We start from the raw sequence: 111,834 nt of genomic DNA on the forward strand, positions 1-111,834 counted from the left end.
GGGCGCCTGGCACCCTCGCCGCCGGCGAAGACCGGGGCGGGCAGTTCGCGGCGGTCCAGCTTGCCGTTGGGGCTCAGCGGGAAGGCGTCGAGCGCGACGACCGCAGCCGGGACCATGTGCTCCGGCAACTCGCGTGCCAGCGCCGCCCGTACGGCCGCGGGGTCTGCGCTCCCCGTCACGTACCCGACGAGCCGGTCGTCGAGGACCAGCGCACAGGCGCCGTCCACGCCGTCCTGTGCGGCCAACGCCGCCTCGATCTCGCCGAGTTCGATGCGCTGCCCGCGCAACTTCACCTGGTGGTCGGTGCGGCCCAGGTACTCGACCTCGCCCTGCTCCGTCCAGCGCGCCAGGTCGCCCGTGCGGTACATACGGCCCCCGGACGGGCCGAACGGGTCGGCCACGAACCGGGACACCGTCAGCTCGGCACGGTTCAGATAGCCGTCGGCCAACTGCGCCCCTGCCAAGTACAGTTCGCCAGGAATCCCTGGCGGGCAGGGCTGCAGCGCGGCGTCGAGCACGTACAGGCGGGTGTTCCACACCGGCCGTCCGATCGGCACCGGGCCCGTGCCCTGTGGGGCGCAGGCGTGGTAGGTGACGTCGACGGCGGCCTCCGTCGGCCCGTACAGGTTGTGCAGCCGTGCGCCCGGCAGCATGCGCCCGAAGGCGTTCGCGGTCTCGCGGGGAAGGGCCTCGCCGCTGCAGAAGACCCGGCGCAGGCTCTCGCACGCGGTGGCGTCCGCCTCCGCCAGGAACACCTGGAGCATCGACGGCACGAAGTGGCAGGTGGTGACGGCCTGTTCGCGTATCAGCCGGGCCAGATAGACGGGGTCCTTGTGACCGCCGGGCTCGGCGACGACGAGCGTGGCACCCTGGCGCAGCGGCCAGAAGAACTCCCACACGGACACGTCGAACGAGGACGGCGTCTTCTGCAGCACCCGGTCCTCGGCGCCGAGTCCGTACGCGTGCTGCATCCAGCGCAGCCGGTTGTCGATCGCCGCGTGCGGGACGACGACGCCCTTGGGGCGGCCGGTGGAACCGGAGGTGTAGATGACGTACGCGGGGTCGGCCGGAGTGAGCGCTCGCGGCGGGTTCACCCACGAGTGCGTGGACACGTCGAGCCCATCCAGGACGACGAGCGGGGTCCCGGTGTCCTCGGGGAGGCGACCTGTCCGGTCGGTGACGGCGCACACCGGCGCCGCGTCCTGAAGCATGTAGGTGAGCCGCTGCTCCGGGTAGTCCGGGTCGAGCGGCAGATACGCGGCGCCTGCCTTCAGCACGGCGAGCAGGGAGACGATCAGCTCCACCGAGCGGGGCACCGAGACCGCTACCACCGCACCTGGTCGGGCACCGAGGGTCTGCAGGTGCCGGGCCAGCCGGTTGGCGCGGGCGTTGAGATCCGCGTAGGTCAGGGAGGTGTCCCCGTACACCAGAGCCGTCGCGTCCGGGGTCCGCGCGGCACGCGACTCGATGGGACCGATGAGTGTGGTCGGCGGCAGCTCGCGGTCGGTGTGGTTGAACTCCTCGACGACCAGGGCGTGTTCGGCCGGAGTCGCGATGCCGTGGGCGGCGAGCGGCAGTTGCGCGTCGGTGCTGGCGAGCCCGTCCAGGAGATGCAGGAACCGGTCCTGGTGTGCGGCGAGTTCGGCGTCCTCGTACAGCGCCGGATTGCCGTCGTGGTCGATGCGCAGGCCGTGGCCGTCGGTGCGGTCGTAGATGTTGACCGTGAGGTCGTCGACCGGGCCGGCCGACAGGTTCCGCGCCCTCGTCGGCGCGCCCGCGAAGTCCACGCCGTAGTCGAAGGGCATGACGTTGACGAGCGGGCCGACCAGGCCGCGCATCTCGCCAAGCATTCCCAGGTCGCGGCGGATGTCCTCGTAGCGGTAGCGCTGGTGGCGGCGGACCTCGCGGATGCCGAGCACGACCTGCCGCACCAGCTCCGCGAAGGTCGCGTCGGGGGAGACCGTCAGCCGCAGCGGCAGCACGTTCATCACCATGCCCGGCACGCGCAACGCGACCGAGCCCATGCGGCCCATCATCGGCAGGCCGAGCACGACGTCCGACTGGGCGGTCGCCCGGGAGGTGTAGAGGGCCTGCGCGGCGATCAGGACGTCCGGCCAGGTCGCACGGCACCGGGCGGCGAGCTCGCGCAGGCCCTCCGTGGTCCGCGGCGGCAGGTACGTCGTACGGCGGCGGAACGTCCGTGAGGGCAGCGCACCGCGCCCGGCCAGTCGGGGTGCCTCAGGACGGTCGGCGAACGCCTGGGCCCAGTGCGCGCGGTCGGCCTCGAAGGCCTCCGAGGAGCGGTACTCGGCGTCGTCGGCGACGAGGTCGGCGAGCGCCCTGAAGGTGCGCGGCCCCGGCCTCTCGCCCCGTGCGAGCGCCGAGTACACCTCCGCGGTGCGCCGGACGAGGAGCGAGTAGCCGAAGCCGTCCATGACGAGGTGATGGATGCGCTGGTACCACAGCCACCGCCGTTCGCCGACGCGGAACAGGGCGTGCCGGAACAGCGGGCCCGCCGCGAGGTCGAAAGGTTCGGTGAGGTCGGCGCGCATCCACGCCTCGGCCTGCTCCTCGGCGTCCTTCGCTCCCCGCAGGTCGCGCACGGTCAGCGGCAGTTCGACCATGGTGGCGATGTGCTGGCGCGGGCCGTCCGGGGTGTCCTCGACACGTACGCGCAGCGAGTCGGCCTCGGCGACGACCTGCCGCAGGGCGGCGGCGAAGAGTTCCGGGTCGACCTTCCCCTCGATCTCCAGGCACTCCGCGGTGTTCTGCGCGGGGCTGAGCGGATCGAGGGCCTGCGCGTACCACATGCCCGACTGGGCGGCCGTCAGCGGCAGTTCGGTGACCTCCGTGCCCGTGTCGCCCGTCATGAGGACGGTCATGAGACGACCCCCAGCAGTGGCGCCCAGGCCTCGATCGCGGGCTGCTCGGCGAGGTCCGCGAAGGCCGCTTCGACGCCGTGCTCGCGGCGCCAGCGCTCCAGCAGGGCCATGACGCGGACCGAGTCGAGGCCGTAGTCCAGCAGGTTCTCGTCGACGGGTATGTCCGCGGGGGCCTCGCCGAGGGAGTCGGCGACGTCGCTGCGGATCTGCTCCAGGGTGAGGGCCATGGGGCTCACACCTCCTTGAAGATCGCGTCGGTGGTGGTCACGACCGCGCAGCGCCCCGCGGCCCAGCGCAGTGCCATGTCGTGGTCCTCGCGCGAGAAGTCGGCGACGGCGTCGGCGACGACGAACGCCTGGATGTCCCGCATCCACGCGTCGCAGGCGCTCATGAGCACCCCGATGTGCGCGTACACGCCGACGACGATCAGCTGGTCGCGGTCCTCGTCGCTGAGCTGCTCCTCCAGCCGGGTGCGCACGAACGCGCTGTACTTCCACTTGGTGAGCATCCGGTCGCCGGGCTGCGGCGCGACCACGTCCGGCACGCTGAGCGCATGCGGGTCGTTGGCGACACCGGGGCCCCAGAAGTCGAGCTGGAGCCCGCGCTGCCGGGGCGTCTGCCCGCCCCGCTGCGTCGAGTACACGACCGGTATGCCGAGGCTCCGGGCGCGGTCGAGCAGCCGGGCGGTGTTGTCGAGCATCCCGGTGAGGGGCGGTTCACCGGCAGGGAACGCGTCGAGAAAGTGGTTCTGCAGGTCGTGGACGAGCAGCACGGCGCGCGCGGGGTCGACGGTCCAGGCGACGCGGTTCGCGGGCAGCTCGTCCTCGGTGGGCAGGGGATAGGGGGCTATGGCCGGAAGTGCCATGGGAGATCTGGGCCTTTCAGTGCTGCTCGGCGACGGCGGTGGACCGCAGCTGCTTCTTGCTGACCTTGCCGATCCCGGTCTGCGGGAAGGCGTCGACGAACTCGACGAGATCGGGGACCTTGTAGGCGGCGACGCCGCGCTCGCGGACGAACCGCTTGATGGCGACGGGTTTCAGAGCATCGGCGCCCTCGCGCAGGATCACGTAGGCGAGGGAGCGTTCGCCGAGGTACGCGTCGGCCACCGCGACGACGGACACGTCGTGCACGGACGGATGGGCGAGGATGATGTTCTCGACCTCCTCCGGCGCGACCTTCTCGCCGCCCCGGTTGATCTGGTCCTTGGCCCGGCCCTCCACGACGAGGTGGCCGCTCGCTGTACGGCGCACGATGTCGCCGGTGCGGTAGAAGCCGTCCTCGGTGAAAGCTGTCGCGTTGTGCTCGGGAGCCCGCCAGTAGCCGCGGATGGTGTACGGGCCGCGCGTCAGCAGATGCCCGAACTCCCCGTCGGGGACGTCGAATCCGGCGTCGTCGACGATCCGGATCTCGTCGTCCGGGGAGATCGGCAGACCCTGCGTGGTGACGACCGTCTCCTCGTCGTCGTCGAGCCGGGTGTAGTTGACGAGCCCCTCGGCCATCCCGAAGACCTGCATCAGCCGGCAGCCCAGCGCGGGTGACAGCCGGCGCGCCGCCTCCTCGCTGTATTTGGCGCCGCCGACGAGCACCAACTTCAGGCTCGACAGGTCGTGTTCGGTCCCCGGACCGGCCTCTGTCCACACCAGCGCGAGCGGCGGAACCAGCCCCGTCATGGTGATCCGCTCCCGCTCGACGAGGGGGAAAGCGGTCGCCGGATCGGGCCCGGGACACAGCACGGCGGTGCCCCCGGCGTACAGCACGCCCAGCCAACCGGGCGAACTCATCGGGAAGTTGTGCGCGGCAGGCAGCACGACCAGGAAGCGGGTGTCCGCGTCGACACCGCAGATCTCGTTGGAGCCCCACAGCGAGTACAGGTAGTCGTCGTGCGTGCGCGGAATGAGCTTCGGTACGCCCGTCGTGCCGCCGGACAGCTGAAGGAACGCCAGCTCGTGCGGCTCCGGACAGGAGAGCGCCTCGGACGGGTCGCCCTCGCCAGAGGGCACCTCGGACGGGTCGCACGCCACCTCGGCCAATGCCGTGTGCTCACCGGGATCGCCGACGACGAAGACGTGCCGCAGGCTCGGCGTGCGTTCCTTGACCCGTGAGGCCAGTACACGGTGGTCGAAACCCGCGTGCTTGTCGGGGATCACATAGGCGACGGCCTCGGTGAAGGAGCAGAAGTAGCCGATCTCCGTCTCGCGGTGCGCGGGCAGCGCGTACACCGGGAGCGCGCCGATGCGGAACAGCGCGAAGACGACCTCGAAGAACTCGCCGGCGTTCGGGAGGTGCAGGACGACCCGGTCGCCCTTGGATATCCCGCGCGCCGCGAACCCGGCGGCCAGCCGGTCGGCGCGCTCGTCCAGTTCCCGGTAGGTCCAGGTGCGCCGCTCGGGCGCCGGGTCGACGAGGGCGATCCGGTCGGGATGGGCGGCGGCGCGCTCGCGCAGCATGCCTCCGAAGGTCTCGCCGCGCCAGTAGCCCGCCTTGCGATAGCGCTCGGCGAACTCGGCCGGCCAGGTCGGTGCGTCGACGCCTGGGGTGGTGGCGAGAGGAGTCACAGCGAGGCCCCCACGGCACTGAGGAACGTACGGAACTTGGCGCCCGTCTCAGCCGTCTCGGCCTCCGGCGACGAGGCGGCCACCACACCCGCCCCCGCGAACAGCCGCAGCGAGCGCCCCTCGGCCTCGGCGCAGCGGATCGTCACGACCCACTCGCCGTCACCGTCCGCGTCCTGCCAGCCGACCATGCCGGTGTAGGGACCGCGGTCGAAGGGCTCCAGCTCGGCGATGACGGCACGGGCCACCTCGGTAGGCGTGCCGCACACCGCCGGAGTGGGGTGCAGGGCGGACGCCAGGTCGAGGGCGGAGACGGCGGGGTCGGCGAGTTCGCCGGTGACGGTCGTCGACAGGTGCCACATGGCCGCCGTACGCACCAGGGTGGGCCGCTCCGGCACCTCAAGGCGGGTGCAGAACGGTGCGAGTGCCTCTCGTACGGCGGCGACGACGACGGCGTGTTCGTGCAGGTCCTTCGGGGACTCCAGCAGGGCCGCAGCGCGTCGGACGTCCTCGGCGAGGTCGGGGCTGCGTTGCGCGGAGCCGGCCAGCGGGTTGGCGGTCAGGAGTCCGCCCCGGCGGGCGACGAGGAGTTCGGGGCTGGCGCCGATGAGCGTGCGGCCGGGGCCGCTGGGGACGGCGAAGGTGTATCCGGCCGGGTCCCGGCGCGCCAGTCGGCGCAGCATGGCGGGCAGGTCCGGCTCGCGCGGGGAGGTGAGCTCCAGGGTGCGGGCGAGGACGACCTTGTCGAACTCCCCGGCCCGCATCCGCCCGACGGCGGCGGCGACCGCCTCGCCGTAGCGTGCGGCGGCCGGAACTGCCGTCACCTGCCAGTCGGTTCGCTCGTCGGTGTCGGGTACGGGCAGCGCGATGAGCGGGTCCTCGCGCAGCGGCGGAGCCCACCGCACGGACTCCGGGACGGCGAGTGAGGGCGGGGCGTCCGGGGCGAAGGGCAGTGAGCCCACGACGATCGGAGCCGGGGCGCCCGCGCGCCTTCGCGCGTCGAGGACCTCCCGCACCCGGCGCGCCAACGGCCGTGTGTCGTGGGGTATTTCGGCAGCGGTGCCACGGCCGAGGAGGGTGTGCCGGGGAGAGGCGAGGAACCGGTCCGTGCCGGGGCGGTAGGCGTCGAGCAGGGCGGTCGCCGTGCCGGGGGACACCAGGGTGGGGGTGACGGCTTCGTGCAGGGATGCAGACATGGGGTGTCTCCAGTGGGGGAGAGGTGGCACGACCGTGGTCGGTGCGGCGGGGGCCGGTTCAGGCCCGGAGGGTGGCGCCGCCGTCGACGTACAGGTCGTGCATGGTGACGTGACGGGCACGGTCGGAGACGAGGAAGGCGACAGCGTCGGCGATGTCGGCGGGGTCGGCGATCCGGCCGAGCGGGATGCCCGTGCGGTGTGTCGCGAGGTCACCTTCGATGACGCGCCGGGTCGCTTCCTCCTGGTCGGTGGAGGCGGTCCACAGCGCGCGCTGCATGTCGGTGAGGGTCGAGCCGGGGGAGACGGTGTTGCACCGGACGCCCCGTGAGGCCACCTCCAGGCCCAGGCATTTGGTGAACATCACGGCCGCGGCCTTCGAGGCGGCGTAGGCGGCCAGTCCGGCGCGGGGGATACCGGCCGCGTTCGAGGCGACGGTGACGATGCTGCCGCGGCCGCGCACTGCCATCCGGCGGGCGACGGAACGCGAGACGTGGAACACGCCGTTGGTGTTGACGGCGAAGGTGGCCGCCCAGTCCTCGTCCGTCAGGTCCAAGACGTCCGAACTCCTGAGGATTCCGGCGACGTTGACCGCGATGTCCAGCGGTCCGAGGGTGCGCTCGGCCTCAGCGACCAAGGCCTCGACGGCGGCGGCGTCCGTGACGTCGAGCGGGCGGGCGGTGACCTGCTCGCCGTACTTGTCGGCGAGGTCCGGCACGTTCTCGAAGGCCAGGTCGGTGGCGAGGACGCGGGCGCCCTGCTCGAGGAGCGCCGCAACCACCGCCTCGCCGATGCCCCGGCCCGCGCCGGTCACCAGGGCGAGCCTTCCGGCGAGCTCGGTTCCGGTGCTCACTTGACCATGGCCTTCCGGATGTCGTCGAGCACCGAGACGGCCGCCTCGGCGCCGCCCAGGCTCGTCCACTTGGAACCGTCGATCACGGTCGCGTGCTTGTCCTGTACGGCGCTGAGCTGCTTGTACGCCGCCTTCTTGGCCAGCGCGGCGAGCAGTGCGGCGTCCGAAGTGCCCGGGTCGAGGGTGCCGATGAACAGCCAGTCGCCGTCGATCTCCTTGAGGTTCTCCTCGCTGATCGGCGTCGAGTGGCCCTCGCCCTGATCGGCCTGGATTCCGGGCCGCTCGAAGCCGAGGTCCTTGAGGACGTCGCTGATGAACACGCCCTGCTGCATGACGGCCGAGCCCTTGGCCGAGTAGCGCGTCACGGAGACGCTCGCTCCGGCCCGGTCGCCGAGGTCCGTCTTCAGGGCCGCGACCTTCGCGTCGTACTCGGTGAGGAATTTCTCGGCCTCGTTGGTCCTGCCGAGCACCTTGCCGGTGAGTTCGAGCGACTTCTTCCAGCTCTTGGTGCCGTCGATCGTGACGACGGTGGGGGCGATCTTCCGCAGCTGCGCGAGTACTTGCTCGTCGGCGAGCTGCCCGGCGAGGATGACATCCGGCTTGGCCTGGACGACCTTCTCGATGTCGGGGCCGGTCACGGCGCCCACCACGGGTATGTCCTCGGCCTTGTCCGCGAGGTAGGCGGGGGCGCCCGTCTGGCCGCGGCCGGCCGTCAGGCCCACCGGCTCGACGCCGAGGGTGAGCGCCGAGTCGAGGTCCATCTCGCTGAGCGCGACGACCCGTTCGGGCGCGGCGGGAACCTTCACCTCGGTGCCGGTGGCGTCGGTGACCTTGGTCGTACTCGCCGCGCTCGTGCCACCGGAGCCGGCGCTTTTCTCCGAGGATCCACAGGCGGTCACGACCAGCGCGCAGGCGGCGAGAAGAGCGGCCGAAACGGCGGGGCGGGCGATGCCACGGGAGGGGAAGAGCGGGTTCGGCGCCATGGCCTTGGATCTCCATAGGTGTTCGAGAGCAGGTGGTCGCGGAAGCGGGCTTCCGACGTCAACATCCGTGCACAGCAAGGCAGTTGATGTGCGTTCAGGCATGCTGAAGCTGTCGGTTCCGATGGGTTCGGAACGTCGGAACTTAGGTTAGCCTAACCTTATGAAAAATTGGACGTCAACAAATGTGTCAACAATCCGGGGGGTGCGAGCCATCGACCGGGCCGGATCCGGCCGGCCACTCCCGTCGGAGACGCGCCCCGTCCTCCTGGCCACCGCGGGGCTCGTCCTCCTGCTGCCGGCCCTCGTGCTGCTGTCGCTTCTCATCGGCACCGGATCCAGCTCCGTCGGCGGCGCCTGGGACTACCTGGTCGGCGACCCGGCGGCCCGCGCGGACGCCCAACTCCGGCTGGCCGTCATGGACGTACGCCTCCCGCGCACCCTCGCCGCCGTACTCGTCGGCGCCTGCCTCGGCACGGCCGGCTGCCTCCTCCAGGCCGCGACCCGCAACCCCCTCGCGGAGACCGGGCTGCTCGGCGTCAACTCCGGCGCCGCCTTCGCCGTAGTCCTCGGACTGACGTACTTCGGCGCGTCCTCGTCCGCCGCGCTGATGGTGTGGGCCCTGCTCGGCGGCATGACCGCGAGCGCCGTCGTCCTGCTGCTCGCCGCGTCCGGGCGCGCCGCCGGCTCCCCGCTGCGGCTCGTCCTCGTGGGCTCCGCGCTCGGCGCCACCTTCCACGGCCTCACGTCGTACGTCCTGCTCGGCACCCGGTCGACGTACGACACCTACCGCTACTGGACGATCGGTTCGCTCGCCGGAGTCGAGACCGCCGACCTCCTGCCCCTGCTGCCGCTCGCCGCCCTCGGTCTGCTCGTCGCGCTCGGCAGCGCCCGCCCGCTGTCGGCCCTCGGCCTCGGCGACGACATCGCCCGCTCGCTCGGCCACCATCCCGGCCGGATCCGACTGATCGTGGCAGGGGCCGTGTCGCTCCTCGTCGGCTGCGCGGTCGCGGTGGCGGGCCCCATCGCCTTCCTCGGACTGCTCGCGCCCTACGCCGCCCGAGCCCTCACCGGGGCACGGATGGCCCCCCAACTCGTCCTGTCCGCAATGATCGCGGCCGATGTCATGATCCTCGCCGACATCCTCGCCCGGATCGTCATCCGGCCCTGGGAGACGCCGGTCAGTGTGCTGCTCGCCTTCGTGGGCGGGCCGCTGCTCGTGTGGATCGCCCGCTCGTCGCGCCTCTCCACAGCGGGAGCGGCGGCATGACAGAAGTGACATCACGGGATGTGACTCCGCCCGACAGCACGGTGCTGCGCACCGGCGGCCTCTCCTGGCTCTTCCCGCGCCGCGGCGCGCTCGCCGTCGCCGTCCTCGTCCCCCTGCTCCTCGTCCTCATCGCCCTTGCGGTGCTGGCGAGTTCGACCGGGATGAGCCTGTCCCAGACCCTCTCCGGACTGCTCGGCACCGGCGACGCCGGGACCGTCATGATCGTGCGGGACTTCCGGCTGCCACGCATCTTCGTCGGCCTCATGGTGGGCGCCGCCCTCGGTATCGCCGGCTGCCTCACCCAGACCCTCGCGGGCAACCGGCTCGCCACCCCCGACCTCGTCGGCGTCAACGAGGGCGCCACCGCGGCCGTCGTCGCCTCGGCGGCCGGCTCCGCGACCGGCATGGTGGGCGACTGGTGGCTCGGTCCGCTCGGCGCCGTCGCCGCCGCGGTCCTCGTCGTCCTGTGCGCGGGCGGAGCGGGCGCCGCCGGCTACCGCGTCCTGGTGGTCGGCATCGGCGTCTCCACGTTCATCGGCGCCGTGAGCGACCTCATCATGTCCCGCGAGAACGACAACACCGCGGGCGGCGTGTTCCTTTGGGCCGTCGGCAGCCTCAACGGGCGCGACTGGAACGTCGGTACGCCGCTGCTGATCGCCCTGCTGTTCCTGGTCCCCCTCTCACTGGCGGCCGGGCACCGCCTCCAACTCCTGCGATTCGACGACGACATGGCGGCCTCGCTCGGCGTCGACCTGCGACGGATACGCGCGGCCGCGCTCGCCCTCGCCGTCGCTCTCGCAGGCGTAGCCGTGGGCGTCGGCGGCCCCATCGCCTTCGTCGCCCTCGCCGCCCCGATCCTCGCCCAGCGACTGGCCGGACCCACCCGAGTCCCGGTCCTCGGCTCCGCCCTGACCGGCGCCGCACTCATCGCCGCGGCCGACGCGCTGGGCCGGGTCGTCGCCCCCGTCGAACTCCCCGTCGGTGTCGTCACCAGCGTCCTCGGCGGCCCCTTCCTCCTCTGGGTCCTCTTCCGCCCGGACCGGACCACCGGAAAGGCCTGACCTCCCCATGCACGATCACCCCATGGCCGACGCGAGAGGTGCAGTGCCCGGCCTCGAAGTCCGCGCACTGCACGCCGGTTACCCCGGCCGCCCCGTCGTCCAGGACGTCGACCTCACCCTCCCCGCCGGGCAGGTCGCCGCCATAGTCGGCCCCAACGGCTGTGGAAAATCAACCCTGTTGCGCGCCATCGCCCGGCTGCACCGGCCCGAGTCCGGCACGGTCCACGCCGACGGAGCCGACATCTGGAGCCTCGGCCGACGGCAGGCCGCCCACCGGGTCGCCCTGCTCCCGCAATCGCCGCGCGCCCCCGAAGCCGTCACCGTGGCGGGGCTCGTGCGCTACGGCCGCCATCCCCACCAGGGCCTGCTGCGCCAGTGGTCGCGCGAGGACGAGCAGGCCGTACGCGACGCACTGGAGGCCACCGGTACCACCGAACTGGCCGCCGAACGCCTCGACCGGCTCTCCGGCGGACAACGCCAGCGCTGCTGGCTCGCGATGGTCCTGGCCCAGCACACGCCCGTCGTCCTGCTCGACGAACCCACCAGCGCCCTCGACCTCGGACACGCCGTCGACGTCCTCGAACTCGTCCGCGAGGTCGCCGCCACCGGCCGCACCGTCGTCATGGTCCAGCACGACCTCGCCGCCGCCGCGCGCTACGCCGACACCGTCATCGCCATGAAGAACGGCCGCGTCATCGCCCAGGGCGTCCCCCGCGACACGGTCGACGAGGCCCTGGTGAAGGAGCTCTACGCCCTGGACGCCGACATACTCCAAGCCCCCGGAGACGCCTCGCCGGTCGTCGTACCGCGCGCCCGCCGGACGGACGCACGACCGGCGTCCGCGCTCCCTTCGCCGTCACCGGCAGCCTCCGCGCCTCCTTCGCTCACTTCGGCGCCGTCGGCAGCCACAGAGTGAAGGTCGCCCCCTTGCCCGGTCCCGGCGACGCCGCGGTGACGTCTCCCTCGTGGGCCCGGGCGATGCCCCGGGCGATGGTCAGGCCGATGCCGCTGCCGCCGGCCGGGGCGGGCCGCCCCGGGTGCTCGAGGCGTTCGAAGCGGCTGAAGATCCGGTTCAGGTCGTGCCCGGGGATGCCGACGCCGTCGTCCGTGACGCGGACGAAGACGCGGGGCTGCGGACCGGCTTCGCCGTGCACGGAGACCGACACGTTGCCGTGCGCATCACACGCGATCAGCGCGTTGCCGAGCAGGTTCACCAGGACCTGGGTGACCCGGTCGGGATCGCAGAAGGCGATGACCGGTGCGTCCGCCACGACGGTGAGGTCCACTCCCTGGCCGTCGTACTGGGGGCGCAGCCGCTCCGCCGTGGCCCGGGCCAGCGCGGCGACGTCCGCGTCCTCGTAGTGCAGGGCGAAGGCTCCCTCCTCGACCCGCGACAGACTCGAGAGGTCGGACGCCAGCCGCCGCAGCCGGTCGAGGTCGTCGGAGAGCGAGGCGAACATCGCGTCGTCCGGTGTGAAGATGCCGTCGGCCATGCCCTCGATCTGGCCGTGCAGGATGGTGATGGGGGTCCGCATCTCATGGGCGATCTCGGAGACAAGGCGGGCGCGCCGCCGCTCGGTGTCGGCGAGCGCGGCCGCCAGTGTGTTCACGTCCTCGACCAGCGCGGCGAAGCCCGGCTCGCTGGGCAGTTCGAGGACGGTGTCGTAACGCCCTTCGGCGAGCCGGCGGGTGGCCGCGCGGATGGTGTCCAGCGGGCGTACCAGGAACCGGGACAGCACGACGGCCGCGAGGACGGCGGCCGCGACCCCGGTCCAGAAGCCGATGTTGTCGGGGTCGACGCGGTGGTTCCAGGGGCCCCTGACCAGGATCTTGGCCACTGCTGTCGCCCCCAGTGTCACCACCAGGACCGTGACATGGGAGAGCACCAGACGGTTGCGGAGCGAGAGGCGGGAGTGGACCCGCCGCAGCCGGGCACGCCAGGTGCCCGAGGGGCGTGCGGCGGTGTCTTTTCCCTTGGCCACTATGGCGTGTCCTGTGGGTTCGGGGCCGGTACGCCCTGGGCGGGACGGCCGATGAACCGGTATCCCACGGCCCGTACGGTGCCCACGAATCGGGGCGCGTTCGCGTCGTCGCGCAGCGCCCGCCGCAGCGTACGAATGTGTACGTCCACGAGTCGTTCGTCACCGAAGAAGTCCTCGCCCCACACCTGGGTGAGCAGACCGCGCCGGGTGAACACGCGGCCGGGAGCACGGGCCATGGCGACCAGCAGGTCGAAGTCGAGGGCGGACAGTTCCGCCGTATGGTCGCCGTCGATCACGACCGTCCGCGTGGCCGGATCGGCGATGAGGCCGTCGAAGCGGAGTGTGCCGTCGTCGTCCGGAGCCCCTCCGGGGCCGTTGTCGGTGCGCCGCAGGATGGCCCGTACCCGCAGGGCGAGTTCGCGTGGGCTGAACGGTTTGGTGACGTAGTCGTCGCTGCCGTTGGTGAAGCCGATGAGCCGGTCCACCTCTTCGGTCCGCGCGGTGAGCATGATGACGGGGACCTGGCTGGACTGCCGGATCCGGCGCAGTACCTGGAAGCCGTCGAGGCCCGGCAGCATCACGTCGAGGACCACCAGGTCGGGCCGGTTCTGGGCGACGGCCCGCAACCCGGAAGGCCCGTCGGCGGCCTCCACCACCTGGAACCCGTCCGCCTCCAGATAACCGCGCACGGTCATCCGGATCTTGGGTTCGTCATCGACGACCAGAACGCGCTGTGTACTCATCGTGCTCACTTTCCGGCACAGGCGTGGCAAGGGTCCCGGCCACTGCTGCGGATTCTCCGGCGGCCCGGAGGTACAGGTCCTCGAATGCCGCCAGCGTACGGCGGATGTCGTGCTCGGCGACGATTTCCCTGCCGGCTTCGCCCATCCGCAGGCGGGCCACGGGATCGCGAAGAAGGAGGTTCTCCGGCATGAAGTGGTTGGTGGCCACCACGGGTGTCCCACGCCGCTGTGCGGCGGCCGCCAGCGCCCGGCAGACGGAGAAGTGGGACTGGATGTGCACCACGTCAGGGGAGAGCCGGTCCAGCAGACGGGCCATGGGCCGGGCGGTCTGCCAGGGCAGGCAGACGCGGAAGGCGGGATGGAAAAGGGTTCGGTGGGAGGCGATCCGGTGCACGGTGATCCCCTTCTCCACGGCGGTACCGGGGCCCGCCTCCGTCGCGGGGCAGACGATGTGGACCTCGTGCCCCCGGCCCAGGAGCCCCTCGGCGAGCCGCTGGGTGAAGTTCGCGGCGCCGTTCACGTCCGGCGGGAAGGTGTCGGCGCCGATGACGATTCGCTGGGAGCGGGGGCCTTGCAGGACGTACTTCGGCGGTTCTGAGGGTCGACTACCCGCGGTGAGGTGGGGAAAGGGAGTTGAACGGGTGATGTGGAGCACCCCCGTGAGCGCCAGCGCCCAGCAGGCCAGGGCTGTGCCGACGGTGGCCGGGGCGAGCCCGGGGGCCTCGCCGAGCAGACCGACCCCGATCACCACGGCGACGAACGGATCGACGAGGGTGAGGCAGGCGACCGTGACCTCGGGCGGCCCCGCGGCCTGGGCGCCCTGCGTGAGCCAGAAACCGGCGAGGGCTGCGAGGCCCAGTCCGGCGAGCGTGCCGCACAGCGCCCCGCTCACACCGGATGACGTGAACTCCTCACCGGCCGCCCGCAGTAGCACCGACATACAGCCGTAGGCGCTCCCGGCGCCGACGGCTCGCGCCACACAACGGCCTTGGCCGGGCAGCACGTTGGAAAGCCCCGCGCAGCAGGTCACGATCAGCAGGACCAGGGCCCCGGCCTGGAACTGGGCCGCCGTCGTGACGGAAGTGGCGACGGTGGCACCCGAAGCGATCACCGCGAAGGTCCCCGTCCCGACGACGATCGCGGCCAGCGCCAGCCCCGTGGCCCGGTCGAGCCCAGTACGGCGGACCCGCAGTCCCCAGAGCACGCTCACCACGACGGCACTCACACCGAGCGGTTGCACGACGGTCACGGGCGCCAGTCGCAAGGACGTGATGTGCAGTGTCGTACCGGCTCCCAGCAGGGCGAGCCCGGCCAGCCAGCGCGGTCGCCGCACGACAGCAGACAGCGCGGTCGGCTTCTCTCGGGAGACTTGGTGGGTCGCGTCGTACTGGAGTCGCGCGCCCGCCGCGTAGCAGCACGCGTTCAACAGGCTCAGGATGATGGCCAGTTCGGTCATCAACGCCTCCGGCCGACGCGCAGCATGTCGGCCATCGCGAACAGCAGGGCGATCTCAAGACCCAGCATCACCCGCTCGGCCAGTGAGGCGCCCGCCGCATGTCGGTGCACCAGTCCGCTGAGGGCGAGCAGGGCCGAGCCGGTGAGGGCGGAGTGCGCCGCCGACGCCGGCCGGCCGTGACCACCGTGGTCGGCAGCGGCGTGCGGTGAGAGGAGAACGTGCATGACCGCCAGACAACGGGCGGCCGATAAGTCACGTACCACTCGCCGTATGAAGCTTCCGTGAAGCGGAGCCCGGTGCTCCTGACCGGGGCTACGCAGCGACCGTTGCGGGAGAGGCGGTTCAATACCGCTGTGGCGGGACCGTAGCGTCGTCGAAGTGCAGCGGCAATATGGAGAACAAAATTGTTGACAATCTTGTTGGACTAGATTTAGGTTCGACAGGCACTCACTCAGGGAGGGCACATGCCGAAAGAAGCCCGTCCGAGCACCGGAGAGCAGGCCAAGCAGCACGCGCTCACGCAGCTGCGGCAGGCGATTCTGCGCGGCGACATGGCACCGGCCCAGCGGCTGGTGGAGAACGAGCTCGCTGAGCAGTTCGGTGTGACACGGGCCAGCGTCCGGGCAGCGCTGATCGAGCTGGAGTCGGAGGGACTGGTAGAGCGGATCCGCAACCGGGGATCACGGGTGCGGGTGGTGACGGTCGAGGAAGCGGTGGCCATCACCGAGTGCCGTATGGCCCTCGAAGGGCTGTGCGCGGCCAAGGCGGCCGTCGCGGCCAGCGACGAACAGCTGGCCGAGCTGGCGGACTTGGGCAAGGCGATGACCAAGGCCGTGGCCGACGGCGAGCCGATCACCTACTCCGAGCTCAATAGCGAAGTGCACGCCCGGGTAAGGCAGTTCAGCGGCCAGCAGGTGGCCGTGGAGCTGCTGGATCGGCTCAACGCGCAGCTGGTGCGTCACCGTTTCCAGCTCGCGCTCAGGCCAGGTCGGCCACAGCAGTCCCTGAGCGAGCATCTGGCCATGATCGAGGCGATCACGGCCAGGGACCCGCAGGCGGCCGAAGCGGCCGTCCGCGCCCACCTCAGCAGCGTGATCGACGCGTTGCGCGACTGACGCGGCCGAGGCGGGCGCACACCTGTCCACCAAGGAGAGTTGAGCATGACGCACGGCTACGCGCCCGCCACCCCACCACGATCAACGCTTGTCGTCACCGCGCATGCCGGAGATTTCGTGTGGCGGGCCGGTGGCGCGATCGCCCTGGCCGCCTCCCGCGGAGAGAAGGTCACCATCGCGTGCCTGACCTTCGGCGAGCGCGGCGAGTCCGCCAAGGCCTGGCGCGAGGGCAGGAACCTCGAGGAGATCAAGGCGATACGCCGCGAGGAGGCCGAGAAGGCCGCCGCCACCCTCGGCGCCGAGGTCCGCTTCTTCGACGCCGGCGACTACCCGCTGGTCGCCACCGCCGAGCTGACCGACCAGCTGGTGGCCGTGTACCGCGAGACCCAGCCCGACGTCGTGCTCACCCACCCCGTCGAGGACCCGTACAACGGCGACCACCCGGCCGCCAACCGGATGGCGCTCGAGGCCCGCGTCCTCGCGCAGGCCATCGGCTACCCCGGCCCGGGCGAGATCATCGGCGCCCCGCCGGTCTTCTACTTCGAGCCGCACCAGCCCGAGATGAGCGGCTTCAAGCCCGAGGTGCTCCTCGACATCACCGAGGTCTGGGAGACCAAGCGCAAGGCGATGGAGTGCCTCGGCGCCCAGCAGCACCTGTGGGACTACTACACCGACCTCGCCGTCCGCCGCGGCGTCCAGCTCAAGCGCAACGCGGGTCCCAACCTGGGCCTGGCCCACAAGACCATGGCCGAGGCCTACATGCGCCCCTACCCGCAGATCGCGAAGGAACTGGCATGAGCGGCGTGATCATCACCAACCCGCCGAAGGCGGACCTCAAGGACGTCGAGGCGCTCGCCGGATACGGCGTCGCCACCGTCCACGAGGCGATGGGCCGCACCGGTCTGCTCGGCACGCACCTGCGCCCGGTCCAGCAGGACACCCGGGTCGCCGGTACCGCGGTCACGGTGCTCAGCTGGCCCGGCGACAACCTCATGATCCACGCGGCGGTCGAGCAGTGCGGTGAGGGCGACATCCTGGTCGTCACCACCACCTCGCCCTCCACCGACGGCATGTTCGGCGAGCTGTTCGCCACCGCGCTCAAGCAGCGCGGGGTGCGCGGAGTGGTGACCAACGCGGGCATCCGCGACACCGCCGAACTGCGCGAGATGGGCTTCCCGGCCTGGGCCGCCGCGGTCAGCCCGCAGGGCACCGTCAAGGCGACCGGCGGGTCGGTCAACGTGCCCGTGGTGATCGGCGGCCAGCTCATCCGTCCCGGTGACGTGATCCTCGCCGACGACGACGGCGTGGTCTGCGTGCCCCGTGAGCAGGCCCGCCAGGCGGCCGAGGCGTCCGAGGCCCGTGAGAACAAGGAGGCCGCGACCCGCGCCGCCTTCATCGAGGGCCAGCTCGGACTCGACCGGTACGGCCTGCGCGAGACCCTCGTACGTCTCGGCGTGACCTACCAGTCGTACGACGACCACGTGCGGGACGGAGCCGAGTCGTGACAGTGCCTGACGAGGCGCGCTGCATGCTCATGCGCGGCGGCACCTCCAAGGGCGCCTACTTCCTGGCCGAGGACCTCCCCGCCGACGCCGGAGCCCGCGACGACCTGCTGCTGCGCGTCATGGGCAGCCCCGACCCGCGCCAGATCGACGGCCTGGGCGGGGCGCACCCCCTGACCAGCAAGGTGGCCGTGGTCTCCGCCTCGGCGGACCCGGAGGCGGACGTCGACTACCTGTTCCTTCAGGTCGGGGTCGACAGGCCCGAGGTGTCCGACCGGCAGAACTGCGGCAACCTGCTCGCCGGGGTCGGCCCGTTCGCCGTCGAACGCGGACTGGTCGCCGCCGGGGACGGACGGACGTCCGTACGGATCCGCATGGTGAACTCCGGGGACCTCGCCGTCGCGAGCTTCCCCACCCCGGGCGGGCGCGTCGACTACTCCGGCACGGCCGAGATCTCCGGTGTGCCGGGGACGGCCGCGCCGGTCGTGATCGAGTTCCCGCAGGGCTCCGGTCCGCTGCTGCCCACCGGACATGCCCGCGACATCGTCGCCGACACCCCGGTGACCTGCGTGGACAACGGAATGCCGACCGTCCTGATCGCCGCAGCCTCCCTCAAGGTCACCGGCTACGAGAGCCCCAAGGACCTGGAGGAGGATCTGACCCTGGCCGACCGGCTCCGGGAGATCCGGCTCGAGGCCGGCAAGCTGATGGGGCTCGGCGACGTGGAAGGCACCACGGTGCCCAAGCTCAGCCTGCTGGCGGCGCCGCTGGACGGCGGCGCGGTCATGACCCGCACCTTCATCCCGGTGCGCTGCCACACCTCGATCGGGGTCCTGGGCGCCGCCAGCGTCGCCGCGGGACTGCGCGTCGAGGGCGGCGTGGGCGAGGGCGTGGCACGCCTGCCCGCACAGGGGGACCGGCTGCGCATCGAGCACCCCAGCGGGTTCCTCGACATCGAAGCCGGTATCGCATACGACGCCGAGGGCGTCCCCGTGGCCCGACGCACCGCCGTCGTCCGCACCGCACGAAAAATCTTCGACGGCACGGTCTTCGCCCGGCCGGCCGGAGCCGCACAACACCTGTAAGGAGGCCCACATGGCCCCGCCGCTCGGCGACATCGCCCACCTCGGGCACGTCGAACTGCTCACCCCGGACCTGGACGCCAGTCTGAGGTTCTTCACCGACTACCTCGGCCTGACGGTCAACGGGCAGAACGGTGACTCGTACTACCTGCGCACCTGGGACGACTACGAGCACCACAGTCTGGTCCTCACCGCCCACGAGACCGCGGGCATGCGCCGCACCGCGCTGCGTGCCTCCAGCGAGGAGGCCCTGCAACGGCGGGTCAAGGAGCTGGAGAGCGCGGGCCACGAGGGCCGCTGGACCGAGGACGAGCCCGGCATCGGCCCGATGTACGTCACCACGGACCCCGACGGCCACGAGATCGCCCTGTACTGGGAGTCCGAGTGGTACCAGGCCCCGGACGAGCTCAAGCCGGGCCTGAAGAACCAGCCCCAGGCAAAGCCCGGCCACGGCGTGGGCGTGCGTCGCCTGGACCACGTCAACTACCTCGCCGCCGATGTCGCCGCCAACGCCGACTTCCACCAGCAGGTCCTCGGCGCCCGACCGACCGAGCAGATCCAGCTCGACGACGGCAGGATCGCCGCGAAGTGGCTGACGTTCACGAACAAGTCGTACGACGTCGTCTACACCGAGGACTGGACGGGCTCGCGCGGCCGGCTGCACCACATCGCGTTCGCGACCGACACCCGCGAGGACATCCTGCGCGCCGCGGACCTCGCCATCGACACCGGCGTGTTCATCGAGACAGGGCCGCACAAGCACGCCATCCAGCAGACGTTCTTCCTGTACGTCTACGAGCCGGGCGGCAACCGCATCGAGCTGTGCAACCCGCTCACGCGGCTGGTGCTGGCCCCCGACTGGCCGCTGATCACCTGGACCAAGGAAGAGCGGGCCAAGGGGCAGGCCTGGGGTCTGAAGACCATCGAGTCGTTCCACACGCACGGCACACCGCCCGTCGGCTGACGACGGCCGGGACGGTCTCACAGGGCGAGAACAAGCCACTGAAAATGGGCGGGGCGGCACACTGCTGTGTGCCGCCCGTACCCTTTTACCTGCGCATTCCTTTGCGTCCTGGTCCCTGGTGGCCGTGTCTTGATTGTTGCTGAGATTGTTAACAAAACCGTTGACACTCGGGTTGATGAATCCTTAGCGTCTCTCCCACCAACTCGGGTCAGCCGCATGAGCCGCGACGACCCTCCCGTACTCCCTCCAGGGACACGCCTCCCGGACGAGAGGAAACAACGATGTCTCCCTCCACCGCTCTCCCTGCCCGCGGCGGGGCCAAACTGGCCCTGCTGGTGGTCGGCCTGTGCTGGCTGGTCGTTCTGTTCGACGGCCTCGACATGTTCATCTACGGCTCCGTGCTGCCGCACATGCTGGAGACCAAGGCGCTTGGCATCGACCCCTCCAAGGCCGGCGACGTCGGCTCCTACGCCACGTTCGGCATGCTGATCGGTGCCCTTTCCTCCGGCACCGTCAGCGACTGGGTGGGCCGCAAGAAGACGATCATCGTCTCCACCGCCGTCTTCTCCCTGGCCTCCGCGCTCTGCGCCTCCGCCAACAGCCTGGACATCTTCAGCCTCGGCCGCTTCCTGGCGGGCCTCGGCCTCGGCGGCCTGCTGCCGAGCGCGATCACCCTGGTCACCGAGTACGCCCCGCGCGGCCGCGGCGCCCTGGTCGTCGGCTCCCTGATGACCGCCCACCAGACCGGCGGAATCGTCGCCGCCTTCGTGGCGAAGTGGACCGGCGACTGGCGCACCTCCTTCTGGATCTGCGTGATCCCGCTCTTCATCGGCGTCCCGCTGGCGGCCAAGTACCTGCCCGAGTCGATGGCCTTCCTCCAGGCCAAGGGACGCGACCAGGACGCCCTGGCTCTCGCCGACCGCTACGGCGTGGACCTGGCCGCCAAGGACAAGGCCCGCCAGGCCGCCGGTGAGCGCTGGGGCGCCCTCGCCGCCCTGTTCCGCGGTCGCCTGTGGGTCCAGACCCTGTTCTTCTGGCTCGCCTCCTTCGGCGGACTCCTGCTGGTCTACGGCGTCTCCCAGTGGCTGCCGACGATGATGCGCGCCGCCGGCTACGACCTCGGCTCCTCGCTCAACTTCGTCATCGTCATCAACCTCGGCGGCATCGTCGGCATGCTGATCGGCGGCCGGCTCACCGACAAGTTCGGCGGCTCGCGCATCGCCGCCCTCTGGTTCGGCGCCACCGCCGTCGGCGTCTACCTGCTCAGCGTCCACATGCCGCTGGCCCTCACCTACATAGTCGTCTTCCTGACCGGCCTGTTCCTCTTCAGCGCCCAGGCGATGATCTACGCGACGGTGGCCGCCCGCGCCGACGCCGAGAACCGCGCCACCGCGGTCGGCTGGGTCTCGGGCATGGGCCGCTTCGGTGCCGTCTTCGGCCCGTGGCTGGGCGGTCAGCTGCTCGCCACCGGCTCGAACTCCGCGGGCTTCGTCGCCTTCGCCATCGCGGGCGTCTTCTCGCTGGTGTTCGTCAGCCTGACCGGCCTGCGCAGCGTCCGGTCGACGCCGGACGTGGAGGTGCCGAAGCAGCTGGCCACCACCGGCTGACCGAGCGGACGGGAGACACGCGCCTGGGCCGGACCCGAAGAGGGTCCGGCCCAGGCGCGTTCGCGTCACGAGGGTGCCGACGAGGGCCGCGCATGCGGAGAAGTGCCGAGAAGTAACGCTCTGTACACCGCCGAGGAGGGGATGTCCATGTGGTGTTGGGTACCAAGAACGTTTCCCCATTGCCCTGGCCGCCGCAGGATGCTGGAGTGATCCCATGGATCACGTTGCGGTACTTGCCCTGTTCGACCGGGATATGCGAGAGGGGGCACGCCCCGACGCCCCGGGTGCCCGGATCGAGCACGTCGGCAAGGTGGTGCGCCAGGTCGGCACCGAGCGCGGCTGGAGCGGGGTGACCTGGTCGGACCTGGACGAGGCGAGCGCGGACGAGGCGATCGCCGAACAGATCCGGTACTTCACCGGCCTTGGGCGAGAGTTCGAATGGAAGCTCTACGGGCACGACCAGCCCGAGGATCTCGGGCAGCGGCTGCGGGACGCCGGGTTCACCGCCCAGCCCGAGGAGACACTCATGATCGCCGAGCTGGGCGATCTCGTGCTCGACGCCGAGCCGCCCGAGGGCGTACACCTGCTGCCCGTCACCGACCGGGCAGGCGTCGACCTCGTGGCCGACGTGCACGAGCAGGCTTTCGGTACGGACGGCACCCGGCTGCGCCACCAACTGCTCGCCCAGCTGACCGGCGACGAGGACACGGTCGTCGCGGTGGTGGCCCTCGCCGGTGACGTCCCGGTCAGCGCGGCCCGTATGGAACTCCTGCCCGGCGCCCGGTTCGCCGGCCTCTGGGGCGGCGGCACCGTCGAGGCCTGGCGCGGCCGTGGCATCTACCGAGCCCTCGTCGCCCACCGCGCCCGCGTCGCCGCCGACCGCGGCTACCGCTACGTCCAGGTCGACGCCTCCAGCCAGAGCCGCCCCGTCCTCACCCGCCTGGGCTTCCAGCCGCTGACCACGACGACACCGTACGTGTACACACCGGCCGGGACCGGGCCCGCGTAGCCCTCACAGGTCGAGCTGGTACTCCACCGCCTTGTGCGTGGGCAGATAGCCGAGCTCGTCATTGATGCGGAGCATGGGCGCGTTGCTGTCCGCGGTGTCGGTGAGCAGGCCGCCGAGTTCGGGATGCCGGAGGCGGGCGAGACGGATCGACTCCGCCTTCATCCAGAGCCCCAGGCCGTGGCCGCGGTGCTCGGGCAGTACGCCGGTGCCGTAGTGCTGGCCGTCACCGCGGCCGTCGCCCGGCACGACCAGTTCGGAGAACCCGGCGATCGAGCCGTCCGAGCGGTCCACGGCGGCGACCGTGTGGAGCAACTCCCCGCGCTTCGCGATGACTTCGGCCACCGACAGGACCCGGTCCACGTCCCAGACGACCGTCCCGTAGTCGGTCCCCTCCATCGGCATGTCGTCCATGGCCCGCCGGGAGTCGGCGAAGGTCTGCGCCAGCTCGGCCGGTACGGCGCCGTCCCAGTGCGTCAACTCGTAGCCCGGGTGCGGGCGTTGGGTGACCTCGGTGATCCGGGCACGATCCACGTCGGCGAGCGGCAGCCTCGCGTACGTCAGCGCCAGCACCCGGCGGAAGCCGCCCGCGGTCAGGAACAGGTCGCCGGGGGAGGCGTCCTCGGCCTGCGCGAGGAGCGACCGCCGCTCCTCGTTCCGCGCCGCGTCGACGGCGGCTTCGAGGAGGAGACCGCCCACCCCTTGCCGCCGCTCGCCCGGATGGACGGCGATCTCGAGCTCGGCGAGATGCTCCTGCCCTTCCTTGGTAAACAGCCGCAGGAAGGCGGAGCCCAGCGGGACTCCGTCGGCGTCGGAGGCCAGCCACGCCAGGCGGCGGCTCGACGGGGTGGTCTCGGGATCGGTCAGCGGTGTGACGCGTATTGGCAAGGTCTCTCCGTGGCGACAGGGCGGGTGTGGTGAAGCCCGCAGAACCTAGCCGCCACGGCGCGTGACCTGCAAGAGATTTAGGGCCTGACCGGTGGATCAGGCCGGTGGACAGACCCTGGGCGGCGGCGCGAGGACCCGCGCCGCCCCGCTCGTCAGCGGCGAGACCGCGTCCGCCCCGACCGTCCACTGCGCGACCGGTCGAGCGCCGCGACGCCCACCGCCGCCAGGCCGATCTGGATGAGCCACTCGATCCAGTCGATGCCGTTGGTGTCGGACACGTCGAGCGCGCCGGCGATTGCTGCGCCGACCAGCGCGGCCACGATGCCGACGACGATCGTCAGCAGGATGCCGATGCGCTGGCGTCCCGGGACGACGAGCCTGCCCAGTACGCCAATGATGATGCCGATGATGATGGCACTGATGATGCCTGAGATCTCCATCTCCGCCCCTCTTTGTCGGTTCCCTAGTAGTTATCCGTGTGCCCCCAGAAGGCGGAGGCAGTCCGCTCCGCTGCGTGCGACTGCGGAACGCGATCCGGAGACCTCCTGTCCGATGCCGCGTTCGTCATGTACCGTTCAAGAATCTGTCGCCCGGAAGACGGCCAACTCCCGTTCTACGCGCGCAGACTTGGCGCCCGCACCGCCTCTTCCACCCCTCACGGGAGGTTTGCCGGATGCTCGGATTCAGAAGATCCCGCCACAGAATCACCACGGCGCTGGCCGCGTTCGGGCTGCTCCTCACCGGCGCCGCCGTCCAGACGGCCACCGCCACCCCGGCCGCCGCGGCGACCCCGCACCGCATCCTGTTCGACAACTCCAAGGCCGAGACCGCAGGCAACGCCGACTGGATCATCGGCACCAGCCAGCCGGACCCGCTGGGCCAGGACTCCACGCCATCGGCCGAGACCGACTGGACGGGAGCGATCTCCGCGTGGGGCGTCGCCCTGCAGAAGACCGGCAACTACTCGCTGAAGACGCTCCCTTCGGGCGGCACCATCACGTACGGCACCACGGCCGCGACGGACCTGCAGAACTTCGACACCTTCGTCCTGCCCGAGCCGAACGTCCTGCTGAGCACCGCCGAGAAGACCGCGGTCATGAAGTTCGTGCAGAACGGCGGCGGCCTTTTCCTCGTCTCCGACCACACCGGAGCCGACCGCAACAACGACGGCGAGGACGCGGTCGAGGTCATCAACGACCTGATGTCCAACAACAGCGTCGACAGCACCAACCCGTTCGGTTTCACCGTCGACACGCTCAACGTCGGCACCGAGAACCCGAGGGCCATCTCCAGTACGACCGACCCGGTCCTGAACGGCTCCTTCGGCAAGGTCACCGGCAGCATCATCCGCAGCGGCACGACGGCCACGCTGAGCCCCACCGCCAACTCCGCGGTCAAGGGCCTGCTCTACCGCAGCGGTTACTCCGGCAACACCGGAGCCTTCTTCGCCACCAGCGCCTTCGGCAGCGGCCGGGTCGCGTTCTGGGGCGACAGCTCGCCCATCGACGACGGCACAGGCCAGTCGGGCAACACGCTGTACGACGGCTGGAACGACACCGCCGGCACGAACGCCGCCCTCGCCCTGAACGCCACCGAGTGGCTGGCGGGAACCGGCGACAGCGGCGGAGGCGGTGGCGGCACCTGCACCGCCGCGCAGCTGCTCGCCAACCCCGGTTTCGAGTCCGGGAGTTCGTCCTGGACCGCCACCAGCGGAGTGATCACCACCGACACCGGCCAGGCCGCCCGCACCGGTTCCTACAAGGCCTGGCTGAACGGCTACGGCGCGGCCCACACCGACACGCTCTCCCAGTCGGTGACCATCCCCTCCGGCTGCGCGGCCACCCTGAGCTTCTATCTCCATGTGGACACGGCCGAGACGACCACCAGCACGGCGTACGACACCCTCAAGGCCCAGGTTCTCAACAGCAGCGGCACGGTCCTGGCGACCCTGGCCACGTACTCGAACCTGAACGCCGCGACGGGGTACACCCAGCGCACTTTCGATCTCGCCAGTTACGCCGGGCAGACGGTCACCGTCAAGTTCACCGGCATCGAAGGCTCCACGCTCCAGACGTCGTTCGTCATCGACGACACAGCCCTGAACGTGAGCTGACCGAAGGCGTGATGGGCGGGCCCCGAATCAGGGCCCGTCCGCTTCACCCGGTGCGAAGCCACCCGGTGGCGGCCACGACCTCGTGCGCGATGTCCATCACCGTGCGGTCGTCGGTCGCCACCCGCACGGTGTCCGCGGGCACCCGCTCGTCCAGCAGCCGCGCCTTGTAGGCGCTGTTCGCCATCTCGCGCTCCAGCTCGGAACCGAGCTCCCGCCCTTTGAGTCGCCGGGCCGTGGTGTCGTCGGTGGCGGTCAGCAGCACGCGGAAGATCCGTAGGTCGCTTCCCATCGCCCGCTCGAACAGGCTCGCCGACTCGGCCAGCACGCTCACGGTGTTGGTGTAGACGAGACGCCGGTAGCCGAGTTCGGCGAAGTTCCCCCACACCGCCCGGAGATTCCGCTCGGTGATCCCGGCGCGGTGCGGGTCACCGTCCGGCGCCGGATGCACGTACCCCATGAAGTCGCCCTCGATCACGGCGTGAGCGACCTCCGCGTCCCTCAGCCGTGCTGAGACCTCCCAGCCCACCGTGGACTTGCCGACGCCCGCGCGCCCGCCGATGAGCAGTACCTCCGGTTGGTCCATGCAAGAAGCGTGCCAGCCCGGGGCGGGCCGGGCGATCGATATGCGTCCGGTCGCGTACGCCTCTCCCGTGGGCGCCGCTTGACATGCAGGTAATTGCCTGCATAACTTTGAGTGTGCGATCAGAAAGCGACCCAGGGATGGACCAGGTCTTCAAGGCGCTGGCCGACGAGACGCGCAGGCAGCTCCTTGACCGGCTGCACGAGCACAACGGCCAGACGCTGGGCGACCTCTGCGAGCGCATCGACATGAGACGGCAGTCGGTGACGCAGCATCTGGCGGTCCTGGAGGCCGCCAACCTGGTCAGCACGGTGCGGCGGGGGCGGGAGAAGCTGCACTACCTCAATCCGGTGCCGCTCCATGAGATCCAGGAGCGGTGGATCGACAAGTTCGAGCGCCCGCGGCTGCGCGCGCTCAGCGCGATCAAGCGACGAGCCGAGGAAGCCATGACCGACAAGCCGACCTTCGTGTACGTCACCTACATCCGGAGCACGCCCGAGAAGGTCTGGGACGCGCTCACCGACGCGGAGCTGACCGCCACGTACTGGGGCCACAGCAACGTCTCCGACTGGCAGCCCGGCTCCCGCTGGGAACACCGGCGCACCGACGGCTCAGGAATCGCCGACGTGGTGGGCACCGTCGTGGAGAGCGACCGTCCGACCCGCCTCGTGGCCACCTGGGCCGCGCCCGAGGACGAGGGCCAGGAGGACAAGTACTCCCGGGTCACCTACGACATCCAGCCGCACGCCGACATCGTCCGGCTGACCGTGACCCACGAGGACCTGACCGACGAGGGCGCCCTGAACGACGTGAGCTCCGGTTGGCCCGCGGTGCTGTCCAACCTGAAGTCCCTGCTCGAGACCGGCAGCCCGCTGCCGCAGGAGCCGTGGCTGGTACCGAACGGCTGACGGGGGAGGGGGAGCGGTGCGGCATGAGAAGGCCGGCCCGCGCTGAGCGGGCCGGCCCCACGTCGGCTTCCTTCCGTTACCTATACCTACTTACTGCCGCTCGCCTCCGGCTACGCCCGAGGCGTGCTCTTCGTCGCCGTGACCGCGCACATCGCCCCCAGCACCACGGCCAGTGCGCCGATGATGATGCTGTTGAGTACGACTCCGGTGTCCGGGCTGGTGCCGACAATCCACGGCGAGATGATCATCCACGTACCCATCGCGCAGATGGCCCAGCTCAGGCCGTACATCCTCTCCGGCGTGATGGTGAATCCGAGGGCCAGCAGGGCTATCGCGATGCCCATGATCAGGTTGTGCGTCACGAGCGCGGGCTGGCTTGTCGTGTAGTGGAGTATCCACGGGGACACGGCGCAGTACAGACCGAGCAGGAACACCGGCCCGTCCACGAGTGCCACGTCGCGGCCGCCGACCATGCGGGCATACCGGTCCCGCATTTCGTTTACGTCGGGGTGGCTGCTTATGTCACCTCTGGGGTGCGAGACGTTGGCCATGACTCGTCTCCTTCGAGCTCTTTCGATCTCTGCGGCCCCGCCGCCTCTGGTGCGGTATGCGGCAGGTGCCACGTACGTCTCATTGTGCGCTTATTTCTTCTTTATGTGTAGCGGGAGGTGCGTCAGGTGCCGGAGACGAGTAGGTAGTCGAGGTTGAAGCCACCGGTTTCGCAGTAGACGGTGACCGTCTGTTCTCCGGCCCGGAGGTCGACCGGTACGTGCACCGACTGGTAGGTCCCCCAGCCACCCGTGGCCGGCACCGAGGCCGTTGCCAGCGTGGTGCCGTTGTCGTCGCGGAGGGACACGGCGTTCGTCGCGGTGGTGTCCGTGCCGTTGGCAACGCGCAGCTCAAGATCGTAGGAGCCTGTCTGCGGCACATCGACGCGGTACGTGAGCCAGTTGCCGGCGGCTGTCCAGCCCACGTTCTTGCCGCCACTGGCGGCGGCGTTGCTCTCGATGAAGTTGCTGCCGTCCGCGGGCCAGCCCTGCTGGGTGGTGTAGCCCTCGGCCTCGATCCTCTCGCCCACAGGAGTCGCGTGCGGCTGCACGGTGAGATGGACGGTCACCTCGTCGTGCGCTCTGCCGTCGGTGACGTAGAAGGTCAGATCCTGCTCACCGGCGGTGGTCGGGCGGATCGTGACCAGGCCGGTCGCCGGGTCGAGGGTGACGCCGCCCGGCAGTTCGGTGGCGTAGTAGGCCAGCCGGTCCCGGTCCCGGTCGGTGGCCTTCAACTGCAGGTTCACGGTGCTGTACTGGTCGGCGACGACATCGGCGGCCTGCTCGAAGACCGGGGCGTGGTTGCGGGAACCCGACGGCACCTGGCCCTTCCACCGGTAGGTGGCGAAGGAGCCCGCCGGAACGGTCACCACGAACGTCTGGCCGGCGACGACGACCCGGACCTCGCTGTCGGTGCCGGCGCTGTTGCCGAGGACCGCGGTGAAGGTCCCGTTCCCGGAGCGGTAGACCACGTTGCTGACACCGTGTTCCGCGGCGCTGGACTCGAGGCGCACGTCACCCGGGGAGAGATACTTGGAGAACTGCCCGATCGTGTACAGCTCGTCGCGAACGGAGAAGTCCTTCGTGAGCGTGTTCACCTTCACCAGCCGGTCCGGCCACTTGGTGGTGGCCGCGACCTCGTCCCAGTCGATGTCGTTGTCGCGGGAGGGCGTCCAGTGCAGCGTTCCGCCGTCCTGGTCCGTGGCCTGGGCCCACAGGATGTAGGAACCGGCGTCGAGGCGGAAGTCGTTGAGGACGGTCGAGGGCGACAGATCGCTCGTCTCCGTGAGATGGACCGGCTTACCCGTCTCCTCATAGGCGTCGCGCATGACGCTCGGGTCGCCCCAATAGGGGTGGAAGGCGATGGCGTCCGTCGCGTCGCGGACCTGCTCGCCCGTCACCGAGCCGTCCGGGGCGTCCTCGAAGATGCGGTAGTAGTTCTTGGTCGCCGTGCTGCCCGGATCACGCCAGTCCCAGAAGTTGAAGTCGTGCACGTACAACTCGGTGCTCAGCCGCGCCTTCTTGAACTCCCGCTTGATCGCCAGGGTCAGCTTCTGCTGCTGCTCGACACTGATGTCCATGGCCGGGTAGACGACGTCCATGCCCGGCTCGTTCAGCAGGGTCAGCGCGTCGACGCGGATGCCCTTCTTGGCGTACGCCTGGACGAACTTGACGTAGTACCGCGCGAACACGTCGATGCAGTCGTCGCGCAACTTGCCGGCCTGGTAGTAGTCCGTGGTGCTCCCGGGCTTGAGCGCGACCTCGCCGGTGAACTGGTTGTTCGTCTTCATCCACGCCGGTGCGCTCCACGCCGATGCGAAGAAGGTGGCCTTGGGGTTGTAGCGCTGGATGAGCTTGATCGTGTCGATGATGTGCAGGTCGATGTCCCGCTGGATGGAGAAGTACTTCAGACCGAAGTCCTCGGTGACACCGGCGGGCAGGTCGTCCTCCGACCAGAACGGGAGGTGCTCGATGAGATCGGGGCTGCCGATGGTCAACCGGAACCGGTCCAGGCCCGCGCCGGTCCTGGGGTCGACCAGCAGCCGGATGGCTTCCTCGCGCTTGGCGGGGGTGAGCTTCCACAGGTTGGACACGCTGGTCTCGTCCAGGGAGAAGCCGATACCCGTGTATTCCTGCCGGGCCGCACTGGGGTCGACGACCACAGTGGCATCGACGGAGCCGCCGGAATCAGTGCCCGTCCGGACACTCGGCAGCGGCTGCCATGCCTTGGCACCGCCGGTCGAGTAGGTGCCGGTCACGACCTGGCCGTTCTTGGCCGTCCCGTCGGCGGCCCGTTCCGCATGCGCGGCCGGACCCGTGCCGGCCAATGTGGACAGTGTCGTGACAGCGATGGCCGCGATCGCGGTGAGAGTACGTCTCACAGCTGCTCCTGGGCTCGGGGGATGAGGGGGTTGGCGCTGCGCTGAACAGGCGGCTCAAGAGGGAGCGGCGCGATGTCGGATACGTTCCGGTGACCTGGCACGCCGGCCGACAGGGGGTGTACGTAGGCGTCCTGACGTGACGACAGCCACCACGGCAACTCCCTCCCGCCCCACCGATGCGGCAGATCCAAGCAATATCCTTGGTGTTAAGTCAAGGCTTGAAAAAAGTCATCCTGGTAAAGCGGGCACCGGTGCAACGGAGTTGCGACAGGCGGAGGCGGAGTTGGGGGAGTCGAGTGAGGACGAGTTGCTGGCGCGCTTGCCCGAGTGGGTATGGGAAACGCCGTACGTCGGCAGGCGCTTTCCCGGCTCCCGGGCTGTCGCCGAGAAGCCGGGCCTCGCCGAGGGCGCCAACTGTCAGCTCTTCGCCTTTGAAGTGCTCCGGCACTGGGCCATCGACGTCCCCGCCTGGCGGTCGAGCGACCTGTGGGACGACACCGAACTCACCGAACGGGTCGCGCACGCCCGGCCGTTGGACCTGGTGCTCTTCAACGCCACCGACGACGCTTGGGGCGCGCACGTCGGCGTGGTCGTGGGGGAGGGCCGGGTGCTGCACCTCAGCGCCGAGGCGGGGCGTCCGGCGGTGTGGGGCATGGCGGACTTCGCCGCGCGGGAGCGGTATCGCACGCTCATCGGCGTCAAGCGGGTGCTGCGGCGAGTGTGAGCCGCCCGCCCAGCTCGCGAGCTCTTCGCAGGAACGCCTCGTGCAGGTCGTCGGCCGCGCGGGGTACGGAGTCCGCCCTGCGGCGCTGCAGCATCAGCACCACCTGCGTGGAATCGTCGTCGAGCGGGCGATAGGTGATCGCGCCGCGCCGCTCCAACGGGTCGCCGATCACGCTGAAGTCGGGCAGGACCGTAGCGCCAAGGCCTTCGGCGACCATCAGCTTGCCCATCTCGGCGCCGTCGGTCGAGTACGAGAAGGACGGGGCGTGGCCCTCCAGGAGCCGGTGGACGTAGCGGTGCATGACGTATCCGGTGCGCATGGCGATCAGCGGCTCGCGCTCGTCGAGGAGGTCGGACGCCGAGACCGTGTCCAGCGAAGCGAGGGGACTGTCCGGGCGTACGCACAACACCGGGCGTCCGCGCAGCAGTTCGGTGGTCTCGAAGTCGGCGGGCAGGTCGTCGCCGTCGAGATGGTTCACCAGACCGAGGTCGAAGCCGCCCTCCGACAGCGCCCGGTGGATGTCCGACTGCTGGGCGCCGACCACCTCCACCTGCGTCAGCGGATGCGTCGCGCGGAACTCGCGGACCGTGGGGATGAGCAGCGGCACGGTCGCCGCGTTCACCGTGCCGACGCGGACCATGCGGCTGATGCGGTGCTGCTCACCGGCCGCGCCCCGCAGCCGGTCCACCGCGTCCAGCACATTGATGATGTGCGGCAGCAGATCCCGCCCCTCGGCGCTCATCCTCGCGCCGGTCCGCTTGCGCTCCAGCAGGTCGACGCCGAGTTCGCGCTCCAGATTCCGTACGGTCTCGCTGAGCGCGGGCTGCGAGAGGTGGAGTTCCTCGGCGGCCCGGCGCAACGAGCCGAGCCGGGTGACCGCCGCGATGTATTCCAGCTGCTCCATTCGCACCGCAGCAGAATGCGGTCGCCCGACTGCCGTGTTCAAGGGTTTCCCTGTCACACCTTCGTGAAATTCGCCGGTCCGGGATGCGAGACCGATCGGCTGTTCCTTGACGGTCCGGACGGGGGGCTGCGACGATCGACGGCATGAAGATGCGACTGGACCTCACGCGGCGACGCCACGTCGACCTCGCGCGTGTCTCCAGCTCCTTCTGTTGTCGCGAAGTCTGACGATCCCGACGGTAGGGTCCCCTTCGCACGGACCAGCCCGCCCACCGGTGAAATCTCCCGCACGGCGCCGCTCTGTGCTTTCCGGCACCCGCCGTACCCCTTTCACCGCCCGCATTCCCATGGAAAAGCCGGGCCTGCAATTCGTCATGCCTTCGTACCGAACAGCGGGAGTTCTCCGTGCCCGAAACAGAATCCGCACCTGACACCCCCACAGACAACGCGACCGAACCCGTCCGATTCGCCTACTGGGTGCCCGACGTCAGCGGTGGCCTGGTGACCAGCAGAATCGAGCAACGCACCGACTGGGGTTATGAGTACAACCACGAGGAGGTCGAGTACTTCGGCCGCCGGGTGCTGCCCCTCGTGCGCGAACTGGAGGCCCAACTGCCCCGGTCCGACGCCGAGTTCGTGGCTGTCCACGCCTGACCACCACCTTCTCCCGCTGCGCAGAAAGAGGGCCCATGGCCACCGTCCTGTCCGTCTCCGGCAGCCCCTCCGTCTCCTCCCGCACCGCCAAACTCCTGCGCCACCTGGACACCCGGCTGGCCGCCCAGGGGCACGAGGTGATCCCGCTCGACGTCCGCACCATCCCGGCCGAGGCACTGCTCGGCGCCGACTTCAAGCACCCCGCCATCGTCGAGGCGACCGAACTCTTCGCCCGCGCCGACGGCGTGGTCATCGGCACGCCCGTCTACAAGGCCGCCTACTCGGGCGTCCTCAAAGCGCTGCTCGACCTGCTCCCGCAGTACGCGCTCACCGGGAAGACCGTGCTGCCGCTGGTCACCGGAGGCAGCACCGCGCATGTCCTCGCCCTCGACTACGCGCTCCGCCCAGTGCTCAACTCCATGGGCGCGGCGCACATAGTCCAGGGCTGGTTCACCCTCGACAAGGACATCACCACGGGGGAGGACGGCAGCATCACCGTCGCTCCGGGCACCGCCGAGGCCCTGGCGCAGGTGGTCGACCAGTTCTCGGCCGCGCTCGGCCGCTCACCCCTGCTGGCCGCGGCGGTCTGACACCGTGACCGCGAAAGTGATCGGCGACGACGTCGAGGCCCTGGCCGTCGCCGCCGCGCTCGCCGACGAGTTCCGCTCCGGTGCCCCGGCGCGGGACGCCGAACGCAGGCTCCCACGCGCGGAGTTGGAGCGGCTCTCGGCCTCCGGACTGCTCGCCGTCACCGTGCCCACCGAGCACGGCGGCGCGGACGTACGCCAGGAGACCCTCGCGGAGATCTTCCGGCTGCTGGCCTCGGCCGACGCCGGCATCGCCCAGATCCCGCAGAACCACTTCGTGTACGTGAACGTGATACGCCGTCAGGGCACCTGGCGACAGCGGGAGTTCTTCTTCGGCGAGGTGCTGGCCGGTCGCCGCTTCGGCAACGCCCAGTCGGAGGCCGGCACCAAGCACGTCCAGGACATCCGCACCCGACTGGAACCCCGGCCGGACGGCTCGTACGTGCTCACCGGCGTCAAGCACTACTCCACCGGCGCGCTCTTCGCCGACTGGATCCCCGTCCTCGCCCGGGCCGAGGACGACAACCTGCATGTCGCGTACGTCCCACGGGACGCGAGCGGAGTCACGGTCGTCGACGACTGGGACGGCATGGGGCAGCGTACGACGGCCAGCGGCACCGTCCGTCTCGACGCCGTGTCCGTCCCCGCCGACCGGGTCGTCCCGCACCACCTCACCTTCCAGGGGCCGCAACTCCACGGCGCCGTAGCACAGTTGCTGCATGCCGCCATCGACGCCGGGATCGCCGCGGGCGCACTCGCCGAGGCCGTCGAGTTCGTCCGCACCAAGAGCCGGCCCTGGTTCGAGAGTGGCGTCGACACCGCGGCCGAGGACCCGCTGCTCATCCAGCGCTTCGGTGAACTCGCCATCCAGGTGAGGGCGTCGGAGGCGCTGCTCGGTGCGGCGGCCCGTGCCGTCGACGCGGCCCGCGAAGACCTCACCGAGGATTCGGCCGCCGAGGCGTCGATCGCGGTGGCCGCCGCGAAGGTGCACACCGCCGCCACCGCCGTGGAAATGGCAGGCGCGCTCTTTGAGGTGTCCGGCACCCGCTCGGCCCTCAACTCCCTCAATCTGCACCGGCATTGGCGCGACGCCCGGACCCACACCCTGCACGACCCGGCCCGCTGGAAGATCCAGCACATCGGCCGCTACGTACTCAACGGCACGAAGCCGCCCCGGCACGGCCTGCTCTGAAACGGAGACCCACGTGTCCCTCACCTTCCACTGGTTCCTGCCCACCAACGGCGACAGCCGCCACGTCGTCGGCGGTGGCCACGGCACCCCGGCGACCGTCTCGGGGCGGGACCGGCCGCCGACGGTCGCCTATCTGAGCCAGATCGCCCGCGCCGCCGAGGACCTGGGTTTCGTCGGTGCGCTCACGCCCACCGGTGCCTGGTGCGAGGACGCCTGGCTGACCACCGCGATGGTCAGCCAGAACACCGAACGGCTCAAGTTCCTGGTCGCCTTCCGGCCCGGCTTCGTCTCGCCCACGCTCGCCGCGCAGATGGCGTCCACCTTCCAGCGCCAGACCGGCGGACGGCTGCTTCTCAACGTGGTCACCGGCGGCGAGAGCCACGAGCAGCGTGCCTACGGCGACTTCCTCGACAAGGACGCCCGATACCGCCGTACCGGCGAATTCCTCAAGATCGTCCGGGAGTTGTGGGACGGCAAGACCGTCGACCTCTCCGGTGAACACCTCCAGGTCGAGGACGCCAAGCTCGCCCGCGTCCCCGACCCGGTCCCCGAGATCTACTTCGGCGGTTCCTCACCCATCGCCGGTGAGATCGCCGCCCGCCACGTGGACGTCTACCTCACCTGGGGCGAGCCGCCCGCCCAGGTCGCCGAGAAGATCGCCTGGGTCCGCGGGCTCGCAGAGAAGGAGGGCCGGAGCGTCCGGTTCGGGATCCGGCTGCACGTCATCACCCGCGACACCTCCGAGCAGGCCTGGGCCGAGGCGCACAAGCTCCTCGACGGCTTCGACCCGGAGACCGTGAAGTCCGTACAGGCAGGGCTCGCGCGGAGCGAGTCCGAGGGCCAGCAGCGCATGCTCGCCCTGCACGGCGGCAGCCGCGACGGCCTGGAGATCCACCCCAACCTCTGGGCCGGTATCGGGCTGGTCCGCGGCGGCGCGGGTACGGCCCTGGTCGGCAGCCATGACGAGGTCGCCGAGCGGATCAAGGAGTACCACGCCCTCGGCATCGACGAGTTCGTGCTCTCCGGCTACCCGCACCTGGAAGAGGCGTACTGGTTCGGCGAGGGCGTCCTGCCACGTCTCGCCGCACAGGGTCTGTGGCAGCACCCCTTCGCGAAGCCGGCCGCTCCGTCGGCGCAGGTGCCCTTCACGACGTGATTCGCCCGAGTGAGCCGAGGTGCGCCGTCCGTACCTCGGCCGTCTGCCCCTGCACCAGCAGGAACATCCCCTCGCGTGCCAGCCGCTGTGCGGGGCTGCCCAGGCCGATCGACCGCCCGCCACCGGCCACGACCGCCGCGGTCGTGGCCGCGCGCATGACGTCGTACGCCCGCGTCTTCACCGCCAGCCGCTCTGCGATGCGCTCGGTCGGCACGGGGTGGTCGGCCAGCTCGTACGCCTGCCGCCTGACCTCGTCCAGGCGGGTGCGCAGCGCATCCGCGGTCTCCTTCGCGGTGGGGTCGCCGTCAGCCGCGTCCAGCAGGTCTAGCGCGGACGCGGTGATGCCGAAGACGGCCGGTGAGGCGTTGGTGTTCTTCGGGCGGTCGGTGGCGGCCCAGGTCTCGTACGGGGTACGCAGGGCCACCGCGTCCTCGGGCAGCCACAGGCCGTCGAGCTCCAGAGAGACCGTCCGGGACGCGGTGAGCGCGGCGAGCCGCATCGGGGGCGAGGGACGCAGACCGGGCTGCTCCCGCGCCTCGGTGAACGCGAACAGCGCCTCGTCCGCCTCCGTGACTCCGGCCAGCAGCATCACGTCGTTGAGTCCCCAGCCCGTGTACCAGGGCACCGTCCCGTCGAAGCGCCAGCCTGCCCGCTCGCGCGTGACCCGGACCGGGACGCGCGGATGGGCACGCAACTGCGCGTAGGCCACCCCGGACAGCAGCTCACCCTGCGCCAAGGGTGCCAACAGCCGCTCCCTGATGGGGAGTTGAGCCTTGGTGAGAGTCTGTACCGGCGTATGGTGCTGGGTCTGCACGAACCACGTCGAGCAGCACGCCCCGGCCAGGACCTCCGCGGTCTCCCGGGCCACCGCGGCGGGCGCAGCCGACCCGCCGTACGCCACCGGCGCGCTCACTCCGAGCAGCCCCGACCCCTTGATCGCCTGGATGCTGCTCGCGGGCACGCCCTCCTGGTCCACGCGCTCCGCCTGGGGTGCCAGCACCTCGGCCGCGAGCCGGCGCGCCTCGGTGACGAGAGGGTGCGGTGCGGTGGTCATCGAAAAAATCTCCCGGTGTCGTGGTGTCCGGTGTCGATCCGGCCGTCTCCCGTTCGTGTAGGGAGTGAGAAGCGGTACACGACCGAGGAGGACATCTCATGAAGCACTATCTGTTGAGCGTGATGCAGCCGGTGGGCGAGCCTCCCGCGCCCGAGGTCCTGAAGGAGATCATGCACAACCTCGACGTCCTCCACGCGGAGCTGCGCGAGGCGGGTGCCTGGGTGTTCGCCGGGGGACTGCACGGCCCGGAGACGGCCACCGTGCTGCGGGCCCAGGACGGCGACGTGCTGATCACCGACGGCCCGTACACCGAGAGCAAGGAGCACCTGGGCGGAATCTGCCTGATCAAGGCACCCGACCTCGACGCCGCGCTCGAATGGGGCCGCAAGGCGACGATCGCGACCACGCTCCCCATCGAGGTGCGGCCCTTCATGGGCGAAGCCGAGGACTGATGACCCCGAACGCCGACATCGAGGCGGTCTTCCGCGCGGAGTACGGCCGCGCGGTCGCGGTCCTCGTCCGCTTCCTCGGCGACATCGACCTCGCCGAGGAAGCGGTTCAGGACGCGTTCGCCACGGCCATGCGGACATGGCCGGAGTCGGGCGTGCCGCCGAGCCCGGCCGGGTGGATCATCACCACCGCCCGCAACCGGGCCATCGACCGGCTGCGCCGCGAATCCTCGCGCGAGGCCCGGCACGCCGAGGCGGCCCACCTGTACGCGCAGGACGAACCGGCCGAGGAGGGCCCCGTGCGCGACGACCGGCTCCGCCTGATCTTCACCTGCTGCCACCCGGCGCTCGCCACACAGGCGCAGGTGGCCCTCACCCTGCGACTGCTCGGCGGTCTCACCACCCCACAGATCGCGCGCGCCTTCCTCGTACCCGAGCCCACCATGGCCCAGCGCCTGGTCAGGGCCAAGGCCAAGATCCGCGACGCCCGCATCCCGTACCGCATCCCGCGCGACGCCGATCTCCCGGACCGGGTGAAGGGAGTGCTGGCGGTCGTCTACCTCATCTTCAACGAGGGGTACGGCGGCCGGGCGGACCTCTGCGCCGAGGCCGTCCGCCTCGGCCGTCTCCTGGCCGAACTCATGCCGGACGAGCCCGAGGCCGTCGGCCTGCTCGCGCTGATGCTCCTCATCGAGGCCCGGCGGCCCGCTCGTACGACACCCGACGGCGAGCTGGTCCTCCTCTCCGACCAGGACCGTTCCCAGTGGGACCGGGCCCTGATCGCCGAGGGACAGTCCCTCGTACGCGCCTGCCTGCGGCGCAACCGGCCGGGCCCGTACCAGATCCAGGCCGCGATCAACGCCGTGCACAGCGATGCCCCGACCGCGGCCGCCACCGACTGGGGCCAGATCCTCCAGCTGTACGACCAGCTGGCCGCGCTCACCCCGAGTCCGGTGGTCGCCCTCAACCGGGCCGTGGCCGTCGCCGAGGTCGACGGGCCGAAGCCGGCGCTGGCCCTCGTCGACGCACTCGACCTGGACGGCTACCACGCCTTCCACGCCGTACGGGCGGACCTGCTGCGCCGACTCGGCCGTCACACCGAGGCCGTGCGGGCGTACGACGCGGCCATCGCGCTCACCGAGAACGCGGCGGAGCGCGCGTACCTCGAACGCAGCCGGGCGGCGCTCGTACGAACCTGATCCCGTAAGCGCCGCCCGCACGGGCCCGAGCCCGCGAAACTCACACGCTGAGCGCCTCCCGCACCGACCGCTCCGCCTCCTGTCCGCCCTCGCCCGAGGACGTGACCCGCCCGGCCTCCAGGACGTAGTACCGCTGCGCCGCCCGCATCGCGAAGCCGACGTGCTGCTCGACCAGGAGGACGGACAGCCCGCCGCGCGCGGCGAGGGCGAGGATCGTCTCCTCGATCTCGGTCACCACGGAGGGCTGGATGCCCTCGGTGGGCTCGTCCAGGAGGAGGAGCCGAGGGTCCGTCACCAGGGCGCGGGCGATGGCGAGTTGCTGTCGCTGTCCGCCCGAAAGCAGCCCGGCGCGTCGGCCCGAGAGGGCCCGCAGCGCCGGGAAGAGGTCAAGTGCCTCGGCGATCGCCTCCTTGCCGCGGGAACGCCCGTCGGCGACCAGTTGGAGGTTCTCCGCGGTCGTGAGGTGCGGGAAGGCCTGCTGCCCCTGCGGAACGTAGGCCATGCCTCGGGCCACCCGCTCATGGGGCTTGCGACGGGTGATGTCCTCGCCGTCGAGACGGACGGTGCCGCTCTGCGGGGTGAGCAGTCCGACGGCGGTTCGCAGGAGGGTGCTCTTTCCGGCGCCGTTGTGTCCAAGGACGGCGGCCACGCCGTTGTGCGGGACTTCGACGGAGACCCCGTGCAGGACGGAACTGCGGTGGTATCCGACGCGTACGTTGTCGATCTCCAGCATCATGTCCGCTCACGCCTCCTGTACGGCGACGCCCGCGGCGGCCTCGCCCATCGGGGCCTCGCCGGCCGGGGACTCGGTGGCCGGCGCCTCGGCCGCGTGCCCGAGATACACCTCCTGCACCTTCGGATCCGCCTGCACCTCGGCCACCGTCCCCTCGCTCAGTACCTTGCCCGCGTGCAGCACACTGACGCTGCGGGCGAAGGAGCGCATGAAGTCCATGTCGTGCTCGATGACAACGACGGTCCGTTCCTGGCTGATCAGCTCCAACAGCTCGCCGGTGGCCTGCCGTTCGTCGTGGCTCATGCCCGCCACCGGTTCGTCGAGCAGCAGCAGCCGTACGTCCTGGACGAGCAGCATCCCTATCTCCAGCCACTGCTTCTGACCGTGGGCCAGGGTTCCCGCCGGGCTGTCGGCGAGTTCGGTGAGGCCCACCGTCTCCAGTGCGCGGGCGACGGGCTCAGGTACGCCCTTTCGGCGGCGCAGCATCGTCAGCACGCCCCGGCCCGCGCCCGCCGCGATGTCCAGGTTCTGAAGCACCGTCAACTCATCGAAGACAGTGGCAGTTTGGAAGGTCCGTCCGATCCCCGAGCGGGCGATCCTGTGCACGCTGCGCCCGAGGATGTCCTCGCCGCCGAAGCGCACCGATCCCTTCGCCTTCACCAGCCCGGTGACGGCGTCGACCAGCGTCGTCTTGCCTGCGCCGTTCGGACCGATGAGGAACCGCAGATCGCCCGGGCGCACGTCGAGGTCCACTCCGTCGACAGCGGTGAAACCGTCGAAGGACACGCGCAGTTGCCGTATCTCAAGACCTGAGAGCTCACTCATACCGCTTCTCCCACAGGAAGGACGGGCGCCTTCTCGTCGATCCCCTGCTCATCGGCCGGCCGGGAAGACCCGCGCCGCCGCCGTACCATCCCCACCAGCGAGGCGAGTCCGCCCGGCAGGAACGCCAGGGCCACGATGAACAGCAGTCCCTGGAAGTAGGTCCAGGCCGCGGGGAACTCCTCCGACAGCGCCGTCTTGGCCCAGGCGACACCGACCGCGCCGAGTACCGCGCCCACCAGACTTGCCCTGCCGCCCACCGCGGCGCCGATGACCAGCTCGATGGACGGCACGATCCCGATCAGCGCGGGCGAGATGATGCCGACCGCGGGCACGAACAGCGCGCCCGCGAGTCCGGCCATGCCCGCCGCCACCACGTACGCGACGAGCTTCACGTTCGCCGGGTTGTACCCGAGGAAGCGGACCCGCTCCTCGGAGTCCCGTACGGCGACGAGGAGTTCGCCGTACCGGCTGTGGATCAATTGGCGGGCCAGCGCGATCAGGAGGAGCAGGACCGCGGCGATGATGAAGTACACCATCCGCTGGTTGACCGGGTCGTCGAGGTCGTAGCCGAAGAAGCCCTGGATGTCGGTGAGTCCGTTGGTGCCGCCGGTGGTGGCCTGCTGGCCGATCAGCCAGATGGCGAAGGCGGCGGCGAGGGCCTGGCTGAGGATCGCGAAGTACGCGCCCTTCACCCGGCGCCGGAAGATGAACGAACCGAGGATCGCCGCGACGGCCATCGGCAGCAGTACGGTCGCCGCGAGCGCGAAGAGCGGATTGGCGAACGGCTGCCACCACCAGGGGAGTTCGGTGGCGGTTCCGTACAACTGCATGAAGTCGGGGAGGTTGCCGGGCCCCGCGTCCGCGATCTTCAGGTGCATCGCCATGGCATAGCCGCCGAGCCCGAAGAAGACGCCCTGCCCGAGCGTCAGCAGTCCGCCGCGGCCCCATGCCAGGCAGATGCCGACCGCGACGATCGCGGTGCACAGGTACTTGGCGAGCAGCCCGAGCCGGAAGTCGGACAGCGCGAGCGGGGCCACGGCGAAGAGCACGACGGCGCCCGCGGCGAAGCCCGCCGCGGGACGCAGGGCCGTGAACCGCCTCTTGAAACCGGTAGGGGGAGTAGTGGTCATACGAGACTCCTCGTACGCAGCGTGTACAGCCCCTGGGGCCGCCACTGGAGGAACGCGACGATGGCCACGAGGACCAGCACCTTCGCGACGCTGACGGTGGTGGAGTACTCCAGGACGGACTGCAGCACGCCCAGCACGAAGGCGACGATCACGGTGCCCTTGAGCTGTCCGATGCCGCCGACCACGATCACCAGGAAGGCGTCGATGATCACGTTGGTGCCCATCGTGGGACCGATCGGACCGACCAGTGTCAGCGCCACACCGGCCACTCCGGCGAGCCCGGATCCGATGAAGAACGCGGTGCGGTCGACGCGTCCGGTGGAAATGCCGGACACCTCGGCCAGGTCCCGGTTCTGCACGACGGCACGGATCCGGCGGCCGAGCGGGGTGAGCCGCAGCGTCAGCGCCAGCGCGACGACCGCCGCCAGCGCCAGCCCGAGGATGAACAGGCGACTGTTGGCGAAGGTGAGCGGGTCGTCGCCACCGATGACGGTGATGTTCCCGGTAAGGACATCGGGCGCGCGAGTCTGCACATTGGGTGCGCCGAAGATATCGCGGGCGAGTTGCTGGAGCATCAGTGAGACGCCCCATGTGACGAGAAGTGTGTCGAGTGGCCGGAGGTAAAGGCGGCGAATCAGCAGCCATTCGAGGAGGGCGCCGAGTGCCCCCGACACGAGAAAGGCGACGGGCAGCGCGACGAGGAGCGAAATTCCTGCGTTGGAAATGGACTTCTGGAGGACGTACGTGGTGTAGGCGCCGGCCATGATGAACTCGCCGTGGGCCATGTTGATGACATTCATCTGGCCGAAGGTGAGCGAGAGGCCGAGCGCGATGAGCAGCAGAACGGCACCGATGCTGATGCCGGTGAACATCTGCCCGAGGATCACGGTCATGCGGCGACTCCGGGGAGGCGGGACGCGGGGGCCGCTTCGCGAAGGGCCCCCGCGCGCGGGTGATCAGGAGAGGCCGGCGGCCCAGTCGTAACCCTTGAGGTAGGGGTCCGGCTTGATCGGTTTGCCGGAGTCCCAGACCTGCTCGATCAGCCCGTCGTCACCGATCTTGCCGATACGGGCGGTCTTGTAGATGTGCTGGCTTGCGCCGTCGACCGTGACCTTGCCCTCGGGTGCGTCGAAGGTGATGCCGTCCGAGGCCGCCTTGACCTTCTCGGGGTCGAACGACTTGGCCTTCTCGACCATGGCCTTCCACAGGTAGACCGAGGTGTACGCGGCCTCCATCGGGTCACTGGTCGGCTTGTCCTGGCCGTACTTGTCCTTGTAGGCCTTCACGAACTTGGTGTTCGCCGCGCCCGGAGTGGTCTGGTAGTAGTTCCAGGCCGTCAACTGGCCCGCCAGGTACTGCGCTCCGATCGACTTGACCTCTTCCTCGGCGATCGACACGGAGACGACCGGCATGCCCTTGGCGGTCAGGCCCGCGGACTTGTACTCCTTGAAGAAGGCCACGTTCGAGTCGCCGTTGAGGGTGTTGAAGACCGCGTCCGCCTTCGACGCCTTCACCTTGTTGGCGATCGTGCTGAACTCCGTGGAGCCCAGCGGCGCGTAGTCCTCGCCGAGCACCGTCATGCCGTTGGCCTTCGCGTACGCCTTGATCTCCTTGTTGGCGGTGCGCGGGAAGACGTAGTCGCTGCCGACCAGGTAGATCTTCTTCTTGCCCTGGCTCTTGAGGTAGTCGAGCGCCGGGATGATCTGCTGGTTGGTGGTCGCGCCCGTGTAGAAGATGTACGGGGACTCCTCAAGTCCCTCGTACTGCACGGGGTAGAACAGCAGCGACTTGTTCTTCTCGAAGACCGGCTTGACGGCCTTGCGGCTCGCGGAGGTCCAGCAGCCGAAGGTGGCCGCGACCCGGTCCTCCGAGATCAGCTTCTGCGCCTTCTCAGCGAACGTCGGCCAGTCGGAGGCGCCGTCCTCGCTGATCGGCTTGATCTGTTTGCCGAGGACTCCGCCCGAGGCGTTGATCTCGTCGATCGCCAGCTTCAGCGAGTCGCGTACGGTCACCTCGCTGATCGCCATCGTGCCGGACAGCGAGTTGAGCAGTCCGACCTTGACGGTGTCACCGCTCACGTCGGCCTGGGCGGCCTTGTCGGACGTACCGCCCGCGTCGGTCTTCGCGCCGCACGCGGAGAGCGCGACGACGGCCGCGAGTGCGGCGGCGCCGGCCACCACCCGGCGTCGGAGAATATTGGAACCGCTGAAACTGCCGGAACCGCTGGAACCGCTGGACAAAAGAACCCCCTCGGGCTGTGGAGGAGACGACCTCCTGAAGTGCGGTCCACAGCCTCAAGTGACCCTGTTTCCAAGGTGTTTCGCGATACTTTCCCGGCGGTATCTTCCCGCTCTCATGAGGCGGTCGCGGGGAAATCCCGGGGCAACAAAAAATGCCCGGGGCTGAATTCGTGATCCGAATTCACAATTCGCCCGAGGCATTCTAGTTACTTCCTGTGGGAAGTATCTTGGCGGGAGCGCGGTCATGTCAAGGGTGGGAACCGTGAAGGTCGAGCTGGGCGACCACGTCGAAGCCGACACCGTCCGCCCGTGCCAGATAGATGCGTTGGCGGACATGGGCGCCCCGCAGATGGAGCAGGCCGCGCGGGCCCTCGTACGACACCGTCTCGGCCGCCGCTCCGATCGCCGACACGTCGAGCGTCCTGGCCCGGCCGACCAGCGCGGCCAGCAACAGCACGCCCTCGTAACAGGATTCGCCGAGGCTCCCCAGGGCCGGTGCCTCGATGCCGAATCGTCCGGCGTACTGGCCGTGGAAGTCGAGGGTGTCCTGGTTCGCCAGTGAGGCGAAGAACCCGGCGGTGCTGTAGAGGTCCACGGTGGCCGTCGGCCCGCTCGCCATCAGCATGTTCTCGTCCATCAGCGTGCTCAGCCGCAGACAGCGCGCGTCGAGGCCCGCCACGGCGAACGCCCGGTTGAAGCGCACCGCGTCGCTGCCGACGAGCAGCATGAGCACGCCGTCCGCGTCCGACCGCTCGATCCGGCGCAGGACCGCGTCGAAGTCGTGTGTGCCCAGGGGGAGATAGACCTCTCCCTGGATCCTGCCGCCCGCCTCCCGCGCGAAGGCGTGCGCGGCCCGCGCCGTACGACGGGGCCACACATAGTCGTTGCCTACGACGAACCAGCGCCGCACCCCGCGCTCATGGGCCAACAGTCCCATCGCGGGCCGCAGTTGATCGCGTGGTGTCTCGCTGGTGAGGAACACGCCCGCGGTGTTCTCACCGCCCTCGTACAGCGCGGTGTAGACGTACGGCACCCGATGAGCGATCCTCGGCGCCAGCGCCTGCCGCACCGAGGAGATGTGCCAGCCCGTGACGCCCTGCACGACCCCCAGGTCCACCAATGCCTCGACGTGGTCGGCGACTTCGCGCGGCCCGCTGCCGCCGTCGACGGGCAGCAGCCGCAGCTCCCTGCCGAGGACCCCGCCCGCGCGGTTGACCTCCTCCGCGGCCAGCTGTGCGCACAGTTCGCAGGTCGGTCCGAAGATCCCCGCCGATCCCTGCATGGGGAAGACGAGGGCCACCCGGAACACGGAGTCGTCTGCCGTGAACCAGTCGGGCGGAGGCGGATCGTGCCGGAACATGGAGTCATGATTTCGGGTCCGCCCGGTGAACTCCAGTCTGTCTCATACCATGTACAAACCCCGGGACCGAGGAGCAGGATGCCCACCCCAACTCCGCGTCAGCCCCAGGATCTGGCGCACCTCCTGACGCGGGCCGAGCGGCTGGCCGCGCGTCGGCTGCAGAGCGTGCTCGACGCGGACGGCTGCTCGCTCGACGCGTGGCGGGTGCTCGCCCTGCTCTCCGACGGCGAGGGGCATCACATGACGGCGATAGCCGAGGCCGCCTTCCTGCCGCCCCCGACGCTGACCAAACTCGTCGACCACCTCGTCGACCAGAACCTCGTCCACCGCCGCGTCGACCCGCTCGACCGGCGCCGCATCCTCGCGTACCTCACACCGCGCGGCCAGGCGTACTGGCGGCGCCTCGACCGTGAGGTCCGAGCCCAGTGGCCGGTGCTGAGCGACGGCGACGACGAACTGCTGCGGGCCCTGCTGGGGCGCCTTACGGACGCGCTCGACGGGGCAAGCGCCGACACCACGCGCTGACACCTTCCGCGGCAGCTGAAGGGAACTCTCCGTGACGCTAATCTCGCGGAGAGTGCTTTCGTGTGCCCGGAATTTATTTGGGCACCTGAAAGGTTGGTATATACATCCAGCTGTACGTTCGGCTTTACCGCCGGCTATCGAGTACGTCGCGCGGCCGCCCATCCGTCCGCGCCCGACCAGCGAGGCACCGTGAACCAGCCCACCACCGAACAGCCCGCCGACGTCGTCTCCCGGCTGCGCGCGACCTTCCGCTCGGGTCGCACCAAGCCCGTCGAATGGCGTACGACCCAGCTGCGCCGACTGCGCGAGCTGCTCACCACGCACGGCGAGGGCATCGCCGCCGCCCTCCACGCGGACCTCGGCAAGAGTTCCACGGAGGCCTTCCGCACGGAGATCAACTTCACCGTGCGCGAGATCGACCACACCCTGGACCACCTCGAGACCTGGCTGCGCCCCGAGTCCGCCCCGGTCCCGGCGCACCTCGGCGGCGACGCGACGGCCTGGACGCAGTACGACCCCCTGGGCGTCGTCCTGGTCATCGCCCCCTGGAACTATCCGGTGCAGCTCCTGCTCACCCCGCTGCTCGGCGCGCTCGCCGCGGGCAACGCGGTGGTCGCCAAGCCCAGCGAGCTGGCTCCCGCCACGTCCGCCGTCCTCGCCAGGTTGCTGCCGCAGTACCTCGACACCGACGCGGTCGCCGTCGTCGAGGGCGCCATCCCGGAGACCACGGCTCTGCTGGCCGAGCACTTCGACCACATCTTCTACACCGGCAACGGCACGGTCGGCCGCATCGTGATGCGCGCCGCGGCGGAGCACCTCACCCCCGTCGCCCTCGAACTCGGCGGCAAGTCCCCGGCGTTCGTCGACCGCGGCACCGACCTGGCCGTCGTCGCCGACCGCCTGGTCCGCGGAAAGTTCCTCAACGCCGGTCAGACTTGCGTCGCACCCGACTACGTCCTGACCGACCCCGAGACCGCCCGCGCCCTTGAGCCCGAGCTCACCCGGGCCGTCGAGGCGGTCTTCGGTGCCGAGCCGAAGACGTCCACCGAGTTCGGACGGATCGTCAACGAGCGGCATTTCGACCGGCTCAGCTCGCTGCTCGACTCCGGCCGTACGGTCACCGGCGGCGAAAGCGACCGCGACGTCAAGTACATCGCGCCGACCGTCCTGGCCGACGTCGACCCCAAGTCGCCCGTCATGGCGGAGGAGATCTTCGGCCCGATCCTTCCGATCGTCACGGCGGCGGACCTCGACGAGGCCATCGGCTTCATCAACGACCGCGACAAGCCGCTGGCCCTGTACGTCTTCACCGACTCGGACGTCACCCGGCAGCGGCTCGCCGCCGAGACCTCGTCCGGCGGCCTGGGCTTCGGCCTGCCGCTCGCCCATCTGACCGTCTCCGACCTCCCGTTCGGCGGGGTCGGCGAGAGCGGCATGGGCAGCTACCACGGCCGCTACTCGATCGAGACGTTCAGCCACCGCAAGGCGGTGCTGGAGAAGCCGCTCGCCTGAGGCGGGAGGCGGGAGTGACGAGGAAGTCGGGCCGTGGCCCGGGTCGGAAGCTGAACCGGCCCGGGCCACCGTGCTGTTCAAGTGTCACGGGTGTCATGGAATGCGCCGCTATCGGGCGTGCCGCTCAATTGTCGCCGGATGTCAGGGAGTTCAGCCGCCAACGTTGTCAGTTCGGCTTGGTCTAGACCTTGACTGGTACAGACCAATGCGATTGAGTGTGCCTCCACACCCCCCACCACGGCCGCCCCCGACGCCGTGCCAGGCTCGACCGGCGCGTGCGCGCAAGGCATCGCTTCGCTTTGCTCTTGGTCGGGTGCGGCCGTGCTCCGCAAAGGAGTTGATCCTGTGTCGAGGCGCCGCATCTCCGCACTCATGGCAGCAGTCGTCATCGGAACCGCCGCACCGGTGCTCCTGCCGGCCGCGAGTGCTTCCGCCGCGGCTTGTTCGAGCTACCCGAGCTGGGTCGCCGGCAAGGCGTACGTCACCGGCAACATCGTCCGCTACACCGACGGCAAGGCCTACATAGCCGAGCACGACAACCCGGGCTACGACCCCACCATCAGCACCTGGTTCTGGGAGCCCTACGCCTGCGACGGCTCGTCGACCCCCGTCGGGAACTTCCCCGTCACCGAGGCGCAGTTCAACCAGATGTTCCCGAGCCGGAACTCCTTCTACTCGTACAGCGGTCTGACCGCCGCCCTGAGCGCCTACCCGGGCTTCGCCAACACCGGCAGTGACACGGTGAAGAAGCAGGAGGCCGCCGCCTTCCTCGCCAACGTCAACCACGAGACCGGCGGTCTGGTCTACATCGTCGAGCAGAACACCGCCAACTACCCGCACTACTGCGACTGGAGCCAGTCCTACGGCTGCCCGGCCGGTCAGGCAGCGTACTACGGCCGCGGCCCGATCCAGCTCAGCTGGAACTTCAACTACAAGGCCGCGGGTGACGCGCTCGGCATCGACCTGCTCAACAACCCCTGGCTGGTGCAGAACGACGCCGCGGTGGCGTGGAAGACGGGCCTCTGGTACTGGAACACCCAGAACGGTCCCGGCACCATGACCCCGCACAACGCCATGGTCAACGGCGCCGGCTTCGGCCAGACCATCCGCAGCATCAACGGCTCCCTGGAATGCGACGGCAAGAACCCCGCGCAGGTCCAGAGCCGCGTCGACGCCTACAACCGCTTCACCTCGATCCTCGGCGTCACGCCCGGAGCCAACCTCTACTGCTGACGTCGGTCGGCTCGGTGAACGCGTCCGCACGAGCAGCGCCCTGAACACGTACACGTAGGGGCAAATCCTGTGCGAAGCTGCCGCGATGACCTCAGAGAAGATCACCGCGGCAGCCGCGGGCACCTGGAAACTCGGAGATCTGCCCGTCAGCCGCATCGGATACGGCGCGATGCGGCTGACGGGCAGTGCGGCCTTCCACCTGGGCGTACCGAGCAATCGTGAACGCTCGATCGCCGTGCTGCGGCGCGCGATCGAGCTGGGCGTCAATCACATCGACACCGCCGCCTTCTACTTCTCGTCGCTGCGCTCCGCGAACGAACTGATCAACAGCGCGCTCGCTCCGTACGCGGACGACCTGGTCATCGCCACCAAGGTCGGGCCGCACCGCGACTACTCGGGGGAGTGGGCCACCGCCGCCAGGCCGGACCAACTGCGCGGCCAGGTCGAGGAGAACCTGCGGCAGCTCGGCCGCGACCATCTCGACGTCGTGTATCTGCGCCGGATGGGGCAGGACTCCATCGCCGAGCACTTCGGCGCGCTGGCCGAACTGCGTGACGCCGGCCTGATCCGGCACCTCGCCGTCTCCGACGTCGAATCCGGACACCTCGCCGAAGCGCAGGCCATCGCGCCGGTGGTGAGTGTGCAGAACCAGTACGGCCTCGACTTCCCGGACCCCGAGACCGACGCCGTCCTGCGGACCTGCGGCGAGCAGGGCATCGCCTTCGTCCCCTTCTTCGCGATCGCGGGCAAGGGCGGCGCACACGGCGCGAGCGGCACCGATGACGACGAGGTGCTCGCCGTCGCGGGTGCGCACGGCGCGACCCCCGCGCAGATCCGGCTCGCGTGGACACTGCGACAGGGCCCGCACGTGCTCGCCATCCCCGGCACCGGCAACCCGGACCACCTCGACGAGAACGTGGCCGCGGGCGCGCTCCGGCTCACCGACGAGGAAATGACCCGCCTCGACGCGCGGCACACGTCGGGCGAGTAACTGCCCCGCTGTTCAGGACTCGGCCCCTTCGGGATCCACCACGGGTGTGCCCGGCGCCCCGAGGCGCAAGCCGTCGATGACCAGGTCGAGGAGCCGGGCCACTCGCGACTCCCCCTCCTCGCCGGGGGCCGGTCCGCCACAGGATTCCCAGCATCAGCAGTACGTCGTCGGGGTCGACGCCCAGGCGGATGCTCCCGTCCTGCTCGCAGGCGCGCAGCAGCATGGTGACGGCGCCGATGACCGCCTCGTAGATCTCCCCCGCGAGGCCGTCGTCGGCGAGGGAGTGCGGTACGTCCGACACGCCGTGCTGGTCATGACGTCCGCGTGCGCCGCCGCGACGCCACCCCCGGCCGGCCCGGACAGCATCAGCGACGAAACCCGCTGGACCGACACCGACGACCCGACCCTGACCGCCCACCGGAAGTCGAAGGCCGTCGCGGAACGGGCCCCGGCGCTCGGGCGGTCGTGCCGTACCTGGGACGCAGGCATCTGCACCCCGCCGACAAGGCGCGACGGATGCTGGCCTGGCAGCCGCGCCCCGCCGCCGAGACCGTCACGGGCTGCGCGAGGAGCCTCGCCGCCCACCAGGTGGTCTAGGTCCTCCGCGGGCTCAGCCCAGCTGCTCGTGCAGGAACGCCACCGTGCTCTGCCAGGCCTGCGCGGCCGACTCCGGGTGGTACACGCCCGGACGTCCGTCATTGAAGAAGGCGTGCTGGGCGGGGTACAGACGCAGGTCCGCAGTGATGCCGGACTGCTGCTGGATCGCCTCGCCCAGCTGGTCCAGGTTCTCCTTGGGGATGCTGGTGTCGAGTTCGCCGTAGTGCCCCTGGATCTGGGCCTTGAGGCCGGAGAAGTCGGGCAGCTCGCCCCGGATCACGCCGTAGAACGGCGCCGCCGCACTGACACGCGGGTCCGCCGCGGCCTGGTACAGGACGAAGCCGCCGCCCATGCAGAAGCCGACCGAGCCCACCGTGGCGGAGGTGACCTCCGGAAGCCCGAGGAGGTGGTCGACCGCGCCGGAGAGCAGCTCGACGCCGCGCGACACCGGCAGCTCCTTCATCATCCGCAGCGCTTCGTCGCTTTCGTGGGCGACATTGCCGCCGTACAGGTCGGGTGCCAGAGCGACGAAGCCCTCCGCCGCCAGCCGGTCCGCGACATTCGCGATGTGATCGGTGAGGCCCCACCACTCCTGGATGACGATGACGCCGGGCCCCTGCCCGGAGGGCGGCAGCGCCAGATAGCCGTGCGCGGTGGTCCCCGCACTGGGGAACGTCACGTTCTGATGGGCGGGGGCTCCGGTCGACTTCGGCAGCTCGGACATGGCACTCAACTCCTGTGGGCGCAGCGTCAGGTGGGGTCACGGCGGGGCCGGCCCCGAGTCGATCTCCACCATGCCATGCGTGCCTGTGCCGCCCACTCCCGGCCCTTGCGGCACCGCCCGCCCTCAATCAGGGGTGCCCGCAGGATGCCGTACCCTACGTGTTACGTATAACCCACGGAGCCCGCGGAGAGCCCTGATGAGACGTATCGCCCTGGTCACCCTCGTCGTCGACGACTACGACGAGGCGATCCGCTTCTACACCGAAGCCCTCGGCTTCCGGCTCGTCGAGGACACCCCGCGGCCCGACGGCTCCCGCTGGGTCGTCGTCGAACCGGGCACGGAAGGCCAGTCCACGGACGGCCAGGGCACCGGGCTGGTGCTGGGCCGCGCCAAGGACGAGGCGCAGCGCGCGCGGGTCGGCGACCAGACCGGCGGGCGCGTGGGCTTCTTCCTGCACACCGACGACTTCGCCCGCGACCACGCGCGGATGCGCGCCGCGGGCGTGACCTTCCTGGAGGAGCCGCGCCACGAACCGTACGGCTCGGTCGTCGTCTTCCAGGACCTGTACGGAAACCGCTGGGACCTGCTCCAGCCCGCCACCACCGCCTGAGCCATCGAACCGACCTGCCGAGGAAACACACGCATGACCGCGCCCCGCATCGACATCGACACCATCCGCCGGCTCCCCAAAGCCGTCCTGCACGACCACCTCGACGGCGGCCTGCGTCCCGCCACCCTGGTGGAACTCGCGGAGTCGGTCGGCCACACCCTGCCCACCACCGACCCGGACGCCCTCGCCGCCTGGTACTACGAGGCCGCCAACTCCGGTGACCTGGTGCGCTACATAGCCACCTTCGAGCACACCCTCGCCGTCATGCAGAGCCGCGAGGGCCTGCTGCGCACCGCCGAGGAGTACGTCCTCGACCTCGCCGCCGACGGCGTCGTCTACGGAGAGGTGCGGTACGCCCCCGAACTGAACGTGAACGGCGGGCTGACGCTCGCCGAGGTCGTCGAGACCGTCCAGGAGGGCCTCGCGGTCGGCATGGCGAAGGCCGCCGCCGCGGGCACCCCGGTCCGGGTCGGGACGCTGCTGTGCGGGATGCGGATGTTCGACCGTGTCCGTGAGGCCGCTGACCTGGCCGTCGCCTTCCGGGACGCCGGTGTCGTCGGCTTCGACATCGCCGGAGCCGAGGACGGCTTCCCGCCCGCCGACCACCTGGCCGCCTTCGAGCACCTGCGCCGCGCGAGCGTCCCGTTCACCATCCACGCCGGTGAGGCCCACGGCCTGCCCAGCATCCACCAGGCCCTCCAGGTCTGCGGCGCCGAGCGCATCGGCCACGGCGTCCGTATCACCGAGGACATCGTCGACGGCAAGCTCGGCCGCCTCGCGGGCTGGGTCCGCGACCGCCGTATCGCCCTGGAGATGTGCCCGACGTCCAACCTCCAGACGGGTGCGGCGACTTCCATCGCCGAGCACCCCATCACCGCCCTGCGCGACCTCGGCTTCCGCGTCACCCTCAACACCGACAACCGTCTGGTGTCGGGCACGACGATGACCCGCGAGATGTCGTTGCTGGTCGAGGAGGCGGGCTGGACCGTCGAGGACCTGCGCACGGTCACCGTGAACGCCCTCAAGAGCGCGTTCATCCCGTTCGACGACCGCAACGCCCTCATCCGCGACGTGGTCCTGCCCGGCTACGAGGCCGCGCTCTAGCCCAGCCCCCGTACATAGGCGGCCTGGCCGACATGCTGAAGATCGTCGGACAGGACGCTGACCAGGCGTACACCCAGGGTGACCGGCGGGTCCCAGCGCTCGTCCACGACGCGCTCCAGGTCCTTGGCGCCCAGTCCGCGGACGAAGGCCAGCGTCTGCGCGTGCACCGCGTCGTAGTAGCCGAGCAGCAGGTCGCCCGAGTCCACCCGGACCTGGGCGACCTGCTTGGACGTGTGGCCGTACCCGGTGTCCCGGTGCGGGAGCCCCAGCGCGAAGCGGTCGGCCCAGCCCTGGGAGAGCCAGACCTGTTCCAGCTCGGCGGCGTCGGCGAGATGGTCGTCCTGGATGCGGGTGAGATGCCAGATCAGCCAGGAGATGGAGTTGGCGCCGTCGGCGGGAGGCGTGTTGAGGCCGTCCGGGGGCAGTCCGTCGACCGCGGCGTGGACCTCTTCCTGGATGCGGCTGAAAGTGTCGATGAGGATGTCCTTGGCATGCATGCGTCCACCTTCGCGCACGGCGGTCCCTGACGCGCGCCGATTCCGGGGACCGTCAGGCCCGCTCTTCCCGGGCGTCGAGCAGGACCATCAGAGCCCGGGCCGCCGGACTGGTGGCGTCCGGCGGCGGCAGCATGGCGACCGTCTCGTAGGACGCCTCGGAGACGCCCTTGAAGGGGAGGGCGGTGAGATCGCCGGCCTCCCGCTTGAGGCCGAAATGGCGCGGTACGACAGCGATCCCGAGGCCCTCGTGGACGAGTTCCAGCAGGCTGTGTACGTCGTTGACCTCGAGCGTCACGTTCCGGTGGACGCCTGCGGCGGCGAAGGCCGCGTCCGTGGTGCGGCGCGGTCCCCAGTCGGGGTGGAAGTCGACGAAGGCCTCGCCGCCCAGCTCCTCGGGCGTGAGCACCGCGGCGGTCGCAAGGCGGTGCTCCGGATGGCACAGCACGGTCATCGGCTCGCTGGTCAGCGGGACCGAACGCAGCTGGTCGGTGTCCGCCTGGGTCCGCACGGCGAAGGCCAGATCGAGCCGCCCGGCGGCGACCTCCTCGGCCAGCGCTCCGGATCCCGCCTGCCTCAGACAGATCTCGACGTCGGGATGGCGGCGGCGGAACGCGGCGAGGAGCGTGGCCACGTGCACCCCGGCGATGCACTGTTCGGCGCCGAGGGTGAGCGTGCCGCGCAGCAGGCCCTGCACCGCGGCCACGGCGTCGTGGGCCGAGCGGACCTGAGCCAGGATCCGTTCCGCCTCGCCCAGCAGGGCCCGCCCGGCCGCCGTGAGTGTGACCCGGCGGGTGGTACGGACGAACAGCGGAGCCTGCAGCTCGCGTTCCAGGGCGCGGATCGAGGACGACAGGCCGGACTGCGACACCATGAGCCGCTCGGCCGCCCGGGTGAAGTGCTGGTCCTCGGCGACGGCGACGAAATGCTGGAGATGGCGCAGTTCCATGAAGGGCAAGGGTAGCCGCCGCCCCATAATCGCCATCGCCGATTGAGAAGCCCCGGCGCTGAATCCCATCCGATTCTCCCGTTGGACCGCTGCCCCGGCCGCGCGCGAGAGTGGAGACCTGATTTTCCCGGCATCTCAGGAGTACACGTTGTACACCGCACACACCGACCGTTACGCGGACATGCCCTACCGGCGCACCGGACGCAGCGGCCTGAAACTCCCCGCGCTGTCGCTCGGCCTGTGGCACAACTTCGGCCCCGACCGGCCGGCGGAGACCCAGCGCGCGATCCTGCGCCGCGCCTTCGACCTCGGCGTCACCCACTTCGACCTGGCGAACAACTACGGCCCGCCGCCCGGCGCCGCGGAGTCCGCCCTCGGCGAGGCACTCAAGGCGGACTTCACGCCGTACCGCGACGAGCTGGTCATCTCCACCAAGGCGGGCTACCTGATGTGGCCGGGCCCGTACGGCGAATGGGGTTCGCGCAAGTACCTGCTGTCCTCCCTGGACCAGAGCCTGGGCCGCATGGGTCTCGACTACGTGGACATCTTCTACTCGCACCGCCCCGACCCGGAGACTCCCCTCGAGGAGACGATGGGCGCCCTGCACTCCGCGGTCCAGCAGGGCAAGGCGCTGTACGTCGGCGTCTCCAACTACTCGCCGGAGCAGACCCGCGAGGCCGCCCGCATCCTCGGTGAACTGGGCACCCCGCTCCTCATCCACCAGCCCCGCTACTCGATGCTCGACCGCCGCGCCGAGGAAGGGCTCCTGGACACCCTGGACGAGCTGAAGGTCGGCTCCATCGCCTACTCGCCGCTGGATCAGGGCCTGCTGACGAGCCGTTACCTCGACGGCATCCCGGAGGGCTCGCGGGCCGCCGGCGACAGCCCGTTCCTGACCGCGGACACGCTCACCGAGGATCTCGTACGCCAGTTGCGCGCCCTCGACGAGATCGCCAAGTCCCGCGGCCAGTCCCTGGCGCAGCTGGCGCTGGCCTGGGTGCTGCGTGGCGGCCGGGTGACCTCCGCGCTCATCGGCGCGAGCAGCACCAAGCAGCTGGAGGACAGCGTCACGGCCACCCGCGCCCTGGACTTCGACCCGGAGGAGCTGGCCCGGATCGACGCGATCATCAAGGCGTGAGGCACACGACCTCGCGGTCGGACGGTCCGGGGCCGACCTCGCCCCCGGACCGGTTCGTCCACAGGCTCCACGCGCCGGCCGCTACGCGTTGAGCCGTTCCTCCAGGCGCACGGTCACCGTGTCGCCCTCCGCTTTCCCGATCGCTTTGCGTACCTCGGCCTTCACCGGCAGCATGTGGGTGCCGTCTCCGAGGGCCATGAAGGAACTGCGGAAAGAGTGGCCGTCGATCGTGCCGCTGACCTTGACCAGTCCGCGGGTCCCGAAGAACGCGACGGACTCCGGCCATTTCACATAGGTCCAGCCGCCGGCCTCCGGGCTCTTCCTCAGAACCGCGGTGAAGTGCGCATTCACCTTGCTCACGGTGCTCATGGGATCCTCCCTTTTCGTAGCCGCCCTACTCAAGAGACCACCGTGAGCCGAAAATCTCATCGCGGAGTCACACAGGGACGGCCCTAAGCGGGAACGCGGTCCAGAAAGCCGTGCACGCTCCGGATACGGTCCTCGCCGTCGAGAGTGATCACGTCGAATCCGGCGACGGGCGCCGAACCGTCCGCCTCGTCGACCAGCTCCCAGCCGAAGCGGGCGATGTCGTGATGCCCGTCGACCGCGCCCGTGAGGCGGAAGGCGAAGCCCGGGAACTGCTCGTGCGCCGCGGCGATCACGGCGGCTATCTGTCCGTGGCCGCGGACCTCGGCCAGCGGGTCGGTGTAGCTTCCGTCCGCGGCCCATGCGGCGGCGACTGCTTTCGTGAGCGCGTCGGGCTCACCCGCGTTCCAGGCCTCGAAGTAGCGGGCGACGGCATTCTCGTAACGCTCGTTGCTTGCGGACATGGTTGATCAGCCTCCATCGAGACGGGGTTCTCACTGGTCAGGGACCGGATTTCGGCGGGTGGTGCCCTGCTGGGTTCCGGTACCGCAACCATGCCCGGAGACCGTCGGCGGCGTCGATTACCTCGCAGGTAAGGGCGCTCGAGCGTGTTTCGGCCAAACCCGGCCGCGAATATGCCAGGAGACTGGCTGGAATGGCATGGTGACAGAGTGTCAGGAGTGGCGATACTCAAAGTCAAGGGCAATTCAGCCAAGCCCGCACAGCGTCATCATGCACAGCAGCAGCGCCATCATGCACAGCAGACGAGCCGCAGGGAAAGCGAGGCAGTACCGGCAGCGAGCGACGCGATGGGGGAGCGATCGTGCACGACGAATTCCTGTGCTATGTCACCGCTTACGGAATATGCGGCGGTCAGCGAGTCGGCGTGCCGCTGGGCAGCTATCGCGCGCCCACCCTGGCGCTGGCCCTGTGGTGGATGCGAGACCGTGCCGCGTGGATGGCCGAGCGGCTCGACCCGCAGCCCGAGGATCCGACCTTCCCGCCGAACTCCATCGCGCCGGTGGGGGCAACCGTCCCCGACGTGCCGAGCGTGCTGCGTGCCTGGTGCGGCGACTCGACGCAACAGGAGCTGGTCGCCGATGACTTGGCCGCCGGGAAGCTCGTCCGCGTCGCCACCAACGACGACACCACCGAGTACGAGTTGATGGCCGAGTCCGTGGACGCGCGGCGTATGCAGCGGACCGCCTCCGCACTCGGCACCTCGGCGGCCTGACCGCTCGCACCGGATCGCGTGTGGGGCGAATGCGTCCGTCCGCACCGGACGGATAAGCCCGTCGGGCGAATAAGTGCGCGAATAGCTAGAATTCAGACATGGCAGAGCGGCCGGCCGCACCCATCGCTCCCGAACTCGTCCTCGAAACCGAGACGGGCTTCACGGTGATGAGTCCCAGCCGCGACTATCACGTCGGACGCGACCCATTGAGCGATGTCGTCATCGACGACGCCCGGGTCTCCTGGCACCACGCGGTACTGCGCCCCGACGCCGACCACTGGACGATCGAGGACGAGAACAGCACGAACGGCACGTACGCCGACGGCAGGCGCGTCCATGAGTGGGGCGTCGGACCTGGCAGCGTCATCCGCTTCGGCAACCCCTCCGACGGCCCCCGGGCGGTACTCGTCGACCGGCCTCCGGAACGTCCCTCGGCCGTCTCCCTGCCCTTGGCCACCGGCACGTTCCGGCAGCCCACCACCGTACGGCCGCTGCCCGCCCGCACCGTCCGCATCGGCCGCGGCGGCGACAACGACCTGGTCATCGACGACCTGGTCGTCTCGCGACGGCACGCGGAACTACGGGCGCAGCCGGAGGGGACGTACGAGATCGTCGACCTCGGCAGCCACAACGGCACGTTCCTGAACGGCCAGCCCGTCGCCCGTGCGCCGGTCACGCCCGGTGACATCGTCGGCATCGGCCACTCCGCGTTCTGCCTCGTCGGCGACCAGCTGCAGGAGTACGTCGACACCGGCGAGGTCTCCCTCGATGTCCAGGACCTCGTGGTCGCTGTCGACCACGGGCGCAAGACGCTCCTGGACCAGGTGTCGTTTCCCGTCGGCGAGAAATGCCTGCTTGCCGTCGTGGGCCCGAGCGGCGCCGGGAAATCCACGCTCCTGAACGCCCTGACAGGCCAGCGTCCCGCTGACCGCGGCACGGTCCTGTACGACGGCCGCGACCTCTACCGCGACTACGCCGAACTGCGCCAGCGCATCGGCCTCGTCCCGCAGGACGACATCCTGCACGCGCAGCTGACCGTGCGCAAAGCCCTCGCGTACGCCGCCGAGCTGCGCTTCCCGCAGGACACCGCGAAGGCGGAGCGGCGGGCGCGGGTCGACGAGGTGATCGGCGAGCTGGGCCTCGAGCAGCGCGCCGACCAGCCCATTCACAGTCTGTCGGGCGGCCAGCGCAAGCGGGTCAGCGTGGCCCTGGAACTGCTGACCAAGCCGTCGCTGCTGTTCCTGGACGAGCCGACGTCCGGCCTCGACCCCGGTATGGACCGCTCCGTGATGCACATGCTGCGCGGCCTCGCCGACGACGGCCGCACGGTCATCGTGGTCACCCACAGCGTCCTCAGCCTCGACGTCTGCGACCGGCTCCTGGTGCTCGCGCCCGGCGGCAAGGTCGCCTACTACGGCCCGCCCGAGGACGCTCTCGCGTTCTTCGGCTACGAGGAGTGGCCTGAGGCGTTCGAGGACTTCGAGCGGGACCACGACCGGGACTGGGCGGGGGACTACCGGGAATCGCCGTTCCACCGCCAGTACATCGACAACTCCACCTCGCAGCCGTATCTGGCGCAGGCCGCCCCGGTCGCCGCCGTCGGACCGCCGCCCAAGGCCCAGAGCTGGGGTTCCCAGCTCGGCACCCTGGTCCGCCGCTACGCGGCCGTGCTCAGCGCCGACCGGACCTTCCTCGCCATCATGATCGCGCTGCCGTTCGTGATGGGCGCGATGGCCCGGGCACTGGCCGGCAGCGAGCTGGTCCAGGATTCGGTGATGGACGCGCTGCTCATCCTGTGCGTCGGCGGAGTCCTGACGGGCGCGGCCAACGCTGTGCGCGAGCTGGTCAAGGAGCGGGTGATCTACCAGCGCGAGAGAGCCGTCGGCCTGTCCAGATCGGCGTACCTGATGTCCAAGATCGTGGTCCTGGGCACGGTCACCGTGGTGCAGGCCGTCGTCCTGACTTTGGTCGCCCTGCTCGGCGTGGACCTCAACGCACCCGACGGGAAAGGCGTGCTCATGCCGCCGCTCGTGGAGATCACGGCTGCCGTGGCCCTGCTCGCCTTCACGGCGATGATGCTCGGCCTCTTGGTCTCCGCCCTGGTGCGCAAGGAGGAGGTCACGATGCCCCTCCTCGTGCTGCTCGCCATCGTCCAAGTCGTCTTCTGCGGCGCGCTCCTGAAACTGCACGGCGTGCCCGGCCTGGAGCAGTTCTCCTGGCTCGTGCCCGCGCGCTGGGCCTTCGGCGCGATGGCGGGGACGATCGAGCTGGCCAAGATCGTCCCGGACGATACGACCGCCGACCCGCTGTTCCGGCACGAGACCGGCGTGTGGCTGCTCAACATGGGGATGATGGTCGTCCTCTCCGTCGTCTTCGCGTACGCGGTGATTCGCCTGCTCCGGAGACACGAACCCGCCGTCATGCGGAAGTAGACGCGATGACGACACCCGACTTCCGCCCCACCCACGTGATCCCCCAGGACGGCCTGCCCGCCTGGGAGTCCCCGGACCCGTCCCGCCCCACGGTGCCGCTCGACGCGCTGCTGCCCGTCCAGCTGATCGACCGGCTCGGCGACTGGGGCCGGGTCGTCTGCGCCAACGGCTGGTCGGCCTGGGTCGACGGCCGCCTGCTGATCGCCGTACCGCAGGCACCGCCCGCCGCCGGCAGCCCGCTCACTCGCACAGCCGACCCGCGCCCGCTCCTCGCCCGCGTCGAGGAGGCGCTCACCCGCTATCGCAGCGCCGCCGAGGATCTCGCGGACGGGCGGCTCGACGGACAGTCCTTCCGCGGCCGTACGCAGGGGCAGCGGATCGGGGTGATCGTCGACGGCGAGTCCCTCTGGCTGTACGACGGCGAGCACGAGCGATGGGTGTACTGCGACGGGACGCGGCTCAGCACCTTCGCCGCGTCGGAGAAGCCTGCCGCAGCGGCACGGGAGCCCGCGCCGAAAGATGCGCCGGTGGGCCGGGAACCCACGCGGGTCGTGGCGTACGAGGAAGACGACCGGAGTGACGTCTGATGGGCGTCGAGGACGACCGGAGTGATGTCTGATGGACGACGGCGGGCGCCACGACACCAGCATCTTTTCCGGGCGCCCGTCCGACCTGATCGGACGGCAGATCGCCGGCTACCGGATCGAGCGGGAGATCGGCCGCGGCGGCATGGCCGTCGTCTACCGGGCCAAGGACCTGCGCCTCGACCGGACCGTCGCCCTCAAACTGCTCGCGCCGGAGCTGGCCCGCAACGACACCTTCCGCGGCCGCTTCACCCATGAATCTCGGGTCGCGGCCGCCATCGACCACCCGAACATCGTGCCGGTCTTCGAAGCGGGCGAGACGGACGGCGTCCTGTACATCGCCATGCGGTACGTCGCCGGACGCGACCTGCGACATCTGCTCGACCGCGAGGGCCCGTTGCCGGTCAAGGTGGCCGCCCGGATCGCCGTCCAGGTGGCCTCGGCGCTCGACGCGGCGCATGACCACGGGCTGGTGCACCGGGACGTGAAACCCGGCAACATCCTGGTGGCCCAGGGCACCGACAGCGACCACCCCGAGCACGTCTACCTCACGGACTTCGGTCTGACGAAGAAGTCGCTGTCGCTCACCGGGTTCACGAGCGTCGGCCAGTTCGTCGGAACGCTCGACTACGTGGCTCCCGAGCAGATCTCGGGCAAGCCGGTGGACGGCCGGTGCGACGTCTACAGCCTCGCCTGCGTCGTCTACGAGACGATGGCCGGGAAACCGCCCTTCCAGCGCGATGACGACATGGCGCTGCTGTGGGCCCACCAGTACGACGAGCCGCCACCGCTGACCGAGAAGCGGCCCGACATCGCCGCCCCGGTGGACGCCGTACTCGCGAAGGCGCTGGCGAAGAGCCCCGACGACCGCTACGACTCCTGCCTCGCCTTCGTGGCCGCGCTGCGGGTCGCCGCGACCGGCGCCGTGGAAACCGGCCACGCGCCGACACAGGTGGACCGGCGGGCTGTCGGAGCCCCCGAGTTCCGTCCGCCGCCGGAGCCGCCGGACTGGGCCCGGCCGGTGTTTTCGGGGTGAGCCGCCTCCGAGGTCTCTAGGGGGCGAGTCTGTCCTGCGGGGGTAAACCCCCCTCAACACAGGCCAGTTGGCGGGATGTGACGATCGGCGTAGATCGGCGAAGCTCGTCCGCATGACGAAGATCAAGCGAAACGCCGCCCTGCTCGCCGCCTCCGCCGCCGTGCTCAGTCTCACCGCACCACTGACCGCGACGGCGTCGACCTCCGGTGCGCCCGCACCGCTCGACTGGGTGAAGTGCGAGGGCAGCGGGCTCGATCCGCGGCAACAGTGCGCGACCGTCGAGGTGCCGATGGACTACGCCGACCCCGGTGGCGAGAAGATCCGCATCGCCGTCTCCCGGATCCCCAGCGAGAACCCGCAGGCGCGTCGCGGCGCCCTGCTGCTGATCCCCGGCGGGCCCGGCGGCTCCAGCCTCAACAACCCTTCGGGCAAGGGGCAGGACCTGCCGCAGGAGGTGCGGGACGCGTACGACCTGATCGGATTCGATCCCCGCGGGCTCGGCCGCTCCACCCAGGTCACCTGTGGTCTGGAGTACAGCGACCTCGCCACGCCGAAGCTGCGTCCCTGGCCCGCCCCCGACGGTTCGATCACGGAGAACATGGCCACCGCACAGCGGATGTCGGACGCCTGCGAGCGCAACGGCGGCGAGCTGATCCAGCACATCAGCACCGCCAACGAGGCCCGTGACATCGACCGCGTCCGGGCGGCGCTCGGCGAGCGGAAGCTGTCCGCGTGGGGTGTGTCGTACGGGACGTATGTCGGCGCCGTCTACAGCCAGTTGTTCCCGAACCGCACCGACCGCATCGTGCTGGACAGCAACGACGACCCCGACCACACCCGGGTCTCCCGGGCCTGGCTCGCCGGTCACGAGGCGGGCGTCGAGGACACCTTCCCCGAGTTCGCCAAGTGGGCTTCGGCGCCCGGCAATCCGGACCGGCTGGCCGAGACGGCGGACGAGGTGCGGCCGCTCTTCCTGCGCCTCGCCGCGAAGCTGGACCGCGAGCCGATCCCCTGGCCAGGCGCGAACCCGGCGGAGCTGAACGGCAATGTGCTGCGCCAGACCATGCTGGACAGCCTCTACGCTCCCAGCGGCTTCCCCGACCTGGCCCAGCTGATCCTGGCCGCACAGAAGGGCACCCTGCCGCCGGCGCCCCCCGCTCCGCCCGAGTCGGTGCTGCAGAACGTCACCGCGGTCGGCGCCGGGACCCTCTGCAACGACATCGCATGGCCCAAGTCGGCCGCCGCGTACGAGCAGGGGGTCGCCGAGAGCCGGGTCAAGTACCCGCTGACCGCCGGCATGACCAGGAACGCGATGGTCTGCGCCGCCTGGCCTTTCACACCGAAGGAGCCCCCGGTACGAATCACCGACCGCGGCCCCGCCAACATCCTGCTCATCCAGAACGAACGTGACGTGGCCACCCCGCTCAGCGGCGCCCTGAACCTTCGCAACGCCCTCGGAAAGCGCGCCACCATGGTCACCGTGAACTCCACCGGACACGACGCCTACCTCGCCAACGGCAACGCGTGCGGCGACCGAACCGTCTCGCACTTCCTGGCGACGGGGGAGCGCCCCCACCGGGACACGTACTGCCGTTAGCCGGCGCGGACTCCGGGTTCCTCGGCGTCGATCTCGCCCTTCCGGTGGACGCCCTTCGCCATCAGTCCGCCGAGGAACCCGGTGACCAGCCCCCACAGCACGGCGAACCCGAGCGCGGTCCACACCTTGGGCCGTAGGAAGAGTTCGCCGCTCAGACCGCCGCCGATGTCGCCGATGCCGAGGAGCGACAGACCGTAGTGCGCGGAGATCCTGCCGACGAGACAGATCATGAGAACGGTCAGCGCGAGCGCGACCGCCATGTGCACGGCGTGCTGCCACAGCCGCATCCGGGCCGGTGAACGCGCGGCCATCAGGAACGCGGCCGCGAGGAGCAGCACCGCGTCGACGACCAGCAGCCACCACACCTTGCCGTCGAAGTCGGCGAGCGTACTCAGATTGAGGGTGGAGATGTCCGGAGTGCGCAGCACCTCGTCGAGCAGATGCGGCATCGGCAGCCCGAAAGGCCCGTCCACACGCCCGGTCCACGTGGCGCCCAGGCCGAGCGTGAAGGCGAGCCAGACGAGGTTCGGCAGTCCGAGGAGGATCACGGCGAACGTCTCGGCGGTGTGCCCGCGCGTCACCGCGACCACCAGAGCGATGACCAGGCCCAGGGCGACGTACGTCAGCAGCAGCGCGACCATGGCGAACGCCGCCGGGCGCACCGACTCCTGGAAGCGCAGCAGCCGGGGCGGGAGCGGGGCCCCGCGCGAGACCAGCAGAGCGAGGACGAGGATGCCCGCGAGCCACAGCACGCCGAAGACCAGCGTCAGCGGCACATCGGTCTCGAAGCCGACCTTGGGCGAGGCACCGAACAGGTCGCCGATGTCGCCGATCGCTCCGTCCCCGAGGGGGATGGTGAAGTCCTGGCGGGCGAAGAGCGCGAGTCCGACGAGGGCGAGCAGCCACAGGACGGCGATCCGGGCGGCCCACCCGGCCAGTTCGGGGGCTCCGGCGACGGCGCGGTGCCGCAGCGGCCGCAGGAACCCGGCGGCGATCACCAGCGCTCCTGCAAGCGTGACCGACAGGGGAATCACCGTCAGGCCCGCCTGGGTGTCGGCGATCACTCCGGCGTCGCCCGAGAGCTCGATGGTGCCGCCGACGGATGTCACGACGGTGGCCGCGACCACCCGCGGGAACGCGTTGTCGGGGAGGTCCGCCGCACCGGCCGCCCACAGCCCCAGCGCGGCGACCACCCCCATGACGATCAGCCCGGCCAGCACCGCCAGAACGGCCTGGAGCCAGCCGTGGCGGGCGGCCGACTGGTCTCCGTGGCGGACAACTGCCTGGTCGGACGGTGTCTGGGGGATCACGCTGCCACGCTAAGCAGCGCCGACGAGGTCCGCCCGCCGGGAGGGGCCGACCGCGTCAGCTTGCGGACGGTACGGGACCGGAGCACACAATGGGCTCGTTGTGTGAGAAAGCGACACAAAGCTTTTGAAGCGTCACAGAAGGCTTGAAGTCTCATAGAAGGCTGGAAGTGTCGCGGAGCTTTTGAAGTGCCTCGGGATCCCTACACCGGGAAGAAGAGCTCGTGAGCGTCGAACCGCCGTCCTCAGGCCGCCCCACCGGACCGCCTTCGGGTCCGCTGTCGGGCCCGTCCCAGCCGGGTCCGTCCGAGCCGAGTCCGACCCAGCCGAGCGGCCGCACGCCGTCCGGGCCACCACCGAGCGGAGCCGGCGGAAGCGGCGCGGGTGGAAGCGGTGCAGGTGGAAGCGGCGCGGGTGGCCCCTCCGGGCCCAGCGGGCCGGGTGAACCGGGTGAACCCGGCAAGGGCCCGGACCGCCCCTGGTGGAAATCCGCACCCCGCGTCGCATTGATCACCGGCGTCGTGGTGGCCGCCGTGGTCCTCGGCCTGGTCTTCACCCGCGACGACAGCGGCAGCGACACGTCCGCGACCGGCGGCGAGGTCTTCCTCCAAGCCGCGAGCAAGTCGGGACCCGACCCGTTCACGGAGTCGACGGCGAACGACAGCTCCACCGAAACCGAGACACCCTCGACGTCGACCGCGTCGGAATCCACCAACGTGACGCAAGGCGTGGACGGTTCGGCGCCGGGCCTCTACGGCGGCACCCGCAACGTCTCCAGCTGCGACGTGGAGAAGCAGATCAAGTTCCTCCAGGCGGACCCGGCGAAGAACAGCGCGTTCGCCTCGGTGGTGGGCCTCCAGACCTCCCAGGTCCCCGGCTATCTGCGCGCACTCACCCCGATGCAACTGCGCTACGACACCCGGGTCACCAACCACGGCTACCGCGACGGGGCCGCCACCAGCTACCAGGCGGTCCTCCAGGCGGGCACCGCCGCCCTCGTCGACGACCACGGAGTGCCCCGGGTGCGCTGCGCCTGCGGCAACCCGCTGGGCGAGCCGGTCCCGCAGAAGACCACGCCCAAGCAGACCGGCGACTCGTGGCCGTCGTACCGGACACAGAACGTCGTGGTCGTCTCGCCGTCGACGACGGTCATCAACATCTTCGTCATCTTCGACCCCGACAACGACGAGTGGATCGCCCGGCACAAGGGCGACAAGGGTCACCACGACGAGAAGACGGACCCGCCGGCGCACCCGCCCTTCCCGTCGGCGAGCGTCTCGTCCCCGACCCCCAACTCCCCGTCGCCGTGCGTGTCTTCGGCTCCCGGTACGACGCCGTCCGCACCGCCGAGCGGCTCGTCGAGCCCGTGCACGTCCCCGGCGCCGTCGTCCTCATCGCCTTCGGCGCCCACGTCGTCCGAGTCCTCACCGTCGGAATCCGACTCGGACTCGGAGTCCCCGCCCTCCGAACCCCCGACGACGGCATCGGACTCGTCCTCGTCCTCGGCACCCGGTCTGGCGTCCTCCGCCACCATGACGGAGACGACATCGGCGTCGGTGACATCGGCCTCCGCGTCCTTGAGCGCCCCGGAGTCGTCCGCGACCTCCCCGGGGCTCTGAGGCAGGCCCGCACCGAAATCCGCACCGAAAGGCGGTGCGGATCTCCGGCGCACGGCCGATCCTCGTAGGCATGGCCGACACCACCGGGTCCCATCCCCGGAACCCGCAGTCCCACCGGACCTTCGGATGGTGGCGCATGTCCGTGCAACCGGACGGCGATCCGCGGTCCGGCGGGGGGTTCGTGGGGGAGCGGGACACGCTCGTCGGACATCTGCGGGACCAGCGGATCACCCTGCAGATGAAGTGCGCCGGGCTCGACGCCGAGGCGATGGCCCGGCGCTCGGTCGAGCCGTCGAACCTGTCGCTGCTCGGGCTGGTACGGCATCTGGCCGGGGTCGAACAGACCTGGTTCCGACGGGTGATGGCCGGACAGGACGAGCCCCGGCACTACCGCACCGCCGACGATCCCGAGGGGGACTTCAACGGCGCGGTGGCCGACCCCGAGGTCGTCGCGCAGGCCTGGGACACCTGGCGCTCCGAGGTCGCCTTCGCCGAACGCTTCGTGGCCGGTGCCCCCAACCTCGACATCAGCGGCACGGACGGCGACGAACCCGTCGAACTCCGGTCGGTCCTTGTGCACATGATCGAGGAGTACGCCCGGCACAACGGCCACGCCGACTTCCTGCGCGAGCGGATCGACGGGAGGGTCGGGCGGTAGCCGCCGACGCCCCGCCCCATGGGGATCACACCTCGTTGTTCCACATGCGGAACATGGCGCACTTCCCGCGGCCGTCGAAGGTCACGGTCCACAGGTTGGCGAACGTACCGAGCTCCTTGTAGCGGCCGGTGCCCTCGACCGCCGCCGTGTCCCCGTTGACGGTGAGGACGGACCACTCGAACTCCCAGCCGCCCTCCTGCCATGCCGCCCGCCCCAGCCACCCCTGGACGATCTCCTCACGGCCGACCCAGTCCGTCGCGTACGGCCATTCGTGGTACTCCGCGTGCGTCGAGAAGAGCGCCGCGATGTCCTCGGGCCTGTTGCTCCTCCAGGCCCGTACGTACTCCTCGACCCAGGCCTCGACCCGCTCCTTGCTCACCATCGCACTCACCCCTGGGCCGTCGGCCTGATGACCAGTTCGTTGACGTCGACATCCAGAGGTTGGCTGATGGCGTACTGGATCGCTTCGCCGATCGCCGAGGCGGGGATCGCGATCCCCATCTGATCCTGGACGGCCTCGCGGACGCCGGGGTCGCTGATGCCCTCGGTCAGCTCGCTGCGGGTCAGGCCGGGGCTGATGACGGTGACGCGCAGATCGCGGCTCTCCTGGCGCAGGCCTTCGGAGAGGGCGCGGACCGCGAACTTGGTGGCGCTGTAGACGGCGGCGGTGGGGTCGACACGGTGCCCCGAAACGGAGGCGATGTTCACGATGTGTCCCGCGCCCTGGGCGCGCATGACGGGGAGCACGGCGGCGATGCCGTGCAGGACGCCCCGGATGTTGACGTCGATCATGCGGTTCCACTCGTCGACCTTGAGGGCATCGAGGGGGGACAGCGGCATCACGCCCGCGTTGTTGACCAGGACGTCCACGCGTCCGTACTGGTCGTGAGCCGCCTCGACGAAGGCGCGCACGCTCTCCAGGCTGGTCACGTCCAGCTCGTGGTGCACGGCGCTGCCCCCATCGGCCCGGATGTCCTTGGCGAGAGCGGCGACACGGTCCGTGCGGCGGGCCCCGAGTGCCACACGGTGGCCGGCCGCGGCCAGCCGCCTGGCCGTGGCCTCGCCGATCCCGCTGCTTGCCCCGGTGATCAGAACGACCTTGTCGGGGGAGAAGTCGGAGGTGGCTGGGACGGTCATGAGAACCCCTTCGGACATGGCCGCGACCTGCGGCTCTGTTCTGGTCAGGGTCCGAGCATGTGCCGGATCCCGCCGCGGGGGCAGGACGGGTCTTCCTGGGTGCGCCACACCTAGGAAGCGGTGACGCGGGAAACGCCGACGTACGATTTCTCCATGACCGGAAATGAGCTCGGCGAGTTTCTGCGGGTACGTCGCTCCCGCCTGAACCCCGCCGATGTGGGTTTCCCGGGCTCGGGGTCACGCCGGGTCGCGGGGCTGCGGCGCGAGGAGGTCGCCGTTCTGGCCGACGTCAGCGCCGACTACTACGCGCGCCTGGAACAGGGCCGGGAACGTCATCCCTCCGGGCAGGTCATCGACGCGATCGCGGGGGCCCTGCGGCTGGACACGGACGCCCGCTGGCACGCGTACCGGCTGGCCGGACTCGTGCCGAAGACATCCCCCGTCGGCCGTCGCCAGGAGCGGGTGGCTCCCGCCCTGCTGCGGCTGATGGACGGCTTTCCCGCCGCCGTCGCCTACATCACCAACCGCCGCCTCGACGTCCTCGCCTCGAACGCTCCCGCCCAGGCGCTGCTCTCACCTCTCGCAAACCCCCGTGACATGGTCCACTCCCTCTTCCACGACCCCGCCGCCCGGCAGCTGTTCGTCGACTGGCCGGCCGTCGCACGCGACACCGTGGCAGCGCTGCGACTGGCGTACGGACACCAGCGCAACGACCCCGAGACCCGCGCGCTGGTCGACGAACTCCTCGACAGCAGCGAGGAGTTCGCGGCGCTGTGGCGCGAGCACGGCGTCGGCAGGCTGGGTAGCAAGACCAAGGTGTTCAACCACCCGGACGTGGGCCGGTTCACGCTCACCTACCAGTCCTTCGACGTGCAGGACGCCCCCGGGCAGTGCCTGCTCGTCGGCAGCGCCGAACCGGGCACGGCGGACGCCGACTCCCTCGCCCTTCTCGGAGCCCTGCACGCGGGCGGAGCCGCCGACGCCCCGCGCTCGTACGGCAGTTGATCCCGGACTTCACCTCGGGGCGCCGGACACCCGGCGCGCGATTCCACCGAGAGCGGAACGCCGGTCCCTTCCCGTACGACCCGGCGCTTCTAGGCTTAAGGGGTGAGCAACCAAGCGCCGAACGAAGCCCGCGTCATCCCTCTGCGTCCGGCGGCCGCGCCGGGTCCGGCCCCGGCTCGGACCGACGCTCCGGCACGCGCGCCGCAGCTGCGGCCCCGGCCGGTCCTGGCGCCACGCCAGGCGCAACCGGCCCCCGCCCCCGCTTCCGCTCCCGCGAGCAAGGAACCGCTGTGGCGCGACCTCGTGGGTGACGTCCTGCGGCGCGAGCGGCTCGCCCAGGAGCGGACGCTCAAGGACGTGGCCGATGCGGCCCGGATCTCGATGCCGTATCTCTCGGAGCTGGAGCGCGGCCGCAAGGAGGCCTCGTCCGAAGTCCTCGCGGCCGCCGCCCGCGCCCTCGGCCTGGGCCTCACCGACCTGCTGTCGCTGGCCCAGGACGAGCTGACGCGGCTCGCTCAGGTCAGGCCGGGCCGGAGCCGCGCCACGTCGGCTCCTCGATACGACGGGATGTGCCTGGCCGCCTGACACAGGCCGGTGGTGCCTGTGGTGTCACACGGGGAGCCGTCGGCTCACCACCTCGTCCGCGAGCCCGTACGCCACGGCCTCCTGCGCGGTGAAGACCTTGTCGCGGTCCATGTCCGCGCGGAGGGTGGCGACGTCGTGGTGCGTGTGCCGCGAGAGGACCTCCTCGACCTGCGAGCGGATGCGGAGCATCTCCTTGGCCTGGAGCGCGAGGTCGGAGACCGTACCCTGCCGTCCCCCGCTCGCGGGCTGACCGAGCAGCACCCGCGCGTGCTCCAGCACGAACCGCCGCCCGGGATCGCCCCCGGCGAGCAGCACCGCCGCGGTCGAGGCCGCCTGCCCGACACAGAACGTCGAGATCGGCGCCTGCACGTACGTCATCGTGTCGTAGATCGCCATGAGCGAAGTGAACGATCCCCCGGGCGAGTTGATGTAGATCGCGATCTCGTTGTCCGGGCCCGACGACTCCAGATGGAGGAGCTGCGCGATGACGACGTTCGCGACCCCGTCGTCGATCTCCGTCCCCAGGAAGATGATTCGCTCGGACAGCAGCTTGCTGAACACGTCGTACGACCGCTCGCCCTGCGGGGTCCTGTCGACCACGTTCGGAATCGTGTACGTACCCATGTCAGAGCCCCATCCGTCGCCGTGACGCGGCCGGCCGGACGTCGTCGAGCGACTCCACAACCCGGTCGACCATGCCGTACTCCTTCGCCTGCCCGGCCGTGAACCAGCGGTCGCGGTCGCCGTCGCGGGAGATCGTCTCCTCGCTCTGGCCGGTGTGCTCCGCGGTGATCCGCTCGATGGCCTTCTTCGTGAACTCCAGGTTCTGCGCCTGGATCTCGATGTCCGCGGTCGTTCCGCCGATACCGGCCGACGGCTGATGCATCATGATCCGCGCGTTCGGCAGCGCGAAGCGTTTCCCGCGCGCTCCCACGCTGAGCAGGAACTGCCCCATGCTCGCGGCGAATCCCATGGCGAGCGTCGAGACGTCGTTCGGGATCAGCGTCATCGTGTCGTAGATCGCCAGCCCCGCGGTCACCGAACCCCCCGGGCTGTTGATGTACAGGCTGATGTCGGTCCGCGAATCCTCCGCGGACAGCAGGAGCAGTTGGGCACAGACCCGGTTCGCGGAGACCTCGTCGACCTGCGTACCGAGCAGAACGATCCGCTGCGCGAGCAGTTGTGCGGCCAGATGATCGTCGAAGCGGGTCGGAGGCGTGTCGCCCTCGTCGGCCCGCGGTGCGCTGGCCGGATCCCAGCCGGTGATGAGTGGAGTCATCGGTCCTCCGTGAGGTGTTCGGAGCGGCGCGGCTTTCGTCGCCGCGATCTCCACCATCGGACCGAATGCGCCCGGGGATCAGGTTTCTCGGCCGGTAGCAGATTCGCTACGGGCAGAGGGGGGACGAAGGCGGGACGGGACAGGCCGAACCGGAAGCGGCGCCGTCCCGTCCCGGCCGGAAGTCCTCGCGCAGCGACTGGAAGAAGGCCCGGGTGCCGCTGCAGGGCTCGGCCAGTGCATCGCCGCGCCGGGCATTTTCGCTTGCCGCTTGATCTGGTGCGCTTGTGGTGCGGCGCTCGGGCAGCGAGGCAGCCTCTGCGGGCCAGACCAGTGAGCGGCCTCACCACTTCCGCCACACGACGGTCTGCCTTGCGCTGTGACAGCCACAGGACGGCCGCCTCCGAGATCGGCTGCCCGGTCTCCAGCTCGACGAAGCTGAACCGGCCGCCCTGACTGCACTCATGGACGGGGTGGATGAGGCCGTCCGACCTGGGGGAAGGCGCCATTTCCTTCGTACGCGACCACCGTACGATTCCCACCAGCTCACCCTTGGCGCAACGCGTTCTCACGCCCCCGAACGGGGAGTGGCCCGGCCGATGGGCGCAGCGGTTACTCGCCCTACCCGCCGCTTGCCTTGCCGTTGCCGGCCCCGTTTTCCGCGCCGTCGGAGTCGTTGCCGGGATTCCCGTTGCCCGGCGTGCCGGTGTTCCCCGCCGTGCCCGTGCCCGTGCCGGTGCCCGCAGCGCTCTCGCCGGGTTTGCCCGTGTCGCTGGACCTGCCCGGTGCGGCTGTCGCCCGCGCCAGCTGCTCGGCGCAGTACGCGGCGACCTTGCCCTCGCCGCCCGCCGCCGCGACGAGTTGCTGCCAGGCCGTCGCGTCGAGCGCCTTGCCGCGCTCCTTGACCTGCTCGTAGGCGCGGCAGTGGGCCTCGGTGTCCTGGGCGGCGGCCGAGCCGTCCGTCGGTCCGACGCCGCCCGAGGATGCCGACGAGGTCTCACCGCTCGGCCGGCCCGGGGCGGACGCCGAGGGGTGAGCGGCCTTCCGGTCGGCACCGGCGCCGTCCGCGGACGAGTCGGCCGAACCGATGGCCGCGACCGCGACACCGCCCAGGGCGAGGCTGGCGAACACGGCGGCGAACGTTGTCTTCACAGGGCGCCCGGTTCGCCGGTCCGCGGGCAGTCGCCAGTCGTCCCGGCGCCGGGTACGCGCCCGATGCGCGTCCGTGCCACGGGTGGCCCGGAAGGCGGCCACGGCCCGCTGCTCGGCCTCGGGAGCGAGATCGGCTCCGCGCAGGACGGTGGCCAGCACCGTCTCCAGCGCGGTGTCGTCACGTACGTACCGCGGGGCGGACACGGCGTCGTCATGGGGGACCCATCGACGGCCCGGCACTCCGTCGCCGCTCAGCCGTTCACGCATGCCCGCGTCCGTTCCTGTCCGACATCTTCGATTCACCTGGCGTTCCGGGCCCTGCTGCCTGTCCGCCGGCCCAGTGCCGCGGGCGTCGTTCACTTCGACTCCCCCAGCGTCCAGGGCGTCTCATCCGTCACACCCTCGGCCGCCTGGCCCCCGACGCCCAACTGCTGGGCGAGGCGTTTCAGACCCCGGTGGGCGGCGGTGCGCACCGCTCCCGGGCGCTTGCCGAGGACGCGCGCGGAGGCGGTACCGTCCAGGCCGACAACGACTCGCAGGAGCACGGCCTCGGCCTGGTCCTTCGGCAGCCCACGGACCAGTTCCAGGGCCCGCTCGGTGGAGAGGGCCTCCAGTGCCTGGTCATGGGTGCTGTGGGGGCCGGGCAGGTTCAGTACGTCCTGTTCGGTCCCTCCCGACCGGGGCCGCACGCGCTGGCGACGCAGATGGTCAAGTGCCCGGTGCCGGGCGATGGTGGCCGTCCAGCCGCGGAAACCGGCCCCGTCCCCCTTGAACCGTGCGAGGTCCCGGGCGATCTCCAGCCAGGCGTCGGACGCCACGTCCTCCGCGTCCTCGCCGACGAATCCGCGCAGATACCCGAGCAGGCCCGGCTGCACGATCCGGTAGGCGACCGCGAAGGCGGCCTCGTCCCCGTCCTGGGCCCGCGCGACTGCCGCGCTCAATTCCCCGTCGTACGTCTGTACGCGGCGAGATTGCCGTGCCTGGCCCAAGACTGTCCTCGTTCGCACCTGGTTCAAAGCGAGTCCGTTCCGTCCGACGAGCCCCGTTGGCATCGACGGCCCCACTGAGACCAGCGCGCGTTCTCACTGAAGTGTCACAACGCATCAGGCGTCCCTCACGTCGTCGTCGGAGCTCCCGTCGCGTGGGCGGCGAAGCCGCGAGGGCCGTCGGCAGCTCCAAGGAAACGGCGACGTAAGGACGTTGAGCCGATCCGTGCGCCGGGCCGGACGGCGTTACGGCTCAGCGACGCCCGGCGAATCCGGTGTTGGGACACCTGTCCGCAACCCGTGCCGTCCCGGCCGGGTGACATATCGCGCCGGCCGTGCGCTGTGTGAGTACCGAGTCCGCACCGGACTGCCCGATGGTGATCGGTGATCGCCAGGCCGGACGTCGGTGCCAGGACCACTCCCGGAGCTCTCTCCGCGTCGCTCTCGACTCCCCCCGGAGGCGACATGGAGAGGGAGGGGGGCGGCCGGACCCCAACCCCTGTGGGGGTCCGGCCGCCCCACACGCCGTTCGGACCGACGGCGGACGATCACATCACCCGCGTACGCCCCGAACCCGCGCAGCGAGGTCGGCAAGTGATCCGCCACGCCACCCGGTTCTCCGGGGGTCCGACAACTGGCGCAGAGCCGTCTCTCACCTTGCCGCACGACGGCCGGGGGGCTCCCGGAACGCGGCGTGCGCCGGGTGGAGTGATGCTCCGGCGCCCCCGCGCGCTCCTTGTGTGATGAGCCTCTACTTCCATTTGCGAGCGGTGCCGCCCCCGGCACTGCGCAACAGCGCGACCTGGCTGGAACGGCTGTTCGGGGACGACTCGGACGCCGTCCAGCACCGCCTCGACCGGCACCGCGAGGAGGTGCTGGACAAGCGTTATCTGGACCAGGAACTCCTCTACGCCGGCGATCCCCCGCACCGAGCGGAGGATCGACCCCAGGCCCAGGTGGTGCTCGGCGGTCGGCCGGTGTTCCACCCTGATCGGTACAAGCCACCGTTCCTGGTGCTGACGGCGGGCCAAGCGCACCGCGTGGCCAGGTTCCTGACGATGACCGACTTCGACGCGCTGTGGGTCTTGGCCCGCGACGAACTGCTGCCGCGCTACGGCGGCGTCACCGCAGAGCCCGACACGCGGGGCATCTTCGCGGCGGCGCATCGGGAGCTGACAGAGTTCTACACACAGACGGCCGCGTGCGGAGACGCGGTGGTGAAGCGGCTGCCGACCTGAAGCACGCGGCACGCGGACTCCTCCACGGCCATCGCCTGGCTCAATCAGGAGACCTGACTCCCGCGCCGTACGCCTGCTGGGCCGCCGCAAGGTATTCCGGGTACTGCCCAACGCCTCTGGAGATCCCAGACAATAGACAAACCCCAGGCCGCTGACCTGGAGTTTCATCATGGAGCGGGTGACGAGAATTGAACTCGCACTCTCAGCTTGGGAAGCTTGGGTTCTCGGTAGGGGGCTGCTTGGCTCAACTGCGGCGGAGCGGGCGCCGGGCCTGACTGACCGGCGGCCTGGTCCCCGCCGTTCTCCGTGGTTCCCCGCACGTGTCTGGCACGGGATCGGCCGTCCGATCTGTACGTCTGCCTTGAGCCACGGACTACTCGTAGGTGGTCGCAGCTCGTAGAGCTTGTGCGAAGAAGCTCCAGTGACCGCTGGCGGGCAGATTGCGACCGGCGTTGCTGTACCAGCCGTCCGCGTCGTCCAGGTGGTACGGGTTGATCGAGGAAGGCAAACGGCGCACGCAGCAGGTGATCGACAACGACCCCGTGCTGTCGTTCATGCTGCGCCTGCGCGATCCATCGGAGCCGCGAGGGCTTCCGGCGTTGACGGCGCACATTCCCAGCCTCGCCAGAGAAGCCAACGCGCAAGGTATGGAGGGACGTTGAGGTCTGAAGCGTGTCCAATGGCGGTCGGCTTTCCGGCAGGATTGCACAGCACTGGCAAGGTCGAAGTCGGGTTACCCGCGGCCTTCCAGGGAAAGATCTCGAGTGCATCTCAGAGAGTCGGAGGGGGCTGCTCATGAGCGGTACATCACGGTCGCGTCACGACAGGACAGAGCCAGCGCCCCCGCCCGAGCGCGGCTCCGATCGCTTCAGTGACGATCCCCCTGATCCCCTCGCCTCACTGCTGGCCAAGGTCAACGAGGGGGAACACATCTCGACTCCTGGGGACAACGCGGGCGGCGAAGACCGCGACCCCCATGACGAGGAATGGCGGGAACATGATCGACACGGCCCCTATGCGCAGGGGCGTCGCCGGAGGAACTAACGCACAGGGCGGAGTCCCCGTCTGCGGCAGCGCAGGCGGGGACTTGGCGTGAGGGCTGCTCACGCGGGCTGGAGCGGGGCGGCCCTCCGTCGCAGGCTTAGCGGATGAGTCCGTGGATGGCCGCCGCGACGTTGAACACTGCTGGCAGGACGAAGATGCCCCCAAGGACGATCAACGCGCATCCGGCGGTTCGGTGTCCGCGGCTTGGCGACGGCGGTGGGATCAGCCGATCGACGGTTCTCATCGTCTCGTTAGGGGCGATCAAACTGCGCCCGGTGCGGCGCTGTCTCCGGCCCATCCATATGAAGATTACTGCGGATGCTGCGGTGAAGGCCGCCAGCTGGAGATGTTCTCCGGGCGAGTCAGCGGCAGCGAGCGTCACGGCCATGTACGACACATCATCCCCCCAAAAGGATCACGATGTGTGGATCACCTCACGACGCCCGGACCATGTCAAGCGCGTTAGGCGCCTTGGGAGTGCCTACTCGCACGCTTTCCAACTGTGGTGGTGGGGTCTTCGGGTGCGTGCGGGGGCGTTCACCTGCGTTCATGGGCGGGTCCCTCATGGGCTGCACGTGGCTCCTGGTCTCGTCTGAACGCCTGTGAACCGTGCTGAATGAGACGGAAAGTGAGACGGACGGTCCTCGTTGGCCTCGTGCACCTAACCAAATCTTGCTTGCGACCTCGACTTTCAGCGGAAGTAAACAGACGGACTCGATCACTGCAGGCCTGACTATCGCCAATACGCAACAACGCGTCATGGCCGCCCGATGGGCCGCTAGCGTCCGTCAGGCTTCTTACTGTCTGTGCGGTGATCTCGGGGGAACGATGAGTGCCTCGAACAGTAGTGCGTCGAGTTCCGTGGGATTCTGGGCGCATCAGAGGCAGGCGTGGCAATGCCTCGCCCACTCGATCCGCAGCGCGTACCGCAACCGCCGCGGTGGACTGATCGCAACAGTTGTGGCGGTGCTGGCACTTCCGGCAGGAGGCGGACTACTCCTCTGGCCTTCCAGTGCCGACCTCCGCATTACTTCGCTCGACGACAGCAAGGATGTAGTGATCCCTCGCTGCGTACAGAGCCTCCGAGGCAGTGGCAGCCTCCCCGAAGGGCACCACCTTTGGATCGCAGTTGAGTTCCCGGACAAGGCAGGAGGCAACCGCATTGTGTTCGCCGTGGAGGCCACCATGCGCAGCGGACGCTGGCACGCCGACAGGATCAACGTCGGCGGCGAGGGCCACATTGGGAACACCTACACGCTGACAGCCGTCGATGTCGACGGGCTGACCCACGAGATGCTCGCAACGACAGTCATCGACATGTATGACAGCAAGGCCGAAACGCTCGCCGCCGGCGACGACCTGTGGAGGTTCTCGGCCCACAGCTACCCCACGGGAGCCCGACCTCGCGATGCAGTCAACGTCAGCCGAGGCACCGATCAGCGCTCCTGTACTGAGGTGGCCGAAGGGCAGCCGACGAACTCTTGAGAACACCGCTTCGTAGAGAGACCCAGCGAGAGATCTCAGCTTGGGTGATCCAGAAATGAGTGCTACTGACCTGCGGTGGAGCGGTGTTGGCGCTCTATTCACCGTCCAGCCGGTGCCCGGTGATCCCAGTGGTTCCCTGCACGATCTGGCACACGTCTGGCACGGTCGTCGCGTGCCTTCAGCCGTGGGTTTTTCTGTCGCGTAGTTGCTCGAACCAGCTCATGATCAGCCACCAGAGTCGCCACAACCAGCCTCTCCGACGGCGGTGGGTAACCGGAGTCGCCTGTACGCGCGAGGTGCGGAGTCTTGGCGCCTGAACTCGCCCTCCGCCACCATGCTGATGGCAGTAGCCCTTCCATCCGGCCGGGTTTCCGCACGCTCGTCCCTGCCGTGTCACGCCAGCGCAACGCCCCATGACGGGAGTCTGGCAGAGCCTGCGCGGGGAGGGGGCGATTGGGGCAACTGCTCACGAGAACTACGGAGTCCAACCTACGAAGACATCAGCTTGGGAAGCCTAAGGGCAATGCCGTTGCGTTATGGGCCTGTGGGTTGGGGTCGTTTGATGAGGATGGCCTGGGTGCCGGTGCGGGTGGGCTGGGGCCAGTGACGGTGTTCAGCCCGTTTGAGCCAGTAGTTGGACATCTTTCGTTTGACAACACGGGGCTGGCTGCGCAGGCGTCTGGCGGGAAGGAGCCTTTCCAGCAGGTCTTCCTGGAGTAATCGCAAGGCCTGGACCAGGAGGTCAGGGGGAAAAGCTGCCGGGCGTAACGGTCACACTGCGGCGAGCGGAGCGCAGAGTCTCGGTGAAGGAGACGCGGTCGGGGTCGAGTTGGCGGGTGGCCGCGGTTCTGAGCATCAGCTCCCGCAGTGCATGGTGGACCAGGAGATGGGCCCAGATCTGTTGCAGGACACCGTCGGGTGTCTTGCTGCTGAGGACCACCTTCGCGCCGCGCTGGTGGGTTTTGATCTCGGCGAAGACGGATTCGATCTCCCAGCGTTCGCGGTAGAGGGCGGCCAGTTGCCGGGCCGGATAGCGGCGGGCGTCCAGGAGAGTGGTGATCAGGCGGTAGTCCTGGGCCGTGTCTTTGAGCTGGTAGGCCAGGACACGCACGGTGACCGGGTCGCGGTGGGAGGCGTCGGTGCCGGCATGGATGCGTGAGATCCAGGACCCGTCGCGCAGTGGCCTGTCGATGGGCAGGACACGGTTGGCGGGCACCCGCCACAGCAGGTCGGCGCCGGTGGCGGTGAAGGCCTGCCACAGTGGGACGCCGAGGAACTCGCGGTCGGCCAGCACGAGTTGGCCTGGCCCGCAGGAGCGGGGCAGGCGGCCCACCAGGGTCACTTCCCCGGTGCGGCAGCCGGCGAGTTCGGCGTCCAGCACCGCATGGCTGCCCACCTCCACCAAGGCGGCCATCCGCACCTGCACAAAGGCACTCCGGCCGGTCCCACGACCGTTGCCGGGACGGCCGAAGGCCGCTTGATTGGCCTCACTGTCGGCGGCATCCCAGCAGGTCCCGTCCACCGCCAGAACCCGCAAGCCCCGCCAGAACGCCCCCGGAGTCGCCTCGGTGGCCATCGGCTTCGCGGTCGTGGCGAACAGCACCCGCAGCGGCTCGGATCCCAGCCGCTGCCGGGCCCGAAACAGTGACGACTTCGCCGGAACGTGCCAGTCACCCAGCAGTCCCAGACCGCGAAGCCCCGCGACCAAGTGCCGCATCACTTCTAGATACGGGGCGGGAGAGAACAGCGCCAGCCCCAGCACGAAGTACACCACCAGCCGGGCGGGCAGCAGCCGCTTACGCCGCTCGGACCGGCCACACGCTGCCACCACCCGATCCACCAACCCCGGCGGATACACCCAGGTCAACAGCCCCAGACCCGATAAGTCAGACACACTCGCGGCCACCCGCATCACCCCCGGGACCCACTCCCAACCAGCCTACGCCCAAGGCAAAAGCAACGGCATTGCCCTTAGGTGCTCCCACGGACGGCCCGACCCTGCAAGCCCGGCGGCCACGTGCGAGTGGACGCTCGGCACGGGGCACCATGTAGGGAAGTGATGGCTGACCAGGAGGTTTACAAGCAGGCCCCACTGCGATAAATTTTGCGACGAAGTCAGATGTTTCCGGCCATTAGAGTATCCGATTTCTGTGTCGATTGGTGTAATGGTGTGCGAATTCGGGCCGGCAATTTCGCACGATAACACGCTCACCTAGTGAGAGTTCCTCGGTTCGATTCCGAGGTCGGCAGAGTTTGCCAATGATAGTGGTAGATTCTGCCGACTTCGGCAATTGCACTCTGGGGGATATTTATGGATCGCGAGAAGCGTCATCGCGCACATATTCGCAATATGGAAGCCCTCGAAATGTCTTTCGAGGTGGCTAGCAGATCCTGCAAGGAAGCCATTCGACATGGCGACGAACATGAGATTATCGCACTGACTCGGACCTGTGCACTCCTCCTTGGCGCTACGCTTGAGGATCGCCTGATGACTATCATCAGCTCACCTGACTTCCCGGAATCCAGCGAGCAGCGTGTCATGGGCAAGCGGACCGTTCTCGAAATGTGGAATCAGGTACTCGTCGAGGCTTTCTCAGTCCGGTATAATGTGCCTCGCTCGAAAATACCCTCAGCTCTTCCATACACCAGTGCGGCCTACTTTACGGGCATGAAATCTGTGGTCGATGATTGGATGGAATCACTCATCAACACCAGAAACTGTTTAGCGCACGGCCAATGGATCGTAGCTTTCAACGAGCAGCGTAGCAGCGTGAATCAGGAGCGAACCGCGAGGCTAAATGCGCTAACTCTATGGCATCTTCGCCTGCAAAAGAACATGCTGAGACACTTGGAACGACTCATTTTTGACCTCACGGTCACCCAGTATGCATTTGAGCGTGACTTCGACAGGCATTGGGCGAACCTGAAGGCGGCTCAAACTAGAATTTCGTCAGATAAGTCCAAAGAGTGGGAACTCCTCCTTCAGTCCCGCCATCAAAGAGGGAAGGGTTATACCAAGCGAAATTATCGACAACTTATTGACGCCGGGCTTCTCTAGGGAGCGCGTTACAGTAAAGGTCAAGAGAGCTATTTTTGGATAGCTTAGCGTGTCTCCAAAAGTTTGAACACCATTGCCGATGATTTGCATCACCAAGGCCTTCCGGTGATTCGTCGGTTTGCGGCGCACTGTTCAGAACGGCGCGCGTAGCCGACGGATGACATTGAAGGAAAGTGCTGCAAAGACGGCTGCGAACGGCCAAGCAGAGATCACAATCCAGAAGGAAAATCCGGGCACGGTCTACCGCTGGCGGCTGCGAGGCAGGCCGACGTACTTCCATGTGCTGGCTTGGTCTCCGTGCACGTTCGCGGTCGAGCATGCGGACACCCCGGGTATGACGCTCGTGGTCACCACCGACCAGCCGCATACGGGCAACTGGTTCGGTCGCGAGGCTGAGCCTGTACTGCCGTCTGGTGCTGCCGTGGCTGTCCGGATCGCTCTGCGCGAGGGTTGGGCTCCGACGGCTCTGGGCTCCGCGTTCCACCTGGATCAGTCCGCCGGCTTCACGCCTTCGAACTGACCGGATGCTGGGCCTTGTTGGCGCTCGTACCTCAGCCGACGACAGTCAGCCACGATGGCGGGTGCGTCAATGGGTCTGGTGCAGGTTTGGGTGACAGGTTCGGTCACGCGGCCTGGAGGGCCGATGTGGTCATGACGGTCTCGAATTCGACGGGGGTCAGGCGGCCGAGTGCGGCTTGTCTGCGGCGCCGGTGGTAGGTCCTCTCGATCCAGGTCACGATCGCGATGCGCAGTTCCTCGCGGGTGGCCCAGGATCGGCGGTCGAGGACGTTCTTCTGCAGCAGGCTGAAGAAGGACTCCATGGCCGCGTTGTCGCCTGCCGCGCCGACCCTCCCTATCGAGCCGGCCATCCGGTGGTGGTCGAGGACCCGGACGAACTTCCGTGACCGGAACTGCGATCCGCGATCGCTGTGCAGAATGCACCCGTCGACGTGTCCACGCCGGGCAACAGCGTTGTTGAGAGCTGTGACGGCCAGGCGGGACTTCATCCGCGTGTCGATCGAGTAGCCGACGATCCTCCTGCTGAAGACGTCCTTGATCGCACAGAGGTACAACTTCCCTTCGCCGGTGGCGTGTTCGGTGATATCGGTGAGCCACAGCCGGTTCGGGCCATCCGCGGTGAAGTCACGGCGGACGAGGTCGTTGTGCACCGGCGGGCCGGCCTTCTTGGTACTGCCGCGCCTCTTGCCGAAGACGCTCCACCAGTTGTTGTCCCGGCAGATCCGCCACGCGGTCCGGTCGGCCATGCCGGATCCCGCGCTGCGGGCCTCGTCGGCCAGAAATCGGTAGCCGAACTCCGGATCCTCGCGGTGCGCGTCGAACAACGCGTTCGCGCGTGTGGCCTGCTCGAACTCGGCATCGGTCACCGGCCGCTCCAGCCAGCGGTAGTAGGGCTGGCGGGCGAGTTTCAGGACCCTGCACGTGACCGTGACGGGAATTCCGCCCGTGGCCAGCTCTTTCACGAGCGGGTAGATCCTTTTCCCGGCAGGTGTGCCTGTGACAGGTAGGCCGCGGCCCGGCGCAGGACCTCGTTCTCCTGCTCCAGCAGCTTGATCCGCCGACGTGCTTCCCGTAGTTCCGCGTTGTCCTGGCTGGTCGTTCCGGGCCTGGTCCCGTCGTCAATGTCCGCGCGACGCATCCATTTCCACAGCGTCATCGCGTGCACTCCGAAGTCGGCGGCCACCTGCTCGACCGTCACGCCCGGGCCGCGGTTCCTCGCGACCCGCACGACGTCCTCGCGGAACTCTTCCGGATAAGGCTTGGGCACAGCGACATCCTTCCCACCCGCCCCACAGGGCAAGCCAGTTCAGATGTCACCCGATCGTGCAGCAGACCCCAGCTTGGACATGCTCGGGCTGCCCACTAGCTCGCAGGCTGACGCGACAACGCGTTCCAACTCCGGGACGATCCCGCCCCATGACGCCTGCATCACGTAGTAGCCAGGGGGATGCTTCTCCGTGGAAGGTATGCAGGACAACGAGTCGATGCCAAGGCGTTCGAACTCGATGTAAAGGTTGAAGTCGTGCTGCCAAAAGTAGGGCGCGGTTTCGGGGAGAACTCCGCGCTCTTCCAACTCAGACAGAAGCCTCGGGATGCGTGCCAGTGCGCGCTTCCAGCTCTTGTCTGGCGAGAGGTACACGAGCCATGTGTAGGCAAGGCCTGACTGGCGTATGTAGCCGAGCTGATTGGACTTGGTACCGGCGGCTCTGTGGCGCGGGTCCACCACGAGCTTGACCTCAACCGCGATGGTGCGTTCTTCGTGGGTGAGCGCCAAGTCGTACGCACCTTGTCGGCCATCAGCATCGTTTGTGATGACCTCCACGCCCAGCGTGCCACTGACGCACCTGCCCGCCAGGTGCGCGGCGGCATCTATCTTTTGACGGCCTTGCATGAGTCGACGGTACGGAGGTCGAGAGCCTCGGCGCAGCAGATTTATGGCTGGCTGATCTCTCAGTGCCGTTGGCGTCCCGGTTCCGGGACTGGCAGTCGCAGGCGGCCGCGTTGCAAGCTGGCCTCCGGTGGGTTCCTTGCCTCTGAGGAGTAATGCTGACCTGCTGAGATGCCTCTCAAGATCAACACGCTATTACAACGTGATCACTGGCAAACAGCTGCTTTCGGCGGCATCCGACTGCACAAACACCAAGACCCCGTCCTCAGCTAAAGCGCTGATGGCGGGGTCTCTGGGCACCTCATACAGGGTGCCCCCGGCAGGATTCGAACCTGCGCACACGGCTCCGGAGACCGGATATGCGCGAAGCGACCCGGAGTTCCGTCGATCTCGGTGGTGAACTGCGGACATTCGTTCAGCCGCGCCTCCCCCGTATGTCAGTCGTAGCTGTGCCGCCAGTACCGTACGAGCTCTTCGAGGTAGTCCCGCGGAACTCCGTGCGCCCAGTCCACGCCCGGCAGTTCGTTGGGCTGGCGCGTGCGGTCGAGGCGCTGGTGCAGATCGTCGAGATCGCCGTCCGGGAAGCCGGCACGGAATGGCTGAATGGGTGCGGCATCCGAAGGGGTCATGTCCATGGATGCGATTTCCGGGGCCGGGGGTCACGCCAGGCGATCTCCGGGCGCCGGACCGTCCGCCGGACAGGAGGACGACGCCGCCGCGACGCCGAATCCCCTGCCCGCGCCCCCGATGAGTTTCCGGGTGAGGATCAGTCGACAGTAATGACGACGTTCCCCCGCCCGAGGAGGTACTCATGCCCGCCGAAGGATTCACCACCTGTCTGTGGTTCGACGGTCAGGCTGAAGAGGCTGCGAACCACTACTGCTCGATCTTCAAGGACTCTGAGCTCGGCAGGATCGGGCGCTACACGGAGGCGGGGCCCGGTCCCGCTGGTTCCGCCATGGCCGTCGAGTTCGTGGCCAACGGCCAGAAGTTCGTCGCTCTGAACGGCGGTCCGCAGTTCACCTTCGACGAGGCGATCTCCTTCCAGATCTACTGCGACGACCAGGACGAGGTGGACTTCTACTGGGACAAGCTCACCGAGGGCGGCGGTGAGGGCGGCCCCTGCGGCTGGCTCAAGGACAAGTTCGGCCTCTCCTGGCAGGTCGTCCCGGCGAAGCTCATCGACATGCTCGGTGACCCGGACCCGGAGAAGGCGGTCCGCACGACCCAGGCCATGTACAAGATGGGAAAGCTGGACATCGCCGCCCTGGAGAAGGCGTACGCGGGGGAGTAGCGGACCGGCTCGGTTCCAAGGACCCGGGCGGTTCCAAGGACCCGGGCGGTTCCAAGGACCCGGGCGGTTCCAAGGACCCCGGCGCACAGCGGCCGGCCCGCCGCCGCCCCACAGGGGGGGCTCAGGCGAGCTGACCGCTGTGCAGCGCCGTGTACGCCCCGCCCCGCCGCAGCAACTCCTCGTGCGCGCCGATCTCCTGGATCGCCCCGTCGCCCATGACGACGATGCGGTCCGCACCACGGATGGTGGACAGCCGGTGTGCCACCACGAACGTGGTGCGGCCGTGCACCAGCCGGGCCAGTGCCTGCTGGACGAGAGCCTCCGACCGGGTGTCCAGCGCGGAGGTGGCCTCGTCCAGGATGAGCACCCGGGGATCGCGGATCAGCGCCCGCGCGATGGCGAGCCGCTGCCGCTGTCCTCCGGAGAGCCGCGCCCCGTGCTCGCCCACCACGGTGTCGAGCCCCTGCGGCAGCCGGTCCACGAACTCCAGCGCGTTGGCGTCGCGCAGCGCCTCCCGTACCGCCGCGTCCCCGGCGTCGTCCATGCCGTACGCGACGTTCTCCCGGACCGTGCCGTCGAAGAGGATCGACTCCTGCGGTACGACGGAGACGAAACGCCGGTAGGTGCGCAGGTCCAGGGTGCTCATGTCGGTTCCGTCGAGCAGCAGCCGGCCCGAGGTCGGACGGATGAAGCCGATGACGAGATTGAGCACCGTCGACTTGCCTGCCCCCGAGGCGCCGACCAGGGCGATGGTCTCGCCGGGGGAGACGGACAGGCTGAAGTCCCGTACGGCGGGCCTGTTCTCGTCGTACGCGTGCCCCACCTCCTCGAAGGTGACGGCACCGCGCAGCGAGGTCACCTCCGCCTTGCCCTCGTTGTCCTCCAGCTCGGGTGCCTGGAGCACCTCGCCGATCGAACGTACCGACTCCAGGCCCTTGGTGATGACCGGCGCCAGAGCCGCGAGTGTCGTCGTGGAGTTGGTGAGCGTGGTCAGGAAGGCGCTGAGCATGACGACATCGCCGGGTGTGACACCCCAGTAGCCGTAGTACGACACCAGCGCGGCGCCGGTGAGGAACAGGATCCCGACCATGTTGAGGAACACCCACGCCAACGAGCCGAACCGCCCGTTGAGCAGATCGAGCCGCATCCCCGAGCGCAGCACTTGCCCCAGCGTGACGTCCATCCGCCGGAGTGCCTTGCCCTCCAGACCGTGCGCCCGGGTGACCGAGATGAGCCGGGTCATTTCGGTCACCCGCGTGGACAGGTGCTCGACCTCGTGGCGGAAGTTCTCGTTGTGGCTGCGCAGTCGGGTTCGCAACCGTGCCACCAGGAGGGCCGCGACGGGCACGATGCAGAGGAAGACGGGCAGGAACTCGGGTGTGCGGATGGCGATGATGACGAGTCCGCCCGTGAGTACGGTGAGTGCGCCGAGCCCGTTCTCGGCGGTCTGCTGCACCATCTGCTCGACGGTCTCCACGTCCCGGATGACCTTGGCCTGCAGAACGCCCGCGCTGACCCGCGAGTGGTAGCCGATGGACAGTTGCTGCATCCGCGTGCACAGCGAGGAGCGCAGATCAGTGCCCATGCGGCGCACGCTGCCGTACAGGAGGCGGACGTAGAGGAGATGCAGTGGGAGGTTGACCGCGAGGATGAGCAGCAGGGCCCCGGAGCTGACCCAAAGGCGGCCGATCGGCCCGTGCTGGACGACGGTGTCGATGATCGACGCGGTGATCAGAGGCAGCAGCCAGAGTGGACTGTGCTTGACCGTGAAGACGGCGAACGCGGCGGCGAGCCGCCACCGGTCCGCACGGAACAGGTAGGCGAGGGTGCGGATCGGGTGCTCACCCCGGTAGCGATGGTCGAGCGGTCTTTCGGACGACGCCATCGGCGTTGGTCCCCCCCAGTGGCGGAGTAGCGGGCAAGCGCTTTCCTGCCCATCCCGCGCGGGAGTACACCAGCCCGGCGGCCTGCCTCCGGCGTGGCGGGGAGTCGCGTAAAGAGTGGGTTTCCGAGGTTAATTCCAGCGCTCGGAGGGTTGGCGTGGAACCGTCGCCCCGTTATCGTTCACGCACTTCACTCAATCGTTCCGCTGAACGAATAGCGAGAAGGACGGTCGGTCCATGTCCGACATCCACCACCCGGGACGGCGGTCGGTCCTCGTCGCGGGGGCCGCGAGCACCGCCGCGCTCGGCGCGTCCTGGCTGCTCACCGGCTGTACGGGTGCCGCGGCCGCGCCCGTTCTGCCCGCCGCCGCCCAGACGGGCGAACCCGACCGCGGTGGCACCCTCCGTATCGCCCGGCCGCCCGCCTCCGACGCCGAGACCCTCGACCCGGCCAGCGCGCTGTCCGCGTACGAATACCTGGGCGCCCTCTACAACCGGCTCGTCCGGGTCGACACGAGCGGCGATCTCGCCCCCGACCTCGCCGAGTCCTGGGAGCCCGACGCCAAGGCCAGCACCTGGACCTTCCGCATCCGCCAGGGCGTCACCTTCCACGACGGACGCAAGCTCACCTCGGCCGACGCCGCCTACACCCTGCGCCACATCCTCGACAAGGCGACCGCCTCGCCCCAGGCGGCCGTGCTCGAGCCGCTCATCGACCCCGCCACGCTCCGCACCCCCGACGACCACACCCTCGTCGTCCCGCTGAAGAGCCCCAACGCGGAGTTCCCGAGCCTTCTCACGCACTACAACTGCTATGTCATCCCTGACAAAAGCGCCCGCTCGATCGGCCGCACCGGCATCGGCACCGGTCCCTTCAAGCTGGAGTCGTTCGCCCCCGCGGGCCCCGGCCGCGTCACCGCGTTCGAGGACCACTGGCAGGGCCGCCCCGTCCTCGACGCGATCGCCTTCTACTCCGTCGCCGACATGTCCGCCCGCTCGAACGCCCTCCTTGCGGGCCAGGTCGACCTGCTCGCGCAGACCAACCTGGACTTCGCGACCGCCCGTGTGGTCGCCGCCTCCGACCGGGCCACCATCGCGCGCGTCAAGAACGCCCAGTGGTACGTCCTGCCGATGCTCACCACGGAGAAGCCCTTCACGGACGTACGGGTCCGGCAGGCGATGAAGCTCGCCTACGACCCCGAGCACGTGGTGAAGGTGGCCCTGCAGGGCGCGGGCACCGCCGGCTGGGACAACCCCGTGCCGCCCAGCGACCCCGCCCACATCGCCGCACATCCCGAGCACGACCCGGAGAAGGCGCGGTTCCTGCTGAAGCAGGCCGGGCACGAGGGCCTGGCGATGGACCTCTACACGTCCTCGTACGACCCGATCTTCACGCCGATGGCCCTCGCCTACCAGGACTCTGCCAAGCGGGCCGGCATCCGGATCAAGGTCAAGACGGCGGCGGCGGACTCGTACTACACGCAGATCTGGATGAAGAAGCCGCTCATGGCGACCTACTGGTACACCGGCAGACCCGTCGACCAGCTCTTCACCCAGGTCTTCCGGAGCGGCTCCTCGTACAACGAGACCGCCTGGTCCGACAAGGACTTCGACGCGCTCCTGGACCGCGCCCGCCGCGAGATGGACGACACGAAGCGCCGCGAACTGTACGGCGAGGCGCAGACCTTCGTCGTCGAGAAGGGCGGGGCGATGACCCCGATGTTCGCCGACCGGCTCGTCGGCATCTCGCGGAAGGTACGCGGATACGCCGAGCACGGCTTCGAGTTCGACTACCTCGGCATCGGCCTGAAGGGGGCCTGACCATGTTCTCCTTCATAGCCCGCAGGGTGGCCGCCGCCGTCGGCACGCTGTTCCTCTCCTCCGTCCTCGTCTTCCTCGCCGTACAGGCACTGCCCGGCGATGTCGCCACCCAGATCCTCGGCAAGGACGCGACACCGGACGCCGTGGCCGCCCTGCGCGAGAAGCTGAAGCTCGACCAGCCCGCGTGGGAGCGGTACGTCGACTGGGTCCGCGGCGCGCTGCACGGCGACTTCGGAGTCTCCCTCGTCTCCGGGAAGGCGGTCGGCGGCGAAGTCTCCATGTACCTCGGCAACTCCGCGCTGATCGCCCTCGTCACCGTCCTGTTCGCCGTCACCGGCTCGATCGTCCTCGGCATCCTCGCGGGCCTGTACCGCGACCGCTGGCCGGACCATCTGATCTCCACGGTCAGCCTGGTCGGGATGAGCGTTCCCGAGTTCGTGGTCGCGACCGTACTGGTGCTCTGCTTCTCGGTCGCGCTGCCGTGGTTCCCCGCGGTCGTCCTGTACGGCCCGGAGGCGAGTGTCGGTCAACTCCTGCCCTCCGTATGGCTTCCCGCGCTCTCCCTGGCCGTCGTCATGGCGGCGTACATCGTGCGGATGGCCCGCACGTCCGTCATCGACGTGATGGCCGGCGAGTACGTGACGACGGCCCGGCTCAAGGGCCTGTCGAGCTGGCGGGTCGTCACCCGGCACGCCCTGCCCAGCGCGCTCCTGCCCACCCTGCACGTCATCGCACTGAACGTCGCCTGGCTCGCGGGCGGAGTCGCCGTCGTCGAGAACGTCTTCAACTACCCGGGGATCGGCAAGCTGATGCTCTCCTCGGTCCAGAACCGCGACCTGCCCGTCATCCAGGCCATCGCCCTCATCAGCGCCGTGGTCTACGTGGCCTGCAACCTGGCCGCCGACCTCGGCGCCATGGCCCTCAACCCCAAGCTCCGCACCCGAGGGAGGACCCGATGACCACGCTCGACACCGTCCCGGTGGCCGCGCCACCGCCTGCCGCCGAGGCGCGCGCCGTCCGAGCCTGGCGCACCCTGCGCTCCTCGCGCGCCGCCGTCATCGGCCTCACGATCGTCGCCGTACACGTGCTGATCGCCCTCCTCGCCCCGCTCCTCACCTCCTACGACCCCATCGCCAACGACGCCTCGCACGCCCTGCTCGGCCCCAGCTGGGAACACTGGGCGGGCACGGACCAGTACGGGCGAGACGTCCTCGCCCGGGTGCTGTACGGCGGCCGGTACGCGCTCGGCGTCTCCGTCGCCGCGACACTGCTGACCGTCGCGCTCGGCACGGTCGTCGGGTGTGCGGCGGCGCTGCGCGGCGGCTGGTTCGACGACGTACTGGGGCGGGTCCTGGACGCCGTCCTCTCGGTGCCGTCGATCCTGGCGCTGCTCGTCATCGTCACCGCGCTGGGGACGGGCCCCGCGGTCATCGTCCTCGCGATCGCCGTGGTGTACGTGCCCCAGGTCGTACGGGTCGTGCGGGGCGCGGCGCTCGCCGTGGTGCCCGCCGACTATGTGACCGCCGCCCGCGCCCGCGGCGAGGGGACCTGGTCGATCCTGCGGCGCGAGATCCTGCCGAACATCACGGACGTGGTGTGCGTGGAGTTCGCGATGCGTGCCTCGTGGGTCGTGTTGCTCATCAGCTCGCTGTCCTTCCTCGGCTTCGGCGCCGATCCGCCGACCCCCGACTGGGGTCTGATGGTCGCCGAGAACCGCACCGCCATCACCGTCGTCCCGATGGCGAGCCTCGCGCCGATCATCGCCCTGGCCACGCTCGTGGTCGGACTCAACCTCGCGGCCGACGGCCTGTCCAAGGCGTGGGGCGTCGACCGGATCAGGGAGGGGTCCTGATGACCTCGATCGTCTCCGTGAAGTCCCTTTCCGTGGCCTACCGTTCGGGCGGACGGGACGTACCCGTCGTACGAGAGGTGTCGCTGGACGTGCGCGCCGGACAGACGCTGGCGCTGGTGGGCGAGTCGGGCAGCGGGAAGTCGACCGTCGCCGCGACACTCCTCGGCCATCTGCGGCACGGGTCCCGGATCACCGCGGGGTCCGTCCTCGTCGACGGGCAGGACGTCTTCGCCCTGCCCGCACGGGAGTTGAGGCGGCTGCGCGGCGGGACCGTCGCCATGGTCGCCCAGAACGCGGGCCACGCGCTGACCCCCTCCATGCGGATCGGCCGGCAGATCGCGGAGGCGGGCGGCGAGGTGCCCGTCGTGGACCTCCTCGAACAGGTCCGGCTGCCCCGCCCCGCCGAACTCGCCCGCCGCTACCCGCACGAGCTCTCCGGCGGCCAGCAGCAGCGCGTCGCCATCGCCATGGCCATCGCGGCCCGCCCCAAGGTCCTCGTCCTCGACGAACCGACGACCGGCCTCGACGTAGTCACCCAGCGCAGCGTCCTCGACCTGATCGGCGCCCTGCGCGACGAACTCGGCCTGGCGGCCGTGCTGGTGAGCCACGACCTCGGGGTCGTCGCGCACATGGCCGACGAGGTGACCGTGCTGAAGTCCGGGCGGATCGTGGAGGCCGCGCCCACCCGTCAGCTCTTCGCGACGCCCCAAGACCCCTACACCAGACGGCTGTTGGCGAGCGTCCCGCGCCTCGACGACGCCGGACTCGCGATCGTCGGCGAAGCGGGAGAGCGGGAGGTGCGGCCCAAGGCGCAGGTGCCCGACGACGCACCCGTCGCGGTGTCCGCGCACGACGTCACCATCGACTACGGGTCGACCCGCGCCGTGCACGGCGTCTCCTTCGACGTCCGGCGCGGTGAAGTCCTCGCGCTCGTGGGGGAGTCGGGCAGCGGCAAGTCCACGCTGGCATGGACGCTCGCGGGACTGCGTACCCCCTCCGGCGGCACGATGACCCACGAGTCGGGAGACCTCGCCCGCCCCGCTCAGAAGCGGCCGCCGTCCCTGCGGCGCAGGATCCAGCTCGTCTTCCAGAACGCGGACACCTCGCTGAACCCGCGCCGGTCGGTGGGCGACGCCGTCCGGCGCCCGCTGCACTTCTTCGGCACCGCCCCGTCGCGCACGGAAGCGGCGGCTCGGGCCCGGCAGCTCATCGCCGACGTGCGCCTCGACCCGGCTCTCGCCGACCGGCTGCCCGCCCAGCTCTCCGGCGGCCAGCGTCAACGCATCGGCATCGCAAGGGCGTTGGCGGGCGAACCGGACGTCCTGATCGCCGACGAGATCACCACCGCCCTGGACGTCTCCGTCCAGGCCGATGTCCTCAGGCTCCTCGACGACCTGCGCAGCGAACGCCAACTGGCCTGCCTGTTCATCAGCCACGACCTGGCCGTCGTACGGGGCATCGCCGACCGTGTCGTCGTCCTGCGCCACGGAGTGGTCGTCGAGGAGGGGCCCACGGACGCGGTCTTCGCCTCGCCCGGACACCCCTACACACGCCAGCTGATGGCCGCGGCCCTTGAACCCGACCCGGACGCCCTGCCGTTCGTCGACTCGACGGCCGACTGGGAGGAAGACGCGGCCGGACCGGACGACCTCTGGACCGAACACGGCCACGGCCACCGAGTGCGCCGCTGGCGCCCGGCCGGCCACCTCAGCACCGAAGGAGTTTCGTGAAGTACCGCGAGCAGTTCGAGCACCGGGTCGTCCGCGAGGACGTCTGGATCCCGACCCGCGACGGCAGCACCCGACTGCACGCCCGGATCTGGCGCCCGGCCGGCACGGACCCCGTCCCCGCGCTGCTCGAATACCTCCCGTACCGCAAGAGCGACTGGACCGCGCCCCGCGACGCCCAGCGCCACCCCTGGTACGCCGGGCACGGCTACGCCTCCGTCCGCGTCGACATCCGGGGCCACGGCGACAGCGAGGGCACACCCGGCGACGAGTACGACGAGCAGGAGCTCGCGGACGGCGTCGACGTCGTCAACTGGCTTGCCGCGCAACCTTGGTGCACCGGCAAGGTCGGCATGTTCGGCATCTCCTGGGGCGGCTTCAACTCCCTCCAGATCGCCGCCCTCGCCCCCGAACCGCTCAAGGCCATCGTCACGGTCTGCTCGACGGACGACCGCTACGACAACGACGTGCACTACATGGGCGGCGCCCTCCTCGGTATCGACATGCTCGCCTGGGCCGGCACCATGCTGGCGTTCGCCTCCCGCCCGCCGGACCCTTCCCAGGTGGGCCAGGACCGTTGGCTGCCCATGTGGCGCGAGCGCCTCGACGCCCTCGAACCTTTCCTGCACACCTGGCTGGAACACCAGCAGCGCGACGACTACTGGCGGCACGGCAGCGTCTGCGAGGACTACGGCGCGATCGACGCGGCCGTGCTGGCCGTCGGCGGCTGGCACGACCCGTACCGGGACGCCGTACTGCGCCTCGTCGAACACCTCCCGGACGACCGCGTACGGGGACTGATCGGCCCCTGGTCGCACCAGTACCCTGACCGCGAACTGCCCCCCGGCCCCGCGATCGGCTTCCTCCAGGAGACCCTGCGCTGGTGGGACCAGCACCTGAAGGGCAAGGACACGGGCGTCATGCGGGATCCGCTGCTCCGCTCCTGGATCAACGACCCCGTGCCGCCCGCCACTTCGTACGACGTGATGCCGGGCCGCTGGGTCGGTGACACGAACTGGCCCTCCCCGGCGGTCACTTGGGACGAACGTCCGCTGGGCACGGGCGGCGCCCCCATCCTCGTACGATCGCCCCAGCACACCGGCCTCGACGCGGGCCGCTTCTTCCCCTTCGGCAACGCCAGCGACCTCCCGCCCGACCAGCGCGAGGAGGACGGCCGCTCCGTCTGCTTCGACTCGGCACCCCTGGACGAGCGGGTCGAGATCCTGGGCCGCCCGCGCGTCCGGCTCCGCCTCGACAGCGCCACCCCGCGCGCCAACGTCATCGCCCGCGTCTGCGATGTCGCCCCGGACGGCTCGTCCACCCTCGTCACACGCGGCGTGCTGAACCTGATGTCCCGGCATGGGCGGGACAAGGCGGTGGAGTGGACCCCGGGGACGTACGAGGACGTGGAGTTCGAGCTCAACGGCATCGGGTACGCGTTCCCGCCCGGCCATCGCATCCGCGTAGCCGTCTCCGACTCCTACTGGCCGTGGGTGTGGCCGCACGGCGAACGCGGCGAGCTGAGCGTCGTACCGGACCGGAGCGCGCTGCTCCTGCCCGTACGGGAAGCCGTGGACGAGCCACCGATCCACTTCGAGGAGCCCGAACAGGCGCCGCCGCTCCCCGTGACGTACGACCGGCCCGCCGACCCGGGGCCCGAGCGACTGGTCACCCATGATGTGGCGAAGGGGGAGTGGACTCTGGAGGTGGACCCCAACTACGGGGGATCCCGGACGTACCCGGACGGCCTGCGCTACGAGGAGAGCGCCCGCGAGACCTACCGCATCCGCACCGACGACCCGCTCTCGGCCAACGCTGTCTCCGAGTGGACGATCCGGCTGCGGCGCGGGGACGATTGGGACGCGGAGATCGTTACGCGGACGGAGCTGCGGGCCACGGCCACGGACTTCATCATGGACAGTCGCATCGAGGCACGGGCGAACGGAGAGACAGTGGTCAAGCGCGTATGGCACCGGAACACCCCGAGGACGTCGGCATGAAGGCCGCCAAGACCCCTCGCCGTGCCGTCGCCGCCGCCGACCGCACCCGCCAGCCCACCGAGGTGCGCCGCCGCCTCATCGTGGAGGCAGCCGTGCCGCTCATCGCCGAGCGCGGGTACGCCTCGGTGGGCGTGCGCGACGTCGCCGCCGCGGCCGGGGTCTCGGTCGGCACCGTCACGTACCACTTCGGCAGCGTCCAGGAGATCCTCTCCGAGGCGATGGTGCTGCACATCGAGCGGTACTACTCGGCGCTCAGCGACGCCGCCGAGCACGCGACCAGCGGGGCCGAGGCGCTGCGGCTGCTCGTGGACGCACTGTTCACGGAGGACACCGACCGGCACTGGCGGATGTGGTTCGACTACTGGAACGCGGGCGACCAGGACCCTGACCAGGCCTTCGCCCGCGGCCAGGGACAGCGGTACGAGGCCTGGCACAGCCAGATCCGCGAACTGGCCGAACGGGGCGTCGCCGACGGCGAGTTCACCTCCGAAGACCTCGACGGCTTCACGGTCCGCTTCGCCGCACTCGCCGACGGGCTGGCCCTGCAACGGCTGAGGCAGGCACCGCCGTTGAGTACGGAGGACGCGAGGCGCCACCTCAACCGGCTGGTGGAGACGGAGCTGCGGGGCTCGTCGGCCGGGTGACCGCTGCCATGATCGGCGGAATGAGACAGCGAGTAGACCTGGACCTGGCCGCGGCCTTACTGGTCGAGCACAGAGCGCGATGGACGGCCGATCAGTGCGTGGCGTCTCCCATCCTGTGGAGTGGAGGCAAGGAGGTTCCTCCCGTGGCCGACCGCAGCCATGTGGACGTCCCGCACTGGCTGGGATCACAGATCACGCACGCCGGCTGGGAAGTCCGGCTTGCCGTGGAGCTGGATGCCACCGGGTGGGCGCACCTCCACTTTCTCTCGGAGACCGCCGGCGTGCACGAGCGGCGGCGGGTCCGGTCGCTCGACAGGTGGGACGCCCTGCTCGATCAGGCGGTGGCGAGGGCCTCCCGTATTCGCCTGGTCCACGCCCAGCTGGTGGCCCGTGCTTGCACCACGGGATGGTTGGACTGGATCCACGGGGAGCTGTGGCTGCTGCCGACCAGCCTCATCCGTATACGCAGTGGGCTGATGGCTTCCGTGGCGAACTCCCTGGGCTCGAGTCCGACCGCGCCACAGCCGGCCCACACCATCGCCTACGACCCCGCGGCCATCCTGGCCGGACACCGCACCAACAAGATCATCCCCTTCGACGGCATCGAGCGGGCGCGCCTGCACGGCGGTATCACCACATCAGGCATGACCGTCTCCATGGTCGACGGCACGCGTCACAAGCTCCTGTGGCTGACCAGTGAGCCGACCCGCCGTCTGCTGACGGACCGATTGCTCCCGATCCTGGGTGACCGCCTCACCCGGTGACGGCATTCCTCGGAGACGACCGTCAGCTCACGTGATCGGCGATCACCCGGGTGATCGCCCGCGTGATGCGCACGATCCCAGGTGACCGGACCGCACACGGCTTCGGCGTCGACGTGGTGGGCGCCAGGCAGAAGTGCAGGTAGTCGTCGTCGCGGTGGAGGGCAGTGCGGTCGCGGGCCTGCTGGGTGCAGTACACGGGGTTCTCGTGCTCGTACGAGGTGCACGGCAGGTACTGGACCCAGGTTTCGCGGGCCGACGCCGGGCTCACGGTCTTGCCGGCGTCGGCGAGCAGGTCGCCGGAGGCGCGGGCCCGCAGCTCGTACATCGCGTTGACGTCGTGGATCCGGTCGGGCGTGATCGGGTCGGGGCCCTGGAGCACCCACACGATCCTGGGCCGTTTCGCGCCGCCCGCCTCCGCGATCTGGTCGGTCAGCTGCTGCATGTCGGCTTCGTACCGCTTGAAGTACGTGCTCTTCGACTTGTCGTACGTGATGCCGTCCATGCACGGCGTGTATCCCCAGGCGTTGCCCCAGAACTGCAGCACCACATAGTCCGGTTGGAGCGAGCGCACCCGGGCGGCCGCCTTGTCCGCGGGCGGTACGAGGGAATCCGCGCCGGTGCCTTCCAGGTAGTCGCACAGGGTGGTGCCGGAGTACGGGGCGCTCGTGTACCGCGCGTCCAGCTGGTCCCGCAGCAGATCCCCCAGCACCTTCTGGTTCTCCATGGCGAGCGAGTCCCCGAGGTAGAGCACCGTGGGCGCCTTCGCAGGGGCGGCCGGCGCGGTCGGGGAGGCGGCGGGCCGCTGACGCGTCGTCGAGCTCGGTGACGCCGAAGTCTCGGGCGTCGCGCGAGCGGGCGGTGACGCCTCGGGGCCCGAGGACGGGTCGCCGCACGCGCCGAGCAGCAGCCCGGCGACCAGCGCCCCCACCATCCACCGCTTGCGCATACGTCAACTCCCGCCCCGCCCAACGAAAGAGCTCCCCAGGCAAGCACAGGCGGGCACAAGGGGGAAGACGAACCCCGGTCACATCTCTGCGCCGTGCGGCAGAAGGGCTGTGCGCCGCCTCAGCCCTCGAAGGTTCCGGAGAGAAGCTCCAGCAGATCCCCGAGCGGCAGCGGCTTCGCCATGTGGGCGTCGAAACCGGCCGCACGGGACTCGCCGTGGTCGGACCCCCGGCTGAACCCGGAGACCGCGATGAGACGCACCTTGTCGCCGTGCGGGCGGGAGCGCACCTCGCGGGCGACCGCGTAGCCGTCGATGTCCGGCAGGCCGAGGTCGCACAGGACGACGTCGAAGAGGCTGGACTCGGTGGCCATCAGCGCGTCCGCGCCGGTGTGCACGGCCGTGACGTGGTGCCCCTGCCGCTCCAGCAGGGCGCGGTAGGTCGTGGCCAGGTCCGTGTTGTCCTCGACGATCAGGATGGCCAGCTGCCGTGACGCGGGGCGGGCCGGCGTCGCCGGGCGCGGTTCCGGGGTGCCGGAGGGGGCGAGCGGGAGCAGGGTGCGGAACGAGGCGCCGGTTCCGGGGCCGTCGCTGTGCGCGGTGATCCTGCCTCCGTGCAGTTCGACGATCGTCCGGACGACCGCGAGCCCGAGGCCGAGCCCCTCGGGGGTACTGGGGCCCGCCGGAGCCGCCCGCATGAAGACACCGAACAGCTCCTCGGCCTGCGCCTGTTGGAAGCCGATCCCGTCGTCCTCGACGGTGAGCCGCGCCTGCCCGTCCGCCGTGGTCAGCCGCACCCTCGTACGACCGCCCGGGAGTGTGTACTTGAGCGCGTTGGACAGCAGATTGGTCAACACCTGGGCCAGCCGCAGCCGGTCCCCGTCGACGAGCACCGGATCGGCGGGCAGTTCGATGTCGAGCGTGCGGCCCTCATGGCCGAACAGGCCGTGCATGTCCGCGCATCCGGAGTCGACGACCGAGCGCAGATCCGTCCGCCCGCGCACCAGCTCCATACGACCGGTCACGGCCCGCGTTCCGTCCAGCAGGTCGTTGCTCATCCGCACCAGCGCGGCGAGCTGCCGCTCCAGGACCGACAACGCCGGATGGCCGTCGGGCAGGTCGAGCGCCAGCAGCTCGCTCGCCGCCGTGGCGGCCGCCAGCGGATTGCGCAACTCGTGCGAGAGGGTCGCGATGAACCGGTCCTTGGCCCGCTGCTCCTCCCGCAACGTTCGCCCCGCCGCGTCGAGATCGGCGTTGGCGCGGCTCAACTGCTCGTTCACCTCACGGATCTCCCGCGCGCGCACGAAGAGGTCGATCTCCATGCCCTGCGCGCGCATCTGCGCGTCGGCGACCGCACGCTCCTGCTCCCGCCCGACCTGGCGCAGATGCACGAAGTCGGTGACGTCCTCGACGCGATGGATGATGTGCGTGACCCGCCCGTCGTCGTCGAGCACCGGGGTGTTGACGGGACTCCAGTACCGCTCCACGAACGCGCCCGCGTCGCCCCTGGGGATGTCGTACCGCTGCAACGCCATGATGTCCGTACGCCCGGTGTCCACCACCGTCCGCAACGAGCGGCGCAGGTTGGCGACGCCGTTGGCCGACGGGTCGTCCGGGTTGTCGGGGAACACGTCGAAGACGGGGTGCCCGACGATGCTCCGCTCGGTGCGGGTGGCCGTGAGATAGGCGCGGTTGACCTCCACGATCGTGAAGTCGGGCGCCAGGATGAGCAGTGGGGAGAGCGTCGAGTCGAACAGGAGCCGGAAGTCGGGCGTGGGGTGCGGGGTGCTCGCGGACATGGCGGCCTTCAGGGATCGAGTCGGTAGCCGAAGCCGCGCACCGTGGTGATCCGCGGGGCGGGAGTGGGCAGCCCGGTGAGCTTGCCGCGCAGCCGGTAGACATGCTCGACGACGGTCGCGGGCTGCTGCCAGGACGCTCCCCAGATCTGCTCCAGAAGCTGTTCGGCGGAGAAGACCCGGCCGGGGGAGCGGGCCAGCAGCTCCAACAGGGCGAACTCCTTGGGCCGCAGCGTCAGCGGCACGCCCGCTATGTCGGCCCGACGGGCGGCAGTGTCGACGCGCAGCGCCCCGACCTCCAGGACGGCCGGCACCTCGGGCGGCCGGGACCGGCGCAGCACGGCCCGGATACGGGCCACGAGTTCGCGCTGCGAGAAGGGCTTGACCAGGTAGTCGTCCGCGCCGATCTCCAGGCCCGCGACCCGGTCCGCCTCGTCACCGCGCCCGGAGACGACGATCACCGGGAGGCGGCTGGTGGAGCGCAGTGACCGCAGCAGCTCCAGGCCACTGCCGTCCGGCAGTCCCAGATCGAGGACGACCAGATCGATGCCGCCGTCGTACATGGCGGCTTTCCCGGCGCGTGCGTCGATGGCCCACGCGACGGTGAACCCTTCACGTTCCAGATAGGTACGGCACATCAGTGCGAAGTCGGGATCGTCCTCGATCAGCGCGAGGTGTGGACGCATTCCGCACCACCCGGCCCAGCTGCCGCCCCCACGTTGTGTCCCTGGTGAGCGGGCGTTGATGCCCCGACCATGTGGCGAAGGTAGAACAGGAACCACCCACGGTTCAAGGGGGAGCCGCCCGGGGGGAGTTCCGGCGCGGGTTCGTGCAGCGGTGCGGGGATGTCATCACCGCCGCACGAACCCGCGCCGGGACGCGCCGACCCTCTCCTCCCGGGATCACGGCCGGCGCCGCGAACCGGCAGGTCGGGCCTCACGTCGTGGTCCGTGCGCGGATGCGGGCGGCGAGCACCGCGACGTCGTCCTCCGCGTGACGGGCGTTGAGACGGACGAGCACCTCGTCGAGCAGTGCGTCGATACCCGCCCCCGGCGGTAGCCGTAGCCGGGCCAGTCGGGCGAGCGAGGCGTCGATGTCCTCCCCGCGCCGCTCCACCAGACCGTCGGTGTACATCACCAGGGTGTCGTCGGGGGTGAGCGTGCGGGTGGCCTGTTCGTAGCCGCCCACTCCGGTGCCCAGTGGGGGGCCGACCGGCAGCTGGAGCAGCTCGGTGCCGTCCTTGGAGAAGACGACCGGAGGCAGGTGCCCGGCTGAGGCGAGCGCGGCCGTGCCGCGTGCCGGGTCGACCTGGACCAGCAGACAGGTGGCCGGTCGCCGGTTGCCGTCCTCGGCCACCGCGGCGTCCAGCCGGCGCAGCACCCGGTGCGGCGGCAGGTCCGTGGAGGCGACGTAGCGGAGCATCGAGCGGTACGCGTTCATGTCGACCGCGGCGTTCAGGCCGTGCCCCATGACGTCGCCCACGACCAGCAGGGTGCGCCCGAAGTGCAGCCGTACGGTCTCGAACCAGTCCCCGCCCACCAGGGTGGTGCCACCGGCCGGGAGATACCGGGTGGCGAGGTCGAGGTTCGGATGCGGCCGGCCCGGTTCGGCCAGCAGCGCCCGCTGAAGGTTCAGCACCGTGCTCCGTACGGCGTTGTGCTGGCGGGAGTGGCCGAGGTGGACGGCCGCCAGACGCGCCGCGTAGTGCGTACCGGTGGTCTCCTGGTCGGTGAACTCCTTCCCCTGCCGGACGGCGAGCATTACCCCGTACAGGCGGCCGTGCGCGAGCAGCGGCACGGTCATGACCTGCCGCGGGACCCGTCCGGACAGGTCGATCGAGGCGGTGATCGGATGTCCCTCGTCGAGCGCCTGCACGGACAGGGGCCGTGCTCCGTGCGCGGGCCACGGGGTCAGCAGCCCGGCGTCTCCCGCCGTGGCGACGCGTGACAGGTCCGGGGCGTGCGGGTGCTGTGTGGTGGCCGGGGCGTCCGCGGGCAGCAGATCCACCGCGGCGGCGTCGCAGAAGTGCCGGCACACGAACGCGGCGAGCTCCTCGCACGTGGTCTGCTCGTCCAGCGTGGTGCCGATCGACTCGACGGCATCCTCCATGGCGCCGAACGGTGACTCCGCACCCGGAGTGTCCGCACCGCCTCGGCCCGTCATGCCACCTCCACTGCCACACACGCCATGGTCCATCCACGCACGGGGGAGACGGGCCCGCACCCCGGTCAGTGCCGGGGCGGCATGTTGTTCACCAACACGGCCGCACCGTCGAAGCGGCCGGCCTTGAGGTCCTGGAGGGCCTCCTGGGCGCGTGACAGCGGGTACGTGTGCGTCGTCGCGCGGACGCCGTGGCGCGCAGCGAGCGCCAGGAAGGCCCGCCCGTCCTCCCGTGTGTTCGAGGTGACGCTGCGCAGCTCCTTCTCGTAGAACAGCTCCCGCTCGTAGTGGAGCGGCGGCGTGTCGCTCAGGTGGATCCCGGCTACGGACAGCACTCCGCCCCGGTCGAGCGCCCGCAGGGCCACCGGGACCAGGTCGCCGACCGGCGCGAACAGGATCGCGCTGTCCAGCGGCTCGGGGGGCTCCTCGTACGCTCCGCGGGCGGACGCCGCCCCCAGGGTGAGTGCCAGCCGCCGGGCCGCCGGGTCCCGCGTCAGTACGTGCACGGTGGCGCCCTGCGCGAGCGCGAGCTGCGCGCACAGGTGGGCGCTGCCGCCGAACCCGTACAGACCGAGCCGCCCGCCCGGCGGCAGCGAGGCCCGCAGCAGCGCGCGGTAGCCGATGATGCCCGCGCACAGCAGTGGGGCCAGGGCGACGTCGTCCAGGTCGCCGGGCAGCCGGTACGCGAAATCGGCGGGCACGGTCGTGTACTCCGCGTAGCCGCCGTCGGCGTCCCAGCCGGTGTACTCGGATGCCGGACAGAGATTCTCGGCCCCGCGCACGCAGTACCGGCACGTACCGTCCGTACCGCGCAGCCAGGCGACGCCCACCCGGTCGCCGAGGGCGTACGCGCGCACGTCCTCGCCCAGGGCCGCGACCACGCCGACGACCTCGTGCCCGGGCGTCACACCCGGCAGGTGCACGGGCAGGTCGCCCTCGGCGACGTGCAGGTCGGTACGGCAGACACCGCAGGCGCGGACATGTACGAGGAGTTCGCCGGCCCGCGGCACCGGCACCGGTTTCTCGACGAAGCGCAGCGGTCCCTGCTCGATCGGCCCGGGCCGGACCGCTTCCCACGCGTGCATCATCCCGTGCCCCGTCCCGTCGACGACCCCCGCTGTCCGCTCTCCAGTTTGGTGCGGAACGTCCCGTTCGGCGCGCGGCCCGGGCCTGGCCTGGCTAGCGTGAAACGTGGAACCAGTCACCCAACCGGAGAAGGTCGACGTCATGGCCGTACAACCCGAGGGAACGCCCTGTTGGGCGGACGCGATGTTCAGCGACGTGGAGGGGGCCAAGAGTTTCTACGGTGACGTGCTCGGCTGGACGTTCGGCGAGTCGTCCAGCGAGTACGGGAACTACACGCAGGCGTACAAGGACGGTAAAGCGGTGGCCGCCGTCGTCCCGCCGATGCCCGGGCAGGAGGGCCAGTCCGCCTGGTGCCTCTACTTCGCCTCGCCCGACGTCGCCGTGACCGCACAGAAGATCCGGGACAACGGCGGCACCGTCGTGATGGAGCCGATGCAGGTCGGCGACTTCGGCACGATGGCCCTGGCCAGTGAGCCCAGCGGCGCCGTCTTCGGCGTCTGGCAGGCGGGCACCCACGAGGGCTTCGAGGCCATCTCCGTGCCCGGCGCGTACGCCTGGGCCGAGGTCTTCACCCGTGAGCCCGAGAAGACCGACGCGTTCCTCCCCGCCGTCTTCCCGTTCAGCGCGAAGCAGATGGACGCACCCGAGGCCGGACCCGAGATGGACTTCAGGATCTTCAACGTCGGCGAGGACACCGTCCTGGGCCGGATGAAGATGACGGACGACTTCCCTCCCGAGGTCCCGTCGTACGTCAACGTCTACTTCGCCGTCGAGGACTGCGACGCGGCAGTGGCGAAGGCGACCGAACGCGGCGGCATTCTGCGCTTCGGGCCCATGAGCAGCCCGTTCGGACGGTTCGCGGCGCTGAGCGACCCGCAGGGCGCGTCGTTCTCCGTCATCGACCTCAGCACGACCGAGGGCGACATGCCCAAGTTGACCGACGTGTCCTGAACCTTTCGCCCGCGAGGGCAACCACGCGGACGCGGTTTTTCGTCCCTTCTTGTGGCCGCCGCACCTTCGGGTGACCGACCCCCCACAAGAATCGCGAGAGGCCGCATGCTCCGCATTCACTTCACGTCGCACGATCTGCAGAACATCCGCGTGGCCCGGCAACCGGATCCTCTGTGGGAACTGGTGTGCAGCGTCTGCCGGTTGGAGACCGGCCAAGGACCGCTCGACTTCGGTCACTGGCGCCGCTCGGCCCGCGACCGGCTCTCCAGAGACCCGGTCGCGGGCCGAGCGCTGTACCCGCTGCGAACACTGATTCCCTCGACGGGTTACATCCCGGACTTCCTCACACCATCGGTCACCGGCGGCGATCTGCCGGCCGGCCTCGACCAGGTGCGGCGCACCCCGCGCACCCGGCTGGTGCGCGACCTGACACGGCTGGCCGACTCCCGCCCCGTTCCGAGCTGGGCGACCTCACTCGGCAAACCGGGCGGCGACCCGCTCAAGTCACTGGCGAACGCCCTCGGGGTCTACTTCCGCGCCCTCCTCGAGCCGTACTGGACGCACATCCGCACGGCGGTCGCCGACGACGTCGACCTGCGCTCCCGGGACCTCCTCGACGGCGGCACCCAGGCCCTTCTCGACGGACTGCGTCCGCTGGCGCGCTGGAAATCTCCCGTGCTCGAGGTGGACTACCCCATCGAACGCGATCTGCATCTGGAAGGGCGCGGTCTGCTCCTCGTCCCCTCGTTCTTCTGCTGGCGTCGGCCGACCGCACTCGCCGACCCCGGCCTCGACCCGGTGCTCGTCTATCCGGTGGCGAAGGCACCCCTCGCTGTCGCGCGCGCCGCGGACGACGGGCTCGAACGCCTGCTGGGCCGCACTCGCAGTGTCGTACTCGCCGAGGTGGCGGGCCGCCACGCCCGCACCACCTCCGAGGTCGCCGCGGCCGTGGGGATCGCGCTGCCCAGCGCCAGCTACCAGATCGGCGTCCTGCGCGACGGGGGACTGGTGGCCAGCCGCCGCGACGGCAAGTACGTCCTGCACACGGCCACCGCGCTGGGGGAGCGGCTGCTCGGCAGCAGTGGCAGGCTGCGACCCGGTACCGGAGCAGCCGTCCGACCGTGACATCATCGGGGCCATGCCTGAACGTGTTGTGGCCGCCTGTGACGGGGCGTCGAAGGGGAACCCGGGACCCGCCGGATGGGCCTGGGTCGTGGCCGACGGTGACGAGACCCCCACCCGGTGGGAGGCCGGCCCGCTGGGCACCGCGACGAACAATGTCGCCGAACTCACCGCGCTGGAGCGCCTGTTGACGGCGATCGCCCCGGACGTCCCGCTGGAGATCCGGATGGACTCCCAGTACGCGATGAAGGCCGTCACCACCTGGCTGCCCGGCTGGAAGCGCAAGGGCTGGAAGACGGCCTCCGGCAAGCCCGTCGCCAACCAGGAACTGGTCGCCCGCATCGACGAACTCCTCACCGGACGCACCGTCGAGTTCCGCTACGTCCCCGCGCACCAGGTCGACGGCGACCGCCTCAACGACTTCGCCGACCGGGCCGCGAGCCAGGCGGCGATCGTCCAGGAGCCCGCGGGCAGCGACCTCGGTTCTCCCCAGCCGCCGCCCGCTCCCGACACCGTCCCGGCCGCCGCGCGCCGCCGCGCCCCCGCGAAGACCGCGAAGCAGAGCGGCCCGGCCCGCACGATCAAGGCGAAGTTCCCCGGCCGTTGCCTGTGCGGACGCTCCTACGCGGCGGGTGAGCCCATCGCCAAGAACGGCTCCGGCTGGGGACACCCCGAGTGCCGTACGACGGAGACCGCCGACGCGTAGCGGTCAGACTTTCAGGCCGTGTCGAACGTGTAGTGCGCCGTGTGATCCAGCAGTTCGGCCGGCCGCACGTCGTTCCACGGCTTCATGGTCTCGTCGAGGTCGACGACGTCCGGGGTCCCGCCCAGCGGCAGATAGCTGGAGCCGGGGTGGCGGCGCTGCCAGTCGGCCCACAGCTTGTCTATGAAGGCGTGGTGGAGCCAGAACACCGGGTCGTTGGGGGAGACGCCGGTGGCCATCTGGCCGCCCACCCAGACATGGACCCGGTTGTGCAGGTTGACGCCCCGCCAGCCTTCGAGGTGGTTGCGGAAACCGTCCGAGGCGCTGTTCCACGGCGCCATGTCGTAGGTCTCCATCGCGAGCACGGACTCCACCTCGGCGCGGGTGGGCAGCTCCCGGGCGCTCCCGCCGAGCGACCTGCGCAGGTAGGTGCGGCTGTCGACGCGCACGCTGATCGGCCAGTTGCCGGCCGAGGCCGCGAAGGGTCCGTCCATCACCTGGCCGTCCCGGCTGCGCCCGGTGCCGCCGAGGAAGTCGGGCGCCCACAGGGATGCGCGAGTCGTGCGGTCGGTGCTCCAGTCCCAGTACGGCAGGGCGACGGCGGGGTCGACCGACTGCAGTGCCTGCTCGAACTCGATGAGGAATCTGCGGTGCCAGGGGAGGAACGACGGTGAACGGTGGCCCGTCCGTTCGCCGTTGTCCGTGTCGCCGACGATGAACGCGTTGTGTGTCGTGACGAAGTCGTCGTAGCGGCCACTGCGCTTGAGCTGCACCAGCGCGTCGGTGAAACGCCGCTTCTCGTCTGCGGTCAGGCTCGCCTGGTTCTTGCGTACGGTCATGTGCGGGACTCCACAGTCTGCTTGCGGGGCGGGTCAGTTGGCGTCGAACGGGACGAGCGGGGCCCCTTGCAGTTCCACGACCGCGGCGCGGGCGGCGGCGCGCGGGGTGGCCACCGGGTCGTAGTGGCTGACGACGCTGATCCAGCTGCCGTCGGCGTTGCGCATCACATGCAGCTCCACGCCGTCGATGAACACGGCGTAGCCGGCGCCGTGGTGGTGTCCGCTCCCGCTGGTGGGACGGCCGGTTATGCGGCGGCCCCGGTAGACCTCGTCGAAGGCCTCGGGCCTGGTGTGGTCGTGTCCGGCGGCGGTGGCCGTCGGTGCACTGAGGGACTGGGAAGCAGCCACGGCGGCCAGCGTGGCCGCCGCACCCAGGGCATGGCGACGGGTGAGTTCCGGCATACGAAGTCCTCCTGTATCGGGCTCTGTTGAACGACTCGGTATGCCTATCGGTTCGTCAGAGGGTGGGAGAAATCGTCGAATGTCGGTTGGCTGTGATCCGGACAATTAAGCAAATGTCGTGCGCACCATGACCCGCAGCCCTCCCCTGTTACTCTTCGCAGTCAATTGACCGCAATGTGCAACAGAGGGAGTGCGCGTGAAGATCGCGTGCGTCGGTGGCGGACCCGCCGGCCTGTACTTCTCGATCCTGATGAAGCGCCAGGACCCGTCCCACGACATCACCGTCTACGAACGGAATCCGGCCGGGTCGACCTACGGCTGGGGAGTGACGTACTGGGCGGGCCTGCTCGACAAACTCAGCGAAGGCGACCCCGAGTCCGCGCGCGCCGTCAGTGAGAACTCGGTCCGCTGGAGCGAGGGGGTCGCCCAGGTGGGCGAGAGCAGGACCGTCCACCCCGGCGACGAGGGGTTCGGAATCGGCCGCCGCCGACTGCTCGACCTGCTCGCCGAACGGGCCGAATCTCTCGGCGTGCGCGTCGAGTTCGAGCACGAGGTGACCGCCGACCGGCTGCCCGACGTCGATCTCGTCGTCGCGGGCGACGGAGTCAACAGCGCCCTGCGGGAGCGCCATGCCGACCACTTCGGCAGTGACATCGCGCTGGGGCGGAACGTCTACAGCTGGCTCGGCACCACCAAGGTCTTCGACTCCTTCACCTTCTCCTTCGTGGAGACCGATCATGGCTGGATCTGGTGCTACGCCTACCCGTTCAGCGCGGAGCACAGCACCTGCGTCGTCGAGTGCTCTCCCGAGACCTGGACCGGTATCGGGCTCGACACGGCGAGCGAGGGTGACGGTCTCGCCCTTCTCGAGAAGCTCTTCGCCGACCTCCTGGACGGGCACGGGCTGATCGGGCGGGCGCAGAGCGACGGCAGCGCGCAGTGGCTGAACTTCCGCACCCTGACCAACCGGACCTGGCGCCGAGGCAACCTCGTCCTGATCGGCGACGCCGCCCACACCACGCACTACTCGATCGGCGCGGGCACCACCCTCGCTCTGGAGGACGCCCTCTCGCTGGCCGGAGCGCTGCGCGAGATCCCGGAGCTGGACGCCGCCCTCGCCCACTACGAGCAGGAGCGCAGGGCCGCGCTCCTGTCGATCCAGAGCGCGGCCCGCCACAGTGCCCAGTGGTACGAGAACCTCCCGCGCTACATCCACCTCCCGCCGGCGCAGATGTTCGCCCTGCTCGGCCAGCGCCATTCGCCGCTGCTGCCGTACATCCCGCCGCAGCTGTACTACCGGATCGACCGCGCGGCCGGACAGCTGGAGGCACTGCGCCGGTTCAAGCGCTGGCTGGGTCCGCGGCTGGCGCGAACGGTGCAGGCCCGCACTCAGCGGTAGCCGTCCACGACCGGGCTTCTTTGGTGAATAGCGATTCACTAGCTATGGTGAATTGCTATTCACCTATTTTTTGGACTCCTGGAGTACCCATGGCGGCTCTGCGTGAGCGATTGACGGTCCCGGTGCTCGCGTTCGGCGCGATCGTCATGGCCGTCACACAGACGGTGGTGGTGCCGCTGCTGCCGGACCTTCCCCGGCTGACGGGCGCCTCGGCGGGCGCGGTCTCCTGGATGGTGACGGCCACCCTGCTTGCCGGAGCGGTGCTCACTCCCGTCCTCGGCCGGGCGGGAGACATGTACGGCAAGCGGCGCGTACTGCTGATCGCCTTCGGGCTGATGACGCTGGGCTCGCTCGTGTGCGCCGTCACGTCCGACATCGGCATATTGATCGCGGCGCGTGCTCTGCAGGGCGCGGCGGCGGCCGTCGTGCCGCTGTCGATCAGCATCCTGCGGGACGAACTGCCGCCGGAGCGCACGGGCAGCGCGGTGGCGATGATGAGCTCCACCCTGGGCATCGGCGCCGCCCTCGGCCTGCCGCTCGCCGCGCTGATCGTCCAGTACGCCAACTGGCACGTCATGTTCTGGGCGACGGCCGCACTCGGCGCCCTCGGTCTCGCGCTCGCCTCGTGGGCGGTGCGCGAGTCGCCCGTCCGCGAGCCGGGCCGCTTCGACACGCTGGGCGCGCTGGGTCTCGCCGCGGGCCTGGTCTGTCTGCTCCTTGGCGTATCGCAGGGCGGCCAGTGGGGTTGGGGCAGCCCTCGGATCCTGGGCCTGTTCGTGGCCTGCGCGGTCGTCCTGACCCTGTGGTGGGTGCAGCAGCGTCGCGCCGAACGGCCCCTGGTCGACCTGAAGTTGGCCACCCGCCCGCGCGTCGCGCTGCCGCACGTGGCGGCGCTTCTGACCGGCTTCGCCTTCTACTCGAACACCCTGGTGACCGCACAACTCGTGCAGGCGCCCGAGGCCACCGGCTACGGGCTCGGGCTGTCCATCGTGGCTACCGGCCTGTGCCTGCTGCCCGGCGGTGTGACCATGCTGTTGCTCTCGCCCGTCTCGGCGCGCATCTCCACCAACCGCGGCCCGCGTGTGACGCTGGCCATCGGCGCCGGGGTCATCGCCCTCGGCTATGTCCTGCGCATCGCGGACAGCCGCGACCTGTGGGCGATCATCCTGGGTGCCACGGTCGTGTCGATCGGAACGACCTTCGCCTACTCGGCCCTGCCCACCCTCATCATCCGCGCCGTGCCCGCCGGGCAGACCGCGTCCGCGAACGGCGTCAACGTCCTGATGCGGACCATCGGCCAGGCCGTGTGCAGCGCCGCCGTCGCCGCCGTGCTCGTCCACCACACCAGCCTCATCGGCGGCGCCCCGGTGCCCACGCTGCACGGCTATCTGCTGGCCTTCGCCATGGCGGGTACGGTCGCCCTGGTGGCCTGCGCCGCCGCGCTCGCGATACCCGCCGACCCCGCCTCCCGTGACACCGAACGTGCCCGCGACCGTACCGAAGTGTCCCGCGACGAGGCACTCGAAGGAGCATGAGTACCGTGACCACCCCGCCCCCCGGTCTCACGGCATCCGCCGCCGCGCCGCGCCGCGACGCCGAGGCGACGAAGGCGGCCATCCTCCGCGCGGCCCGCCATCTGCTGGCCCGCCGCGCCCACGCGGACATCACGCTCAAGGCGGTCGCCGACCGGGCCGGGGTGAGCCCGCCGCTGATCCTCAAGTACTTCGGAAACAAGGACGCGCTGTTCGCGCGTGTCATGTCCTTCGACTCCGACACGGCCGCGCTGCTGGACGCGCCGCTGGAGGACCTCGGCCGGCACATGGTCCGCCATCTGCTGGTCGGCCAGACCGAGCGCGGCGCCGATCCCATCCTGCGGATCGTCTTCGCCCCGCTCCAGGGCGAGCAGGGCGACATACTGCGCGCCAACTTCCGCACCCAGGTCAGCGACCGGCTCGCCGAACGCCTCACCGGCCCCGACGCGGGCCTGCGCGCCGAACTCGCCGTCAGCACGCTGCTCGGCCTCGGCGTCATGTACGGCATCGCCCGCGGCACCAGTCTGCGTGCGACCGCGATCGAGGACATCGTCGACCGGTACGGCCCGACAGTGCAGGCCCACCTCACGCGCCCGGTGTGAGGAGCTGCGGCTCAGTTCACCCCGTGCGGGCGGAACTGGACGCTGATCCGAGGTCCCGCCGCCCGCGCCGACTTGGGGATGGCGTGCTCCCAGGTGCGCTGGCAGGAGCCGCCCATCACGATCAGGTCGCCGTGCCCGAGAGGGCGCCGCACGGTGTCTCCTCCGTTGCGCGGACGCAGCAGCAGATCGCGCGGGGCGCCCACGGAGAGGATGGCGACCATGGTGTCCTCGCGCGCGCCACGCCCGATCCGGTCCCCGTGCCAGGCCACGCTGTCGCGGCCGTCGCGGTAGTAGCAGAGCCCGGCCGTGGTGAACGGTTCACCGAGCTCGGCGGCGTAGTGGGCGGACAGCGCATCCCGCGCCTCGTCGAGAACCGGATGCGGCAGCGCGTCGCCGCCGGCGTAATAGGCGAGCAGTCTCGGTACGTCCACCACCTGCTCGTACATCTGCCGCCGCTCGGCCCGCCACGGCACGTCGGAGAGGAGCCGATCGAACAGGGCGTCGGCCCCGCCGAGCCACCCGGGCAGCAGGTCGATCCAGGCGCCGTGGCCCAGCGCGGTCCGGCGCATCCCCTTCAGCGGGGTGAGGTGCGGCTCGTCGGTCTGGTCGAAGAGGGAGCCCTGGAGGTGCGTGGACATGGATCCAGCGTACCTCCGTAATCGAATATATGTTCCATGCGTCAGGGGGGGGCAGGAGGCTCACTTCGACGCCTGGTTCGGTGACCCGCGTCACATCTGGCTCCTGTCAGCAATCGGGGCGCCGTCTCGTTCAAGGGGCACGCGAACGAGACAGGAGCAACGCCATGAAGCACCGCATCGTCGTACTCGGCGCCGGATATGCCGGGGCCTTCGCCGCCGGGAACCTGGCCCGCCGGCTCTCGGCCGCCGACATCGAGATCACCGTCGTGAACGCCGTGCCCGACTTCGTCGAGCGGATGCGGCTCCACCAGCTCGCGATCGGCCATGACATCGCGTTCCGCAGGCTCGCGGACGTCTTCGCGGGCACCGGGGTGCGGCTGCGCCTGGTGCGCGTCACCGGCGTCGACCCCGAGCGCAGGACCGTCGCCGTGACCGGCGAGGACGGCGACGGCGAGCTCGCGTACGACACGCTTCTCTACGCGCTCGGCAGCTCCGTGGCACGCCACGGCGTCCCCGGCGTGGCCGAGTACGCCTTCGATGTGACCGGCCGGTCCTCGGCGCTGCGTCTGCGCGAGCGCCTGGCCGGCCTGGGCGGGGGCGGCACCGTGCTGGTCGTCGGTGAGGGGCTGACCGGCATCGAGACCGCCACCGAGTTCGCCGAGTCCCGGCCCGACCTCTCGGTCGCGCTCGCCGCGCGCGGCGAGCTGGGCGCCTGGCTCTCCCCGAAGGCCCGCCGTCACCTGCGCCAGGCCTTCGACCGGCTCGGCATCACCGTCCATGAGCACACCGGCATCGAAGCCGTCGAGCCGGCACGGGCGATCGCCGCGGACGGTACGTCCATCCCGGCCGATGTGACCGTGTGGGCGGCCGGGTTCGCCGTGCACCCCATCGCGGCCGCAAGCGGCCTGGAGGTCGCCGACACCGGCCAGATCGTCGTCGACCGCACCATGCGCTCGGTCTCGCACCCGGACGTCTACGCCGCCGGTGACTGCGCCTACGCGATCGGCGACAACGGCCGGCTGCTGCCGATGTCCTGCGGCTCGGCCGGCTACACCAACATGCAGGCGACCGCCGCGATCATCGCGCGCCTGACGGGCAGCGAGGTCCCGACCACCGGGCTGAAGTACTACGGCAACCACATCAGCCTCGGCCGGCGGGACGCGATCTTCCAGATGGTGGACGGGGACGTCCGGTCGAAGTCCTGGTACCTGGGCGGCAAGGCCGCCGCGCGGCTCAAGTCGGGCGTGCTCAAGGCGTCCGGGTGGAGCATCGCCCACCCGACCTTCGGCCTGCCGAAGCGCAAGCGCCGCCTGGCCACCGCGCCAGACCGGGTCGACGCGAGGGTCGCCGCATAGGCTGTTCCGCATGGACAGCGCGGCCCTCGATCGGTTCGAGGCCAGTCGGGGCAGGCTGGCCTCTCTGGCGTACCGTCTGCTCGGCTCGGCCGCCGACGCCGAGGACGCCGTGCAGGACACGTTCTTGCGCTGGCAGGCCGCGGACCGCGAACGGGTGGAGGTGCCGGAGGCGTGGCTGACCAGGGTCGTCACCAATCTCTGCCTCGACCGGCTCCGCTCGGCGCGGGCGCGCCACGAGCGAGCGGCCGGTGCCTGGCTGCCCGAGCCACTTCTCGAGGGCGACCCGATGCTCGGCCCGGCCGACACCTTCGAGCAGCGCGAATCGGTGTCCCTGGCCGTACTGGCCCTCTTGGAGCGCCTCTCGCCGGTCGAGCGGGCCGTCTACGTCCTGCGTGAGGCCTTCTCGTACAGCCATGCGGAGATCGCCGGGATCCTCGACATCACCGAGTCCGCGAGCCAGCAGCATGTCCACCGGGCCCGGTTCCGGGTCGCCGCCGAGCGCCGCCGCGGAGGTGAGGCCGACCCCGCATCTGCGCGCCGGGTCGTCGCGGAGTTCCTCGTCGCTGCCACGTCGGGGCGCACCGAACGGCTGGTGGCGCTGCTCACCGACGATGTGACGGCGGTCTCGGACGGCGCAGGACTGGGCCGGCGGCTGTTGCGGTACGAGACGCGTGAGCGGGTCGCCTCTTTCGTGCGGGGCGGCTTCAAGCCCACACCGGCGAAGCGGCGGCTGGCCGGCGGCTCGCCCGCGATCCACATCGCGCTGGTCAACGGCTCCCCGGCCGTCCTCGCCGTCGTCGACGACCGGGTCGTGGGCATCGTGGCGTTCGAAGTCAGCGACGGCAAGGTCGCGTCCCTGCGCGGCATCGCCGCCGCGGACCGGCTCGCGCGCCTCAACGAGACCTGGCGCCAGCGCGAACCCGACGAGCCGGTCATCGACGCATGGTGACCCCGAATCGGACGCAGCTCGGACATCGCTAGAACTCACCTTCACTCGGGATCGGCGAGGACCTCGCGGATCACGTGCTCGGCGTTGGCGGCCATCACGGGGTTCGTCGTGCGGTAGTACGGGAGCTGGTTCAGGGCCATGGACAGGGCCCAGCCGCGGCCGCGTGCCCAGGTGGCGTCGTCGGCGCCTGTCGCGTGCCGGAAGGCGGGTCTCGCCCCGGCGGGGAGAAGGTTCCAGGCGGGGATGAGGTCACAGGCCGGGTCGCCGGTGCCGAGGGTGCCGAAGTCGAGGACGGCGCTGAGGCGGCCCTGGCGGGTGAGGAGGTTCATCGGCATCAGGTCGGAATGGAGCCACACGTCCTGCCCGGTCCAGAGGGGAGCCGACAGCGCCGCCTCCCAGGCCGTCGTGGCGGCGGATGTGTCGATCATGCCGTCCAGTTCGCCGAGCGAGGAGCGCGTCTCGTCGTCCACGGATGCCAGCTGTCCGCCCCGGTAGGCGGGCGGCCCGCCCGGCAGGTCCACCCGCCACAGCGCGGCGACGAAGAGACCGAGATCGGCGGCCAGCCCGTCCGCGTCGGTGAGGCGGTCCGGCGCGGGGAGTTCGCCCCCGAGCCAGCGGAGCACGCTCCAGGACCACGGGTATCCCTCGCCGGGCACTCCGGTCGCGAGGATCTCGGGAACGGCGAACGGAAGCAGCGGAGCGAGGAGCGGTAGCCACCGTCCCTCCTTCTCCACGTCGCCGGCGCCCTCCGGGACGCGGGGGAGGCGACGGCCATGTCGTCGCCGAGCCGGTAGAGGGCGTTGACGGTCCCGGACGACGTGACGCGTTTGAGCGGCAGGCCGGCCCAGCGGGGGAACTGCGCTGCCAGCAACCGCCGTACGAGCGAGTCGTCGATCGGCACTTCGTGGGCGTGCATGGGGCCTGCGGACATCAGCGCCTGCTCTCGGGGTCGAAGGTCAACGACCGCAATCCTGCGGCTGGTTCGGGCTTCTTCACAACGCCAGGCAACCCTGCGGCCACCGGCGTCGTCTTGATCGACAACGAGTGGGCGGCGCGCCGACCGTACCGAGCAGTGGATTCCCGGACGGATTTCCGGATGGAAATCCGATGCACTATACGCTCTGTGTATACATGGTGCGTATACGTGAGGTGTATAGGCACTGGTCTCGCGCGCCGGCCCCGACAAGCCAGCACCACTGGTCAGCGCTCCGACGCGTCGACCGGTGGCAGACCGAAAGGCATCCATGTACGGCAAGGCCTTCGCCCCGGAGTACCAGGGCGCATTGACCACCCTGTCCGTGAACTCCTCACTGACCGATGTCCTCGCGGCCGGTACCGAGCAACTCCGCGAGGCCGAGCGCGTGGGCGCCCGGGCCGAAGCGGCGCGTTCGGGGCTCGCGGTCGCCGAGGCGCACCGGCGTCTGGGACAGGTGGCGGACGCCGACCGGGCGTGGAAGGCGAGTTATCGCACCGCTCGCGAGGCGGGGGACGAGGGGGCGATGGCGTGGGCGCTGTGGAGCGGCGGCACGCTGGCCAGGCAGCGCGGCGCGTTCCCGCTGGCATGGCGGCTGCTGCGGCTGGCCGCCGAACTCGGCGAGCACGCCGGGGACGTCGTGGTGCGCGGCTACTCCCTGGCGGGGCTGGCGGAGACCGGCCGCATCCAGGGCGACTACGGGGCCGTGACCGAACTGCACGAACAACTCCTGGCCGAGGCCCGCAAGCGCGGCGAGGCCCGCCACACCGTATGGGCCCTGGAGGGCATCGCGCAGATACACCGCAACACCGGCGCCTACGACACGGCGTACGCCATGTTCGAGGAGGCGGCCCAGATCGCCGCACGGGCCGAGGACCGGCGCGGTCACGCCTGGGCCCTGCGCGGGCTCGCGGACATCGTCTCCGTACGCGACCAGGACCCCGATCGCGCGCTGGAGCTGCTGAGCGAGGCGGAGGCGTCCTGCCGTGCGATGAACCTGTCCGGTGCGCTCGCCTACAACCACAAGATGCGCGGCAACGTCCTTTACCGGGCCGGGCGTTACGAGCAGGCGCGAGACGTCTACGCACAGGCGCTGGCGGAGTTCGAGGCGATGAGCGAGCCCCGCGGGCAGGCCCTTGCCCGACTCGGCCTGGTCAAGTCCCTGGCCCGCCTCGGCCGCGACCGCGCCGAGACCGCCACGGATCTGGCCGAACTGGCCCGCGTACTGGAGAGCATCGGACTGCGCCACGCCGGGCGGATGGTCGAGCGGGCACGGACGGAACTCGGCCTCGGTCTCCTGCCGTCCGCCGTGCAGGGCACGGGCGCGGATGACGTGGACGTCATGGCCCACTCGGCCGACGGCGCAGGCACGGAGGTCGCACGATGACGCTCCTGTCCGCGTCCCGGCAGTCACCGCCGGACGCCCCCGCCGCCCCGCAGATCCTGCACCGCTGCCGCGAACTCGTTGCCCCCGCAATGGTGGAGGCGATCGGCGGACTGCACCCCTGGGTGGCGGAGATGGCCGGATACGCGCTGGGCCGCTGCGAGGTGGGCGGCGCCCCCGCGACTCACAGCCAGGGCAAGGGCGTCCGGCAGGCGCTGGCCGTCCTGGGTGCGGAGGCGGCCGGCGCCCCCGCCGACGCGGGTGTGCCGGGCGCGGTCGCCGTGGAACTGGTGCACACCTTCTCGCTGTTGCACGACGACATCATGGACGGCGACGCACTGCGCCGGGGCCGCCCCGCGGTGTGGAAGGCGTACGGCACGGGCCCCGCCGTGCTCGCGGGGGACGCGCTGTTCGCCCTGGCCGTGCAGACCCTCACCGCGGCGCCCGCGACTTCGCATGGTGCCGCCGCCGTACGCCATCTGACCACGGCCCTCGGCGATCTGGTCCGTGGCCAGGCGGACGACCTGCTGTTCGCCCACCGGCCCTGGACCGGCCCGGACGCGGTGGACGTGGGGGAGTACGAGCGGATGGCCGAGCACAAGACCGGCGCCCTGCTCGGCTGTGCACTGGCCCTGGGGGCTCAACTGGCGGGAGCGCCACGGGAGACGGCGCAGGCTCTGGACAGGGCCGGACGTCATCTGGGCGTGGCCTTCCAGATCGCTGACGACCTGCTGGGCATCTGGGGAGACCCGGCGGTCACCGGCAAACCGGTCCACAGTGATCTGCGGCAGGGAAAGAAGACACTCCCGGTCCTCGCGGCCCTGCACGGACCCGACCACCGCGCACTGGCCGAACTCCTCGCCTCCCGGGCCGCCCTCGACGACACCGCCGTCCGCCGGGCCGCGACGCTCGTCGAGCAGGCGGGCGGCCGTTCCGCCGCCCTGCGCGAAGCCCGGCGTCATCTCGGCGCCGCGCACACGCTCCTGGCGAGCGCGCCCCTCGCGCCGCGCCCCGCCCGTGACCTGCGCACCTTGCTGTCGTCGCTCGCTCACCGCGTGAT

The 111,834-nt window shown here is 70.0% G+C and carries 107 protein-coding genes and 3 pseudogenes (2 of these 110 running past the window's edge); 59 read left to right on the plus strand and 51 right to left on the minus strand.

What is annotated here, in order from left to right:
- The 7 genes in view from OG246_RS30610 to OG246_RS30640 are tightly spaced (at most 58 nt apart) and all read right to left on the minus strand, a layout consistent with a single transcriptional unit that may run on beyond the window.
- A protein-coding gene (locus OG246_RS30610; protein ID WP_266470394.1) for an amino acid adenylation domain-containing protein crosses the window boundary here: on the minus strand, window positions 1-2,882 show its 5' portion. 1,024 nt of this gene lie to the left of the window's left edge; only the first 2,882 of its 3,906 coding nucleotides appear in the window; it begins with the start codon at window positions 2,880-2,882; its stop codon lies beyond the left edge, outside the window.
- Window positions 2,879-3,109 carry a phosphopantetheine-binding protein gene (locus tag OG246_RS30615; RefSeq protein WP_266470397.1) on the minus strand — a complete coding sequence of 77 codons (231 nt, stop codon included), beginning with the start codon at window positions 3,107-3,109 and terminating at the stop codon, window positions 2,879-2,881. Before OG246_RS30615 ends, OG246_RS30610 begins: the two co-directional genes overlap by 4 nt.
- A 5-nt stretch (window positions 3,110-3,114) precedes the next feature.
- Window positions 3,115-3,747 (minus strand): isochorismatase family protein, encoded by a 633-nt coding sequence (locus OG246_RS30620; protein ID WP_266470399.1) that lies wholly within the window; start codon window positions 3,745-3,747, stop codon window positions 3,115-3,117.
- A 16-nt stretch (window positions 3,748-3,763) separates the two neighbouring features.
- A complete protein-coding gene (locus OG246_RS30625) occupies window positions 3,764-5,437 on the minus strand; it encodes a (2,3-dihydroxybenzoyl)adenylate synthase (RefSeq protein ID WP_266470402.1) in 1,674 nt (557 codons plus the stop codon).
- Window positions 5,434-6,630 carry an isochorismate synthase gene (locus OG246_RS30630; RefSeq protein WP_266470405.1) on the minus strand — a complete coding sequence of 399 codons (1,197 nt, stop codon included), beginning with the start codon at window positions 6,628-6,630 and terminating at the stop codon, window positions 5,434-5,436. Before OG246_RS30630 ends, OG246_RS30625 begins: the two co-directional genes overlap by 4 nt.
- 58 nt (window positions 6,631-6,688) lie before the next feature.
- Window positions 6,689-7,480: a 2,3-dihydro-2,3-dihydroxybenzoate dehydrogenase gene (locus OG246_RS30635; RefSeq protein ID WP_266470407.1), complete on the minus strand. Its 792-nt coding sequence runs from the start codon at window positions 7,478-7,480 to the stop codon at window positions 6,689-6,691.
- Complete coding sequence (locus tag OG246_RS30640) at window positions 7,477-8,463, minus strand: ABC transporter substrate-binding protein (protein WP_266470409.1); 987 nt, start codon at window positions 8,461-8,463, stop codon at window positions 7,477-7,479. Before OG246_RS30640 ends, OG246_RS30635 begins: the two co-directional genes overlap by 4 nt.
- 265 nt (window positions 8,464-8,728) lie before the next feature.
- Here OG246_RS30640 and OG246_RS30645 point away from each other — a divergent pair, with 265 nt between their 5' ends.
- Genes OG246_RS30645 through OG246_RS30655 form a run of 3 tightly spaced genes read left to right on the plus strand, consistent with a single transcriptional unit; the run spans window position 8,729 to window position 11,707 of the window.
- Window positions 8,729-9,730 carry an iron ABC transporter permease gene (locus OG246_RS30645; RefSeq protein ID WP_266471028.1) on the plus strand — a complete coding sequence of 334 codons (1,002 nt, stop codon included), beginning with the start codon at window positions 8,729-8,731 and terminating at the stop codon, window positions 9,728-9,730.
- Window positions 9,727-10,791 carry an iron chelate uptake ABC transporter family permease subunit gene (locus OG246_RS30650; protein WP_266470412.1) on the plus strand — a complete coding sequence of 355 codons (1,065 nt, stop codon included), beginning with the start codon at window positions 9,727-9,729 and terminating at the stop codon, window positions 10,789-10,791. The genes OG246_RS30645 and OG246_RS30650 overlap by 4 nt, the downstream gene beginning before the upstream one ends.
- A 22-nt stretch (window positions 10,792-10,813) precedes the next feature.
- Window positions 10,814-11,707 carry an ABC transporter ATP-binding protein gene (locus OG246_RS30655; RefSeq protein ID WP_266470414.1) on the plus strand — a complete coding sequence of 298 codons (894 nt, stop codon included), beginning with the start codon at window positions 10,814-10,816 and terminating at the stop codon, window positions 11,705-11,707.
- Here OG246_RS30655 and OG246_RS30660 read toward each other — a convergent pair.
- From OG246_RS30660 to OG246_RS30675, 4 genes are read right to left on the minus strand one after another with little or no spacing between them, the layout of a single operon-like run.
- The gene (locus OG246_RS30660) at window positions 11,676-12,773 is read right to left on the minus strand and encodes a cell wall metabolism sensor histidine kinase WalK (RefSeq protein WP_266470416.1); all 1,098 of its coding nucleotides are present in this window, start codon (window positions 12,771-12,773) and stop codon (window positions 11,676-11,678) included. The two genes, OG246_RS30655 and OG246_RS30660, sit on opposite strands and share 32 nt — an antisense overlap.
- Entirely contained in the window at window positions 12,773-13,516 is a 744-nt protein-coding gene (locus OG246_RS30665; protein ID WP_266470418.1) for a response regulator transcription factor, read from the minus strand. The genes OG246_RS30660 and OG246_RS30665 overlap by 1 nt, the downstream gene beginning before the upstream one ends.
- Window positions 13,485-14,972 carry a glycosyltransferase gene (locus tag OG246_RS30670; protein ID WP_266470421.1) on the minus strand — a complete coding sequence of 496 codons (1,488 nt, stop codon included), beginning with the start codon at window positions 14,970-14,972 and terminating at the stop codon, window positions 13,485-13,487. Before OG246_RS30670 ends, OG246_RS30665 begins: the two co-directional genes overlap by 32 nt.
- Window positions 14,972-15,196: a hypothetical protein gene (locus OG246_RS30675; RefSeq protein WP_266470424.1), complete on the minus strand. Its 225-nt coding sequence runs from the start codon at window positions 15,194-15,196 to the stop codon at window positions 14,972-14,974. The genes OG246_RS30670 and OG246_RS30675 overlap by 1 nt, the downstream gene beginning before the upstream one ends.
- A gap of 240 nt (window positions 15,197-15,436) precedes the next feature.
- Between OG246_RS30675 and OG246_RS30680 the strand changes: the two genes are divergently transcribed.
- The 7 genes from OG246_RS30680 to OG246_RS30710 all read left to right on the plus strand — a co-directional run bounded on the left by OG246_RS30680 (window position 15,437) and on the right by OG246_RS30710 (window position 22,251).
- Window positions 15,437-16,087, plus strand: a complete 651-nt coding sequence (locus OG246_RS30680; RefSeq protein ID WP_266470427.1) for a GntR family transcriptional regulator — start codon at window positions 15,437-15,439, stop codon at window positions 16,085-16,087.
- Between the two features lie 45 nt (window positions 16,088-16,132).
- Window positions 16,133-16,885: a PIG-L deacetylase family protein gene (locus OG246_RS30685; RefSeq protein ID WP_266470430.1), complete on the plus strand. Its 753-nt coding sequence runs from the start codon at window positions 16,133-16,135 to the stop codon at window positions 16,883-16,885.
- Complete coding sequence (locus OG246_RS30690) at window positions 16,882-17,592, plus strand: 4-carboxy-4-hydroxy-2-oxoadipate aldolase/oxaloacetate decarboxylase (RefSeq protein WP_266470432.1); 711 nt, start codon at window positions 16,882-16,884, stop codon at window positions 17,590-17,592. Before OG246_RS30685 ends, OG246_RS30690 begins: the two co-directional genes overlap by 4 nt.
- Window positions 17,589-18,674, plus strand: coding sequence for a 4-oxalomesaconate tautomerase (locus OG246_RS30695; RefSeq protein ID WP_266470434.1), 1,086 nt, complete (start codon window positions 17,589-17,591; stop codon window positions 18,672-18,674). Before OG246_RS30690 ends, OG246_RS30695 begins: the two co-directional genes overlap by 4 nt.
- Before the next feature lie 10 nt (window positions 18,675-18,684).
- The gene (locus OG246_RS30700; protein ID WP_266470437.1) at window positions 18,685-19,635 is read left to right on the plus strand and encodes a catechol 2,3-dioxygenase; all 951 of its coding nucleotides are present in this window, start codon (window positions 18,685-18,687) and stop codon (window positions 19,633-19,635) included.
- A 281-nt stretch (window positions 19,636-19,916) separates the two neighbouring features.
- Window positions 19,917-21,242 (plus strand): MFS transporter, encoded by a 1,326-nt coding sequence (locus OG246_RS30705; RefSeq protein WP_266470439.1) that lies wholly within the window; start codon window positions 19,917-19,919, stop codon window positions 21,240-21,242.
- A 214-nt stretch (window positions 21,243-21,456) separates the two neighbouring features.
- On the plus strand, window positions 21,457-22,251 hold the full coding sequence (locus OG246_RS30710) for a GNAT family N-acetyltransferase (protein ID WP_266470442.1): 795 nt from the start codon (window positions 21,457-21,459) through the stop codon (window positions 22,249-22,251).
- Between the two features lie 3 nt (window positions 22,252-22,254).
- Here OG246_RS30710 and OG246_RS30715 read toward each other — a convergent pair whose 3' ends face one another.
- Entirely contained in the window at window positions 22,255-23,136 is an 882-nt protein-coding gene (locus OG246_RS30715; protein WP_266470446.1) for a GNAT family N-acetyltransferase, read from the minus strand.
- A 152-nt stretch (window positions 23,137-23,288) separates the two neighbouring features.
- A complete protein-coding gene (locus OG246_RS30720) occupies window positions 23,289-23,576 on the minus strand; it encodes a GlsB/YeaQ/YmgE family stress response membrane protein (protein WP_266470449.1) in 288 nt (95 codons plus the stop codon).
- A gap of 233 nt (window positions 23,577-23,809) precedes the next feature.
- Here OG246_RS30720 and OG246_RS30725 point away from each other — a divergent pair, with 233 nt between their 5' ends.
- A complete protein-coding gene (locus OG246_RS30725) occupies window positions 23,810-25,249 on the plus strand; it encodes a hydrolase (protein ID WP_266470452.1) in 1,440 nt (479 codons plus the stop codon).
- A 43-nt stretch (window positions 25,250-25,292) separates the two neighbouring features.
- On the opposite strand, the gene OG246_RS30730 is transcribed toward OG246_RS30725, so the two are convergent.
- Window positions 25,293-25,832, minus strand: a complete 540-nt coding sequence (locus OG246_RS30730) for a hypothetical protein (RefSeq protein WP_266470454.1) — start codon at window positions 25,830-25,832, stop codon at window positions 25,293-25,295.
- A 137-nt stretch (window positions 25,833-25,969) separates the two neighbouring features.
- Here OG246_RS30730 and OG246_RS30735 point away from each other — a divergent pair, with 137 nt between their 5' ends.
- Window positions 25,970-26,737 carry a metalloregulator ArsR/SmtB family transcription factor gene (locus OG246_RS30735; protein WP_266470455.1) on the plus strand — a complete coding sequence of 256 codons (768 nt, stop codon included), beginning with the start codon at window positions 25,970-25,972 and terminating at the stop codon, window positions 26,735-26,737.
- 110 nt (window positions 26,738-26,847) lie between these two features.
- Here the strand turns inward: OG246_RS30735 and OG246_RS30740 are convergent, their stop codons facing one another.
- Together OG246_RS30740 and OG246_RS30745 are read right to left on the minus strand one after the other, a co-directional pair.
- On the minus strand, window positions 26,848-27,288 hold the full coding sequence (locus OG246_RS30740) for an SPW repeat protein (RefSeq protein WP_266470457.1): 441 nt from the start codon (window positions 27,286-27,288) through the stop codon (window positions 26,848-26,850).
- A gap of 122 nt (window positions 27,289-27,410) precedes the next feature.
- The gene (locus tag OG246_RS30745) at window positions 27,411-29,666 is read right to left on the minus strand and encodes a carbohydrate-binding protein (protein WP_266470458.1); all 2,256 of its coding nucleotides are present in this window, start codon (window positions 29,664-29,666) and stop codon (window positions 27,411-27,413) included.
- A 262-nt stretch (window positions 29,667-29,928) separates the two neighbouring features.
- On the opposite strand from OG246_RS30745, the gene OG246_RS30750 reads away from it, so the two are divergent.
- Window positions 29,929-30,390: a hydrolase gene (locus OG246_RS30750; RefSeq protein ID WP_266470460.1), complete on the plus strand. Its 462-nt coding sequence runs from the start codon at window positions 29,929-29,931 to the stop codon at window positions 30,388-30,390.
- On the opposite strand, the gene OG246_RS30755 is transcribed toward OG246_RS30750, so the two are convergent.
- Window positions 30,365-31,300: a LysR family transcriptional regulator gene (locus OG246_RS30755; RefSeq protein WP_266470463.1), complete on the minus strand. Its 936-nt coding sequence runs from the start codon at window positions 31,298-31,300 to the stop codon at window positions 30,365-30,367. The genes OG246_RS30750 and OG246_RS30755 overlap by 26 nt on opposite strands.
- A gap of 143 nt (window positions 31,301-31,443) precedes the next feature.
- On the opposite strand from OG246_RS30755, the gene OG246_RS42920 reads away from it, so the two are divergent.
- From OG246_RS42920 to OG246_RS30775, 5 genes and pseudogenes are all read left to right on the plus strand, one after another.
- Window positions 31,444-31,521 carry a putative leader peptide gene (locus tag OG246_RS42920; RefSeq protein WP_353962479.1) on the plus strand — a complete coding sequence of 26 codons (78 nt, stop codon included), beginning with the start codon at window positions 31,444-31,446 and terminating at the stop codon, window positions 31,519-31,521.
- Window positions 31,522-31,698: 177 nt separating this feature from the next.
- Window positions 31,699-31,848 (plus strand): annotated as a pseudogene (locus OG246_RS30760) (dimethyl sulfone monooxygenase SfnG); the annotation flags it as partial.
- 134 nt (window positions 31,849-31,982) lie between these two features.
- Window positions 31,983-32,537, plus strand: coding sequence for an NADPH-dependent FMN reductase (gene ssuE, locus OG246_RS30765; protein ID WP_266470464.1), 555 nt, complete (start codon window positions 31,983-31,985; stop codon window positions 32,535-32,537).
- 4 nt (window positions 32,538-32,541) lie between these two features.
- Complete coding sequence (locus OG246_RS30770) at window positions 32,542-33,726, plus strand: SfnB family sulfur acquisition oxidoreductase (RefSeq protein ID WP_266470468.1); 1,185 nt, start codon at window positions 32,542-32,544, stop codon at window positions 33,724-33,726.
- Window positions 33,727-33,739: 13 nt separating this feature from the next.
- Window positions 33,740-34,882, plus strand: coding sequence for an LLM class flavin-dependent oxidoreductase (locus tag OG246_RS30775; protein ID WP_266470470.1), 1,143 nt, complete (start codon window positions 33,740-33,742; stop codon window positions 34,880-34,882).
- Here the strand turns inward: OG246_RS30775 and OG246_RS30780 are convergent.
- Window positions 34,872-35,936, minus strand: a complete 1,065-nt coding sequence (locus OG246_RS30780; RefSeq protein WP_266470473.1) for an acyl-CoA dehydrogenase family protein — start codon at window positions 35,934-35,936, stop codon at window positions 34,872-34,874. The two genes, OG246_RS30775 and OG246_RS30780, sit on opposite strands and share 11 nt — an antisense overlap.
- 98 nt (window positions 35,937-36,034) lie before the next feature.
- Here OG246_RS30780 and OG246_RS30785 point away from each other — a divergent pair, with 98 nt between their 5' ends.
- The gene (locus OG246_RS30785; RefSeq protein WP_266470476.1) at window positions 36,035-36,388 is read left to right on the plus strand and encodes a YciI family protein; all 354 of its coding nucleotides are present in this window, start codon (window positions 36,035-36,037) and stop codon (window positions 36,386-36,388) included.
- Window positions 36,388-37,584 (plus strand): RNA polymerase sigma factor, encoded by a 1,197-nt coding sequence (locus OG246_RS30790; RefSeq protein ID WP_266470479.1) that lies wholly within the window; start codon window positions 36,388-36,390, stop codon window positions 37,582-37,584. The genes OG246_RS30785 and OG246_RS30790 overlap by 1 nt, the downstream gene beginning before the upstream one ends.
- 40 nt (window positions 37,585-37,624) lie before the next feature.
- Here the strand turns inward: OG246_RS30790 and urtE are convergent, their stop codons facing one another.
- From urtE to OG246_RS30820, 6 genes are all read right to left on the minus strand, one after another.
- A complete protein-coding gene (gene urtE / locus OG246_RS30795) occupies window positions 37,625-38,317 on the minus strand; it encodes an urea ABC transporter ATP-binding subunit UrtE (protein WP_266471030.1) in 693 nt (230 codons plus the stop codon).
- A 9-nt stretch (window positions 38,318-38,326) separates the two neighbouring features.
- Entirely contained in the window at window positions 38,327-39,142 is an 816-nt protein-coding gene (gene urtD, locus OG246_RS30800) for an urea ABC transporter ATP-binding protein UrtD (protein ID WP_266470481.1), read from the minus strand.
- Entirely contained in the window at window positions 39,139-40,272 is a 1,134-nt protein-coding gene (gene urtC, locus OG246_RS30805) for an urea ABC transporter permease subunit UrtC (RefSeq protein WP_266470484.1), read from the minus strand. Before urtC ends, urtD begins: the two co-directional genes overlap by 4 nt.
- Window positions 40,269-41,165, minus strand: a complete 897-nt coding sequence (gene urtB / locus OG246_RS30810; RefSeq protein ID WP_266470487.1) for an urea ABC transporter permease subunit UrtB — start codon at window positions 41,163-41,165, stop codon at window positions 40,269-40,271. The genes urtC and urtB overlap by 4 nt, the downstream gene beginning before the upstream one ends.
- A gap of 63 nt (window positions 41,166-41,228) precedes the next feature.
- Window positions 41,229-42,452: an urea ABC transporter substrate-binding protein gene (urtA, locus tag OG246_RS30815; protein WP_266470490.1), complete on the minus strand. Its 1,224-nt coding sequence runs from the start codon at window positions 42,450-42,452 to the stop codon at window positions 41,229-41,231.
- A gap of 307 nt (window positions 42,453-42,759) precedes the next feature.
- Window positions 42,760-43,872 (minus strand): substrate-binding domain-containing protein, encoded by a 1,113-nt coding sequence (locus tag OG246_RS30820; protein WP_266470492.1) that lies wholly within the window; start codon window positions 43,870-43,872, stop codon window positions 42,760-42,762.
- A 78-nt stretch (window positions 43,873-43,950) separates the two neighbouring features.
- Here OG246_RS30820 and OG246_RS30825 point away from each other — a divergent pair, with 78 nt between their 5' ends.
- The 5 genes from OG246_RS30825 (at window position 43,951) to OG246_RS30845 (ending at window position 48,730) form a co-directional block, all read left to right on the plus strand.
- A complete protein-coding gene (locus OG246_RS30825) occupies window positions 43,951-44,397 on the plus strand; it encodes a MarR family winged helix-turn-helix transcriptional regulator (protein WP_266470496.1) in 447 nt (148 codons plus the stop codon).
- A gap of 60 nt (window positions 44,398-44,457) precedes the next feature.
- Window positions 44,458-45,909, plus strand: a complete 1,452-nt coding sequence (locus OG246_RS30830; protein WP_266470500.1) for an aldehyde dehydrogenase family protein — start codon at window positions 44,458-44,460, stop codon at window positions 45,907-45,909.
- A 345-nt stretch (window positions 45,910-46,254) separates the two neighbouring features.
- On the plus strand, window positions 46,255-47,142 hold the full coding sequence (locus tag OG246_RS30835) for a glycoside hydrolase family 19 protein (RefSeq protein ID WP_266470504.1): 888 nt from the start codon (window positions 46,255-46,257) through the stop codon (window positions 47,140-47,142).
- An 85-nt stretch (window positions 47,143-47,227) separates the two neighbouring features.
- Window positions 47,228-48,133, plus strand: coding sequence for an aldo/keto reductase (locus OG246_RS30840; RefSeq protein ID WP_266470508.1), 906 nt, complete (start codon window positions 47,228-47,230; stop codon window positions 48,131-48,133).
- Between the two features lie 465 nt (window positions 48,134-48,598).
- Window positions 48,599-48,730 carry a hypothetical protein gene (locus OG246_RS30845; protein WP_266470511.1) on the plus strand — a complete coding sequence of 44 codons (132 nt, stop codon included), beginning with the start codon at window positions 48,599-48,601 and terminating at the stop codon, window positions 48,728-48,730.
- A 13-nt stretch (window positions 48,731-48,743) separates the two neighbouring features.
- Here OG246_RS30845 and OG246_RS30850 read toward each other — a convergent pair whose 3' ends face one another.
- Window positions 48,744-49,454, minus strand: a complete 711-nt coding sequence (locus OG246_RS30850) for a dienelactone hydrolase family protein (protein ID WP_266470515.1) — start codon at window positions 49,452-49,454, stop codon at window positions 48,744-48,746.
- 196 nt (window positions 49,455-49,650) lie between these two features.
- On the opposite strand from OG246_RS30850, the gene OG246_RS30855 reads away from it, so the two are divergent.
- Both OG246_RS30855 and OG246_RS30860 read left to right on the plus strand, forming a co-directional pair.
- Window positions 49,651-50,064, plus strand: a complete 414-nt coding sequence (locus OG246_RS30855) for a VOC family protein (RefSeq protein WP_266470519.1) — start codon at window positions 49,651-49,653, stop codon at window positions 50,062-50,064.
- Window positions 50,065-50,097: 33 nt separating this feature from the next.
- Window positions 50,098-51,168 (plus strand): adenosine deaminase, encoded by a 1,071-nt coding sequence (locus OG246_RS30860; protein WP_266470522.1) that lies wholly within the window; start codon window positions 50,098-50,100, stop codon window positions 51,166-51,168.
- Here OG246_RS30860 and OG246_RS30865 read toward each other — a convergent pair.
- Both OG246_RS30865 and OG246_RS30870 read right to left on the minus strand, forming a co-directional pair.
- Complete coding sequence (locus OG246_RS30865; RefSeq protein WP_266470526.1) at window positions 51,165-51,665, minus strand: DinB family protein; 501 nt, start codon at window positions 51,663-51,665, stop codon at window positions 51,165-51,167. The two genes, OG246_RS30860 and OG246_RS30865, sit on opposite strands and share 4 nt — an antisense overlap.
- 52 nt (window positions 51,666-51,717) lie before the next feature.
- A complete protein-coding gene (locus OG246_RS30870) occupies window positions 51,718-52,611 on the minus strand; it encodes a LysR family transcriptional regulator (protein ID WP_266470527.1) in 894 nt (297 codons plus the stop codon).
- A gap of 148 nt (window positions 52,612-52,759) precedes the next feature.
- Here OG246_RS30870 and mgrA point away from each other — a divergent pair, with 148 nt between their 5' ends.
- A complete protein-coding gene (mgrA, locus tag OG246_RS30875; protein WP_266470529.1) occupies window positions 52,760-53,749 on the plus strand; it encodes an L-glyceraldehyde 3-phosphate reductase in 990 nt (329 codons plus the stop codon).
- Between the two features lie 81 nt (window positions 53,750-53,830).
- Here the strand turns inward: mgrA and OG246_RS30880 are convergent, their stop codons facing one another.
- Together OG246_RS30880 and OG246_RS30885 are read right to left on the minus strand one after the other, a co-directional pair.
- Window positions 53,831-54,118 carry a DUF1905 domain-containing protein gene (locus tag OG246_RS30880; RefSeq protein WP_266470533.1) on the minus strand — a complete coding sequence of 96 codons (288 nt, stop codon included), beginning with the start codon at window positions 54,116-54,118 and terminating at the stop codon, window positions 53,831-53,833.
- A gap of 83 nt (window positions 54,119-54,201) precedes the next feature.
- Window positions 54,202-54,579 (minus strand): nuclear transport factor 2 family protein, encoded by a 378-nt coding sequence (locus OG246_RS30885; RefSeq protein WP_266470536.1) that lies wholly within the window; start codon window positions 54,577-54,579, stop codon window positions 54,202-54,204.
- Between the two features lie 359 nt (window positions 54,580-54,938).
- Between OG246_RS30885 and OG246_RS30890 the strand changes: the two genes are divergently transcribed.
- From OG246_RS30890 to OG246_RS30910, 5 genes are all read left to right on the plus strand, one after another.
- Window positions 54,939-55,349, plus strand: a complete 411-nt coding sequence (locus tag OG246_RS30890) for a hypothetical protein (RefSeq protein WP_266470538.1) — start codon at window positions 54,939-54,941, stop codon at window positions 55,347-55,349.
- A gap of 98 nt (window positions 55,350-55,447) precedes the next feature.
- Complete coding sequence (locus OG246_RS30895; protein WP_266470540.1) at window positions 55,448-57,781, plus strand: FHA domain-containing protein; 2,334 nt, start codon at window positions 55,448-55,450, stop codon at window positions 57,779-57,781.
- Between the two features lie 5 nt (window positions 57,782-57,786).
- Entirely contained in the window at window positions 57,787-58,368 is a 582-nt protein-coding gene (locus OG246_RS30900; protein ID WP_266470542.1) for a hypothetical protein, read from the plus strand.
- A gap of 31 nt (window positions 58,369-58,399) precedes the next feature.
- The gene (locus OG246_RS30905) at window positions 58,400-59,401 is read left to right on the plus strand and encodes a serine/threonine-protein kinase (protein ID WP_266470545.1); all 1,002 of its coding nucleotides are present in this window, start codon (window positions 58,400-58,402) and stop codon (window positions 59,399-59,401) included.
- A 112-nt stretch (window positions 59,402-59,513) separates the two neighbouring features.
- Complete coding sequence (locus tag OG246_RS30910; RefSeq protein WP_266470548.1) at window positions 59,514-60,998, plus strand: alpha/beta hydrolase; 1,485 nt, start codon at window positions 59,514-59,516, stop codon at window positions 60,996-60,998.
- Here the strand turns inward: OG246_RS30910 and OG246_RS30915 are convergent.
- The gene (locus OG246_RS30915; protein WP_266470551.1) at window positions 60,995-62,308 is read right to left on the minus strand and encodes a streptophobe family protein; all 1,314 of its coding nucleotides are present in this window, start codon (window positions 62,306-62,308) and stop codon (window positions 60,995-60,997) included. The genes OG246_RS30910 and OG246_RS30915 overlap by 4 nt on opposite strands.
- Window positions 62,309-62,529: 221 nt before the next feature.
- Here OG246_RS30915 and OG246_RS30920 point away from each other — a divergent pair, with 221 nt between their 5' ends.
- Both OG246_RS30920 and OG246_RS30925 read left to right on the plus strand, forming a co-directional pair.
- Entirely contained in the window at window positions 62,530-63,924 is a 1,395-nt protein-coding gene (locus OG246_RS30920; protein ID WP_266470556.1) for a DUF6777 domain-containing protein, read from the plus strand.
- A gap of 136 nt (window positions 63,925-64,060) precedes the next feature.
- Entirely contained in the window at window positions 64,061-64,582 is a 522-nt protein-coding gene (locus tag OG246_RS30925; RefSeq protein ID WP_266471032.1) for a DinB family protein, read from the plus strand.
- 25 nt (window positions 64,583-64,607) lie between these two features.
- On the opposite strand, the gene OG246_RS30930 is transcribed toward OG246_RS30925, so the two are convergent.
- Entirely contained in the window at window positions 64,608-64,964 is a 357-nt protein-coding gene (locus tag OG246_RS30930; RefSeq protein ID WP_266470557.1) for a nuclear transport factor 2 family protein, read from the minus strand.
- Window positions 64,965-64,969: 5 nt separating this feature from the next.
- Entirely contained in the window at window positions 64,970-65,719 is a 750-nt protein-coding gene (locus OG246_RS30935; protein ID WP_266470559.1) for an SDR family oxidoreductase, read from the minus strand.
- Between the two features lie 153 nt (window positions 65,720-65,872).
- On the opposite strand from OG246_RS30935, the gene OG246_RS30940 reads away from it, so the two are divergent.
- Together OG246_RS30940 and OG246_RS42830 are read left to right on the plus strand one after the other, a co-directional pair.
- Window positions 65,873-66,724 carry a helix-turn-helix transcriptional regulator gene (locus OG246_RS30940; protein WP_266470560.1) on the plus strand — a complete coding sequence of 284 codons (852 nt, stop codon included), beginning with the start codon at window positions 65,873-65,875 and terminating at the stop codon, window positions 66,722-66,724.
- 102 nt (window positions 66,725-66,826) lie between these two features.
- Window positions 66,827-67,309 carry a helix-turn-helix transcriptional regulator gene (locus OG246_RS42830; RefSeq protein WP_323178343.1) on the plus strand — a complete coding sequence of 161 codons (483 nt, stop codon included), beginning with the start codon at window positions 66,827-66,829 and terminating at the stop codon, window positions 67,307-67,309.
- Between the two features lie 24 nt (window positions 67,310-67,333).
- Here OG246_RS42830 and OG246_RS30950 read toward each other — a convergent pair whose 3' ends face one another.
- From OG246_RS30950 to OG246_RS30965, 4 genes are all read right to left on the minus strand, one after another.
- A complete protein-coding gene (locus tag OG246_RS30950; protein ID WP_266470564.1) occupies window positions 67,334-67,933 on the minus strand; it encodes a ClpP family protease in 600 nt (199 codons plus the stop codon).
- A 1-nt stretch (window position 67,934) separates the two neighbouring features.
- Window positions 67,935-68,588, minus strand: a complete 654-nt coding sequence (locus tag OG246_RS30955) for an ATP-dependent Clp protease proteolytic subunit (protein WP_266470567.1) — start codon at window positions 68,586-68,588, stop codon at window positions 67,935-67,937.
- Window positions 68,589-69,206: 618 nt separating this feature from the next.
- Entirely contained in the window at window positions 69,207-70,004 is a 798-nt protein-coding gene (locus OG246_RS30960; RefSeq protein ID WP_266470569.1) for a hypothetical protein, read from the minus strand.
- An 89-nt stretch (window positions 70,005-70,093) separates the two neighbouring features.
- Window positions 70,094-70,726: an RNA polymerase sigma factor gene (locus OG246_RS30965; protein ID WP_266470570.1), complete on the minus strand. Its 633-nt coding sequence runs from the start codon at window positions 70,724-70,726 to the stop codon at window positions 70,094-70,096.
- A gap of 740 nt (window positions 70,727-71,466) precedes the next feature.
- On the opposite strand from OG246_RS30965, the gene OG246_RS30970 reads away from it, so the two are divergent.
- The gene (locus OG246_RS30970) at window positions 71,467-71,961 is read left to right on the plus strand and encodes a DUF1877 family protein (RefSeq protein ID WP_266470574.1); all 495 of its coding nucleotides are present in this window, start codon (window positions 71,467-71,469) and stop codon (window positions 71,959-71,961) included.
- A gap of 373 nt (window positions 71,962-72,334) precedes the next feature.
- On the opposite strand, the gene OG246_RS30975 is transcribed toward OG246_RS30970, so the two are convergent.
- Window positions 72,335-72,517 (minus strand): hypothetical protein, encoded by a 183-nt coding sequence (locus tag OG246_RS30975; protein ID WP_266470577.1) that lies wholly within the window; start codon window positions 72,515-72,517, stop codon window positions 72,335-72,337.
- A gap of 1,652 nt (window positions 72,518-74,169) precedes the next feature.
- Between OG246_RS30975 and OG246_RS30980 the strand changes: the two genes are divergently transcribed.
- Entirely contained in the window at window positions 74,170-74,490 is a 321-nt protein-coding gene (locus tag OG246_RS30980; protein WP_266470581.1) for a hypothetical protein, read from the plus strand.
- Between the two features lie 742 nt (window positions 74,491-75,232).
- Here OG246_RS30980 and OG246_RS30985 read toward each other — a convergent pair.
- Window positions 75,233-76,384, minus strand: a complete 1,152-nt coding sequence (locus OG246_RS30985; RefSeq protein WP_266470583.1) for an IS4 family transposase — start codon at window positions 76,382-76,384, stop codon at window positions 75,233-75,235.
- Between the two features lie 417 nt (window positions 76,385-76,801).
- Here OG246_RS30985 and OG246_RS30990 point away from each other — a divergent pair, with 417 nt between their 5' ends.
- Together OG246_RS30990 and OG246_RS30995 are read left to right on the plus strand one after the other, a co-directional pair.
- Window positions 76,802-77,548 (plus strand): hypothetical protein, encoded by a 747-nt coding sequence (locus OG246_RS30990; protein WP_266470585.1) that lies wholly within the window; start codon window positions 76,802-76,804, stop codon window positions 77,546-77,548.
- Window positions 77,549-77,705: 157 nt separating this feature from the next.
- Complete coding sequence (locus OG246_RS30995; protein ID WP_266470586.1) at window positions 77,706-78,068, plus strand: hypothetical protein; 363 nt, start codon at window positions 77,706-77,708, stop codon at window positions 78,066-78,068.
- Between the two features lie 103 nt (window positions 78,069-78,171).
- On the opposite strand, the gene OG246_RS31000 is transcribed toward OG246_RS30995, so the two are convergent.
- The 3 genes and pseudogenes from OG246_RS31000 to OG246_RS31010 form a co-directional block, all read right to left on the minus strand.
- Window positions 78,172-79,334 (minus strand): IS3 family transposase gene (locus OG246_RS31000; protein WP_266470587.1). Its coding sequence is split into 2 segments (ribosomal slippage): window positions 78,172-79,047 and window positions 79,050-79,334, totalling 1,161 coding nucleotides; the frame shifts between segments, so codons are not numbered across the junction.
- Window positions 79,335-79,373: 39 nt separating this feature from the next.
- Window positions 79,374-79,958 (minus strand): hypothetical protein, encoded by a 585-nt coding sequence (locus tag OG246_RS31005; RefSeq protein WP_266470589.1) that lies wholly within the window; start codon window positions 79,956-79,958, stop codon window positions 79,374-79,376.
- Window positions 79,959-80,290: 332 nt separating this feature from the next.
- Window positions 80,291-80,584, minus strand: a pseudogene (locus OG246_RS31010) (epoxide hydrolase N-terminal domain-containing protein); the annotation flags it as partial.
- A 182-nt stretch (window positions 80,585-80,766) separates the two neighbouring features.
- Here OG246_RS31010 and OG246_RS31015 point away from each other — a divergent pair.
- The gene (locus tag OG246_RS31015) at window positions 80,767-81,249 is read left to right on the plus strand and encodes a VOC family protein (RefSeq protein ID WP_266470590.1); all 483 of its coding nucleotides are present in this window, start codon (window positions 80,767-80,769) and stop codon (window positions 81,247-81,249) included.
- A gap of 121 nt (window positions 81,250-81,370) precedes the next feature.
- On the opposite strand, the gene OG246_RS31020 is transcribed toward OG246_RS31015, so the two are convergent.
- Window positions 81,371-83,134: an ABC transporter ATP-binding protein gene (locus tag OG246_RS31020; protein ID WP_266470592.1), complete on the minus strand. Its 1,764-nt coding sequence runs from the start codon at window positions 83,132-83,134 to the stop codon at window positions 81,371-81,373.
- Window positions 83,135-83,369: 235 nt separating this feature from the next.
- On the opposite strand from OG246_RS31020, the gene OG246_RS31025 reads away from it, so the two are divergent.
- The 7 genes from OG246_RS31025 to OG246_RS31055 all read left to right on the plus strand — a co-directional run bounded on the left by OG246_RS31025 (window position 83,370) and on the right by OG246_RS31055 (window position 91,940).
- Complete coding sequence (locus tag OG246_RS31025) at window positions 83,370-84,953, plus strand: ABC transporter substrate-binding protein (protein WP_266470596.1); 1,584 nt, start codon at window positions 83,370-83,372, stop codon at window positions 84,951-84,953.
- A 2-nt stretch (window positions 84,954-84,955) separates the two neighbouring features.
- Window positions 84,956-85,912 (plus strand): ABC transporter permease, encoded by a 957-nt coding sequence (locus tag OG246_RS31030; protein WP_266470600.1) that lies wholly within the window; start codon window positions 84,956-84,958, stop codon window positions 85,910-85,912.
- A complete protein-coding gene (locus OG246_RS31035; RefSeq protein ID WP_266470603.1) occupies window positions 85,909-86,805 on the plus strand; it encodes an ABC transporter permease in 897 nt (298 codons plus the stop codon). The genes OG246_RS31030 and OG246_RS31035 overlap by 4 nt, the downstream gene beginning before the upstream one ends.
- Window positions 86,805-88,535 (plus strand): ABC transporter ATP-binding protein, encoded by a 1,731-nt coding sequence (locus OG246_RS31040; protein WP_266470606.1) that lies wholly within the window; start codon window positions 86,805-86,807, stop codon window positions 88,533-88,535. Before OG246_RS31035 ends, OG246_RS31040 begins: the two co-directional genes overlap by 1 nt.
- Entirely contained in the window at window positions 88,532-90,532 is a 2,001-nt protein-coding gene (locus OG246_RS31045; protein WP_266470607.1) for a CocE/NonD family hydrolase, read from the plus strand. The genes OG246_RS31040 and OG246_RS31045 overlap by 4 nt, the downstream gene beginning before the upstream one ends.
- The gene (locus OG246_RS31050; RefSeq protein WP_266470610.1) at window positions 90,529-91,176 is read left to right on the plus strand and encodes a TetR/AcrR family transcriptional regulator; all 648 of its coding nucleotides are present in this window, start codon (window positions 90,529-90,531) and stop codon (window positions 91,174-91,176) included. Before OG246_RS31045 ends, OG246_RS31050 begins: the two co-directional genes overlap by 4 nt.
- Window positions 91,177-91,319: 143 nt before the next feature.
- Window positions 91,320-91,940, plus strand: a complete 621-nt coding sequence (locus tag OG246_RS31055; RefSeq protein ID WP_266470612.1) for a hypothetical protein — start codon at window positions 91,320-91,322, stop codon at window positions 91,938-91,940.
- A gap of 22 nt (window positions 91,941-91,962) precedes the next feature.
- On the opposite strand, the gene OG246_RS31060 is transcribed toward OG246_RS31055, so the two are convergent.
- The 5 genes from OG246_RS31060 to OG246_RS31080 all read right to left on the minus strand — a co-directional run bounded on the left by OG246_RS31060 (window position 91,963) and on the right by OG246_RS31080 (window position 97,924).
- Window positions 91,963-92,886: an SGNH/GDSL hydrolase family protein gene (locus tag OG246_RS31060; protein WP_266470615.1), complete on the minus strand. Its 924-nt coding sequence runs from the start codon at window positions 92,884-92,886 to the stop codon at window positions 91,963-91,965.
- A gap of 119 nt (window positions 92,887-93,005) precedes the next feature.
- The gene (locus tag OG246_RS31065; protein ID WP_266470618.1) at window positions 93,006-94,682 is read right to left on the minus strand and encodes an ATP-binding protein; all 1,677 of its coding nucleotides are present in this window, start codon (window positions 94,680-94,682) and stop codon (window positions 93,006-93,008) included.
- A gap of 8 nt (window positions 94,683-94,690) precedes the next feature.
- Window positions 94,691-95,365 carry a response regulator transcription factor gene (locus tag OG246_RS31070; protein ID WP_266470621.1) on the minus strand — a complete coding sequence of 225 codons (675 nt, stop codon included), beginning with the start codon at window positions 95,363-95,365 and terminating at the stop codon, window positions 94,691-94,693.
- Window positions 95,366-95,615: 250 nt separating this feature from the next.
- Window positions 95,616-96,842: a PP2C family protein-serine/threonine phosphatase gene (locus tag OG246_RS31075; RefSeq protein WP_266470624.1), complete on the minus strand. Its 1,227-nt coding sequence runs from the start codon at window positions 96,840-96,842 to the stop codon at window positions 95,616-95,618.
- A 65-nt stretch (window positions 96,843-96,907) separates the two neighbouring features.
- Window positions 96,908-97,924 (minus strand): zinc-binding alcohol dehydrogenase family protein, encoded by a 1,017-nt coding sequence (locus OG246_RS31080; RefSeq protein ID WP_266471035.1) that lies wholly within the window; start codon window positions 97,922-97,924, stop codon window positions 96,908-96,910.
- A 142-nt stretch (window positions 97,925-98,066) separates the two neighbouring features.
- On the opposite strand from OG246_RS31080, the gene OG246_RS31085 reads away from it, so the two are divergent.
- The 3 genes from OG246_RS31085 (at window position 98,067) to OG246_RS31095 (ending at window position 100,704) form a co-directional block, all read left to right on the plus strand.
- Window positions 98,067-98,876, plus strand: coding sequence for a VOC family protein (locus tag OG246_RS31085; protein WP_266470625.1), 810 nt, complete (start codon window positions 98,067-98,069; stop codon window positions 98,874-98,876).
- Between the two features lie 105 nt (window positions 98,877-98,981).
- Window positions 98,982-100,001, plus strand: a complete 1,020-nt coding sequence (locus OG246_RS31090) for a helix-turn-helix transcriptional regulator (RefSeq protein ID WP_266470628.1) — start codon at window positions 98,982-98,984, stop codon at window positions 99,999-100,001.
- A gap of 1 nt (window position 100,002) precedes the next feature.
- Window positions 100,003-100,704 (plus strand): ribonuclease H, encoded by a 702-nt coding sequence (locus tag OG246_RS31095; protein ID WP_266471037.1) that lies wholly within the window; start codon window positions 100,003-100,005, stop codon window positions 100,702-100,704.
- 11 nt (window positions 100,705-100,715) lie between these two features.
- Here the strand turns inward: OG246_RS31095 and OG246_RS31100 are convergent, their stop codons facing one another.
- Window positions 100,716-101,540 carry a tyrosinase family protein gene (locus OG246_RS31100; RefSeq protein ID WP_266470630.1) on the minus strand — a complete coding sequence of 275 codons (825 nt, stop codon included), beginning with the start codon at window positions 101,538-101,540 and terminating at the stop codon, window positions 100,716-100,718.
- 33 nt (window positions 101,541-101,573) lie between these two features.
- Complete coding sequence (locus OG246_RS31105; RefSeq protein WP_266470633.1) at window positions 101,574-101,942, minus strand: tyrosinase cofactor; 369 nt, start codon at window positions 101,940-101,942, stop codon at window positions 101,574-101,576.
- Window positions 101,943-102,138: 196 nt separating this feature from the next.
- Here OG246_RS31105 and OG246_RS31110 point away from each other — a divergent pair, with 196 nt between their 5' ends.
- From OG246_RS31110 to OG246_RS31120, 3 genes are all read left to right on the plus strand, one after another.
- Window positions 102,139-103,341 (plus strand): FAD-dependent monooxygenase, encoded by a 1,203-nt coding sequence (locus tag OG246_RS31110; RefSeq protein WP_266470636.1) that lies wholly within the window; start codon window positions 102,139-102,141, stop codon window positions 103,339-103,341.
- 89 nt (window positions 103,342-103,430) lie between these two features.
- Window positions 103,431-104,876, plus strand: a complete 1,446-nt coding sequence (locus OG246_RS31115; RefSeq protein WP_266470639.1) for an MFS transporter — start codon at window positions 103,431-103,433, stop codon at window positions 104,874-104,876.
- On the plus strand, window positions 104,873-105,475 hold the full coding sequence (locus OG246_RS31120; protein ID WP_266470641.1) for a TetR family transcriptional regulator: 603 nt from the start codon (window positions 104,873-104,875) through the stop codon (window positions 105,473-105,475). Before OG246_RS31115 ends, OG246_RS31120 begins: the two co-directional genes overlap by 4 nt.
- A gap of 11 nt (window positions 105,476-105,486) precedes the next feature.
- On the opposite strand, the gene OG246_RS31125 is transcribed toward OG246_RS31120, so the two are convergent.
- Window positions 105,487-106,113 (minus strand): alpha-ketoglutarate-dependent dioxygenase AlkB, encoded by a 627-nt coding sequence (locus OG246_RS31125; protein WP_266470643.1) that lies wholly within the window; start codon window positions 106,111-106,113, stop codon window positions 105,487-105,489.
- Window positions 106,114-106,277: 164 nt separating this feature from the next.
- On the opposite strand from OG246_RS31125, the gene OG246_RS31130 reads away from it, so the two are divergent.
- On the plus strand, window positions 106,278-107,468 hold the full coding sequence (locus OG246_RS31130) for an NAD(P)/FAD-dependent oxidoreductase (protein WP_266470646.1): 1,191 nt from the start codon (window positions 106,278-106,280) through the stop codon (window positions 107,466-107,468).
- Between the two features lie 10 nt (window positions 107,469-107,478).
- Window positions 107,479-108,417, plus strand: coding sequence for a sigma-70 family RNA polymerase sigma factor (locus OG246_RS31135; RefSeq protein ID WP_266470650.1), 939 nt, complete (start codon window positions 107,479-107,481; stop codon window positions 108,415-108,417).
- A 41-nt stretch (window positions 108,418-108,458) separates the two neighbouring features.
- Here the strand turns inward: OG246_RS31135 and OG246_RS31140 are convergent.
- Window positions 108,459-109,348, minus strand: a pseudogene (locus OG246_RS31140) (aminoglycoside phosphotransferase family protein).
- A gap of 313 nt (window positions 109,349-109,661) precedes the next feature.
- Here OG246_RS31140 and OG246_RS31145 point away from each other — a divergent pair.
- Window positions 109,662-110,777 (plus strand): tetratricopeptide repeat protein, encoded by a 1,116-nt coding sequence (locus tag OG246_RS31145; RefSeq protein ID WP_266471039.1) that lies wholly within the window; start codon window positions 109,662-109,664, stop codon window positions 110,775-110,777.
- Window positions 110,774-111,834, plus strand: partial view of a polyprenyl synthetase family protein gene (locus OG246_RS31150; RefSeq protein WP_266470653.1) — the 5' portion only. 4 nt of this gene lie beyond the right edge of the window; 1,061 of the gene's 1,065 nt are visible here — the first part of the coding sequence; its start codon is at window positions 110,774-110,776; the stop codon falls past the right edge of the window. Before OG246_RS31145 ends, OG246_RS31150 begins: the two co-directional genes overlap by 4 nt.

Origin of the sequence: Streptomyces sp. NBC_00620 (assembly GCF_026341825.1) — a bacterium.
GTDB lineage: Bacteria > Actinomycetota > Actinomycetes > Streptomycetales > Streptomycetaceae > Streptomyces.

What these genes read in the sequence shown, in the direction of transcription:
- OG246_RS30860 (WP_266470522.1), top strand. Translation starts at nt 50,098, where the DNA reads ATGACCGCGCCCCGCATCGACATCGACACCATCCGCCGGCTCCCCAAA.
- OG246_RS31125 (WP_266470643.1), bottom strand. Translation starts at nt 106,113, where the DNA reads ATGTCCACGCACCTCCAGGGCTCCCTCTTCGACCAGACCGACGAGCCG.
- OG246_RS30675 (WP_266470424.1), bottom strand. Translation starts at nt 15,196, where the DNA reads ATGCACGTTCTCCTCTCACCGCACGCCGCTGCCGACCACGGTGGTCAC.
- OG246_RS30870 (WP_266470527.1), bottom strand. Translation starts at nt 52,611, where the DNA reads ATGGAACTGCGCCATCTCCAGCATTTCGTCGCCGTCGCCGAGGACCAG.
- OG246_RS30790 (WP_266470479.1), top strand. Translation starts at nt 36,388, where the DNA reads ATGACCCCGAACGCCGACATCGAGGCGGTCTTCCGCGCGGAGTACGGC.
- OG246_RS30730 (WP_266470454.1), bottom strand. Translation starts at nt 25,832, where the DNA reads ATGGACCAACCGGAGGTACTGCTCATCGGCGGGCGCGCGGGCGTCGGC.
- OG246_RS31040 (WP_266470606.1), top strand. Translation starts at nt 86,805, where the DNA reads ATGACCTCGATCGTCTCCGTGAAGTCCCTTTCCGTGGCCTACCGTTCG.
- OG246_RS30690 (WP_266470432.1), top strand. Translation starts at nt 16,882, where the DNA reads ATGAGCGGCGTGATCATCACCAACCCGCCGAAGGCGGACCTCAAGGAC.
- urtB (WP_266470487.1), bottom strand. Translation starts at nt 41,165, where the DNA reads ATGACCGTGATCCTCGGGCAGATGTTCACCGGCATCAGCATCGGTGCC.
- OG246_RS30685 (WP_266470430.1), top strand. Translation starts at nt 16,133, where the DNA reads ATGACGCACGGCTACGCGCCCGCCACCCCACCACGATCAACGCTTGTC.
- OG246_RS30940 (WP_266470560.1), top strand. Translation starts at nt 65,873, where the DNA reads ATGACCGGAAATGAGCTCGGCGAGTTTCTGCGGGTACGTCGCTCCCGC.
- OG246_RS30615 (WP_266470397.1), bottom strand. Translation starts at nt 3,109, where the DNA reads ATGGCCCTCACCCTGGAGCAGATCCGCAGCGACGTCGCCGACTCCCTC.
- OG246_RS31035 (WP_266470603.1), top strand. Translation starts at nt 85,909, where the DNA reads ATGACCACGCTCGACACCGTCCCGGTGGCCGCGCCACCGCCTGCCGCC.
- urtE (WP_266471030.1), bottom strand. Translation starts at nt 38,317, where the DNA reads ATGCTGGAGATCGACAACGTACGCGTCGGATACCACCGCAGTTCCGTC.
- OG246_RS31020 (WP_266470592.1), bottom strand. Translation starts at nt 83,134, where the DNA reads ATGGCGTCGTCCGAAAGACCGCTCGACCATCGCTACCGGGGTGAGCAC.
- OG246_RS30975 (WP_266470577.1), bottom strand. Translation starts at nt 72,517, where the DNA reads ATGAACGACAGCACGGGGTCGTTGTCGATCACCTGCTGCGTGCGCCGT.
- OG246_RS30960 (WP_266470569.1), bottom strand. Translation starts at nt 70,004, where the DNA reads ATGCGTGAACGGCTGAGCGGCGACGGAGTGCCGGGCCGTCGATGGGTC.
- OG246_RS31030 (WP_266470600.1), top strand. Translation starts at nt 84,956, where the DNA reads ATGTTCTCCTTCATAGCCCGCAGGGTGGCCGCCGCCGTCGGCACGCTG.
- OG246_RS30895 (WP_266470540.1), top strand. Translation starts at nt 55,448, where the DNA reads ATGGCAGAGCGGCCGGCCGCACCCATCGCTCCCGAACTCGTCCTCGAA.
- OG246_RS30840 (WP_266470508.1), top strand. Translation starts at nt 47,228, where the DNA reads ATGACCTCAGAGAAGATCACCGCGGCAGCCGCGGGCACCTGGAAACTC.
- OG246_RS31145 (WP_266471039.1), top strand. Translation starts at nt 109,662, where the DNA reads ATGTACGGCAAGGCCTTCGCCCCGGAGTACCAGGGCGCATTGACCACC.
- OG246_RS30640 (WP_266470409.1), bottom strand. Translation starts at nt 8,463, where the DNA reads ATGGCGCCGAACCCGCTCTTCCCCTCCCGTGGCATCGCCCGCCCCGCC.
- OG246_RS31070 (WP_266470621.1), bottom strand. Translation starts at nt 95,365, where the DNA reads ATGCGTCCACACCTCGCGCTGATCGAGGACGATCCCGACTTCGCACTG.
- OG246_RS30630 (WP_266470405.1), bottom strand. Translation starts at nt 6,630, where the DNA reads ATGTCTGCATCCCTGCACGAAGCCGTCACCCCCACCCTGGTGTCCCCC.
- OG246_RS30725 (WP_266470452.1), top strand. Translation starts at nt 23,810, where the DNA reads ATGCTCGGATTCAGAAGATCCCGCCACAGAATCACCACGGCGCTGGCC.
- OG246_RS30670 (WP_266470421.1), bottom strand. Translation starts at nt 14,972, where the DNA reads ATGACCGAACTGGCCATCATCCTGAGCCTGTTGAACGCGTGCTGCTAC.
- OG246_RS31130 (WP_266470646.1), top strand. Translation starts at nt 106,278, where the DNA reads ATGAAGCACCGCATCGTCGTACTCGGCGCCGGATATGCCGGGGCCTTC.
- OG246_RS30665 (WP_266470418.1), bottom strand. Translation starts at nt 13,516, where the DNA reads ATGAGTACACAGCGCGTTCTGGTCGTCGATGACGAACCCAAGATCCGG.
- OG246_RS31090 (WP_266470628.1), top strand. Translation starts at nt 98,982, where the DNA reads ATGCTCCGCATTCACTTCACGTCGCACGATCTGCAGAACATCCGCGTG.
- OG246_RS30740 (WP_266470457.1), bottom strand. Translation starts at nt 27,288, where the DNA reads ATGGCCAACGTCTCGCACCCCAGAGGTGACATAAGCAGCCACCCCGAC.
- OG246_RS30930 (WP_266470557.1), bottom strand. Translation starts at nt 64,964, where the DNA reads ATGGTGAGCAAGGAGCGGGTCGAGGCCTGGGTCGAGGAGTACGTACGG.
- OG246_RS30885 (WP_266470536.1), bottom strand. Translation starts at nt 54,579, where the DNA reads ATGTCCGCAAGCAACGAGCGTTACGAGAATGCCGTCGCCCGCTACTTC.
- OG246_RS30995 (WP_266470586.1), top strand. Translation starts at nt 77,706, where the DNA reads ATGACATTGAAGGAAAGTGCTGCAAAGACGGCTGCGAACGGCCAAGCA.
- OG246_RS30700 (WP_266470437.1), top strand. Translation starts at nt 18,685, where the DNA reads ATGGCCCCGCCGCTCGGCGACATCGCCCACCTCGGGCACGTCGAACTG.
- OG246_RS31015 (WP_266470590.1), top strand. Translation starts at nt 80,767, where the DNA reads ATGCCCGCCGAAGGATTCACCACCTGTCTGTGGTTCGACGGTCAGGCT.
- OG246_RS31075 (WP_266470624.1), bottom strand. Translation starts at nt 96,842, where the DNA reads ATGACGGGCCGAGGCGGTGCGGACACTCCGGGTGCGGAGTCACCGTTC.
- OG246_RS31005 (WP_266470589.1), bottom strand. Translation starts at nt 79,958, where the DNA reads ATGCAAGGCCGTCAAAAGATAGATGCCGCCGCGCACCTGGCGGGCAGG.
- OG246_RS31085 (WP_266470625.1), top strand. Translation starts at nt 98,067, where the DNA reads ATGGCCGTACAACCCGAGGGAACGCCCTGTTGGGCGGACGCGATGTTC.
- OG246_RS30650 (WP_266470412.1), top strand. Translation starts at nt 9,727, where the DNA reads ATGACAGAAGTGACATCACGGGATGTGACTCCGCCCGACAGCACGGTG.
- OG246_RS30865 (WP_266470526.1), bottom strand. Translation starts at nt 51,665, where the DNA reads ATGCATGCCAAGGACATCCTCATCGACACTTTCAGCCGCATCCAGGAA.
- OG246_RS31135 (WP_266470650.1), top strand. Translation starts at nt 107,479, where the DNA reads ATGGACAGCGCGGCCCTCGATCGGTTCGAGGCCAGTCGGGGCAGGCTG.
- OG246_RS30850 (WP_266470515.1), bottom strand. Translation starts at nt 49,454, where the DNA reads ATGTCCGAGCTGCCGAAGTCGACCGGAGCCCCCGCCCATCAGAACGTG.
- OG246_RS30950 (WP_266470564.1), bottom strand. Translation starts at nt 67,933, where the DNA reads ATGGGTACGTACACGATTCCGAACGTGGTCGACAGGACCCCGCAGGGC.
- OG246_RS30990 (WP_266470585.1), top strand. Translation starts at nt 76,802, where the DNA reads ATGGATCGCGAGAAGCGTCATCGCGCACATATTCGCAATATGGAAGCC.
- OG246_RS31105 (WP_266470633.1), bottom strand. Translation starts at nt 101,942, where the DNA reads ATGCCGGAACTCACCCGTCGCCATGCCCTGGGTGCGGCGGCCACGCTG.
- OG246_RS30780 (WP_266470473.1), bottom strand. Translation starts at nt 35,936, where the DNA reads ATGACCACCGCACCGCACCCTCTCGTCACCGAGGCGCGCCGGCTCGCG.
- OG246_RS31065 (WP_266470618.1), bottom strand. Translation starts at nt 94,682, where the DNA reads ATGTCCGCGAGCACCCCGCACCCCACGCCCGACTTCCGGCTCCTGTTC.
- urtC (WP_266470484.1), bottom strand. Translation starts at nt 40,272, where the DNA reads ATGACCACTACTCCCCCTACCGGTTTCAAGAGGCGGTTCACGGCCCTG.
- OG246_RS42920 (WP_353962479.1), top strand. Translation starts at nt 31,444, where the DNA reads ATGCGACTGGACCTCACGCGGCGACGCCACGTCGACCTCGCGCGTGTC.
- urtD (WP_266470481.1), bottom strand. Translation starts at nt 39,142, where the DNA reads ATGAGTGAGCTCTCAGGTCTTGAGATACGGCAACTGCGCGTGTCCTTC.
- OG246_RS30880 (WP_266470533.1), bottom strand. Translation starts at nt 54,118, where the DNA reads ATGAGCACCGTGAGCAAGGTGAATGCGCACTTCACCGCGGTTCTGAGG.
- OG246_RS30910 (WP_266470548.1), top strand. Translation starts at nt 59,514, where the DNA reads ATGACGAAGATCAAGCGAAACGCCGCCCTGCTCGCCGCCTCCGCCGCC.
- OG246_RS30785 (WP_266470476.1), top strand. Translation starts at nt 36,035, where the DNA reads ATGAAGCACTATCTGTTGAGCGTGATGCAGCCGGTGGGCGAGCCTCCC.
- OG246_RS30825 (WP_266470496.1), top strand. Translation starts at nt 43,951, where the DNA reads ATGCCCACCCCAACTCCGCGTCAGCCCCAGGATCTGGCGCACCTCCTG.
- OG246_RS31100 (WP_266470630.1), bottom strand. Translation starts at nt 101,540, where the DNA reads ATGACCGTACGCAAGAACCAGGCGAGCCTGACCGCAGACGAGAAGCGG.
- ssuE (WP_266470464.1), top strand. Translation starts at nt 31,983, where the DNA reads ATGGCCACCGTCCTGTCCGTCTCCGGCAGCCCCTCCGTCTCCTCCCGC.
- OG246_RS31025 (WP_266470596.1), top strand. Translation starts at nt 83,370, where the DNA reads ATGTCCGACATCCACCACCCGGGACGGCGGTCGGTCCTCGTCGCGGGG.
- OG246_RS30900 (WP_266470542.1), top strand. Translation starts at nt 57,787, where the DNA reads ATGACGACACCCGACTTCCGCCCCACCCACGTGATCCCCCAGGACGGC.
- OG246_RS30905 (WP_266470545.1), top strand. Translation starts at nt 58,400, where the DNA reads ATGGACGACGGCGGGCGCCACGACACCAGCATCTTTTCCGGGCGCCCG.
- OG246_RS31120 (WP_266470641.1), top strand. Translation starts at nt 104,873, where the DNA reads ATGAGTACCGTGACCACCCCGCCCCCCGGTCTCACGGCATCCGCCGCC.
- OG246_RS30620 (WP_266470399.1), bottom strand. Translation starts at nt 3,747, where the DNA reads ATGGCACTTCCGGCCATAGCCCCCTATCCCCTGCCCACCGAGGACGAG.
- OG246_RS30935 (WP_266470559.1), bottom strand. Translation starts at nt 65,719, where the DNA reads ATGACCGTCCCAGCCACCTCCGACTTCTCCCCCGACAAGGTCGTTCTG.
- OG246_RS30705 (WP_266470439.1), top strand. Translation starts at nt 19,917, where the DNA reads ATGTCTCCCTCCACCGCTCTCCCTGCCCGCGGCGGGGCCAAACTGGCC.
- OG246_RS31060 (WP_266470615.1), bottom strand. Translation starts at nt 92,886, where the DNA reads ATGCGCAAGCGGTGGATGGTGGGGGCGCTGGTCGCCGGGCTGCTGCTC.
- OG246_RS30720 (WP_266470449.1), bottom strand. Translation starts at nt 23,576, where the DNA reads ATGGAGATCTCAGGCATCATCAGTGCCATCATCATCGGCATCATCATT.
- OG246_RS31080 (WP_266471035.1), bottom strand. Translation starts at nt 97,924, where the DNA reads ATGCACGCGTGGGAAGCGGTCCGGCCCGGGCCGATCGAGCAGGGACCG.
- OG246_RS30680 (WP_266470427.1), top strand. Translation starts at nt 15,437, where the DNA reads ATGCCGAAAGAAGCCCGTCCGAGCACCGGAGAGCAGGCCAAGCAGCAC.
- OG246_RS31050 (WP_266470610.1), top strand. Translation starts at nt 90,529, where the DNA reads ATGAAGGCCGCCAAGACCCCTCGCCGTGCCGTCGCCGCCGCCGACCGC.
- OG246_RS31115 (WP_266470639.1), top strand. Translation starts at nt 103,431, where the DNA reads ATGGCGGCTCTGCGTGAGCGATTGACGGTCCCGGTGCTCGCGTTCGGC.
- OG246_RS30710 (WP_266470442.1), top strand. Translation starts at nt 21,457, where the DNA reads ATGGATCACGTTGCGGTACTTGCCCTGTTCGACCGGGATATGCGAGAG.
- OG246_RS30970 (WP_266470574.1), top strand. Translation starts at nt 71,467, where the DNA reads ATGAGCCTCTACTTCCATTTGCGAGCGGTGCCGCCCCCGGCACTGCGC.
- OG246_RS30855 (WP_266470519.1), top strand. Translation starts at nt 49,651, where the DNA reads ATGAGACGTATCGCCCTGGTCACCCTCGTCGTCGACGACTACGACGAG.
- OG246_RS30955 (WP_266470567.1), bottom strand. Translation starts at nt 68,588, where the DNA reads ATGACTCCACTCATCACCGGCTGGGATCCGGCCAGCGCACCGCGGGCC.
- OG246_RS30655 (WP_266470414.1), top strand. Translation starts at nt 10,814, where the DNA reads ATGGCCGACGCGAGAGGTGCAGTGCCCGGCCTCGAAGTCCGCGCACTG.
- OG246_RS30820 (WP_266470492.1), bottom strand. Translation starts at nt 43,872, where the DNA reads ATGTTCCGGCACGATCCGCCTCCGCCCGACTGGTTCACGGCAGACGAC.
- OG246_RS30925 (WP_266471032.1), top strand. Translation starts at nt 64,061, where the DNA reads ATGTCCGTGCAACCGGACGGCGATCCGCGGTCCGGCGGGGGGTTCGTG.
- OG246_RS30735 (WP_266470455.1), top strand. Translation starts at nt 25,970, where the DNA reads ATGGACCAGGTCTTCAAGGCGCTGGCCGACGAGACGCGCAGGCAGCTC.